The organism is Mesorhizobium sp. M1295, assembly GCF_040318135.1.
Lineage (GTDB): Bacteria > Pseudomonadota > Alphaproteobacteria > Rhizobiales > Rhizobiaceae > Mesorhizobium.
Genome location: NZ_JAMYLU010000025.1, coordinates 1 through 87,176, shown reverse-complemented (window position 1 = coordinate 87,176; position 87,176 = coordinate 1). Strand labels below are relative to the sequence as shown.

The 87,176-nt window shown below is 60.5% G+C and carries 87 protein-coding genes, 1 tRNA gene and 4 pseudogenes; 33 read left to right on the top strand and 59 right to left on the bottom strand.

Annotated features, from left to right (window positions below):
• Positions 1-162 precede the first annotated feature (162 nt).
• Both NKH29_RS27120 and NKH29_RS27115 read right to left on the bottom strand, forming a co-directional pair.
• Positions 163-1,443 carry a hypothetical protein gene (locus NKH29_RS27120; protein WP_352639363.1) on the bottom strand — a complete coding sequence of 427 codons (1,281 nt, stop codon included), beginning with the start codon at positions 1,441-1,443 and terminating at the stop codon, positions 163-165.
• Between the two features lie 89 nt (positions 1,444-1,532).
• Complete coding sequence (locus tag NKH29_RS27115) at positions 1,533-2,243, bottom strand: hypothetical protein (RefSeq protein WP_353001007.1); 711 nt, start codon at positions 2,241-2,243, stop codon at positions 1,533-1,535.
• A 428-nt stretch (positions 2,244-2,671) separates the two neighbouring features.
• On the opposite strand from NKH29_RS27115, the gene NKH29_RS27110 reads away from it, so the two are divergent.
• The 3 genes from NKH29_RS27110 (at position 2,672) to NKH29_RS27100 (ending at position 7,537) form a co-directional block, all read left to right on the top strand.
• Positions 2,672-3,520, top strand: a complete 849-nt coding sequence (locus NKH29_RS27110) for a class I SAM-dependent methyltransferase (protein WP_352484582.1) — start codon at positions 2,672-2,674, stop codon at positions 3,518-3,520.
• Between the two features lie 64 nt (positions 3,521-3,584).
• Positions 3,585-4,694 (top strand): acyltransferase family protein, encoded by a 1,110-nt coding sequence (locus NKH29_RS27105; RefSeq protein ID WP_352639361.1) that lies wholly within the window; start codon positions 3,585-3,587, stop codon positions 4,692-4,694.
• A gap of 683 nt (positions 4,695-5,377) precedes the next feature.
• Complete coding sequence (locus tag NKH29_RS27100; protein WP_353001004.1) at positions 5,378-7,537, top strand: hypothetical protein; 2,160 nt, start codon at positions 5,378-5,380, stop codon at positions 7,535-7,537.
• A 167-nt stretch (positions 7,538-7,704) separates the two neighbouring features.
• On the opposite strand, the gene NKH29_RS27095 is transcribed toward NKH29_RS27100, so the two are convergent.
• From NKH29_RS27095 to NKH29_RS27085, 3 genes are read right to left on the bottom strand one after another with little or no spacing between them, the layout of a single operon-like run.
• A complete protein-coding gene (locus tag NKH29_RS27095) occupies positions 7,705-8,259 on the bottom strand; it encodes an aldo/keto reductase (RefSeq protein WP_352494507.1) in 555 nt (184 codons plus the stop codon).
• Positions 8,217-8,687: an aldo/keto reductase gene (locus NKH29_RS27090; RefSeq protein ID WP_352790748.1), complete on the bottom strand. Its 471-nt coding sequence runs from the start codon at positions 8,685-8,687 to the stop codon at positions 8,217-8,219. Before NKH29_RS27090 ends, NKH29_RS27095 begins: the two co-directional genes overlap by 43 nt.
• A 10-nt stretch (positions 8,688-8,697) precedes the next feature.
• Positions 8,698-8,853 carry a YjiS-like domain-containing protein gene (locus tag NKH29_RS27085; RefSeq protein ID WP_353001002.1) on the bottom strand — a complete coding sequence of 52 codons (156 nt, stop codon included), beginning with the start codon at positions 8,851-8,853 and terminating at the stop codon, positions 8,698-8,700.
• Between NKH29_RS27085 and NKH29_RS27080 the strand changes: the two are divergent.
• Positions 8,852-9,193, top strand: a pseudogene (locus tag NKH29_RS27080) (hypothetical protein); the annotation flags it as partial. The gene NKH29_RS27085 and the pseudogene NKH29_RS27080 sit on opposite strands and share 2 nt — an antisense overlap.
• Here the strand turns inward: NKH29_RS27080 and NKH29_RS27075 are convergent.
• The 3 genes from NKH29_RS27075 to NKH29_RS27065 all read right to left on the bottom strand — a co-directional run bounded on the left by NKH29_RS27075 (position 9,076) and on the right by NKH29_RS27065 (position 12,560).
• On the bottom strand, positions 9,076-9,879 hold the full coding sequence (locus tag NKH29_RS27075; protein WP_352790746.1) for an ABC transporter permease: 804 nt from the start codon (positions 9,877-9,879) through the stop codon (positions 9,076-9,078). The pseudogene NKH29_RS27080 and the gene NKH29_RS27075 sit on opposite strands and share 118 nt — an antisense overlap.
• An 8-nt stretch (positions 9,880-9,887) precedes the next feature.
• Positions 9,888-11,399 (bottom strand): sugar ABC transporter ATP-binding protein, encoded by a 1,512-nt coding sequence (locus NKH29_RS27070; protein WP_353001000.1) that lies wholly within the window; start codon positions 11,397-11,399, stop codon positions 9,888-9,890.
• An 81-nt stretch (positions 11,400-11,480) separates the two neighbouring features.
• Entirely contained in the window at positions 11,481-12,560 is a 1,080-nt protein-coding gene (locus NKH29_RS27065) for a substrate-binding domain-containing protein (protein ID WP_352790744.1), read from the bottom strand.
• 322 nt (positions 12,561-12,882) lie between these two features.
• On the opposite strand from NKH29_RS27065, the gene NKH29_RS27060 reads away from it, so the two are divergent.
• Together NKH29_RS27060 and NKH29_RS27055 are read left to right on the top strand one after the other, a co-directional pair.
• Entirely contained in the window at positions 12,883-13,533 is a 651-nt protein-coding gene (locus tag NKH29_RS27060; protein WP_023675551.1) for an SGNH/GDSL hydrolase family protein, read from the top strand.
• A gap of 57 nt (positions 13,534-13,590) precedes the next feature.
• Positions 13,591-14,685 (top strand): ROK family transcriptional regulator, encoded by a 1,095-nt coding sequence (locus NKH29_RS27055; RefSeq protein WP_352790743.1) that lies wholly within the window; start codon positions 13,591-13,593, stop codon positions 14,683-14,685.
• 363 nt (positions 14,686-15,048) lie between these two features.
• On the opposite strand, the gene NKH29_RS27045 is transcribed toward NKH29_RS27055, so the two are convergent.
• The 7 genes from NKH29_RS27045 to iolG form a co-directional block, all read right to left on the bottom strand.
• On the bottom strand, positions 15,049-16,053 hold the full coding sequence (locus NKH29_RS27045; RefSeq protein ID WP_352494514.1) for a substrate-binding domain-containing protein: 1,005 nt from the start codon (positions 16,051-16,053) through the stop codon (positions 15,049-15,051).
• Between the two features lie 62 nt (positions 16,054-16,115).
• A complete protein-coding gene (locus tag NKH29_RS27040) occupies positions 16,116-17,141 on the bottom strand; it encodes an ABC transporter permease (protein ID WP_502911301.1) in 1,026 nt (341 codons plus the stop codon).
• A 55-nt stretch (positions 17,142-17,196) separates the two neighbouring features.
• Complete coding sequence (locus NKH29_RS27035; RefSeq protein WP_023718614.1) at positions 17,197-17,946, bottom strand: ATP-binding cassette domain-containing protein; 750 nt, start codon at positions 17,944-17,946, stop codon at positions 17,197-17,199.
• A gap of 297 nt (positions 17,947-18,243) precedes the next feature.
• Positions 18,244-19,209, bottom strand: coding sequence for a hydroxyacid dehydrogenase (locus tag NKH29_RS27030; RefSeq protein ID WP_031193884.1), 966 nt, complete (start codon positions 19,207-19,209; stop codon positions 18,244-18,246).
• Positions 19,209-20,021 carry an HpcH/HpaI aldolase family protein gene (locus NKH29_RS27025; RefSeq protein WP_353000995.1) on the bottom strand — a complete coding sequence of 271 codons (813 nt, stop codon included), beginning with the start codon at positions 20,019-20,021 and terminating at the stop codon, positions 19,209-19,211. Before NKH29_RS27025 ends, NKH29_RS27030 begins: the two co-directional genes overlap by 1 nt.
• Positions 20,022-20,033: 12 nt before the next feature.
• Positions 20,034-21,470, bottom strand: a complete 1,437-nt coding sequence (locus tag NKH29_RS27020) for an NAD-dependent succinate-semialdehyde dehydrogenase (RefSeq protein WP_023718617.1) — start codon at positions 21,468-21,470, stop codon at positions 20,034-20,036.
• Positions 21,463-22,482 (bottom strand): inositol 2-dehydrogenase, encoded by a 1,020-nt coding sequence (iolG, locus tag NKH29_RS27015; protein ID WP_352494517.1) that lies wholly within the window; start codon positions 22,480-22,482, stop codon positions 21,463-21,465. The genes NKH29_RS27020 and iolG overlap by 8 nt, the downstream gene beginning before the upstream one ends.
• Before the next feature lie 132 nt (positions 22,483-22,614).
• Here iolG and iolD point away from each other — a divergent pair, with 132 nt between their 5' ends.
• The 5 genes from iolD to NKH29_RS26990 all read left to right on the top strand — a co-directional run bounded on the left by iolD (position 22,615) and on the right by NKH29_RS26990 (position 28,641).
• The gene (gene iolD / locus NKH29_RS27010) at positions 22,615-24,435 is read left to right on the top strand and encodes a 3D-(3,5/4)-trihydroxycyclohexane-1,2-dione acylhydrolase (decyclizing) (protein WP_502898591.1); all 1,821 of its coding nucleotides are present in this window, start codon (positions 22,615-22,617) and stop codon (positions 24,433-24,435) included.
• 126 nt (positions 24,436-24,561) lie between these two features.
• Complete coding sequence (gene iolE / locus NKH29_RS27005; RefSeq protein ID WP_352855605.1) at positions 24,562-25,467, top strand: myo-inosose-2 dehydratase; 906 nt, start codon at positions 24,562-24,564, stop codon at positions 25,465-25,467.
• Entirely contained in the window at positions 25,464-26,279 is an 816-nt protein-coding gene (locus tag NKH29_RS27000; RefSeq protein WP_352494519.1) for an SDR family oxidoreductase, read from the top strand. The genes iolE and NKH29_RS27000 overlap by 4 nt, the downstream gene beginning before the upstream one ends.
• A gap of 125 nt (positions 26,280-26,404) precedes the next feature.
• Positions 26,405-27,475, top strand: a complete 1,071-nt coding sequence (locus NKH29_RS26995; protein ID WP_352855607.1) for a sugar phosphate isomerase/epimerase family protein — start codon at positions 26,405-26,407, stop codon at positions 27,473-27,475.
• A 32-nt stretch (positions 27,476-27,507) separates the two neighbouring features.
• On the top strand, positions 27,508-28,641 hold the full coding sequence (locus NKH29_RS26990; RefSeq protein ID WP_023718623.1) for a Gfo/Idh/MocA family protein: 1,134 nt from the start codon (positions 27,508-27,510) through the stop codon (positions 28,639-28,641).
• A gap of 414 nt (positions 28,642-29,055) precedes the next feature.
• Here the strand turns inward: NKH29_RS26990 and NKH29_RS26985 are convergent, their stop codons facing one another.
• From NKH29_RS26985 to NKH29_RS26920, 14 genes and pseudogenes are all read right to left on the bottom strand, one after another.
• Positions 29,056-29,364 carry a MurR/RpiR family transcriptional regulator gene (locus NKH29_RS26985; RefSeq protein WP_084642600.1) on the bottom strand — a complete coding sequence of 103 codons (309 nt, stop codon included), beginning with the start codon at positions 29,362-29,364 and terminating at the stop codon, positions 29,056-29,058.
• 84 nt (positions 29,365-29,448) lie between these two features.
• Positions 29,449-30,333, bottom strand: coding sequence for a formyltetrahydrofolate deformylase (gene purU / locus NKH29_RS26980; protein WP_352589372.1), 885 nt, complete (start codon positions 30,331-30,333; stop codon positions 29,449-29,451).
• Positions 30,334-30,354: 21 nt separating this feature from the next.
• Positions 30,355-30,769, bottom strand: a pseudogene (locus NKH29_RS26975) (hypothetical protein).
• A complete protein-coding gene (locus NKH29_RS26970) occupies positions 30,769-31,740 on the bottom strand; it encodes a Gfo/Idh/MocA family oxidoreductase (protein WP_353000991.1) in 972 nt (323 codons plus the stop codon). Before NKH29_RS26970 ends, NKH29_RS26975 begins: the two are co-directional and overlap by 1 nt.
• 127 nt (positions 31,741-31,867) lie before the next feature.
• Positions 31,868-32,692 carry a 3-methyl-2-oxobutanoate hydroxymethyltransferase gene (locus NKH29_RS26965; protein ID WP_352790733.1) on the bottom strand — a complete coding sequence of 275 codons (825 nt, stop codon included), beginning with the start codon at positions 32,690-32,692 and terminating at the stop codon, positions 31,868-31,870.
• Positions 32,693-32,701: 9 nt separating this feature from the next.
• A complete protein-coding gene (locus tag NKH29_RS26960) occupies positions 32,702-33,484 on the bottom strand; it encodes a TIM barrel protein (protein WP_352790731.1) in 783 nt (260 codons plus the stop codon).
• Position 33,485: 1 nt separating this feature from the next.
• Complete coding sequence (locus NKH29_RS26955; RefSeq protein ID WP_023718630.1) at positions 33,486-33,794, bottom strand: MocE family 2Fe-2S type ferredoxin; 309 nt, start codon at positions 33,792-33,794, stop codon at positions 33,486-33,488.
• Positions 33,795-33,805: 11 nt separating this feature from the next.
• Complete coding sequence (locus NKH29_RS26950; RefSeq protein WP_353000989.1) at positions 33,806-34,765, bottom strand: sugar phosphate isomerase/epimerase family protein; 960 nt, start codon at positions 34,763-34,765, stop codon at positions 33,806-33,808.
• On the bottom strand, positions 34,762-35,766 hold the full coding sequence (locus NKH29_RS26945) for a Gfo/Idh/MocA family oxidoreductase (protein WP_352855609.1): 1,005 nt from the start codon (positions 35,764-35,766) through the stop codon (positions 34,762-34,764). The genes NKH29_RS26950 and NKH29_RS26945 overlap by 4 nt, the downstream gene beginning before the upstream one ends.
• Before the next feature lie 86 nt (positions 35,767-35,852).
• Positions 35,853-36,698: an ATP-binding cassette domain-containing protein gene (locus NKH29_RS26940; RefSeq protein ID WP_023718633.1), complete on the bottom strand. Its 846-nt coding sequence runs from the start codon at positions 36,696-36,698 to the stop codon at positions 35,853-35,855.
• Positions 36,699-36,825: 127 nt separating this feature from the next.
• A complete protein-coding gene (locus tag NKH29_RS26935; RefSeq protein ID WP_502897180.1) occupies positions 36,826-37,848 on the bottom strand; it encodes an ABC transporter permease in 1,023 nt (340 codons plus the stop codon).
• Positions 37,845-38,885 (bottom strand): ABC transporter permease, encoded by a 1,041-nt coding sequence (locus NKH29_RS26930; RefSeq protein WP_353000986.1) that lies wholly within the window; start codon positions 38,883-38,885, stop codon positions 37,845-37,847. Before NKH29_RS26930 ends, NKH29_RS26935 begins: the two co-directional genes overlap by 4 nt.
• Before the next feature lie 113 nt (positions 38,886-38,998).
• Positions 38,999-39,964, bottom strand: coding sequence for a sugar ABC transporter substrate-binding protein (locus tag NKH29_RS26925; RefSeq protein WP_352704786.1), 966 nt, complete (start codon positions 39,962-39,964; stop codon positions 38,999-39,001).
• A gap of 97 nt (positions 39,965-40,061) precedes the next feature.
• Entirely contained in the window at positions 40,062-41,108 is a 1,047-nt protein-coding gene (locus tag NKH29_RS26920; protein ID WP_353000984.1) for a sterol desaturase family protein, read from the bottom strand.
• Between the two features lie 172 nt (positions 41,109-41,280).
• On the opposite strand from NKH29_RS26920, the gene NKH29_RS26915 reads away from it, so the two are divergent.
• Complete coding sequence (locus NKH29_RS26915) at positions 41,281-42,315, top strand: LacI family DNA-binding transcriptional regulator (RefSeq protein WP_352494546.1); 1,035 nt, start codon at positions 41,281-41,283, stop codon at positions 42,313-42,315.
• A gap of 218 nt (positions 42,316-42,533) precedes the next feature.
• Here NKH29_RS26915 and NKH29_RS26910 read toward each other — a convergent pair whose 3' ends face one another.
• From NKH29_RS26910 to otnC, 14 genes are all read right to left on the bottom strand, one after another.
• Positions 42,534-43,736 (bottom strand): sugar ABC transporter permease, encoded by a 1,203-nt coding sequence (locus NKH29_RS26910; RefSeq protein WP_023718639.1) that lies wholly within the window; start codon positions 43,734-43,736, stop codon positions 42,534-42,536.
• A 39-nt stretch (positions 43,737-43,775) separates the two neighbouring features.
• Positions 43,776-44,591, bottom strand: coding sequence for an ATP-binding cassette domain-containing protein (locus NKH29_RS26905; RefSeq protein ID WP_023718640.1), 816 nt, complete (start codon positions 44,589-44,591; stop codon positions 43,776-43,778).
• A gap of 61 nt (positions 44,592-44,652) precedes the next feature.
• Complete coding sequence (locus NKH29_RS26900; protein WP_023718641.1) at positions 44,653-45,729, bottom strand: ABC transporter substrate-binding protein; 1,077 nt, start codon at positions 45,727-45,729, stop codon at positions 44,653-44,655.
• 267 nt (positions 45,730-45,996) lie between these two features.
• A complete protein-coding gene (locus NKH29_RS26895; RefSeq protein ID WP_353000982.1) occupies positions 45,997-46,896 on the bottom strand; it encodes a MurR/RpiR family transcriptional regulator in 900 nt (299 codons plus the stop codon).
• A gap of 168 nt (positions 46,897-47,064) precedes the next feature.
• Positions 47,065-47,814 carry a GntR family transcriptional regulator gene (locus NKH29_RS26890; protein ID WP_051409654.1) on the bottom strand — a complete coding sequence of 250 codons (750 nt, stop codon included), beginning with the start codon at positions 47,812-47,814 and terminating at the stop codon, positions 47,065-47,067.
• Positions 47,815-47,909: 95 nt separating this feature from the next.
• Entirely contained in the window at positions 47,910-48,296 is a 387-nt protein-coding gene (locus NKH29_RS26885) for a Rid family hydrolase (RefSeq protein ID WP_023718644.1), read from the bottom strand.
• Positions 48,297-48,400: 104 nt separating this feature from the next.
• Positions 48,401-49,162 (bottom strand): SDR family NAD(P)-dependent oxidoreductase, encoded by a 762-nt coding sequence (locus NKH29_RS26880; RefSeq protein ID WP_023718645.1) that lies wholly within the window; start codon positions 49,160-49,162, stop codon positions 48,401-48,403.
• A gap of 36 nt (positions 49,163-49,198) precedes the next feature.
• A complete protein-coding gene (locus NKH29_RS26875) occupies positions 49,199-49,957 on the bottom strand; it encodes an amino acid ABC transporter ATP-binding protein (RefSeq protein ID WP_023718646.1) in 759 nt (252 codons plus the stop codon).
• The gene (locus NKH29_RS26870) at positions 49,954-50,610 is read right to left on the bottom strand and encodes an amino acid ABC transporter permease (protein WP_023718647.1); all 657 of its coding nucleotides are present in this window, start codon (positions 50,608-50,610) and stop codon (positions 49,954-49,956) included. Before NKH29_RS26870 ends, NKH29_RS26875 begins: the two co-directional genes overlap by 4 nt.
• 2 nt (positions 50,611-50,612) lie before the next feature.
• Positions 50,613-51,275, bottom strand: coding sequence for an amino acid ABC transporter permease (locus NKH29_RS26865; RefSeq protein ID WP_352494528.1), 663 nt, complete (start codon positions 51,273-51,275; stop codon positions 50,613-50,615).
• A 56-nt stretch (positions 51,276-51,331) separates the two neighbouring features.
• Positions 51,332-52,156: an ABC transporter substrate-binding protein gene (locus NKH29_RS26860; RefSeq protein WP_352790422.1), complete on the bottom strand. Its 825-nt coding sequence runs from the start codon at positions 52,154-52,156 to the stop codon at positions 51,332-51,334.
• 60 nt (positions 52,157-52,216) lie between these two features.
• Entirely contained in the window at positions 52,217-53,308 is a 1,092-nt protein-coding gene (locus NKH29_RS26855) for an LLM class flavin-dependent oxidoreductase (protein WP_023718650.1), read from the bottom strand.
• Positions 53,309-53,360: 52 nt separating this feature from the next.
• Positions 53,361-53,870: a flavin reductase family protein gene (locus tag NKH29_RS26850; protein ID WP_023718651.1), complete on the bottom strand. Its 510-nt coding sequence runs from the start codon at positions 53,868-53,870 to the stop codon at positions 53,361-53,363.
• A 95-nt stretch (positions 53,871-53,965) separates the two neighbouring features.
• Positions 53,966-54,631, bottom strand: coding sequence for a 3-oxo-tetronate 4-phosphate decarboxylase (gene otnC, locus NKH29_RS26845; RefSeq protein ID WP_023718652.1), 666 nt, complete (start codon positions 54,629-54,631; stop codon positions 53,966-53,968).
• A gap of 154 nt (positions 54,632-54,785) precedes the next feature.
• On the opposite strand from otnC, the gene ltnD reads away from it, so the two are divergent.
• The 6 genes from ltnD (at position 54,786) to NKH29_RS26815 (ending at position 59,061) form a co-directional block, all read left to right on the top strand.
• Positions 54,786-55,715 (top strand): L-threonate dehydrogenase, encoded by a 930-nt coding sequence (gene ltnD / locus NKH29_RS26840; protein ID WP_023718653.1) that lies wholly within the window; start codon positions 54,786-54,788, stop codon positions 55,713-55,715.
• Between the two features lie 13 nt (positions 55,716-55,728).
• A complete protein-coding gene (otnI, locus tag NKH29_RS26835; RefSeq protein ID WP_023718654.1) occupies positions 55,729-56,511 on the top strand; it encodes a 2-oxo-tetronate isomerase in 783 nt (260 codons plus the stop codon).
• Positions 56,508-57,776, top strand: coding sequence for a 3-oxo-tetronate kinase (gene otnK / locus NKH29_RS26830; RefSeq protein WP_023718655.1), 1,269 nt, complete (start codon positions 56,508-56,510; stop codon positions 57,774-57,776). The genes otnI and otnK overlap by 4 nt, the downstream gene beginning before the upstream one ends.
• 97 nt (positions 57,777-57,873) lie before the next feature.
• A complete protein-coding gene (locus NKH29_RS26825; protein WP_352790427.1) occupies positions 57,874-58,692 on the top strand; it encodes an SDR family NAD(P)-dependent oxidoreductase in 819 nt (272 codons plus the stop codon).
• Positions 58,682-58,930 carry an SDR family oxidoreductase gene (locus tag NKH29_RS26820; protein ID WP_023718657.1) on the top strand — a complete coding sequence of 83 codons (249 nt, stop codon included), beginning with the start codon at positions 58,682-58,684 and terminating at the stop codon, positions 58,928-58,930. Before NKH29_RS26825 ends, NKH29_RS26820 begins: the two co-directional genes overlap by 11 nt.
• Complete coding sequence (locus tag NKH29_RS26815; protein ID WP_353001011.1) at positions 58,855-59,061, top strand: SDR family oxidoreductase; 207 nt, start codon at positions 58,855-58,857, stop codon at positions 59,059-59,061. The genes NKH29_RS26820 and NKH29_RS26815 overlap by 76 nt, the downstream gene beginning before the upstream one ends.
• 604 nt (positions 59,062-59,665) lie before the next feature.
• Here NKH29_RS26815 and NKH29_RS26810 read toward each other — a convergent pair.
• The 7 genes from NKH29_RS26810 to NKH29_RS26775 all read right to left on the bottom strand — a co-directional run bounded on the left by NKH29_RS26810 (position 59,666) and on the right by NKH29_RS26775 (position 67,264).
• Positions 59,666-60,856: a recombinase family protein gene (locus NKH29_RS26810; RefSeq protein ID WP_352964337.1), complete on the bottom strand. Its 1,191-nt coding sequence runs from the start codon at positions 60,854-60,856 to the stop codon at positions 59,666-59,668.
• A gap of 8 nt (positions 60,857-60,864) precedes the next feature.
• Complete coding sequence (locus NKH29_RS26805) at positions 60,865-61,371, bottom strand: recombinase family protein (RefSeq protein WP_352494532.1); 507 nt, start codon at positions 61,369-61,371, stop codon at positions 60,865-60,867.
• An 812-nt stretch (positions 61,372-62,183) separates the two neighbouring features.
• Positions 62,184-62,603 carry an aquaporin gene (locus NKH29_RS26795; protein WP_352515656.1) on the bottom strand — a complete coding sequence of 140 codons (420 nt, stop codon included), beginning with the start codon at positions 62,601-62,603 and terminating at the stop codon, positions 62,184-62,186.
• 605 nt (positions 62,604-63,208) lie between these two features.
• Positions 63,209-64,852, bottom strand: coding sequence for a chaperonin GroEL (gene groL, locus NKH29_RS26790; RefSeq protein WP_352494533.1), 1,644 nt, complete (start codon positions 64,850-64,852; stop codon positions 63,209-63,211).
• A gap of 54 nt (positions 64,853-64,906) precedes the next feature.
• Positions 64,907-66,163 carry a 5-aminolevulinate synthase gene (gene hemA / locus NKH29_RS26785; RefSeq protein WP_353001009.1) on the bottom strand — a complete coding sequence of 419 codons (1,257 nt, stop codon included), beginning with the start codon at positions 66,161-66,163 and terminating at the stop codon, positions 64,907-64,909.
• Positions 66,164-66,336: 173 nt separating this feature from the next.
• Positions 66,337-66,579 carry a hypothetical protein gene (locus NKH29_RS26780; RefSeq protein ID WP_027154144.1) on the bottom strand — a complete coding sequence of 81 codons (243 nt, stop codon included), beginning with the start codon at positions 66,577-66,579 and terminating at the stop codon, positions 66,337-66,339.
• A gap of 79 nt (positions 66,580-66,658) precedes the next feature.
• Positions 66,659-67,264 carry an SCO family protein gene (locus NKH29_RS26775; protein ID WP_352790430.1) on the bottom strand — a complete coding sequence of 202 codons (606 nt, stop codon included), beginning with the start codon at positions 67,262-67,264 and terminating at the stop codon, positions 66,659-66,661.
• Positions 67,265-67,460: 196 nt separating this feature from the next.
• On the opposite strand from NKH29_RS26775, the gene NKH29_RS26770 reads away from it, so the two are divergent.
• The 9 genes from NKH29_RS26770 (at position 67,461) to NKH29_RS26730 (ending at position 76,711) form a co-directional block, all read left to right on the top strand.
• Entirely contained in the window at positions 67,461-68,159 is a 699-nt protein-coding gene (locus tag NKH29_RS26770) for a carboxypeptidase regulatory-like domain-containing protein (protein ID WP_502897183.1), read from the top strand.
• Between the two features lie 90 nt (positions 68,160-68,249).
• Positions 68,250-69,395, top strand: a complete 1,146-nt coding sequence (locus NKH29_RS26765; RefSeq protein ID WP_023718667.1) for a metallophosphoesterase family protein — start codon at positions 68,250-68,252, stop codon at positions 69,393-69,395.
• An 11-nt stretch (positions 69,396-69,406) separates the two neighbouring features.
• Positions 69,407-69,868: a c-type cytochrome gene (locus tag NKH29_RS26760; RefSeq protein WP_023718668.1), complete on the top strand. Its 462-nt coding sequence runs from the start codon at positions 69,407-69,409 to the stop codon at positions 69,866-69,868.
• 145 nt (positions 69,869-70,013) lie between these two features.
• Positions 70,014-71,456, top strand: coding sequence for a cbb3-type cytochrome c oxidase subunit I (locus tag NKH29_RS26755; RefSeq protein ID WP_023718669.1), 1,443 nt, complete (start codon positions 70,014-70,016; stop codon positions 71,454-71,456).
• Entirely contained in the window at positions 71,453-73,117 is a 1,665-nt protein-coding gene (locus tag NKH29_RS26750; RefSeq protein ID WP_023718670.1) for a cbb3-type cytochrome c oxidase subunit II, read from the top strand. Before NKH29_RS26755 ends, NKH29_RS26750 begins: the two co-directional genes overlap by 4 nt.
• Before the next feature lie 151 nt (positions 73,118-73,268).
• Positions 73,269-73,493: a hypothetical protein gene (locus NKH29_RS26745; protein ID WP_023718671.1), complete on the top strand. Its 225-nt coding sequence runs from the start codon at positions 73,269-73,271 to the stop codon at positions 73,491-73,493.
• Positions 73,494-73,646: 153 nt separating this feature from the next.
• Positions 73,647-73,769 carry a hypothetical protein gene (locus tag NKH29_RS26740; RefSeq protein WP_023718673.1) on the top strand — a complete coding sequence of 41 codons (123 nt, stop codon included), beginning with the start codon at positions 73,647-73,649 and terminating at the stop codon, positions 73,767-73,769.
• Positions 73,770-73,799: 30 nt separating this feature from the next.
• Positions 73,800-74,528 carry an urease accessory protein UreH domain-containing protein gene (locus tag NKH29_RS26735; protein ID WP_031193909.1) on the top strand — a complete coding sequence of 243 codons (729 nt, stop codon included), beginning with the start codon at positions 73,800-73,802 and terminating at the stop codon, positions 74,526-74,528.
• Positions 74,529-74,584: 56 nt separating this feature from the next.
• The gene (locus NKH29_RS26730; RefSeq protein WP_023718675.1) at positions 74,585-76,711 is read left to right on the top strand and encodes a heavy metal translocating P-type ATPase; all 2,127 of its coding nucleotides are present in this window, start codon (positions 74,585-74,587) and stop codon (positions 76,709-76,711) included.
• An 8-nt stretch (positions 76,712-76,719) separates the two neighbouring features.
• On the opposite strand, the gene NKH29_RS26725 is transcribed toward NKH29_RS26730, so the two are convergent.
• The 4 genes from NKH29_RS26725 to NKH29_RS26710 are packed head-to-tail and all read right to left on the bottom strand — an operon-like array spanning position 76,720 to position 79,182.
• Entirely contained in the window at positions 76,720-77,988 is a 1,269-nt protein-coding gene (locus tag NKH29_RS26725; RefSeq protein WP_023718676.1) for an NAD(P)/FAD-dependent oxidoreductase, read from the bottom strand.
• 6 nt (positions 77,989-77,994) lie between these two features.
• A complete protein-coding gene (locus tag NKH29_RS26720) occupies positions 77,995-78,336 on the bottom strand; it encodes a c-type cytochrome (RefSeq protein ID WP_352547756.1) in 342 nt (113 codons plus the stop codon).
• A 54-nt stretch (positions 78,337-78,390) separates the two neighbouring features.
• Positions 78,391-78,693: a thiosulfate oxidation carrier complex protein SoxZ gene (soxZ, locus tag NKH29_RS26715; protein ID WP_084642623.1), complete on the bottom strand. Its 303-nt coding sequence runs from the start codon at positions 78,691-78,693 to the stop codon at positions 78,391-78,393.
• A gap of 39 nt (positions 78,694-78,732) precedes the next feature.
• On the bottom strand, positions 78,733-79,182 hold the full coding sequence (locus NKH29_RS26710; protein ID WP_023718679.1) for a thiosulfate oxidation carrier protein SoxY: 450 nt from the start codon (positions 79,180-79,182) through the stop codon (positions 78,733-78,735).
• A gap of 845 nt (positions 79,183-80,027) precedes the next feature.
• Between NKH29_RS26710 and NKH29_RS26705 the strand changes: the two genes are divergently transcribed.
• The 3 genes from NKH29_RS26705 to NKH29_RS26695 all read left to right on the top strand — a co-directional run bounded on the left by NKH29_RS26705 (position 80,028) and on the right by NKH29_RS26695 (position 82,142).
• Entirely contained in the window at positions 80,028-80,801 is a 774-nt protein-coding gene (locus tag NKH29_RS26705; protein WP_023718680.1) for a sulfite exporter TauE/SafE family protein, read from the top strand.
• Positions 80,802-80,830: 29 nt separating this feature from the next.
• Positions 80,831-81,076, top strand: coding sequence for a hypothetical protein (locus NKH29_RS32735; protein ID WP_023718681.1), 246 nt, complete (start codon positions 80,831-80,833; stop codon positions 81,074-81,076).
• Positions 81,077-81,170: 94 nt separating this feature from the next.
• Positions 81,171-82,142, top strand: coding sequence for an oxygenase MpaB family protein (locus NKH29_RS26695; RefSeq protein ID WP_352589338.1), 972 nt, complete (start codon positions 81,171-81,173; stop codon positions 82,140-82,142).
• 87 nt (positions 82,143-82,229) lie between these two features.
• Here the strand turns inward: NKH29_RS26695 and NKH29_RS26690 are convergent.
• The 4 genes and pseudogenes from NKH29_RS26690 to NKH29_RS26680 all read right to left on the bottom strand — a co-directional run bounded on the left by NKH29_RS26690 (position 82,230) and on the right by NKH29_RS26680 (position 84,677).
• A pseudogene (locus NKH29_RS26690) lies at positions 82,230-83,431 on the bottom strand (IS256 family transposase).
• 267 nt (positions 83,432-83,698) lie between these two features.
• Positions 83,699-83,821: a hypothetical protein gene (locus NKH29_RS32730; protein WP_352495923.1), complete on the bottom strand. Its 123-nt coding sequence runs from the start codon at positions 83,819-83,821 to the stop codon at positions 83,699-83,701.
• A 27-nt stretch (positions 83,822-83,848) separates the two neighbouring features.
• Positions 83,849-84,193 (bottom strand): annotated as a pseudogene (locus NKH29_RS26685) (mannitol dehydrogenase family protein); the annotation flags it as partial.
• 10 nt (positions 84,194-84,203) lie between these two features.
• Entirely contained in the window at positions 84,204-84,677 is a 474-nt protein-coding gene (locus NKH29_RS26680) for an SDR family NAD(P)-dependent oxidoreductase (protein ID WP_280940413.1), read from the bottom strand.
• 541 nt (positions 84,678-85,218) lie between these two features.
• Here NKH29_RS26680 and NKH29_RS26675 point away from each other — a divergent pair.
• The 3 genes from NKH29_RS26675 to NKH29_RS26665 all read left to right on the top strand — a co-directional run bounded on the left by NKH29_RS26675 (position 85,219) and on the right by NKH29_RS26665 (position 86,978).
• Positions 85,219-85,470, top strand: coding sequence for a hypothetical protein (locus NKH29_RS26675; RefSeq protein ID WP_031193920.1), 252 nt, complete (start codon positions 85,219-85,221; stop codon positions 85,468-85,470).
• Positions 85,471-85,536: 66 nt separating this feature from the next.
• On the top strand, positions 85,537-85,788 hold the full coding sequence (locus NKH29_RS26670; protein WP_023718689.1) for a helix-turn-helix domain-containing protein: 252 nt from the start codon (positions 85,537-85,539) through the stop codon (positions 85,786-85,788).
• Positions 85,788-86,978 (top strand): tyrosine-type recombinase/integrase, encoded by a 1,191-nt coding sequence (locus NKH29_RS26665; protein ID WP_353000976.1) that lies wholly within the window; start codon positions 85,788-85,790, stop codon positions 86,976-86,978. The genes NKH29_RS26670 and NKH29_RS26665 overlap by 1 nt, the downstream gene beginning before the upstream one ends.
• Before the next feature lie 114 nt (positions 86,979-87,092).
• Here NKH29_RS26665 and NKH29_RS26660 read toward each other — a convergent pair.
• Positions 87,093-87,168 (bottom strand) — tRNA-Ile (locus NKH29_RS26660).
• Between the last annotated feature and the right edge of the window lie 8 nt (positions 87,169-87,176).

Sequence of the window (87,176 nt, the reverse complement as noted above, 5' to 3'; positions counted from 1 at the left end):
CGCTAAACACGGGGGCTGCGCGGCGGACACGCCGACGTCACAGCTACTGCCACGCCATTTTTGCAGAACTTGACGCACACAACTAAGTTGGAGGTGAGGTGTTGAACGCACAATGGGTAAGCACGATCGGAGACAACCGTGATAGGTGACCGGAAGGTTTCGTTATTGAAGACCGCTCGCGGTTAATGCTCTCGAGCCAGTGTTTGACCGTTCCGGCCAGTCAATACGGGCGACGAAATCGTAAACCGGACCGCCGGGTACTCCCCAATTGCTTGACCAGACCACCTGTGAACCGTCTGGGGACGGCGAGGCGTGGGTCTCACTCCAGTAGTCGAATGGAGCGTTCTTCGTCTGCACAACACGTCGAACCTCTCCGCTGCCGTCGATGCGCAGCGCGATGACTTCCCGCGCATACGGCGCCCAATTCGGATATTTCGATACTTCGTCCGGGTCGCCGGAATAGCTAAGGAACACCCAACCCGGCCTGTCCAGTGACCTGAGCGATGCATGCTGTGCTTCGCCATATCTCATCAGCGAGGTGACTTTCCCATCTGACAGCCTTCGCTTGATCACCTGGAATATGTCCGGATCGGATTTACTGATCCCCACATAGATTTCGCTGCCGTCGGCATCGACCGTCATGTCCCCATGGCCAGGCCGATGATGCTCGGTCCATTTTTGGCGCAGAACGCCGTCAACCGAAAAGATGAACGTCTGTTCAGTTTCGTCTTTTAGGTACTGAATGCATAAGATGTTGACGCCTAGCGGCGAGATTGAGCAGGCGCTGTTGGTCCCGACAAGCTGTGCGAGATCGATTTCCGGAAACTTCCGCCGCTGTTTGAGATCGTAGGCAAAGACGACCGCTTTGCCGTCCCCGCGAACCGCGCGCACGGCTATACGGCTGCCGTCACGGCTCGGATTCCCTTTATAAGGGCCGAACTGGAGATCGCTACTGTCAGTCGAAACAAACAGGACCTCCTCATGATTGGTGCGTGGCGCCCACGTCGAGATTTTCCGACCACCGACGCAGATCATCAGGTCGGGATCGCGAGGGTGCCATTCGCATTCGATCGATCGAACACGGCGAAAAAGCGGAGCGTAGGTGCGCCCATCCAGGAAGCATAAGCCGCCGCAGCCGTTGCTGATGACAAGAAGGCTCTGATCCGAATTCCAGGCCTGAGCGCTCGAATAGCGGTGGCTGCAATATTTGCTCCCGCATGCGACGCCGGCGCCGAGGATTCCGGGTTTGGTTATTCGCGTGAAAGTTGTGCCAAATGCCGCATCCTTCGCCGGGTGCAGGTAATCAGGCAGGTCCATGGCCACCGGCGCGACGAACTTTGTCGATGCCACATCCTCTTCACTCACCGCTCCGCGCAGATCTATGGATGTCGCGCTGGCAGCTAGCGTCAACGCCAAGACAATTTGGTAGCGAAAAAAGCGCATGTCGTGTCAACTCACGCGGTTCCGTCTCAATAGTTCGATTTCCGTTTTTATTGGATACCTTCTTCTCGACGCTTCAAAACCGTATCTCTCTAAGCTTCAACCCTTTTAAATTTCGCCCGCGCCGCGCCAAACTTGTCAATTACTCCACGCGCTATTATTTCGGTGGCGGCAGCGAGCCCGTCCGAATCTAAGCTTTCAACGCAAGTTGTCGGTACCGGGAACGATCCAAGTTGTTCCTCGATAAGATTAACGTGGTCGATATGATCAAGACTGCTCTGCAGATCAACTTCGAGGAACTTCTGAATGATGCCGAGATTACGCCGGCGTTCCTTCAACCGCGCCTCTAGAATCTCTCGTGGCGCCTGCAATCGGACAAGCAGGTCCGGTTTGGGTAGAAGCTCGAGGGCGCACGACACCCTTTCACGATCCGTTATGCCGCTGAACAAAACCAGCGAGCACACGAATTGTACCATACCCTGGTCAAAAATTGAGATCGTGTCCTTGGACGCTATTGCCGCGCGCCAGGCTTGTAGAAGAGCTTCAAGATGCCAGTTCAGACGAGCCGCCCACAGCTCATTCTTGGGTGGAAGGATCTTAAGCACTTCTGCACCGAGAGAACGCTGTCCAATCCACTTTGAATGCAAGCCGGAGACTAGTTTGAAGGCGGCTCTTCTAACCGGGTGTCGACGGTCGCCGGTCTGCAAAACCACAGAGTAGCCCTGAGCTCGCAGAACGTGCACCAGCTCGCACGCCAACGTCGTCTTACCAGCACCGGACGGCCCAAATAGCTCCAAGATCATCTTTCAATCCAGACTGAGGGAAGCCTTCCGGCAGTGATGTTATGTCCATTTGCTGAAGCGAACGCCCATCTCTTCCCGGGATGTCTAGCCGACGAGCCAGGAATTCGCGCCATCCGTATGAATGACGGTGTGGTCACGTTAGGATATCGACGAAGGCCATAATCGTGAACGGAAGGAGTGCGTTTCGGTCACTATCCTTCCCGATTGCCTTCCATCCGTTTGCCGTTCCGTCCCCGACAGGGCTGTGCAGTAGCCCAATGCCCCAGCGCACCTCCACGGGGCTCAGTAGTCATAAGTTCGGCATGTCTCATCCGTTCGGGGGATGCGAGATACCCAGCCATCTGGAAACCTTACCTCTGCGATGGCCCCACCCAGAACTGATCTTTTGCCGCCTCTATCGCCAATAGAACAGCTTGGTGGGGCATCCAATGAATATGTTGGACAAAAAATCTTCGATTCCATCTCAGGAGAAATCGTATGAAAGCGGGCAGATGAGCGAGGACCTCAAGTCATATCCGTCAGCAGGGGCTACAGCCGCTATGCCTACTAGTTACGACGCCGAAGTCGCGGCCGCGGCCTATGATCTCCCAACAAAGCAGAGATATCAGGATCCGAGCTTTGCGAGCTGGTACCTGGACGGATATGCAGGCCGCTTGAAGCTGTCTACAATTGCATCCTACGTCATTGCGCGACGGGAGCAGCGCTGCATCGCCAAGGCGCTGGAGAGGTGCAGCCCGCCTCCATCTCAGGTGCTCGATATCCCATGCGGAACCGGGAAGCTGGCTGGCGTGCTGGGCCGGCATGATTGTCAGGTGCTGGCTGCAGACATTTCAATGGAAATGATGGCCCTGGCTAAGTCAGCATATGAAGGTCAGCCCGGATTTCGGGGATTCATCCGATGTGACGTGACGCAACTGCCGTTCGCCGACGAAAGCTTTGACACGGTGGTCTGTCTTCGCCTCATCCATCTTATCCCGCCACATCTCAGGCGCGACATTATCATGGAGCTCGCGCGCGTTGCCAGCCGCCGTCTGATCGTATCCTACGGCGTTGGCACCCGCCTCCAGAGAATGCGACTAAGGCTGCGGAAGATAATCACCGGAAGGCTGTCGGCGCCTCATCCCGTCAATCTTAACGTTGCACGACAGGATTTCGCAGAGGCGGGGCTCGAACTGGTACGCTCTTTCAGCGTCCTCCGGTTCCTGTCCTGCGAGCAGCTGTTCGTACTTGAGAAGGTAAAGGCGTGGCCTGCCGCCGGTTTGCAGCCTTTGCGTTAGCACTGGCATTGCGGATCAAGCCGCTGATGGGTGTCAAAAGCTGAAACGGCGACGGGAGGTGGCTGTGGAACCGGCAGGCAAGGCCATTCCGGCGCGCATGGCATCACTCGACCTGCTGCGCTTGGCCGCAGCCCTCGCGGTCGTGCTCTATCATTATCTTTTTGGCGGCGCGATCGCCGGAAGTCTCGATGTGGAATATCCTGCCGCAGCACCTTACGCCATCTATGGCTATCTCGGCGTCAATCTGTTTTTCCTGATCAGCGGTTTCGTCATCGCGTGGTCGGCCGAAGGTCGAACCTGGCAGGAATTCGCGGTCGCCCGCTTCGCCCGGCTTTATCCCGGATTCCTCGTCTGCATGACCGCAACTTTTGTTGTTCTCGTCGTCGCCAAAGACCAGCGTTTTCCGACCGATATTGCGACCTATGTAGCCAATCTCTCTATGTTCGCCCGCCTCTTCGGCAGACCATCCATGGATGGGGCCTACTGGTCGATCATGCTCGAGATCCTGTTCTACGGCTGGGTTGCAGTGCTGATCTTTGCGGGTGCCTTTCAGCGCTGGAAAATACCTATCGCTGCCATCTGGCTCGCAATTTCGGCAAGCAACGAGTTCTTCTTTGAGAACGCGGTGATACGCATTCTCTTTATTACAAACTATGCGCCTTTGTTTGCCGCCGGCATCCTCGCGGAAGACATCGTTGCAAGGGGCCGTTCGCCGGCTGCGTTCCTGCTTCTTGCCGTCGCATTCCTGGTGTCTTGCCAGACCATAATCTTCTCTCACCACTGGATGCATGAGCACTTTGGCGCTGCCATTTCGTATCCTGCTCTCCTCGCTGCCAATATAGTGGTCTACGGAGTCTTCTCTGGCGCGATACTGCTCCGCTCCGTGATTGCTCCATCCAAGGTTGTCATGATGCTCGGAGGATTGACTTATCCACTGTATCTTTTGCATCAGTATATTGGCTACATCTCGCTTAACGCGCTGGCGCCGCATGTCGGAAAGAACGCCGCATTCTTCGTTGTATTTGCCGGGATTCTTCTTGCCTCTTTTCTCGTCTGGCGCTTCATCGAGACGCCGGTACGCAAGCCGCTCGTTCGCGCTCTGGTGTCTGGGATATATCGCCTTGCACCAGCGTCGCAGCCAATCCGGCCAACCTCGTCCGCACGAACATCGTGATCAGAAGCGCTCGGCGGGTGTGCCAGAAAGATTCGCGTTAATCGCGAAACACCGGGGTATCCAGGCTTGGCACGCTGTACGATATTGGCTACATCTCGCTTAATGCGCTGGCGCCGCATGTCGGAAAGAACGCCGCATTCTTCGTTGTATTTGCCGGGATTCTTCTTGCCTCTTTTCTCGTCTGGCGCTTCATCGAGACGCCGGTACGCAAGCCGCTCGTTCGCGCTCTGGTGTCTGGGATATATCGCCTTGCACCAGCGTCGCAGCCAATCCGGCCAACCTCGTCCGCACGAACATCGTGATCAGAAGCGCTCGGCGGGTGTGCCAGAAAGATTCGCGTTAATCGCGAAGCACCGGGGTATCCAGGCTTGGCACGCTGTACGGCACACTGGATGTGTCCCGCTTCCGGTTTCATTGACGGCTCAGCCGATTCCCCAGCACCCCGCACGACGAGGCTTCAAGAGCAGCGAAGCGCACTCCAAATAGCGCACGCCAGGTCCGGCACATGGCGCAAGACTCTCTTGCGACCTGGCACCGCATCGAAGGGCTTATCGGGGAGAAGGTCGCACTGTGTGTATCAACTTACGATCAAAGTTTCTCTCACGGGGTGCCGGTATGTGATTTGGCGCTAATATACGCAGTCTGTAGGTAGGGCGCTGTCGAAACAGAAAAAGGAATATTGGATGACAACTCTGCATTACACGTCAGGTGGATCGGGCACGGAAATTGCACAAGCCGGATTCAATCTGGCTGACGTTTCATCCGTTGACCAACTCAATGCGCTGCCGGACGGTATGAAAGGCATGGTCTATCTGAACGAAACCGACGGAGTAACCTCCTCCTTTGTCGACAAGGTCACGCCCTTCATCGGTAATCCAAAGCTGTTCGGATTCTTCCTGGTTGACGAGCCGGATCCCACCGGCCAATGGGGTACCTACGCCTCTGCCGCAAATCTGAAGGCAGAATCCGACTGGATTCATTCCAATGTGCCGGATGCCAAGACCTATATCACAATGATGAGCCTGGGGACGTCGGCGAATCCAGATTTTTCGAACACCTACAATCCCGCCAGTACGGGTATCGATTACTACGGCGTGGATGTCTATCCTGTCCGCACGGATGGCGCGGTCGACTACAACATGATCGACAAATTCGTCGCCGCCGCTCAGGCGTCGGGCATCCCGACGAGCCAGATCATTCCAGGCTACCAGACGTTTGGAGGTGGCGACTATAACACCGACATGGGTGGCAAATATGTCGTGCCCACCGCCACCCAGATGGAAACCATGATGGACCACTGGGCCAAGCTGGTTCCGTCACCCGCCTTCGACTACGCATACGCCTGGGGTTCGCAGCGAGGCGACACAGCGTTGGAGAGCTCTTCGGAACTGCAGGCCGTTTTCCGGGAACACAATCTCAGCACTGGAGGGACTGCTCCTTCCGAAGCCGCGGCTACTGATCCCAGTTCTACGGCGAGCATCCCTTCCGAAGCCACTGCCAGCGATGGCACCTCGACTGTCACCTCCCCTTCCGAAGCCACCGCCGGCGACAGCACCTCGACTGCCATCGCCCCTTCCGAAGCCACCACCGGCGATAGCGCCTCGACTGCCACGGCCCCGTCCGAGGCCACCCCCAGCGACAGCGCCTCAACTGCCACGGCCCCGTCCGAGGCCACCCCCAGCGACAGCGCCTCAACTGCCACGGCCCCGTCCGAGGCCACCCCCAGCGATGGCGCCTCAACTGCCCCTGCCGAGGCCACCACCGGCGATAGCGCCTCGATTGCCACGGCCCCGTCCGAGGCCACCCCCAGCGACAGCACCTCGACTGCCACCGCCCCTTCCGGGGCCACCCCCAGCGACAGCACCTCGGCTGCCACCGCCCCTTCCGGGGCCATCACCGGCGATAGCAGCTCGACTGCGACTGCCCCTGCCGAGACCACTACCGGCGATAGCAATCATAGCAAGACCGCGCTTTCGCACCTCCTCGCTGGCAATAGCAGTTCGACCGACACCGCCGCCTCCACAAGCGATGGTAGTGATAGCAAGACCGCGCTTTCGCATCTCCTCGCCGGCAATGGCCGTTCGACTGATACCGCCGCTTCCAGCGCCACCACAAGCGATGGCAGTCATGGCAAGACCGCGCTTTCGCATCTCCTCGCCGGCAATAGTAGTTCGACCGATACAGCCGCTTCCGGCGCCACCACAAGCGATGGCAGTCATGGCAAGACCGCGCTCTCGCACCTCCTCGCTGGCAATGGCAGTTCGACTGATACCGCCGCTTCCGGCGCCACCACAAGCGATGGCAGTGATAGCAAGACCGCGCTTTCGCACCTCCTTGCCAGCGACGGCAGTTCGACTGACACCACCCACGATAATGCCGGCGACAAGGTAAGCGAGGGCAGCAGCGTTGACCGCATATTGGCTGCGTTGAACCATTCTCTTTCGGCCGGCTCGGAGCTTCTCCCGACCAACGACCCGTCCGACACAACGGCAACCAGCCTGGTTCGCCACGGGTTCGCGCAGACCGTCCAGCCCGATGAAAATGTCGGCGCCCAGGCAAAAAATGGCGCCGCCGAGATCATGTCCGGCCACGGAGGCAACGACGCCTTCGACTTCAGCAAGCTCCAGGACAAGCTCCACCTCGATCAACCCGCTCTTACCGAGCTTAAGTCGGGCGGGCTTTCATTGCATGCTTCCTCTGCTGATACGGCCGCCGATGATGGTTCCCACCACATCATCTTTGACAGTACAACCGGATCGCTCTCTATCGACAGCGATGAAGTCGGCGGCGCAGCTCAAGCGCAGCTCGCTACCCATTTCCCGTGGCAGCATCAGTCTTTGTGATCTGAAAACCCGGAGCGGCGGACCTTCAAATGGAGTCGGGTCCGCCGCTCCGTCTTTGTTCAATTGCGCCACGGAAGCTTGGCCAAGGGAAGATAAGATACCGGCGGATATCGGAGAGATCGAAGTTGGTCGGCATCATCACCAATGCGAATTTCGGATTCGCAACACTAAGCGGTCTCGGCAATTTTCAGCACGGCGTCGATCTCGGCCATCACCGCTGCCGGCAGCGGCCCTCTTTCCAGCGCACCGAGATTGTCCGCGACCTGCTCGGGCCGCGTGAAGCCGGGAACCGGCAAGGCGATTGCCGACTTGGCGAGGATCCAGCCGAGCGCACCCTGCGCAAGCGTGCGTCCGCCCGAGGTGAGCAGGTCGCGGATTGCCGAGAGCCTTGACAGATACTGCGGGTTGGCGGCGCCATCCCTGAAAAACACCATCCAATCGGCATTCCCGCCGCGCACGTCATCGGTGGGCAGCCTCATGGCCGGCGTGTATTTGCCGGTGAGCAGTCCCATTGCCAGCGGCAGCCGGCTGAACGAGACGAGGTGCTCGCGCGCCGCAACGGCCATCAGCTCGTTCGCCGGGGTAAACACATTGAAGTCGTTCTCTACGGCGACGAAACCCTCGCGCGGCGCGTAGGCCGCAAGCCGTTCGCAGTGATCGGTGCTCCAGCCGAAGCCGCCTATCTTGCCCTCCTGGCGCAACAGGCCGAGCGTATCGAACACCTCGCCGCGCGTTCGATCGGATATTCGTTGATGTGTAGCAGCACGACGTCGATAAAATCGCGCTGCAGGCGCTGCCGCGAATTGTCGATCGATGTCCGGATCGCCGCGGCAGAGGCATCCTCGGGAGCGATCTTGCGCGTTTCGGGATCGCCGAAATAGCCGACCTTGGTGACGATGACGGCTTCGTCCTTACCCTTCAACGCCCGCCCGAGGATTAGTTCGGCATTGCCGGCGCCATAGGCGGCAGCCGTGTCGAACACCCGCGCGCCGATGTCATAGGCCATCGCCAGCGCGGCTTGCGACCTGATATCGTCGACCTCGCCATAGATTGTCGCCGTGTCGCGCCAGCGCGCGGCACCCCCCGCTGCCCAGGTGCCGATCCCGATGCGCGGCACCGATCGGCCATCCCAAAGCTCCATCATCTCCATGCCCGTTTCCTCAACGGCGCAGGCTGGCATGGCGGGCACGCTCGCGGATCTCATCGCGGGAAATGCAGGCATCCACCAGTGTGCTGTCCGGGGCCTGCCTCAAGCTCGCAAGCGTCTGGCGATAGGCAATCCAGCGGGTGAAACGGTATCGAAGTTCATACAACATGGTCGTCTCCTTTGGCGCGCAGAATGCCCGCGCGCCTGGGTTGATCGAAAGCGCAAAGCATCTGCGCGAATCGCATGCTCGATCGAAAAGATGGCGCTCGCTTCTTGGCCAGCCGAGGCGCTTATCCCTGTCCCGTCAGGCAAGATTATCCAACGCCTCCAATTCCTGCATACTTGCGCGCGATGCCCGCTTCGCGCTACAGCCACGGTCGCAAGGAGTTTTTCATTTCTGCAAAATGGATATTGGCTGGGACGATCTGAGGTTGTTTCTCGACGTTGCGCGGCTGGGTGGCTTGAGCGCAGCGACGGGAACCACGCGCCTCAGCGCAGCCACCCTTGGACGACGCGTCACCGCGCTCGAAAAGCAGATTGGCGAACCGCTGTTGCGACGGTCGGAGACGCCGAAGTTGCGGGCCGCACTCTCGGCGCCGGACGCGATGCCGCCGCCGATCGCGAACAGATGCAGCCCGTACCGCGATCCGTAGAGCAGTTTCCAGCCCACCAGGATCACGACGATCCCCCAGAAAACCGGATAGGGAATGCCGAGGAAACTGCCGGAAACGGCAGCGATGACGATTTCCGGCACGGTGCCGCCGGAGACGGGACGTAAGATGCGCGTGATGCCAAGCACGATATACTGCGTCGACAGCGTCGCGATGATCGGATGGACGTTGAAGCGGGTGATCGCCAGGCCGTTGATCAACCCGATGAACGCGGCCAGCAGAAAGACCGCCGGGATCAGCACGATCGCCGGCTGGTCCAGCGCCAGCACCGCCGTCGTGAAGCTGATGACCGAGCCGACCGACAGGTCGAGCCCGCCGATCAGCACGACGATGAGCTGTCCGAGCGCCGCGATGATCAGCGGCATCGCCTGGGCAACCAGGTTGAAAAGGTTTTCGGCCGTGGCGAACTGTGTCGTCTCGACGGTCAGCCACAGCGAAATGAGCAAGGCGACCAGCAGCGGCAGGCCCCACAGGCCCTGTCGTGTGTTCCGGCCACTCAGGATGTTGAACAGCGAATGATACATGGAAGCCCCTAATGCTGGCGCGTGGAGCCGCCCATCAGGGCCGCGTCGAGGATCTTGTGTTCCGTCGCCTGCGCCGCCGGCATTTCGGCAACGATGGTGTCGTGGTGGACGACGTAGATGCGGTCGCAGAGCCCAATCAACTCGATCGTCTCGCGCGACAGCACCAGCACCGCGCCGCCCTTGCGGGTGAAGTCGCGCAGCAGGTGGTAGATCTCCGACTTGGCGCCGATGTCGACGCCGCGGGTCGGCTCCTCCACCAGCAGAAGATCGAGATCCGCGGCGAGGTAGCGGCCGAGCAGAACCTTTTGCTGGTTGCCGCCCGATAGGGAGGCGACCGGAGCGGATGGACCTACCGCCTTTATGTTCATGACCTCCATCAAGCGGGCGATAACGCTTCGATAGGATCGCGCCGACGCAAGTTCGGATCGCCTCGAATGCAATCCGATGGCAATGTTGTGGGCGATCGGCAGGGCGAGAAAGAGCCCCTCTTCCTTGCGGTCTTCGGGAACGAAACCGACCTTCAGCTGCTGCAAATGGCGAACGCCTGATGATGTCGAGAGCGGCATCTTGAGCGCTTTGCCGTTGATGGAAATCGTCCCCGCAAAGGGATGGTAGCGGCCGATCAGCGATCTCAGGAAGCGCTGCTGGCCCTGCCCCTCCAGCCCTGCCAAAGCGACGATCTCACCCTTGTGCAAAGTCAGCGACAGCGGCTGCGATGTCTCGGTGATCCTGAGGTTTTCGACGCGCAGGATCTCGTCGCCCTTGTCGCCCGTGCGATCGGGAAAAAGGTCCTGGAGTTCGCGTCCGACCATCATGGCGATGAGTTCGTCGGTGGTGATCTCGGATACCACCCTGGTGCCGACCAGCGCGCCGTCCTTCAGCACCGTGACCGTGTCGCACAGCTCGAAGATCTCCTCCATGCGATGCGAGATGTAGACAACAGCCTTTCCCTTATCGCGCAGCCGGCGGATGTTGCGGTTGAGCACATCGACGTCGGCCGCGTTCAGCGCCGCCGTCGGCTCGTCCAGGATGAGCACGCTGGCGTCCGCCTGGATGCAATGCGCGATCTCGACGAATTGCCGCTCGGCGATCGTCAGGTTGGAGACGAGTTGTGATGGGTCGAGGGTGAGGCCGAGTTCGCCAAGCGCCTTGGCGGTCTGGCTGCTCATCTCGGGATAGTCGATCGAGCCGAACCGGGTCGTCGGCTCCCGGCCGAGAAACATGTTCTCTGCGATCGACAGATTGGGCAGCAGCGAGTGCTCCTGGAAAACGGTCGAAATGCCGGCATCCAGCGCGTCGCGCGGCGACTTCAGATCGAGCTTTTCCCCGTTCATGAAGATTTCGCCGGAATCGGGCTGATGCACGCCCGCCAGGATCTTCATGAGCGTCGATTTCCTGGCGCCGTTCTCCCCCATCAGGGCGTGGACGCTGCCCGCCTTCAGATCGAGGGAAACGGAGTGGAGCGCCTTGCTCCCTCCGAACGCCTTCGAAATGTGGGACATCTCGATAAGATTGGTCACGAAACCCTCGAACGAACCGGATTCGACAGATGGAACGGCCTGCGGGGAATGCTTGTCCACTCCCCGCCAGCCACGGCGCCGTCACTTCTTGCCGTAATATTCCTTGAGCTTGTCCTCCGGCAGTTCGCTCGGCCACCAGACATTGGCCGTCAAATCGTCGCGATAGTATTTGGCAGCCTTGTCCTTGTCCCAGCCGTCGGGGTTGTAGACATAGCGCTTGTAGAGCTGCTGACCCTCAAGCAGCGCAACAGCGGCGCGCACGCCGGCGGCGCCCTGGGCGGGGCTGTATTCGGGAGAGATCGACTTGAATCCGTCCGTGATCCACTGGCCGAAATAGCCATTGTTGCCCTCGCCCGAAATCGGTGGAATGGGCGTGCCGAACTGCTTGAAGACGTCGACGCAGGCGCGTGTCATGTCGGCGCCGGACGACCAGATGCCGTCGACCTGCGGATTGTTCAGATAGAGTGTCTCGCACAGCTTCTTGGCCTTGTCGTACTGCCAGTCGCCATGCTCCTCGGCGGTGATCTGCACATGCGTGCCCTTGAGCGATTCCAAGAGGCCGTTGTAGCGGTTAGTGTCTTCCGGATGGCCGGCCAGGCCACGCAGGACCCAGATCTTGCCGTTCTCGCCGACGGTCTTCACCAGCCAGTCGCCCATCACCTTGCCGAAATGTTCAGCGCCGCCCTGGATTTCGGTGGTGTAGGCATCGGAATCGATGCGGCCGGTATGAAGAATGACGGGGATGCCGGCGGCGACCGCCTTGGCGATGCTGGCGTTGGCCGATGTGCTGGTCACCGGCTGAACGATGATCGCGTCGACATGTTGCGCGATCAGATCCTCGATATCGGCCACCTGCTTCTTCTGGTCGAAGCCGGCATCGAGCAGGATGAACTTCGAGATGCGCTTGTCCTTTGCTGCGGCATTTTCCGCCTCGTGCGCCACCTGCACGGTCCAGGTGTTTGCGTTGACGCCGAAGTCGCTCATTCCGATGACCCAGGGCGGGTCCTTCTTGAACGCACCGGCCGCGGTCATGCGCGTGTCGTCGGGGCGCGGCGCGACGCCGTCCATCAGCTTGACATCTTCCGCATGCGCCAGGGATGTTACGGCAAGCGCTGATACAACGAGCACTCCCAGACTGACGGTTTTCAGCAATCCTAACATTGAATTCTCCTCCTTGTGGTTGCCCCGGCCGTACGAATGCGTACGGCCGCGAGACGCTCTCCCAATGCACGCTCGTCGTCGCAAACCGACCGATGCACGCAATTCTCCCGCCCCCGAACACATGCGTGTCGAGGTCCAACCTGGGCTGGACGATGATGACGGTTGAGAACTCCTCCGGGCACTTTAGAAGCACAGCGGATTCGGCCTGTCAATAGTTAGTCATGTTGAATGACTATTCCCTTGCTTGCCTTTCACCGCTCCTCTATCCATCATGAATGGCGCTCGCCGGCTTCGGCGCGCTGTCAGTCCCGGCGGGAAAAACATGCGATCAGTATTGTGCTACGGCGACTCCAACACGCACGGCCAGATCCCCGGCAGGGGGCCGCTCGAGCGCTATGGTCCCGATGAGCGTTGGCCGGGGATACTGCGTGCACAGCTGGGGGCCGATTGGTATGTCATCGAGGAAGGATTGAGCGGTCGCACCACCGTCCATGACGATCCGATCGAGGGAGCACACAAGAACGGCCGAACCTATCTTCGCCCTTGCCTGCAGAGCCATGCGACGCTCGACCTCGTCATCATCATGCTCGGCACTAACGACCTGAAGATCCGCTTCAACAAGCCGCCGTCGGAAGTGGCGATGGGAATCGGCTGCCTCGTTTACGACATCAAGGAGCTGGCGCCAGGTCCGGGCGGCACCACGCCCGAAATCATGATCGTGGCGCCGCCGCCGATGCAGGACGACGTCAAGGAATGGAAGTCCATCTTCGCCGGCGCGCCGGAGAAATCGCGCCTGCTGGCGCTCGAGTTCGAGGTTCTGGCGGACTCGCTCGAACTGCACTTTTTCGATGCCGGCTCGGTGGTATCCTGCAGCGAAGCGGACGGGTTTCACATCGATGCCGAAGCCCACAGATTGCTGGGCACGGAGCTGGCCCGCGCGGTCGACGCCATCGGCTGGAGCCGCTCGACATGAGCAACCAAACCGCTGCCAGGCAACGCGCTCTTACCGACGGGGAGACCCTTGCCTGACATGAGATTCGCACCACCCAATCCCTTGCGCATCGCGGATCGTGCGAGCGGGCTGAATGCGTTGAGCGTCCGCAGCTACAATGAGCGGCTGGTGCTATCGTTGCTGCTTCAGAACGAAGGCATTTCGCGGATGGAAATCGGCGAGAAGACCGGCCTGTCGGCGCAGACGGCCTCGGTCATCGTCCGCTCGCTCGTGCAGGAAGGCCTGGTCTCGCAGGGCGAGGCGCAGCGCGGCCGCGTCGGGCCGCCCACCATCCCGCTTTCGCTCGATCCGGAGGGCGCCTATGCGGTCGGCGTCGGCTTCAGCCGGCGCAGGATCGACATCGCGCTCATCGACTTCATCGGCACCGTGCGCTTCCACAAGCAGCTGCCGGCGGATGAAGCCAATCCCTTTCCGCAAAGCAGCGATTTGCTGGGAGCGATCGGGCAGGCCATGACGAGCCTGCCGATCGAGGCGCGCGGCCGGGTCGCCGGCATCGGGCTGGCTGTTCCCGACGAAGTCGACGCCATGGCTGCAATCCGCAACGGATCGAGCACCTCCTTGAAGGCTCTGCAAGGCGAGATCGAAGAGCAGAGCAAGCTGCCGGTTTTCGTGCAGAACGACATCACCGCGGCAGCCGGCGGCGAGAGCATGTTCGGCGTCGCAAAGCCGCTGAACGACTATTTGTTCTTCTATCTCGGCGCGAGACTACAAAGCAGGCTTATCCTCAATCACCAGATCTACAAGGGAAACTCCAGCGCAAGCTTCGCTCATGGCCTTGTGCGCCTGGAGAGCGAACTGACCGAGCGCGGGCGCCCGTCCCAAATCATCTGGAGCAGCAACCCGGAGTGGCCTGATCTCGGAGAGGCCTACAGCGAATGGCTGGGGGAATGCTCCAATCGCCTGAAAGCGTCGATTTCGGCGCTGACCCAGTTTGTTGAGTTCAGGACGGTCGTCCTGTCCAGCTATGCGCCGCGGAAAATCGCCAAGGCGTTGTGCGCCGACATCAACCGCGAATTCGTCACCATCGAAGCGTTGCCGGCGCGGGTCACCATCAGCCCGAAGGCCGTGGGAGCGGCGAGCCTGCCGTTCAGCTCGCGCTTCATGATCCAGTGATTGTGCCCGAACCGCTCTGTCTAGCCGACCCAGGCGTTCGCCTCGCTTCTGCTAAAACAGCCTCACATTACCACTTAGGTTGTCCTCAAGGGCCGTTCGGAATTCCCGCTCGAATACCCCGGCATGGAGCGAGCGGGCGTTCGATGAGACCAAACCGGCCTTTGGTTGGCCCATGAGCGCCGCGGCTGCACCGGAGACGTCGTTGGAGTTCCGTCAAGCGATGGCGGCCCTTCCGGCATCTGTTTTCGTCGTGACGACGGCGGGTCGCGCTGGAAGGGCCGGCATGACAGCGACGGCCGTTTGCGGATCGGCCGTAGGTCGGCCATGAAATAGAAGGCGGGATGTCTCCCGCCCCCTTTTTTATTACTTCGCGATGCAGGTGGCGACCGTCTCCGGCGTGCAGACGTCGAGGCCGGTGTAGGTCGGATCGGTCGGAGCAGGCTTGCCGTCCTTCATGTCCTTGAGCGCAAACATCGTCTTGTAGCCCATTTCGAACGGACGCTGACCGACCTGGCCGAGGGAGTATCCTTCCTTCATCTGGTCAATCTGCGTGGGCAAGGTATCGGCAACGACAAGGGCCAGTTCCTTCTTGGCGATCTTGTCCTTGTAGGGATCGACCGCAGCACGGTTCGCGTCCGGGACAAATTGCGGGAAGCCGCCGGTCGGCACGAATGCGTCAAGGTTCGGCATCTTCGCCATGTAGTCCTGGAACTGCTGTACCGAAAGCGGAAAGTCGTCGTTTGTATAGAGCGGGCAGCCTGGCGCCTCGGTCCAGCCGTTCTGACCGGTCAAGGGATCGCCGGGCGAAGCGGCTGACTTGGTCCCGGAGAGCGTGTCGCGGATGCCCTGCATGCGCTCGTTATGGTTTGCTGCAGCTGCGCCACCCGACTGGATGCAGATGGTGCCGCCTTTCGGCTTGATCGTCTGCACGATCTTGGCGAGGTTCACGCCAATCTCGTAGTTGTGCGTTCCGACATAGGCGGCGCGCAGGTCCTTGTTCTCGGGCAGCACGTCCGCGTCCCAGGTCAGAACAGGAATACCAGCTTCCTTCGCGGCTTGCAGAGCGACGGCCATGGCTGCCGCGTTCGCCGGTGCAACGGCGATGCCATCGACCTTCTTGGCAACCAGATCCTGCACGATCTGAACCTGTTCCTCACCGCCACCGTGCTCGCCGGGTCCGATGTACATGCACTCGAATGCGCCGTTGGACTCGGCCTCTGCCTTCTTGCAGCCATCACGAGCCTGGTCGAAATATGGGTTGTTCATGTTCTTCGGCACCAGCGCGAATACGAGTTTCTGCTGGGCGTAGGCCTGCCCCGCCGTCAGGGCGGACGCGGCAACCGCCGCCGCCAAAAGATATTTCTTCATCGATGTTCCTCCGTTTGTTGTGTTCACCTCAGGATATTCCACCGGCATAAGCCGGCAGAGCTCTAGGCACGCTTGATGGTGAAGAAGGACTTCAGCGATTTGCCGGAAGTACCCAGACCCAGAAGCACAGCGAGAATTATGAAGATGCCGACAAAGGCACCCTGCCAGTTGGAATCGATGCCTGCCATCAATAGGGCGTTGCGGATGACCTCGAGGAAGGCCGACCCGATGACCGCGCCGAAGGCTGTGCCGTAGCCCCCCATCAGGTTTGCGCCGCCGATAACTGTGCCGGCGATGACGCGCAATTCATACCCGGTGCCGACGGCGTTGATCGCCGAACCGCTATAGCCAAGCAGCAGCAGGGATGCGATCGAGGCGCAGAAGGACGAGAAAACATACGCCTGGAACTTGATCCGATCGACGGGCACGCCCGTCATGCGTGCCGCATTCTCGTTACCGCCGATCGCGAACAGATGGCGGGCCCACGCGGTGAAGATGAATACCCAGCCGAGGGCTAGCGCCATGATCACCATCACCCAGAAATGGGACGAGAACTGCGGTATCCAGTAAGGAGCCCATCCCTCCAGCGAGTGCACCGGCCACTTCGCTTGGCCGATCGCTTTCACGATCGGCGCGTCAGGTCCGAATTGGTAGAGCATCTGGTTGCCTGACAGCACCACGGCAAGGGAACGAGCGATCGACAACATGCCGAGTGTGACCACGAAGGACGGCATGCCGATATAGGCGACGAAAAAGCCGTTGAACGCGCCGCAGGCAACTCCAGCGAGAAGGCCGGAGGCGAACGCCACGTACCAAGGATAATGCCAGGTCAGTAGAAGACCGGCCACGATGGCCACGAGGCCCATGACTGACCCAACGGAAAGATCGATCCCGCCCGTAATCAACACCACGGTCATGCCCAGGCCCATGATGGCGATCAGCGCGAAATTCCGGGTGATGTTGGTTGCGTTTTCGGCTGTGCCGAAGCTCGGTTCCAACACTGCCATAAACGCGACAAGGACGAAGAGCGCGACCGAGACCCAGAAGGCCTGGCTACTTCTCAACTTCTGAAGCGCAGTTTGTTCCATGATGCCGACGACGTCGGCAATCGAGGCGTGGCTTTCCTGGATCGCTTCGGGTTGACTAGGCTGCACGGATCGCTCCCGTGATTAGTCCGGTGATTTCTTCCGGAGATGTCTGAAGGGTGGGTTTGTCGGCAACCTTCGTTCCGCGCCGTAGAACGACGATGCGATCGCACACGGCAAAAACGTCTGGCATGCGGTGGCTAATCAGGATCACCGCGACACCGCGCGCTTTCATGCGCCGGATCAATTCCAGGACCTCAGCAACTTGGCGCACGGAAATCGCAGCGGTCGGTTCGTCCATAATGACGAGTCTGGCGTTGGACAAACGGGTCCGTGAAATCGCAATTGCCTGGCGCTGACCGCCCGACATTTTTTTTACGAGATCGCGTGGCCGCGTTTCTGACTTCAGTTCGCTGAACAGCTCCGCGGAGCGATCGATCATCGCCTGCTTATCGAGTATTCGGAAAGGCCAGATGCCCTTTTTGAGTTCTCGGCCTAGAAACACGTTCTGCGCGGCGGTTAGATTGTCCGCCAGCGCGAGATCCTGATACACGACCTCGATCCCCTCGGCGCGAGCATCGAGCGGCTTATGGAAGTGGCAGGCCTTGCCGCCGACTCTGATCTGCCCTTCGGTCGGGGGAAAATTTCCCGAAATCAGTTTGACCATTGTCGACTTGCCGGCGCCGTTGTCCCCCATCAGGCCGGCCACTTCACCGGGTTCGATCGAAAAGCTGACGTCGGACAGCGCGCGGATTGCTCCGAAGCTTTTGCCGACGCCCTGCACTTCAAGCAAAGACACGTGGTTCATCCTCCCGTGGACCGGCGGCTCTTGGAGTCTCGCCTCGCCTCATTTTGCAACGGAAATTGCATATGAAGTTCTTGTGCAACAATGCTTATTGCAGAGTTTTATAATTTGCAACAACTATTTTGATGTCAATTAACTAACTGTTTTTAATATGATATGTTTTTGCGCGACTTCATGCGGAATCGCTTTCAAGCGATTGCCCAATTGCGGCATCTGCTTTGTTGCAACGGTTTCCTGTTGCACCGGACTGACAGACCTTGGGTAGCGGCTTCCGGTGGTTGCTTAGCGGCTGCGATGCTATCAATGGCCGTTCAGCTCTTTGCCGTTGACCACGAGCATCGGGTCGATCCTGCTCTCGAAGAAATCGAGCACATTGCGCACAGCTGACACGGCCATCCGTTCACCGCATTCGGCGGTGAGGCCGGCAATATGCGGCGACAGGATCACCTGATCGCAGGACAGAAGCGGATTGTCGGCGGCGGGGGGTTCCTCGTCGAACACGTCGAGGCCAGCGGCCGCCACCTTGCCAGACGCAAGGGCTGCAAGAAGTGCCTTTTCGTCGACGACGCCGCCGCGCGCGGTGTTCACGAGCCAGGCTCCCGGCTTCAGAAGGGCGAACTCGCGCTCGCCGATCACAGGAGCATCGCCCTTGGGAGCATGGACGGAAATCGCATCCGCCCATTGAAGGGCCGACGCCAGATCGGAGACGGCTTTAGCAGGGCCTTCCGGCCATCCGATTTTTTCGAGATACGGATCGTAGGCGGCGACTTCCATGGAAAAGGCAGCCGCCATCTTCGCGAGATGCCGGCCGATGCGGCCGTAGCCAAGAATCAGCAGGCGCTTGCCGGCCAGTTCCGAAGCTTCCAGCCGGTTGCGCCAATTCCACACACCCTCGCGAACTGACCGGTCGCCGCGCACAGCATGCTTGGCGCAGGCAAGGAGCATCATCATCGCGTGCTCGGCGACAGATATGGAATTGACGTCTCCGACGACGGCGAGCGTGATCCCACGCTTGTTGAGGGACGGCAAATCGACAGAGTCGTAGCCGACACCGTGGCGGGACACGATCCGGAGCCTGTGCCCCATCTCAACGGTCGCCGCCGAGAGAGGCTGTGTGCGGATCACCAGCCCGTCGGCCTTGTCGATCAGCGGGGCATAACTTGGCTCGGAGACTTCCTCCACGTAATCGTAGGTGATGCCGGCGGCCTGTTCGAGCAAGGAAATTCCAGCCGGATGGAGTTTCCCGGCAACTAGAACATGCGGCATCAGTACCCTCCCTTGGAACCGGCGCTGACGCTTGATCCGCCCGTGAGTTCCCTGAACTTTTTGACGTTCGCTTCCGCCGCACCGGCCAGCATGCGCACGTCGTTGGAGACGGTGGTCATGTTGTAGCCCCACCCGATCGCACGCGCCGCGTAAGCCGGAGTTCCACAGTGCAATCCCGCGGCTATGCCGGCTTTTTTGCAGGCCGCCACGATATGCTGGATGGCCTCGATCATCTCCGGTTCTTCGCGGTCGAAGGCAGGCGGCAAGCGGCCCTGGGTCATGCCGAGGGTCAGGTCGGCCGGACCAACGTAGATCCCGTCCAGTCCAGGGGTGGAAGCGATCGCGTCGAGATTGTCCATCGCCTCGGCCGTCTCAACCATGGCAAAGGCAAGTATCTCGCCATTGGATTCAGAAGCGTAATTGGCACCGGCCGCGAAATTCACACGTGTCGGACCAAAGCTTCGGCTGCCGAGTGGCGGATAGCGCACGTAGCTGACAAACTCGGCCGCCTGTTCGGCGGTATTCACCATCGGACAGATGACGCCGTAAGCACCTGCGTCGAGCACTTTCATGATGATGCCTGGCTCCAGCCAAGGCACCCTGACGAGCGGCACCGTAGCGGAGGCACGCATCGCCTGGAGCATTGGCAGCAGGCCGCTGTAATCGAGCGCTCCATGTTGGAGGTCGACGCCGATGCAGTCGTAACCTTGCGCCGCCATGATCTCGGCGGTGAAACTGTTGCCGATCGAAAGCCAGCCATTGATGGTGGGCTTCCCATCGGCCCAAAGCTGCTTGAGCCTGTTCTTGATCATGAAAAACGCTCCTTAGAATACGATATGAGCCAGCTTGGTATCGAGATAGTCCCGGATACCTTCCGCGCCGCCTTCCCGGCCCATGCCGGAATGGTTGGTCCCGCCGAACGGCGCCTCGGAAGCCGCTAGCGCAAAGCTGTTGATGCCGACCATTCCGGCCTTGAGCGTCGCGACAACTCTGCGGGCGCGCCCCGCATCCCGGGTGAAGGCATAGGCAGAAAGCCCCATCTTCGAGGCGTTTGCCCGACCCAGGACCTCCTCTTCGGACGAGAAACGGGTGATGGCCGCGATCGGACCAAAATTCTCCTCGGCAAACACGGTCATGTCGTCAGCAACATCGGTAAGGACCGTCGGCTCAAAGAAATGACCGGCGTTGAACGCCGGCGAGCGGCGGCCGCCTGCGGCAATCCTGGCACCGGCCTTTTCCGCGTCGGTAACGATTTGTTCGATTTCGTCGGTCCTCCTGGCATTGATCAAGGGGCCCATCTGCACCGTCGGATCGAGACCATCACCCAGCTTCAGGGCCTTCGCCCGCGTGACGAACCCGTCGACGAAAGCATCATGGACCTTTTCGTGGATGAAAAAGCGGTCTGGCGTGACGCAAACCTGCCCGGCATTGGCGAACTTCGTGGGCACGGACACGTTGAGCGCGCTTTCGATATCCGCGTCGTCGAAGACGATGAGAGGCGCGTTACCGCCAAGCTCCATCGACACCTTCTTCACCGTATCGGCTGCGTCGCGCAGCATTTGCTGCCCGACCCGTGTAGACCCGGTCAGCGAAACCTTGCGCACAAGCGCCGACGCCATCAGCGGCACGTAGGTTGTGGCCGTGGACCCGACGAGAAGACCGACCGTGCCTGGGGGGAGCCTGCCCGCACGCAGGCAGTCGATCATCACCATCGCGACCCCTGGCGTCTGGCTCGAAGGCCGAAGGATGGCCGAACAACCGGCGGCAAGCGCCGGGGCGACCTTGCGGGCGACGAGCGCGGCCGGAAAATTCCATGCCGTAAAGGCCGCCACGACGCCGATCGGCTCATGCAGCACTTCGAAGCGACCTCCGGGGACACGGCTCTCGATGATACGGCCATAAACACGCCGAGCCTCCTCGGCGTACCACCGGAACTGATCCGTCGCCAGAACCCACTCGCGTTCGGATTGGGCAATGGGCTTGCCCGTCTCCAGCGTAATCATGCGGGCGGCTTCGTCCTTGCGCCGGCCCATTTCGTCGGCGATAGCGTGAAGCGCGTCGGCGCGCTCGAACGCGCTCTTTGCTCGCCAGGCAGAAAGGCCACGTTCGGCGGCCGCCAAGGCAGATTGTGTATCGTCCAGCGTCGCGGTTGGAGTGTCGCCCAGTGAGCGTTCGGTGACGGGACTGGCTACGGTCGCCGTGCTTCGGTCGGAAGCGGCGCGCCATTCACCGTCGATGAAAAGTCCGTATTTGTCATACATTGCCGTCACCGATCTCGCTGGTGCTGACCACCCGACGCTCTGCGACAGATTTGATCGCTGCTTCGGCGAGGACCAGCGCAAGGCGTCCGTCCTCGAATACGACCGACGGCTGGCGTCCATTTTCGATGGCGTCGACGAAGTCGTCGATTTCAGCGTTGAACGCTTCCCTGTATCGCTCGATAAAGAAGTGAAGGTATGGCTGCGCCCGATCGCTCAGCCCATCGGCATAGATACGGGCCTCATGCGCGCGTCGGTTCTCGGAAATCGCCATGCCGGCCGATCCGAAAGCCTCGACGCGCTGATCGTATCCATAGACCGCGCGTCGTGAGTTGTTGATGATGCACTGCTTGCCGCTGGCGGTGCGCAAAACCACGGTCACCGTATCCCAGTCATTCGTCTCGGCCATCAGGTCCGGGTCGACCAGCCGGCTGCCGGTCGCAAAGACCTCAACGGGCTCTTCACCGAGCATGAAGCGAGCCATGTCAAAATCGTGGATTGTCATGTCGCGAAATATGCCGCCGGACACGCGTATGTAGGCAGCTGGCGCCATGCCAGGATCCCGCGACGTGATGATCACCTGGTGGAGCTCGCCGAGCTCGCCACTCTGGAGAGCCGCCCGCACCGCAGCATGCCCGGGATCGAAGCGGCGGACGAAGCCAATCATGATGGGCAGCTTGCTTCCACGGATGTTCGCGGCACAGCGATCGACACGCATCAGGTCAAGGTCGATGGGCTTCTCGCACAACACTGGCTTTCCGGCCGCCACTGCCCGCTCAATGTAGTCGACATGGGTATCGGTGGCCGTCGCGATCAACACGGCGTCCACATCGTCCGTGTCAAACATGGCGTCGGCCGAGTCCAACGCGGGAAGGCCGAGCATGGCTGACACTTCGTCGGCGGCGGCGCGATTGACGTCATACACCGCCGCCAGTTTCGTTCGTGGGTGTGCAGCGATATTGGCCGCATGCATGCGCCCGATGCGCCCGCAACCGAGCACGCCAATTCTCAGCATTGCATTCCTCCGCAACAATATTTTTGCAATGATCGTTGCAAAGAGGTTGATTTGTCAATGGCTATTTCGTAATAGTCTGCACAACGGAAATTCGCCAGGGAGGAAGCGATGACGAAGACCATTCGTCTGACCATGACGCAGGCGCTCGTGCGCTATTTAAGCAATCAATTCACCGTTATCGACGGCAGCAAGGCTCCGCTGTTTGCGGGCGTGTTCGCCATTTTCGGTCACGGCAATGTCACCTGCCTGTCCGAGGCCTTGGAGGCCGCGCAGGACGTCCTGCCAACATGGCGCGGCCAGAACGAGCAGTCGATGGCACTGGCTGCGATCGGGTTCGCGAAAGCGAAGCGCCGGCGCCAGATCATGATCGCCGCTACCTCTATCGGCCCGGGCGCTCTGAACATGGTGACCGCCGCAGGCGTCGCCCATTCAAATCGGCTTCCGGTACTGATGCTTGCCGGCGACACCTTTGTCAGCCGCCGGCCGGATCCGGTGATGCAGCAGGTCGAGCACTTCGGCGATCCTACAGTAAACGTCAACGACGCGTTCAAGGCGGTGACTCGCTACTGGGACCGTATTGTCCATCCCGAACAGATCATCTCCTCGCTGCCCCAGGCGGTCGCGGTTCTGCTTGATCCGGCCGACTGCGGGCCGGCTTTCATCGCCCTTCCCCAAGACGTGCAGGAGGTCGTCTGGGATTATCCCGAGTCCTTCTTCGAACCCACGGTCCATGCGATTCCGCGCCCCCGGCCGGATCGCGCGCGTCTCGAAGAGGCGGTGCGTCTTCTCAAGGCGGCAAAGCGTCCGCTGATCATTTCAGGCGGCGGCGTGCGTTACTCCGGTGCGGAGGCTGCTGTTGCGAAATTCGCCGAGGCGCGCGGTATTCCGCTTGCCGAAACCATCGCCGGTAAGGGCACGGTGACGCACGACCATCCTGCCCATGTCGGGCCCATTGGCATCGTCGGCTCGACATCGGCGAACGCGCTTGCGGGTGAGGCCGATGTGATCCTGGCCGTCGGCACGCGGCTCATGGACTTCACGACGGGATCGTGGAGTGCGTTCAGCCCCGACGCCAAATTCGTCTCGATCAACGCCGCGCGGTGGGATGCCACGAAGCACCGGGCTCTCGCCGTGGTCGGCGATGCGCTGGAAACCATCAACGAGGTCGAGGCCGCGCTCGGTGACTGGAAAGCCGAAAGCGGCTGGACCGAAAAAGGCAAGGTCGAGTTTGCCAAGTGGAACACCGCGCTCGACGGATTCCAAAAACCCACGAATGACCCGGTTCCGACTTACGCGCAGGTCGTCGGCGTGGTCAACGCGAAGGCCGGCGAGCGGGATCTGCTGATCACCGCGGCAGGCGGGCTTCCCGGGGAAGTCATGAAGAACTGGCGCGTGAAAGAGCCGAACACCTTCGACTGCGAGTTCGGATTTTCCTGCATGGGCTATGAGATCTCAGCCGGATGGGGTGCGGCGATGGCGGATCCGAGCCGCACGCCAATCGTGATGATCGGCGACGGCACCTACATGATGATGAATTCCGACGTCTACTCATCGGTCCTCGCCGGCCACAAGATGATCCTGATCGTCTGTGACAATGGCGGTTATGCGGTGATCAACCGGCTGCAGAATGCCAAGGGCGGCGCGTCGTTCAACAACATGATCAAGGATTGCCGGGTCAAGGAGCCGTTTTCGGTCGACTTCGCCAAGCACGCCGAGGCCATGGGCGCCCTCACGCGGCGGGTAGAGAGCCTTGCCGATCTCGGCCAGGCTGTGGAGTGGGCCAAAGGGACGGATCGCACCACCGTGATCACCATCGTCTCCGATGGCTACACCTGGACACCCGGCGACGCCTGGTGGGATGTCGGCGTGCCGCAGGTCAGCGAGCGGGCCGAGGTGCGCGAGGCCCATTCGGTTCAAGCCGAAGGCCGCAAACGGCAGCGCATCGGAGTCTAGGTTTTTCGGACGCCCCCTGGGGCGTCCTCTGCCGGAACGATGCCACACTCCCTTAGCATTGTTCCGGCAGTTTTTTCGCGGCGCCAAAAGTGGGCGGCGGCAGCTGGAATGATGATGGAGATCAAGATGAGAGCCAAGCTCGGCATCGCGCCGATCGCCTGGTGGAACGATGACCTCGCCGAATTGAGCGACGACGTTTCGCTGGAGGAGTGTCTGCGGCAGGCCCGTGAGGCCGGCTTCACCGGCATGGAGACCGGCCGCCGCTTCCCGATGGACGCGGCGGTTCTCGAGCCCATTCTGAGGCAGCACGGCATGAGCGTCTGCGGCGGCTGGTTCTCCGGTCTGCTGCTTGACGGCGATATCGAAGCGGAGAAAGACCGCATCGCCCAGCAGATGCAGCTCTTCAAGGCCGTCGATGCCCCCTGCATCGTCTACGGCGAGACTGCAGGCACCATACAGGGTGATCGCTCCGCGCCGCTTTCCACCAAGCGGCGGCTCTCGGAAGACGAGATCAGAATCTATGGTCGCAAGATGACTGCCTTCGCCGAATGGTGTTCGGACGAGGGCATGCCGATTTCCTACCACCACCACATGGCCGCGCCGATCGAGACCGAGGAAGAGCTCGACTTCCTGATGAAACATTCCGGCGAGGGTCTGGCCCTGCTTTACGACGCCGGCCACATGGCCTTTGCCGGCGGCGACGTGCTGCGGGTGGTCGACAAGCACCACGCCCGCATTTCGCATGTACACACCAAGGATATCCGCCAGGCAGTCGTGGACGGGCTCGACCGCACCCGGGAAAGTTTTCTCGACGCGGTGGTCAACGGAGCCTTCACCGTGCCCGGCGACGGCTGGCTCGACTTCGAGGCGATGATCAAGCGCTTGGCGAGCCACGGCTACGAAGGCTGGTTCGTCGTTGAAGCCGAGCAGGATCCCGTCAAAAGCCCGCCGCTCGAAATGGCGAAGATAGGTCACAAGGAATTGCTGCGCGTCATGGCCGCGGCTGGCTACACAGTGGAGGACAAGGCATGAACCGGATGGATGGTAAGATCTGCGTCGTCACCGGATCGACGCAAGGACTGGGCGCGGCTATCGCTCGCCAGCTCGCCCGAGCCGGAGCCGCTGGCCTCGTCACACTTGGTCGTAACGAAACCAAGGGCCGCGCGGTGGCCGCAGACATTTCGCACGCCACGGGCGTGCCCGTGCACTATGTCAACGCCGATCTTGGCAATGTCGAGGATTGCCGCCGCGTGATCGCGGAAGCGGAGCGCGTTTTCGGAAGAATCGACGTGCTGGTCAATGCAGGCGCGCGGACGGACCGAGGCACGATCCTCGACACATCGCCAGAATTGTTCGACGCCCTGTTCGCCGTGAATGTACGCGGACCTTATTTCCTCATGCAGGAAGCCATCCGGCACATGATCGGCCATGGCATCGAGGGTGCGATCTGCAACATCGGCTCGATTTCGCAGCAGGCCGGCCAGCCCTTCATCAACGTCTACTGCGCCACCAAGGCGGCACTGGCGACACTGACCCGCAACACGGCATTTTCCGTCATGAAGAACCGCATCCGCGTCAACCAGCTGGATATCGGCTGGATGGCGTCCGACCACGAGCGGGAATTGCAGGCGAGCGAGAAGGGCGATCCCGACTGGGAAGCGAAAGCCGTTGCACACCTGCCCTTCGGACGCCTGATCGACCCCCGCGAGGCGGCACGAGCGGTCAACTTTCTCGTTTCGGACGATGCGGGTCTCATGACGGGTGCGGTGGTGGATTACGACCAGACCGTGCTTGGCGCCGCACCCGGTCCCATGGCCGTGCCTGAGAAGGCGATGGCGCTCTGAAGCCATTGGAACCGTCGAAGCGGAGACGGAAAAGAAAGCAGCTGCCCTGTGAGGACCCACATCACTCTTCTGGGCGGCTCCGATAACGGATGAACCGGCGGCCCTGCCGCCAGAAGGAGAGCAAGATGCGGACCATTAAGGGGCCAGCTGTGTTTCTGGCTCAATTCGCGGGCGACGAAGCACCGTTCAACAGCATCGAGGGATTGGCCGGCTGGGCCTCGGCCAAGGGCTTCAAGGGCGTGCAGATACCGACCTGGGACAAGCGCGTCATTGATTTGAAGCAAGCGGCTGAAAGCCAGACCTATTGCGATGACTATGCCGGCAAGCTCGCCGAACACGGCCTGGTTGTCACCGAACTGGCGTCGCATCTGCAAGGTCAGCTTGTGGCCCTGCATCCCGCCTACGATCATCCGGCGGATTCCTTCGCCGCACCCGAGGTGCGGGGCAATCCGGCCGCACGGCAGGCGTGGGCAGTCGAGCAGCTTCATCTCGCCGCCAAGGCGTCGAGGCGTTTCGGCATAGACCGCCATGTCACCTTCTCAGGTTCGCTGCTGTGGCCGTTCCTCTATCCCTATCCGCAATGGACGGATGGGCTGATCGACGACGGTTTCGATGAGCAGGCTCGGCGCTGGCGGCCAATCCTTGATGCCTTCGACGAGAGTGGCGTGGACCTGTGCTACGAAATCCATCCTGCCGAAGACCTGCATGACGGGCTGACCTTCGAGATGTTCCTGGAGCGCGTCGGCAACCATCCGCGCTGCAACATCATGTACGACCCCAGCCATCTCGTGCTGCAGGCGATCGATTATCTCGCCTACATCGACCACTATCACGAGCGCATCAAAATGTTCCACGTCAAGGATGCCGAGTTCCGGCCGGACGGTAAGACCGGCGCCTATGGCGGCTTCCAGCCCTGGATCCGGCGCGCCGGCCGCTTCCGCTCCCCAGGCGACGGACAGATCGACTTCAAGGCGATTTTCTCGAAACTCTCCGGCTACGACTTCGACGGCTGGGCGGTGCTCGAGTGGGAATGCTGCCTCAAGAATTCAGAGGACGGCGCGGCTGAGGGAGCCCGCTTCATCGCCGATCACATCATCCGCGTTTCCGAACGCGCCTTCGACGACTTCGTCAAGGCCAGTGCGAACCGCACGATCAACGATGCCATTTTAGGTATCGACAGGGGGGCACGCTCGTGACTGCTGATTTTCAGCGACCGCTTCGGCTCGGCATGGTCGGCGGCGGCGAAGGCGCCTATATCGGCAACATCCATCGCATCTCCGCCCGGTTCGATGGCGCCTTCCAGCTTGTAGCCGGCGCGTTCGACGCGGATGCAGCGCGCGGCCACCGCTTCGCGGCAACGCAAGGTATCGATCCCGCCCGATCCTATGACGACTTCAAGGCCATGATCGCCGCGGAAAACGATCGCGAGGATCGCATCGACGTGGTGGCGATCTGCACGCCAAACCACACCCATTTTCCGATCGCCAAGGCTTTTCTCGAGGCCGGCTACGAGGTGATCTGCGAAAAGCCGCTGACTAACACACTCGAAGACGCGATCGCGCTCGAGCAGCTGGTGCGCGAGACCGGACGCTTCATGGGCGTGACCTATACCTATTCGGGGTATCCGATGGTGCATGAGGCGCGCGAGATCGTGGCAGCAGGCAAGCTTGGCGCGATCCGCATCGTGCAGGTGGAGTATCCCCTGGAATGGATGGCGACGGCCATCGAGACCGCCGGCAATGTCCAGGCCGCCTGGCGCACCGACCCGAAGCGATCGGGGCGTGGCGGCTCGATCGGCGACATCGGCACGCACGCCTATCATCTGGCTGGCTTCGTGACCGGGCTGAAGCTGGAGTCCCTGACAGCAGACCTCGCTTCCTTCGTCGAGGGACGCGTGCTTGACGACAACGCCCATGTGCTGCTGCGCTACGAAGGGGGCGCGCGAGGGCTGCTTTGGTCGTCACAGGTCGCACTCGGCTGCTCGAACGGGATCCGGCTGCGTGTCTTCGGCGAAAAGGGCGGGTTAACCTGGTTCCAGGAGCAACCGAACGAGCTGATTTTCTCACCGCTGTTCGGTCGCACCGAGACCATCAAGCGGGGTGCTGACGATCTGAGTGAGGCAGCGAAGGTGCGAACCCGCACACCGCCTGGCCATCCCGAGGGCTATCTGGAGGCCTTCGCCAATCTCTATCGCGGCTTTGCCGAAGCCATCCACGCCCGTCGCGAGGGGCGCAAGGCAGCGGCAATAGGGTTGAACGTGCCGACCGCTTATGACGGGCTGAAGGGTGTGGCATTCGTCGATGCAGTCGTCGATAGCGCCGAAGCCGAAGGGCAGCCATGGCTGAAACCTCACGCCGTCTGACAGGCCATCGGGGGTGCGCCGACGCAAGGTCGGCGGGCCCTCAATCCTTCCGGGGAGTCTGGGTCAAAACTCAAGTAGCTGGCTACCCAAGTGGTCAGGATGGAAGGGGAGTTGCCCGCTGCCGGAACGAGAAGTTAGCGCCAATGGCGGCCGTTCGGAGGCATGTTCCGGAATGACTTCATTGGGGCTGGACGCGGAATGGCAGCTCTCGTGCTACTGACCTTAGAGAGCGGACCGTAGGTGGGGTGGACGTCGTCACCACCTGACCTTTTCTAGCATTGAGTTCCAGCCGGTCTGCGGCGTAAACGGAACGCGATCATGCCGCCGGCGCTACTCAATGCGATTTGATTAGTCGGCATAGCAATCTGACGACCAACGCTAGCTCTGCACGCGTGTCGAAGATTTTCAGGCTGGTCAACCACGTTCGTGGCTTGGCGGCAAAGGACGCCCGCCCCGAACGCGCATACTATCCTGAAAGAACTTCTTCATCTCGCGAAAAGCGGAGAATCCAAAACAGCGGGCAAGCCTTGTCGGCGCAGTAGTGCCCACGCCACAGCGGCGGGCAATCGCAGCCGCGCTTTCAAATGCAATGATCTCCGGCTTTTCAAGTGCTTGCCGAGCTACCTTCTCGAGAGCGGGGGTCAATCGAAGCTCGCGCTTCGCGATCGCAGTTTTGATCTCATCAAGACATTTGGGTCTGTGTGCAAGTACAGGCGATTTCATCCGAAACCCTCCAGACCTTCGAAGAATCGGTAGCCAGCTAGCCCTGAAATCCAGCCCATGACGGCAAGGCGTTCACGAGCCACGTCAGCCCAATCGCTCTGAAGCAAACGATCCAGGCGACGCGGGGAATACGACGGTCTTGTTCCCGTTGAGGAAAACCCGACGATGGATATGGGCGTGGATTGCCCGGGCGAGCACCTGTGCCTCGACGTCGCGGCCGAGGCTGACATAGTCCTCGCTGGACTGCGCATGCGTCACGCGGATCGTGTCCTGCTCGATGATGGGTCCTTCGTCCAGGTCAGCCGTCACGTAATGCGACGTAGCCCCGATCAGCTTCACACCTCGGTCGTGGGCCTGTTTGTACGGATTGGCGCCTTTGAACGAGGGCAGGAAGGAATGGTGGATGTTGATGATCCGGCCAGACATTTTCTGGCACATCTCGTCCGAGAGAACCTGCATGTACCGCGCCAGGACGACCAACTCGGCGCCCGCGTCCTCGACCACGCGCATCTGATGTGCCTCTGCCTCGGCCTTGTTCTCTTTCGTTACCTTGATGAGGTGAAACGGGATGTCGTGGTTCACGACGACCTTCTGGTAGTCCATGTGATTGGAGATCACTCCGACGATGTCAATCGGAAGCGCTCCGATACGCCAGCGATACAGAAGGTCGTTGAGGCAATGGCCAAACCGCGAGACCATTATGATGACCCTGCGCTTGACGCTCTCGTCGAAGAATTCCCACTCCATGCCGAACTGCGAGGCGATTGCTTTGAAGCCCGAACGGAGTTCTTCCAGCCCCCATCCGCCTTCGGAGCGGAAGCTCACCCGCATGAAGAAGTTGCCGGTGTCGGCGTCGTCGAACTGCGCGCTGTCAGTAATGTTGCAGGTTTGGTCGGCGAGGAACGTCGAGATCGCCGCGACAATCCCCCTGGTCGAGCGGCATTTGACGCGAAGTGCAAAGTTCAACATTGGCTCTCTTCCTAGGCGGACTTACGCCTGAAGGCTGCGGCGGAACGCCGTCAGCGTATTGGAAAGCAGGCAGGCGATCGTCATGGGGCCGACGCCGCCAGGGACCGGCGTTATGGCGCCGGCGTGGGCCGCCTCTGCGAATGCGACATCGCCCACGAGCTGCGGCTTGCCGTCTCGCGTCACGCGGTTGATGCCGACATCGATCACGACCGCACCTGGCTTGATCCAATCGCCTCGGATCATCTCTGCCCTTCCCACTGCTGCCACCAGGATGTCGGCTGACCGGCGCCAGATCGCGGGTATGCGAGTGCGCGATGGTGACGGTGCAGTTTTCGGACAGCAGCAACTGGGCCATCGGCTTGCCGACGATGTTGCTGCGGCCGATGATGATGGCATGCAGTCCGGACAGGTCGCCGAGCCTTTCCTTCAGGAGCATCAGGCAACCAAGTGGTGTGCACGGCACCAGCGCCTCCTGGCCGGTCGCCAAGCTGCCGGCATTTTGGATATGAAATCCATCAACGTCCTTGCTCGGCACAATGGCATTGAGCACGGCGCTTGCATCGATCTGCGGCGGCAACGGGAGTTGAAGAAGTAGGTCGGCTTGGCCCCCGTCACGCCAGAGGTGGTGGACTTCACCACCGTGTTTTCCAGCATGTTCTGCGCCTGCAGTAGCCCTTCGGACCCCAGAAGTTCCACGCGCTGATCATAGCCGTAGACAGCGCGGCGGGAGTTTTTGATGACCGCGATCCGGCCGTCCGCGTAGGTCAACGTGACGACAGCCGTCTCGACGTCTCCGGCTGCCCCGATCTCCGGATCGACGATAGAGGATGCCACCGACGTGACCGCTACGGGAGCAGTTCCCATGATGAAATTCGCCATGTCGAAATCGTGGATCATCATGTCCCGGAACAGGCCACCAGATACCTTGATGTAGGCAACCGGAGGCGGCGCCGGGTCGAAGGACGTAATCGACAGGAGTTCGGACTTGCCGATCTCACCTCTGTCAGCGGCCGCCTTCAGAGATGCAAAGTTCGGATCGAAGCGGCGGTTGAATCCTATCCTCACCGGGCGGCCAGTTCCGGCGGCAACTTTCTGGCAAGCGTGTGCGCGGGCAAGGCTCAGATCCACAGGCTTCTCGCAAAGCACGGCCTTGCCGGCGACAGTCGCCCGCTCGATCAGGTCGGAGTGAGTATCGGTCGAAGTTGCGATTAGCACCGCGTCGATCGAGACATCGTTGAGTATGGCGTCAGTGGTCCGAGCCTCGGCATCATACTGGGAAGCGAGCTTTTCCGCGGCTGCGGCATTGATGTCCGACACCGCGACGAGCGTGCTGTCGGGATGCGACGAGATAGCCGTCGCGTGAACGCCGGCGATACGTCCGGCACCGAGAAGGCCGACTTTGAGCATAGTTGTCCTCTAGCTTTGCTGTGTGTCTGGTTGATCTTTAGATCAGCGAGAAAGTTTTGAACGCGCTTGCCCGCTGATGGGGGACGAGCCCGTCCCTCCCCATTTGAAGGATGTCTCTGGATCTGGTTTAGGCTTTCGCCTGCTCCAGGAATTGGCGGTATTCCGCCTCCGCGATCGCAACATTGTGCTGCGGCTGCGGGTAGGCTCCCGAACCGACGTCGGCGACGAATTCCTTGAACGCCGCAATCCGCTCCTGTTGGAGCCGCGCATACTCGGCCGCGAAATTGCGATAGGTCTTGGCATGGCGCGGCTTATGGCCATCGGTATGGCCAAGCACGTCCTCGGCGAACAGATATTGCGCATCGGCTCCCGGCCCGGCCCCCATGCCGAGCATGATCATCGAAGTGTTCTTCGAGATGAATGCACCGACTTTGTCAGGGACAACTTCAAGCTCGGCGCCGAAGCAGCCGATGGCCTCAAGCTGCTTCACCTGCTGCCAGACTTTCAGGGCTTCCTGCCCGGTCTTGCCCACCGCCCGAAAGCCTGTCCAGGTGATGTAGGAAGGAATGAGGCCGACATGTGCGACGACTGGCACGTGATTATCGCATAATGTCTTCTGGATGTCATAGGAGGCAGCGCAATAGAAGCAGTCACCTCCCATCGCTGCGAAGTGGAAAGCTGCTCGCAGATAGTCCTCGGCAGTTGCGAGAGGTCGGCCCTCAAAGGTTCCCCAGCCACCATACGGCAGACCGACCTGGACGAAGCAGCGCCCAGCCGCCTCACGCATTTGAGGACTGAAAAAGCGCCCCTCGATCGACAGCATCTGGATCCCCGCCGCGTTCGCGGCCGCGGCCTCTTCTTCCGTGGTGACATAAAGCATCGAGATCTTCTCGCCGCGCGCCTTCATGGCGCGAATGTCTGCGACGGTGGGCCGGGTGTTCTTGGTGACCATTCTTGTTCCTCAGACGGTGAAAGCTTCGCGGAAGGCTAGTAGCGCCGCCTCGGGATCACCGGAGGCAAACGCCTCCATCCCAACCGGCCCGCGGTAGCCCATGTCTTTAAGCGCGCGGGCGATGCCCCGGTAATTGATCTCGCCGGTGCCGGGCTCCATGCGTCCGGGAACGTCGGCCACCTGGACCTCGCCGATCCAAGGCAGACAGGCGCGACAGAGCGCGATCAGATTCCCTTCGCCGATCTGCGCATGGTAGAGATCGAGATTGAGGCGCAGGCCCGGTCGGTTGACGCTCGACACCAGCGCAAGTGTGTCTTCGGCGCGCCCAAACGGCACGCCGGGATGGTCGACCGGAAGGTTCAGATTCTCCAGCGTGAAGGTCACTCCCTCGGCCTCGGCTAGATCCGCGATACGGTTCAGCGTCTCGCGCCCCTTCAGCCACATCGCGCCGGCTATCGTTTCGCAAGGCGTGACCGGCATGCCGCCATCGCCGAGCCCGGTGCCGTGCAAATTGAGCCGCGCGACGCCGAGGCGCTTGCCAACCGCCGCCGTCTCCTTTGCTGTCTTCAACAGTTCGGCGGCACCCTCGTCGTCGGCAAGCCTGCCGCGCAGATAGCCGTTCATGATCGAGAAGATCGCGCCGGATTTCTCCAGCATTGCGAGGTCGTGATCGGGCCAGTTCCAGAGGCCGACCTGGAAGCCTATTTCGGTGAGGCGCTTGACGCGCCATTCCATCGGCTGGTCGCGCCAGAGCATCTCGGCGCATGCCGCAAGCGTAAAGGTATCGGACATGTCAGACCTCGATATACACGCGGCCGTCCTCGACCTTTGTCTTGTAAGTCTTGAGGTTCTCGCACGCCGGTGGCGTCTCTACTTCGCCGGTCGTGAAGTCGAAAACGGAAGCATGCTTGGGGCACTCCACCGTATTCCCCATGACAAGACCGTCGGCAAGGTGGATCTTCTCATGCGTGCAAAGCCCGTCTGTACAATAGAATTCGTCCGCGTCGTTGCGGAAGATTGCGAAGGTACGGTCGCCATTCTCGAAGCGTTTAGCTTCCTCGGCTTCGATTTCATCAGCGGCACAAGCGTCAACCCAGGGCATTGATTCTCTCCTCAGATATCTTGCGGTTTGAAGTCTGCGGGAGCGGACGGCATCACGCCCTGGAGCAGCGCGACGGACTTCTCGAGTCCCTCCAGCGAATTGAGAAGGACGTCTTCGTGCTCGATGGAAAGCCAGCCGTCATAGCCAGCCATCTTGAGTCGGTAGCAGAACTGCCGCCACCACTCCTCGCCGTGCCCGAACCCAAGTGTAATGTAGCTCCAGGACCGTGCCGGAATGTTCATCAGGCTCCCATTCTCAAGCAGCGAGGTCGTTGCCTGAACCGGCCGGTTGAGCATCGTATCCTTGGCGTGAACGTGATAGACGGCCTCGCCTAGCGCGTCGGCGGCAGCGAGAGGATCAGCGCCCATCCAGAACAGGTGCGAGGGGTCGAGATTGGCGCCTAGGACAGGTCCGACCGCTTCCCGCAGTTTCAGGAGCGAGGGCACGTTGTATACGCACTGATTGCCGTGGAGTTCGAGCGCGATGCGATCGACACCGTTTTCCTTCGCCAGCGCCGCGATCTCGGTCCAGAAGGGTATCAGCTTATCTTCCCATTGATATCTAAGGATGGTCTGCGTTTCCGTCGGCCAAGACGAGACGACCCAGTTCGGCATGCGGTCGCCAGCGCTGCCAGCCGGCAGACCGCTCATGGTGCAGACGGTGCGAATGCCCATCTCTCCGGCGACGCGGATCGTGTCTTTCAATCCTTGGCCTTGGGCCGGATCGGTCGGGTGCAGCGGATTGCCGTTTGCGTTGAGGCTGATGATCTCCAGGCCGCGTTCCTCGAAGGCTGCAGCAAACCGCTTCTGCGCTTCCCTGTTACCCAGCATGGACGAAAGCCGGAAATGCGGGGCGGTCGACCAGCCGCAGGCGTTTACTTCGATGCCGGATACCCCCATGCGCTGGGCATGATTAAGCACCGCGTCGAACGGCAGATTGCCGAGACTGTCTGAAACGAAACCCAGCTTCACGCGTAGAACTCCGGCTTTGCAATCATCTGCACAGGCGTACGACGGGCTTCCTTCAACGCACTCACGCCAGCCTCGGCAACGATTGCGGCGCAATAGCCGTCCCAGCAATCCGAGGCGGTCGTGGGGAACTCACCGGTCATGACAAAGCGAAGGAAGTCGCGGTTCTGGCGGCGATAGGCATCATAGTACCTGGTCCGCCAGTCGGCGTCGTAGCTTGTGCTTTGGGCAAGCGCCGACTCCCTGCGGGTGTAGGCAATGTTGTTCGTCGCCACCGCTCCGCGCTCGCCGATCAGTTCGGCGCGGACGTCATAGCCGTAGGCGGCGTTGTTGTTGATCTCGATATTGACGAGCTGCCCGTCCACCGTTTCCAACACCATGACGACAGGTGCGACACGCGCGTCCGAGCGGCGCGGCTGGAACGCGGAAATAGAGGCATATTCTGTCCCGAGCACGTAACGCACGACGTCGAATTCGTGCGGTGCCGAATTCGTGATGGCCATAGCGCCGGTAAAATCGGCCGCAGGTGTCTCAACATTGCGGTGAAAATTGTGCATCATCAGCGCCCGGCCGAGATGACCATTATCGAGCGTTTGCTTCATTTCCTGATAGGAGCGGTCGTAACGCCGCATGAAGCCGAGCTGGACGAATTTCGCCCCTGCCTTCTGTTCGGTTTCCATCACGGCGATGCAGTCAGCGGACGATTGTGAAAGGGGCTTTTCGCACAGAACGCGCTTGCCCATGGCAATACAGGCCATCGAGAGAGGTGCATGCGTGAAATCGGGGCTCGCAATGATCACGGCGTCCACGTCGTGCCGCGCGATGGCGCCGTTGGGGTCGGTGGCAATGTCGACGGCACCACATGCATCGGCGACGAGGCGAGCGCGCTGCTGATCCATGTCGCAGATCAATTGGAGCTTTGCGCCTGGAAGCTCCTCGGCGACTATCTTGGCATGATCTGCGCCCATCAGGCCGGCGCCGATCACCGCAATGCGGATTGTCATCTTAGTCCTATTCTTTGCGTTTCTAATTTACGGGGCAGCGGCGCGCCGTGATGCGCAGCCGACTTGCCGGGGCTCCAGGGAAGGGTCTACGGAGCGGCTGATCCCTCCAGCACCTGGAAGGACGGCGGATGGCCTTCATGCTCGGCCATGTAACCTTCGACCTGGGCTTCCAGGCCGGCCATGGTCTCGCCGCCAGCCATCAGATCCGTGATCTCCTCGCGGGACCTTTGGCCCTTGCGGAAATCATCGGCGATGGCGCCGCGGATCAGCACCGCGAAATGGTCGCCGACAGTCATGGCGTGCATGACCTGATGGGTGATGAAGACCACCGCCAAGCCACGCTTCTTGGACTCATTGACGATACGCAGCACGTGGGAGGCCTGCTTGACGCCGAGCGCCGCGGTCGGCTCATCCAGGATCAGCACGCGCGCTCCAAAATACACAGCGCGGGCAATGGCAAGCGACTGGCGCTCTCCGCCCGACAGGCCGCCGACTAGGCGGTCACCGTCATCAATGCGGGTAATTCCGAAATCCCGGACCGCTTTCACCGCGATCTCGTTGGCGCGCTTGCGGTCGTAGATCTTGAACGGTCCCCAACCTTTGGTCGGCTCGACGCCGACGAAAAAGGACCGCCCGATGCTCATCAGCGGAAACGTGCCGCCGAACTGGTGCACCGTGGCGATGCCCCGTCCCTGCGCATCACTCGGCCCAGTAAAGGTCACCGGCTGACCATCCATCAGTATCTGGCCGCTGGTTGGTTTGTGGACCCCGGCCAGGGTTTTGATGAGGGTGGACTTGCCGGCGCCATTGTCGCCGAGAAGGCAAAGCACTTCGCCGGCGCGCACCCTCAGCGAAATATCGTGCAGGACATCGATCGGCCCGAAGGATTTGTTGACGCTTTTCAGCTCGAGAATGGCAGGTTTGTCGTTCATGGCGTGCGCACCTCTTCATCTGCGAACCGGCTTGGCTGATGCGGTTGATCGGCCAGGGTATTCATCGAAGCTCGATGCTCGTTGACGGAAGCGAGTTCAGGGCCCGGCTGCTGTAACAACTCGTTTCTCATGGGTTTGCTGGCTCCCGCGGCAGGCTTCGCTTACCCCGCGGTCTGAAGTACAAAGCCAAATCGCGGAACGACTGGTTCATCAGCACGGCCACCAAGAGCATCACACCGATGATCAGGTTCGACCAGTTTCGGTCGATCTGGGTGAAGTAGATGCCCTGGCTGACTATGGCGAAGGTGATGGTGCCGACGAAGATACCAACAACCGACCCGAAACCGCCGGTCAGCAATACGCCGCCCACCACCACGGACACGATGGCGTTGAAGATGAAGTTCATGCCGCCGGAGACTTGGGCGGAATTGAACAGGATCGCCTGGCAGATGCCAACAAAGGTGGCGCTGACTGCGGACAACACAAACAGCGCAATGGTCATGCGGTCTGTCGGAATTCCGGCGTTGCGGGCGCTGACACGATCGCCGCCCATTGCAAACAGCCAGTTGCCGTAACGGGTCTTGTGCAGAACGAAGCCGATGATCACGGCGAATGCGATCCACCAGATGATGATGACCTGGTGACTGCCACCGATCAACTGGCCGAACAGGAATTTGGCCCAGCCCGGCGCGGTCAGGGCAACGCTGGCAGTCCCGGTCAGAAGCACGGAGGCACTTAGCACCACCCCCTGCATGGCGACCAGCGTGGCCAGCGTGATGATCAGCGAAGGCACCGAGGTTCGGATCGTGAGCAGGCCGTTGACCAGGCCGACCGCCACGCCGACTGTCAGCGCCCCAGCAATTCCCACCCCAATGGGCAGTCCGTAATAGCCGGTGAGTATGGCGGTTGTCATGGAACCCGCGGGGATCAAAGCGCCGATGGAGATGTCGAGTTCGCCTGAGATCATCAGCAGCCCGACTGGAATGGCGACAATGCCCAGATTGGCCGCGAAATTGACCCAACTCGCTGCACCAACGAGCGTGCCCAAACTGGCGCCGCCGAACAGAACGAAGAACAGCACGACGCCGATAAGACTGAGGATCGAGCCGGCTTCGGGACGGCGCAGCACCGATTTGATTGCGTCCATCATGACTGCGGCCCCTTCTTCGACGAATAGCTGAGCGCCAGCTGCCGGAAGGTGTCGTTGGTCAGCACCGCGATCAAAAGAAGCGCGCCAATTATGACGCTACCGATGTTGGGATCCATGCTCGTGAAGTAGATGCCCTGGTTCACGATCGAGAAGGTAATCGTGCCAAACACGATGCCAACGATCGAGCCGAAGCCGCCCGTGAGCAGAACGCCCCCAATGACCACACACATGATGGAATTGAAGATGAAGGACTGACCGGCCAGAACCTGCGCACTCTGGTAAACCATCACCTCGCTGACCCCAACGAAAGCGGCGCTGAAGCCGGACAGCATGAACAGACCAATGGTCAGCCGTTTGGTCGGAATGCCGACATTACGCGCGCTCTCCTTGTCACCGCCGAGTGCATAGATCCAGTTGCCTATCGGGGAGATGTGCAATAGCCAGAACAAGCCAATCACGAACACCACCCACCATAGGATCGTGACTTGAAACATGCCGCCGAGATAGTCGCCGAAGATTACCTTGGTGAGCGGGTCCGGCACGAGCGAGACGCCGGTGCTGCCGGCGATCTTGACGGTGAGACCTAGCGTCAGACCCATCGTGAGGAACATGGTGCCAATGGTGATTGTGAGCGACGGGATGGTGGTTCTCGTCACGAACAGCCCGTTGAGAAAGCCGACAGCGAGGCCGAGACCAAGCGCGGCCGTTATGCCAAGCCAGTCGGGCAACCCATAGTGACCCGAGACGATGGCAGCGGTGAGAGACGCCGCGGGGATCACGGCACCGACCGAGATGTCGAGTTCCCCGGCGATCATCAGCAACCCTATCGGCAGCGCGATGATCCCGATCTCAGACGCGATGTTCAACCAGCTGGCCGTGCCGGCTGCCGACGTGAAGGCACTTCCGCCGAACAGGCCAAAGAAAAGCAGAACTGCGACCAGCCCGAGGAACGAGCCCGCCTCTGGTCGACGCGCCAGCCGGCCGAGGGCTAGTCCGGACCGCGTGCGGTGAGGCGCCGGGGTTAATGTGGACGTCACGGGATGTGCCATTAGGGTAATCCGCGATCACGCGGCCGGCCGCGATGTGGCCGCCGCAGAGAGAGGGAAAAAGGGCCGCCCGCTGTAAAGTGAGGGCGGCCCAGGCGGGAGGATTATCGCGTCCCTGCTTTCACACCGGCGATGGTGGCGTCGACGTTTGTCTTGTCGATGATGCCTGGTCCCGTAAGGATTTCGCGGGTGGGCACCGCCAAGCCGTAATTGACGTGGCCGTTCAGGATCGCTACAGCCAGGTATCCCTGCAGGTAGCCTTGCTGGTCGATCGCGCAGGCTTGCTTGCCATCCTTGATGTTGTTCAGGATGGTTTCGTCAAAGTTCATGCCGCAGAGTTGCACTTTCCCAACCTTGCCGGCCTGGGTAAGGCCGTTCATGGCCGAGTTGGCGTCAACGTTGCCGATGGTAAAGACGGCATTCACGTCCTGGTGCTGCAGCAGATAGGCTTTGACCGCCTGGGCGACGGCCGTTGCCGAGCCGAAGGATGTAGCGGGCAATGGCAGGACGTCGGCTTCGCCACCGCCGTTCTTCATCCCCTCCTTGAAGCCGCCGCAGAAGGCCTCAATATTGGCGGCGCCGGGCAGCGTGTTGATGCAGACGCCCTTCTTGTTGCCGGCCTTGGTGAGGTACTCGCCAGCCGCGACACCGCCTTTGTAGTCGTCTGAGCCGACATAGTTCATGGCGCCAAGACGATCGGCCGCTTTCAGCCCGCCGGCGTTGTAGATGATCAGGGGAATGCCAGCATCCCTCACTGCCTTGAACGCCGGGTCCATCGCTTCCGGCACCCAGTCCGGGCCGACGATGGCGTCGGCCTTCTGATCGATGGCCTGACGGATCAATTCGGCGGCGTCCACGCCCAGATTGTCATAGTTCTGCGGCCCGAGCCAGGTGACCTTGCCACCTTGGGCCTCGACGACCTTGCCAGCGTCTTCAGCACCGCGCTTTACGATCGACCAAAACGGATCGTCCGGCTTGCCGCCAACCACGAAGATATTGGCAGCGAGCGTCGCGCCGGCGCTGAATCCAATCAGCACCGCTGTCGACACGAGTGTCTTGAAAAGCTTCATAGTCTTCCTCCCAATTTACCCCGTGGGGTCTCAACAAAAAAGTCTTGCTGTCCCGGGCCCACTCCTCTCAGGCGCAGTCGAAACAGCGTTTGGATCGTTATTCCGCCGGCATTCCAGATGTGGGATCGCTGCGGCCTTCCTGCTGGCCACGCATTTTTTCCTTCTTCTTGCGGAAGCGGGCCTTCATGACCTCATCGGCTTCTTTGCTGCCGTCGTGCCAAGTGCCGAACAGCTTATCGAGGGGTACCAGCCCATCACCGCCGTAGTTCACCTCGAAATACTTGTGGTGTAGGTAGTGCACGTACGAATGGCTATCGAGTTTAACCTTGTCGGTGATTTCGAATGTCTCGAAGCCGAGGTGGCCGTTCACCGCTCCAAATCCCGCTCCGTGCAGCGTGAAGTAGGCGCAGACCGGATTAGAAAGGATCAACAGGTGCAGCCAGGCTTCAGCATGATAGAGGAAGCCTTCGACTGGGTGCATCGACAGCGACGACCAGGGACTTGGATTGATCGAGTTATGGTGGACCGAATGCACCCATTTGTAGAGCGGCGGCCAATGGATCGCCCGGTGAAGGAAGAAGAAATAGACCTCATGCACGGCCGGCGCGATAAGCACCAGGAACGAGAGGTAAAGCCAATTCGTCGTCCATGGCAGCCAGACCGCCCAGCTGTTTGCATAGACCCACAGCATCACGATCTCGACCACTGTCCATAGTGGTATCGTGACGAAAAACGAGCGGGTGAAATTGTCGATGTTCTGGCTTTGAAACCAAAACACGTCAGACGGCGCGTCCGAAGGGAATTTTGGATTATATTTGAAGCGGTTCTGTTGCTTCCGCTGGAAGTAATAGCGCAGCTCGAAGAAGCCATAGAAAAGGAATATGCCGGCGGCGTTTAGGCCGTATAGCCAGAAGTAGTTGAGAACTGAGAAGGTCGCGAGGCTCTGCCAGCTTGGGATAAGGAAGTTCACCCAAATAATCGACGTGGCAATATGAAAGGCGTTCCACGGCCAGAGAAATTCAGGAATCCACGCCACCACCTTCTTTGCATTGAACGGATGATGCCAGATTGGCGCCGGCTCGGCCCGGCGATGCGGAGCCCAGTTACCGCGTTTATCGCGCGTTCCATACTGAAGGTCATCCATCGTAACAGCGCCTCCCTGCGGAGCTATTCCCAACTGGGCTCGTCCAAACATCGGCCCTCAATTGGGTGGCATTCATATCGGAGGCTTGATATTTCTAGAAGGCGAAAATAGTATCAAAGCGACATTTGTATCATTTAATATCAGTCATGATGATATAGATGGGATGGAGCTCATGAGGCGACCGACAATCCACGATCTCGCTACTGCGGCAGGCGTTTCGGTGGCGACCGTGAATCGAATTCTAAGTGGCACCGTTTCAGTACGCCCGAAGACCGTCCAACGAGTACAAAGCGCAGCGGAGGAAATTGGGTTTTACGGAATCGGAGCCATTGATGATCGGGCTCGTAAAATATCTCCACACTACCGATTGGGCTTCCTGCTTCAGCAGTCGACCCGTGATCTCTACCAATTGTTCGGGAAGAAGATTATTGCCGCCTGTCGCGAGCGTCGCGACGAGGTCATCGATCCAATAGTCGACTTCGTGGATCTGCTGACGCCGGAGACAATCGCGAGCGGTCTGATTGCGCTGGGCGATTCATGCGACGCCGTTGCGGTGGTCGCGGCAGATCATCCCATCATTGGCCAGGCCATCCGTTCGCTGAACGAGATGGGCAAACCGGTTGTCTCCTACATCACGGATCAGTCCGCGCCGGAAAGGGCCGCATATGTAGGCACCGACAACTGGAAGCTGGGGCGCACTGCAGCCTTCCTGATTACCCAAACCACTCACGGACCGGGTCGTATAGCGGTTTTCATAGGCAACCACCGGTATCAATGCCAGGATGTGTCAGACGCCAGTTTCCGTTCCTATTTGCGCGAGCACGCTCCACGGCTAGCGGTAGAGGAAAGCCGTCCGACCCACGAGGAAGCCAGTGAGGCCTATCGAATGGTGACTGAGCTTCTGAAATCGACTGACGATCTTGTCGGAATTCTGATCGTCGGCGGCGGAATAACTGGTGTACTTCGTGCCTTGAGGGAGGTGTCTCCTGAGCGGCGGTCGGGTATCAAAGTAGTATGCCGTGACATTGGACCCGAAACTCGAAAGGGACTGTCTGAGGGCCTGATCACTGCAGCTCTTTGCCACCCGCTCGAATCGACCTCGGCCCTTCTTGTCCAAACGATGATCGATGTCATTGGACCGCAAGCACCATTTGCCACCCTTCAGCGATCCATCCCTTTTGAAATCGTCACGCCGGAGAATATCTGACGCAGATGTCAGCTACTGGCGCGGGCGTCCTGCGACCCGATAGGATGTCGCTTTCAGGTGACGCACAAACGGACCTCAACGGCTATATTTGGGCGCGGAGCGGCTATGCCCTGCTTCACCTGCGAGTCTGCTTCGGGTCAGATCGCGTCATCGAACCTTCGAAACTGAACGACCGCCAAGGTATCGAATTCGGTCGTTCAGAGTGGGTTTGAAGCAAATCAGAAATTCTGCTGACCCATGGCCTTTTCGATCAGCTTGTCGATCGATACCGCCAGCACGAGAAGCAGTCCCGTCACGATGAGGCGAACGTAGTTCTCGACGCCCATCAGGTTGAGCCCGTTCTGGACTGTTCCGATAACAAGCGCGCCCAACAGGGCCGCGTGAATGGAGCCGCGGCCGCCGAACAGGCTGACGCCGCCGATGACGGTGGCGGCAATTGATTCCAGCAGCAGCGTGCCGCCCCCTACTCCGCCACCGGAGAAGACGCCAACGCCTAGTGCCCGCGACGCGCCCAGTACGCCAGCCAGCGCAGCGATAGCGCCGGCAATAGCGAAGGCCGCCATCTTGATGCGCGCAACCTTGACGCCGGCCCGTCGCGCAGCCTCGTCATTGTTGCCGACCGCATAAAGATAGAGGCCGAACCGGGTTTCCTTGAGGATATACCCGCCTATCCCGAGCAGGATCGCAAAGATCAAAACCACAACTGGTATGCCCTGATGTGCGTTGAGGATCATCACGACGATGGCGCCAAAAATCGCGGCCGCGCCGAGCGGCAGCACAAATCGGCTGAACAGGGAAGCTTCCAGACCGGCGCGCTTTCTGCGGGCAATGCCCGACAGGACCAGAGCGGCAAACGCGACGAGCCCAATCGCCAGCGCGCTCCATGACGTGATCCCCGAAATCTTAGTCTCTGCAATCTTGTCGATACCGGTTCCCATCAAACCGTAGCGGGCGGTCGGAGGCAAAAGCACGAGTTGCAAGCCATTGAGAGCCAGTCCGAGCCCCAGCGTCACCACGAAGGACGGTACGCCGACAAACGTGACCCAGCGCGCCGAAAAGCTGCCGATAGCAGCACCCATTACGATTGCGACCGTCACCGCCAGCCAGGGCGAAACGCCGTAGTCGACAACCAGCTTGGCCATCAGGACCGATGTCACGCCGTTGATCGCTGCGACCGACAAGTCTATTTCCTTGACCAGCAGCACGAACATCAGACCGATCGCCATGATGCCCACAACCGTGCTCTGGACGAGCAGGTTCGACAGGTTCTGCGGTGTCAGGAAGACATTGCTCTGGAGCGCGAAGAACACCCACAGCGCCACCAGCCCGATTATGACGGGCAGCGCACGCATGTCGCTGTTGAGCACTTCGCCGATGGTGCGGCGTTTGACGTCACCGGAAGCGGCGGCCGAGTTTGCCATTCTTGACGTATCCTTCTGATACTTTTCGCCCCGCGGGGCTCAGCCAGCGAGGTTGACTGCCTCGTTGCCACCGACCATCGCGTTGACCACTTGCTCGCCTGTCACTTCACTCGATTTAAAACTCGCGACGTTCGCGCCCAGGCGCATGACCTCTATGCGGTCGGTGGCGTTGACGACGAAATTGTGGATGTCGTGGCTAACCACGACTATGCCGAGCCCTTCGTCGGCCAACGTGCGGACCAGGGCCGAGACCTGTTCGGCTGCGGAGTGGCTGAGTGCGGCTGTCGGCTCGTCGAATATGACGACCTTCGGCGTCCACAGAATGGAACGTGCGATGGCTATGTTCTGTCGCTGGCCGCCAGACATTGCTCCGACAGGACGCGTCAGTGACAGCTGGCCGAGTCGCATGCGCGTCAGCACCTCGCGGGCACGAACTTCGCACTCGGCACGCCGGATCCGTCGGCCGAACCATGTCGGACCGGTCAGCTCGCGCCCGAGAAACAGGTTCTGCACGGCGTCCAGATTGTTGCAGAGCGCTAGATCCTGATAGACGGTCTGGATCCCAAGGGCAGTGGCGTCGGCAGGATTGCCGATTTTCGCCGGTTGGCCTTCGATGGTGTACTCTCCAGAGTCGAAGCCGAAGACGCCCGCCATGATCTTGACGAGCGTGGACTTGCCGGCGCCGTTGTCGCCGACCAGGGCGACCACCTCGCCGGCGTGGACGTCCACCGAAGCCCCCTGAAGAGCATGGACCGACCCGAACGACTTACGGATATTGCGCATCGAAATTAGCGGCGTGGATTTATGCGCCGCACGAACATCGGCGCCGCCGCGGGTTGCTGCCGCTTTGACCATCAGGCTCCTCCCATCAGGTGACCGAAGGACAGCGAGCGCCGCTGTCCTTCGGTCGATCTCGCTATTTGTTGTTCTTCTTGCAGACTTCGGTGTCTTCGATGCCCTTGCAGATTTCTGGCCAGGTCCAGACGCCGGCGGTGACGACGTCCGAGAGATTATCCAAGGTGATGTTCTTCACCGGCAGGAAGACAGCCGGCACATCCATGAACTTGTTGTTCACTTTGCCGTTGATCAGATCCTTTGGCACTCCTTTGCCATCCAGGATCGAAGCCACGACGTCCGCCGCATAGGTCGCTTCAACCTTGAGATCCTTGAGCACGGAGTTGTCCTGCCATCCCTGTGCGACGTACCGCAACGCTTCAACGGTCGCGTCCTGTCCGCCGGTCACCAGCTTGTCGCCAGGCTTGGCCCCCTGGCTGATCAGAGCGGCAACCGAGCCTCCGGTGGTACCGTCATTCATGCCGAGGAAGACATCGACATCACCGCCATTGCGGGTCAGGCAGTCTTCGGCGAAAGATTGAGCCAGCGCCGGATCCCAGTTCTGCGTGTACTGCTCGCAGACGACCTTCACCTTGCCGGAATCGATCAACGGCTGAAGGAATTCGTTCTGGCCCTTTTCATACTGGCCTGTACCGTATTCGCCCTCATTACCCTTCACGCGCGCAACCTTGACCGGCGACTTCTTCATTGCGCTGATCAGCTCGGCGGCGCGCTTGCCTTGGGCTTGGCCAACTGACAATGAGTCGAAGACGACGTGCGCTTCGGCCTTGCCGCCGACCGCGTCGTGATCATAAAGGACCACCGGCACCTTCGCATCAGCTGCCGCCTTAAGACTGCCAGCGGCGAGGTTTGCGTCCGTCGCCGCGAGCACGATCACGCTGGCGCCTTGGGTGATGGCGTCTTCGACCAGCCGCTGCTGCCGCGCCGGATCCCCCTCGCCATTCTGCACGGTCACCTGAGCGTTCGGCGCCTTCTCCTTCATTGCCGCGACAAAGAACGGCGCGTCCCGGCTTGTGAAGCGAATTGTCGTGGTATTCGGCAGTAAAAAGAACACTTTCTTGGCATCTTGAGCATGTGCCGCCGCCAAGGCGCTTGCCATAGCGGTTGCCGTCAGAAATGCGGTCAGAAGTCGCTTCATAGTTTCCTCCCATGGAATACTCAGTTCGCCCCCCTTCACGACGGCACGGGGCACCCCCGAACCGGTTTAAGGATAGGCTGCAACGAAAATTGCAAGATATAAATATTCCGCAATGAACGATGTGTCAACGATGCGACAATGAAATCTTTGCATCATGCGAAACGCGCAATTTCTATTGCGACATCCAGGCTCGAGTGCACCTGGCGCGCTTGGTTCGCAACCGGAATGCCAAGGACGCGGAACGCCCGGGTTGTTGTCGGGGAACCGCTACTGCCCGGTGACGGTGGGTATGCGCGGACTGACAGCGTTGTTCTGCAGTCGCGCCGCGAGTGCAACCGTCAGCGCCTGGGCGAGGCACATTGGGGCGGCAAGCGAACGGGAAAAGGTATATTCATGCTCCGGTACGGCGAAGAGAACACTGGCGTTCTTGGCTAGCGGAGACAGCGTGCTGTCAGAAATAGCAATTATCGGAACTTCGCTGCGAGCGGCCTCTTCCACGACATTGACCACTTCATTGGCGTAGAAGCGAAAGGACACGGCAAACAAGACATCGGTCTTGCGGATCATGCGCGCCATATGCGTAGCAAGTCCGCCGCCGGGATCAAGCAGCACGCAACGTTTGCCCAGCATCGTCAAGATATAGCGGAGAAGTTCGACCACAGGCGTCGATCGCAACTGCCCGATCAGGTAGATCGCGTCGGCCTTTTCGAGAAGGGTCACTGCCTTGGCCAGATCCTCGGGTGGTATCTGTGTCAGCATGTCCTGAAGCGAGGCAATGTCGCGAACCACGAGGTCGCGCATGAATCCGACTTCGCTACGATCTGTTCGCGCTCCCAATTCGCCTTCCAGCGCCTTGATACGAGCCTCGAAGCCGGGCGCGGCGGTCGACAGGCGCTTCTGAAAGATAGACTGGAGTTCCTTGAAGCCTTCATAACCGAGCGCCTGCGCAAAGCGCACGAAGCTTGAGGCATGCACTCCGCTGCTATCCCCAATTGCATTCACCGACCTGACAGCAACGTCGTTAGGATTCTGGGTGAGATAGAGCGCGATCTTCTGGTAGGATTTGCTCATTTCGTCGTAGCGGTCGTGGATGAGCCGGATGAGCTCTTCATAGTCACGCGGCGCTTCAGCGGTCGGTTTCATGTTGCACTCTTTCGCAATATTCATTGCACAATGACGCGTCTGCGTCGATTCTGCTAGTGAAATCAGGTGCAACATTGTTTAAGCAAAAGCGCGTGCATGTTGGCGATCAAGCCCGAGCCGCATCATGACCTAGATGCCGAAATCGGGAGGACAATCAACGCGCGAAGATGCTTCGTGCGAGGCCGTCCCTTGCTACCGACGTGAGGGTCGACCGGTCTTCACGCTGTTGCGGCTCGCCCCATCTGATTCACTGTCGGCAATCAGCGAAAGGTAGCGCTCGAGAGCCTTCGAGAACTTGGCTTGCCAGATCTCATGCGCAGTGCGGAGATCTCCGTCGCGCAAGCTTTCGAGTAGCTTGACGACATACTTCTCGGCGTCGCCCTTTCGGTCTGTATAGACAACGCCCAACTGATGGTTGAAGCGCCTCACATCTGCGGTCAGCTCGGAAAAGTAGCGGATGGTCCGCTGCAATCCCGTCGCGTCAATGATCGCTTGCTGGAACTCAAGATCGTTGCGAACGGTCTCGACCTGGCTATCGAGGTTAGCAAACTTGACGGCATTCTCAGCCAATTTTTCGAGACGCTTGAGGTCAACCGAAGCTAGGCGACCTGGTTCCGCGAGCAGATGGTCCAGGGCAATTTTTCCTAGAGCCATCCGTATATTGTAGACTTCGATGACGCTGTCTGCGTCCACCGCCCTGACAGATGCTCCCTTGTTCCGCTTGATCTCGACGAACCCCTCGCGAGCAAGCAGGCGCAATGCTTCCCGGACCGGATGCCGGGAGACGTTCAACATGTCGGTAAGCTGTTGCTCGACGAGCCGGTCGCCGGGCTTGAAGTGCCCGGCAATGATCGCGTTCCGGATTTGCTCCGCAGCGAACTGCGTGCTTTCCATCTGCGTCATGGGAGCCAGAATGGCGCCTGTTTCATTTGCGTGTCGCATCAGGATCCTCATAAGGCGACCGCAGGAGATCGGCTGCACAGGCATTCGGAATGTAGACTATATACGAATGCGATAATCTAATGAGAAGCCTGCCACTAAGCTATCCTTACGGAATAAGTGGAAAACGTTCTGTCCCGCCTGACTTGCCGTTTGAGCGAGACCACCAGGTTCTTCGCCGGAAGGGAGCCAGCACCACGATACGCAGTGAGCTCTATTTCGAAGAGATACTCAGGTCCGCCCAACGGACCACAGCTGACGCAGCTTGCCGGAGAGATGTCCCGGAACTTCTCGCCCATATAGGCCATGACTTCCGGGACGTCTTCCTGGCGCGGAATGAAGATGCGTCGCCGCACAACATCCGCAAGGCTGCTGCCGACCGCCTCAAGCGCGCCTTCGACGTTCTTCATCGCTTGCCTTGCCTGCTCGACGGCCGTCTCAGGCATCACACGGGTCTTGTAGTCGCGTCCTGCGGTCAGGGACATGAAGATCCAGTGTCGAGGGCGACGATCCGCGAATAGCCTTCCTTCTCTTCCAGGATGCTGCCGGACTTTAGCTTCACGAGTTCCATGCCGTTCTCCAGTGCTGATCAGATCGAGATGCCGCCATCGATCGCCACCGTCTGACCGGTGATCAGCGCGCCGGCGAAACCGAGGAAGACGATAAGCTCCGCGACATCCGCCGTGGTGCAGACTTTCTTCAGAGGTGTGCTGGCGAGGGTGCTCTGGCGACGCTCCACCGACCATTCAATCGCCCACGAACTTTCGACGACGCCGGGCGCCACCGCGTTGACCCGCACATCGGGCGCGAGCGCACGCGCCAGGTTCTTCGTCAGGTTGATGACCGCGGCCTTGGAGCCGCTATAGGCGATGGTGCTGGCCACGGCGCCGAAGCCGGCGATGGAAGCGGTGTTCACGATCGAACCTTTGGCCACCTTGAGAGCAGGCGCCGCGGCCTTCGAGCACCTGAAAACGCTCATCAGGTTGACGTTCAGCAGATTTGCCCAAAGCTCCTCCGTTATGCTGTCCAGGTCGTTGATCGGCACCGGGACCTTCACGCCCGGTATTCCCGCGTTGTTGACAAGCAGATCGAGACGGCCGAGCTTCGCCACCGCCTCGAGCACCATTGCCTTGGCCTGCCCGGCGTCGCCGACATCGCCTGGAGCACCGATAACGTCGAGCCCCTCTCTTTGGAGCCCAGCGAGAGCAGCCTCGCCCCTCTGGTCGGCCGGTAGATAGTTGATTGCGACCTTGGCGCCTGCCTTGGCCATCATGCGCGCGGTTTCGAGGCCGATGCCCGACGCGCCCCCGGTGACAAGCGCCGCCTTTCCCGTGAGATTGAACGAGATCATGAGTTACCCTTCGATGCTGCGTTTGGATGGAATTCGCTAGGCGACTGAGCTTCTGACGATTTCAAGGGGCTTGCGATTCTCGCGCCGCAGGAACTTCTGTGTCTGTTCTTTGCGGGGATTGTCGATCACCTCTTCGGCCGTGCCGATTTCGCAGACTTCGCCCTGGCAGAGAAAGGCCACGCGGTCCGCCGATTCCCGAGCGAAATTGATGTCGTGCGTGACAACCACCATCGTCATGCCTTCGCTCTTCAGGAGGCGCATGGTCTCAAGCACTTCGCCGACAAGTTCGGGATCCAGGGCGGAGGTGACCTCGTCGAAGAGCATGTAGCTCGGCTCCATTGCAAGCGCTCGGGCGATGGCGAGACGCTGCTGCTGGCCGCCTGAGAGCTGAGACGGCAAGCTGTCGCCCTTGTCGCCCAGCCCCACATGCTCGAGGTGCTTCTGCGCAAGTGCGCGCGCCACAGCGCGGCTTCGCTTTGAGACCACCCGGGGTGCCAGCGCGACATTTTCCAGCGCCGTGAGGTGCGGGAAGGCGTTGTACTGCTGGAAGACGATGCCCAGCTTGCTGCGCAGCTTGTTGATATCCGTCTTCGGATCGTGGACGCTGATGCCGTCTACGAGGATCTCGCCACCCTGGATCGGTTCGAGCCCGTTGATGCATTGCAGGAGCGTAGATTTTCCCGACCCGCTCGCGCCAATGAGGCAGACGAGTTCGCCCTTTTCGACCGTGAGATCGATGCCCTTGAGCACGATCACCGATCCGAAGGCCTTCTGGACGTTGCTGATGCGGATCATACGCGGACCTTTCTTTCGAGGTGCCGGCTGTACCGGGAAACAGGATAGCAGATAAGGAAATAGAAAAGCCCCGCACCCATCAGCAGCAGCCAGGTCTCATGTGTCCTGGTGATGAGTATCTGGGTGGAACGCATATATTCGATGTAGCCGACCACGCCTGCGAGAGCGCTGTCCTTGATCAGGCTGAGGACGAGCCCGATCCACGGAGCCAGACCCGTCCTGAATGCCAGGGGCATGGATATGTACAAGAGCTCCTGGTAGCCGTTCATGCCGAGCGAGCGAGCGCTCTTGCGGTATTGAACCGGGACTGAGAGCAGGCTCGCCCGGACCACCTCGGCAGTTACTGCCGACATCCAGGCACCAAGTGCGACGGTACCGAACCAAAAGGGTGAAGTGCCGAAGCCCAGGATCGATAGAAGGCTGTTGGCGAGTATCAGCTGGATGATCATCGGCACGCTGCGCAGGATGTCGATAAAGGGGGCCGTGGCGATCCTCACGGTCATTGACACGGTGCGCAACCAGCCAAGGACGATCCCGGCAAGGGTGCCGACAAGGGTTGCTGCGGCGGCCAGCCTGACGGTGTTGAGCAGCCCCTGAGCCAGGAAATAAGCATCCGACCAGGCGAGGCCTTGGTTTGCGAACTGAAACTGCACGCCTAGCTCCTGTATATGAGGCGGAAGGCCAGGTGGGACGAGAACTGCAGCCCTTTGGCGATGAGGTAATAGATCAGCGCCGTGACCAGAAAGAACTCGAATGTCCGGAAGGATGCGGACTGCGCGTACTGCGTGGCGCCCGAGAGCTCCTGCAGTCCGACCAGCATGCCAAGCGAGGTGTTCAGCATTCCCCAGATGCCTTGAGTGACATAGGCGAGGAAGATCACCTTGAACATCTGTGGAAAGATCACATGGATGAAGCTCTGCGGGCTGGTCATGCCGAGTGAGCGCGAAGCCGACAGCTGCTGTCGCGGGATGGCGTTGAGACCACCCCTGAAGATTTCTGTCATGTATCCGGCGTTGTTGAAGGAAACGGAGATGAGGACGGCGGCGTAGCTGGGGATGTTGATGTGGAAGGCGCCCAGCCCGAAATAAAATAGATAGAGCTGAAAGACAGCAGGCGTGTTGCGCGACAGCTCCACCCACCAGGTCGAAAACCGGTAGGCCCATCCCTCGCCCTGCTGGCGCGCGACAGCCATGGGCATCGCAATGAGCGTGCCGATAATGAAGGCGAGAATGGTGATCTGGATCGTCACCCAGGCTCCGGCCAGCAGCAGGGGCAGTGAATCCCAGACTATGGACCAGTAGAACTGATAGCCGTTCATGCCAATCATCCCATGCTCATGCCGGCAGGGTTTTCCTGCCGGCATAAGCTCTATGCTTAGAAGTTAATGCCTTCAGCTGTCAGCGGCGGCAGCGGACCATTGCCGTAGTACTTGTGGTACACCTCGGCCCAACGCCCGTTCGAAACCTGAGTGAACACGAAAACCCGCGCCCAGTTCAGGAATTGTTGGTCGTCACGTTTGAGGGCAATCGATCCGAAGTCGGCGAGAGGGGCAAGTCCGGCCATCACGAACTCTGGGAACTGACCACTTTGCGATAGCGAGTTGAAGACGGCGACATTGATCACGATGGCGTCGATCTTGCCCTGCTGCAGAGCCAGGAAGGTTTCCGCATCGCTCGCAAAGCCGGTGTAGGTCGCACCCGTACCCTCCCAGCCCTTGCCCAGCTCATCCTTGAAGAGTTGCTCAGGCGTGGTGCCAACGACACCACCAAGCTTCTTGGATGCCAGGTCAGAGTATTTGGCGATGCCGGTGTCCTTGCGGGTCACGACTGCCATGACGTTGTTGGTGTATGGCTGGGTGAACGCCACGGTCAGCGCACGTGCCGGGGTCGGCGTAGTCGAGGCGATAAGGACGTCGATGCGGTTCGAAACCAGCGCCGGGATACGATCCGGCGAAGGCGTCTCGATGATTTCCGGCTCTGCGCCAAGCGCCTTTGCCATGTCCTTGCAGTACGTCACGTCATACCCGTCGGGCTCGTTGTTCGAGTCGCGGAAGCCGGCAGGCGGACTGTCCAGCATGATGCCACAACGCAGCTTTTTGTTCTTGATGATCGTGTCGAGCGCGGAGTCGGCATGCGCCTGACCAGCCAGCGTGAATGTGGCGACCGCCGTAGCCAGCAGAGCCCTCATAACCATTTTCATTTCATTCCCCTTTTCTTTGTTGCAGACCAAGTAGTTTGTTGGCTGAGCAATTGAGACCGCTCAACTCGCCTTTCTCGCCAGCCTGGGTGTCACGCCGAGAGCTTCGATAGGTCCCACTTCCTTCTCGATCAGGGGCACGACTTCGTTCTTGAATCGAACGAGCGAGCGATGCGCCAACTCGATTGGCATGCAGCCGAAGGAGAAGTTGCAGGTGTAGTTGCTTGGATTGAGACGTTTGATGTCCGCGACCATCTTCTCGGCAACGGCGTGCGGATCGCCTACCACCATGTTGTCCGCATATTGGTCGAGCGTGTACTCGCCTTCGAACGTCTGGTTGCTGATGTAGCTGTTGTCGTCCAGCGGCGGCGAGGCTTGGCGCAGATAATGCGCCATACGCCCCACGTACCGGGCCCGCTCCGCCACGACCAATGCCTCGCTGCGGCTGTCGGTTATGGCCAGGTACTGCATGATCGCCAAGGGCTTGGTCGAAGGCTGCTCGCCGATGGATGTCCAGGCGTCGTTGAGCCCGTCGACCATCTTGTAGAGCACGGGCGATCCGAGCGTGCTGGCTGCAAGGAACGGGACCGCCTTCCACTTCTTGAAGCGATCGAGAAGCTTCGGGTGGGAGGAGGTCACAAAAATCGGGGGAAGAGGCTTCTGCTGGGTGCTGATCGCGAAGCTGGTCTTGGGGAGGGAAATGTACTTTCCCTTGTACTCGACCTCGCCATCGACGAGCGCTCTTTCGATGACGTCCCAATACTCAAGGAAAACGTCGACCCTGTCGTCCAGCACGATGTTGTAGCGATCAAACTCATAGCGCTGATAGCCGGTACCCAGGCCGATGACGAGGCGGCCCTCGGTCTGTGTGTCGGCGACCGCGATCTCCTGGGCGACACGAAGCGGATTGTAGAGCGGCAGCACGATAACGCCCGGGCCTAGCTTGATCCGCTTGGTCCATCCGGCCGCGTAGGAACACATCATCAGCGGCGACGGCGAACTCGAATAGTTGGCGAAATGGTGTTCGGCGAACCACGCGACATCGAAGCCGAGCTCATCGGCGGTCTCCACCATTTTGCGGGTATCGCGCATCACGCCCTGGGCACCGTCGGGATGATCGCGAAGCGTCATCAGGTTAAAAAGGCCAAGCTGCATTCATTTGCTCCTAAGATCCCTCGGCGACGGCTGTCGACGTTGGTAAACAGTCCTATCCAGCCTTCTGCAGGACCATGGGTGAAGTCAGCGCGTAGGCGCCGTTATGGTAGATCAGCGGGTCGACATCGGAGGCAAATGCCACCCCTGCGACCCGCCCGATGATGATGTCGTGCGTGGCATAGGAGATCGCCTGATCCATCTCGCAGAACAGGTTCGCCTGCGCGCTTGCCAGGTAGGGGATGCCGTCCTTTTCGGTCCACTCGCCAATGTCGAAACGCCTCTCGGACGGCCGTCCGCCACTGAAAGAGTTGGATATGTCAGCCTGCGAGGCCCGAAGCACGTTGATGCAGTATTGCCCCTCTTCCTTGAGCGGCACATTGATCGACGAGTTGCGGTTGACGCACGCAAGGATCGAAATGGGAGCGAAGCTGAGCGGCGTGACCGACGTGACGGTAATGCCATATCGGCGCCCGTCGTGCCTGCACGAGATCACGCAGACCGTCGACGCCACGCGCCGCATCGATTGCCGGAAATGCTCGGTACTCAGGTCCTGCGAGAGCATTATTTGCTTCCTTGTTCCCATCTTCAAAATTGCAGATTGTCTACAATCTGTCAATGTGTTTTTGGACCACCCCGCTCCAGACGAAACTGCCTTGTTTAATGGTGGTCGTGCGCTCCGTCAGGGCCCGGGAGCGGGAATTGCCTGGCCAGATCCTCGACTTGCTCCGCAGATAGATATCGCGGGTTGAGACCGCGCAGCAGAAGGTACAGCTTTGCTGTTTCCTCGAGTTCCTCGATCGCAAAGACGGCGCCCTCAAGGTCCTTGCCGGTCACGACCGGCCCATGGTTGGCCAGCAGGACCGACGTATATTTGCCGGCCAATCCCTTGATGGCCCCGGCGACCGCCGGATCGCCCGGCCTGAAATACGGCACCAGCGCCGTTCGGCCAGCGCGCATGAGATAGTACGGCGTCATCGGCGGCAGCACCGACTTCGGATCGATCTCGGGAAGCATCGTGACGGCGACCGAATGCGTCGAATGCAGATGCACCACAGCCCGAGATCCTTTGACTGTGTCGTAGAGCGCGGAATGCAGGGGGATCTCCTTCGTCGGCTTGTCGCCCGAGACAAGATTGCCCTTTGCGTCAAGGCGGGAAATGGACGCTGGATCCAGAAATCCGAGCGACGCGTTTGTCGGGGTCACAAGCCAGCCGCCTTCGTCGAGCTGAACAGAGATGTTTCCCGAGGAACCGGGGGTGAGTCCGCGATCGAACAGCGACCTGCCGAAGCGGACAATCTGTTCACAGAGTTTCGTCTGATCCATATCACCCGAGATTCTAGGCGCATGGCACGAAGCCAAACGCACTGAGCTTACCCACGGACGCCAACCTGAAAATCTCAAAAGTGCGGCGACAGCCCGTTGCAGATTGTAGATAATCTGCATTATGATTGGATTGAAAGCAAGAGGTTGGATACGCATGTCTGCTGGCAAAAGCGCGGAAAAATCAAACGTCGCCGTCATCGGGTTGGGCTCGATGGGGTTTGGCATGGCGAGTTCGCTTGTGCGACGCGGACACGCGGTCGTCGGCTACGATCCCTCCGCGACCGCTGCGGAAAGGCTGGTTGCAAGCGGCGCGCGGATAGCGGAATCACCGAGCGAAGCTGTTGCCAATGCGAGCGTCGTCCTCTGCGTCGTCGTGAACAGCGCGCAGACCGACGCGGTGCTTTTCGGCGACGGCGGCGTGTTCCCGGTGATGCCACCGGGCTCGGTATTCATTTCGTCAGCGACCATGGCGCCGTCGGAGGCAAAACGCCTGTCCTCGCGCCTCGCGGAGCGCGAAATCCTCTATCTCGACGCCCCGATCTCGGGCGGCGCAGCGAAAGCCGCGAACGGCGCCCTGACGATCATGGCGTCGGGCAGCCCGAATGCCTTCGCACGGGCGCGGCATGTCCTGGATGCGGTCGCGGCGAAGGTCTATCGCCTGGGCGACGAACCCGGCATCGGCGCTTCGGTGAAAATGATCAACCAGCATCTGGCAGGAATCCATATCGCGGCCGCATGCGAGGCCATGGTGCTCGCATCCAAGCTCGGCTTGGACCTCTCCACTGTCTACGAGGTCATAACCGCGTCCGCGGGAAACTCCTGGATGTTCGAGAACCGTGTCCCGCATATCCTCGATGGCGACTACAGGCCGCTGAGTTCGGTTGAAATATTCGTCAAGGATCTGGGCATTCTCCAGGACATGGCTCGGGCCGAACGATATCCCGTGCCGCTCGCAGCGGCGGCCCTCCAGATGTATCTCGCGACCTCGGGCGCAGGCATGGGACATGACGACGACGCGTCGGTTGCACGCACCTATGCCAAGTTGTCCGGCGCATCGCTGCCAACAGCCAAGGCGGCATCATGATCGATCTCGCCGCATGATACGCTTCGCCGCCAACCTCACCATGATGTTCACGGAATGGTCGTTCCTTGACCGCTTCGAGGCTGCCGCGGAAGCCGGCTTCGGAGCCGTGGAATTCCTGTTCCCCTATGAATTCGCACCCGAAACCGTAGGCAGCCGACTGAGGGCATGCGAACTCGAACTGGCGTTGTTTAATCTTCCTCCCGGAGACTGGGCTGCGGGCGAACGCGGCATCGCTGCCCTGCCGCATCGCTTCGAAGAGTTCCAGTCAGGCGTCGACAAGGCGCTGGACTACGCCCCGGCGACTGGCGTGCGCTCCCTCCACATGATGGCCGGCCTTGCGGACCCGTCAGACGCAGAAGCGTTGAGAAGCTACAGGCGTGCCGTGGACTTCGCCGGATCGAAGCTGGCCGCCCAAGGCCTGAACCTTCTGTTGGAACCGATCAACGGCCGCAGCATGCCCGGTTATTTCCTGAACGACTTTGCGCGTGCCGCAGCATTTATTGAGGAACTCGATCACCCGAACGTCAGGCTTCAGTTCGACGTGTTCCATCGACAGATCATGCATGGTGACATCACCGAGAGCTTCCGGCATCTGCAGCCGCTCATCGGGCACGTCCAGATAGCTGGGGTGCCTGCACGGCACGAGCCGGATACCGGCGAGGTCAACTATCGGCACTTCTTCGAACAGCTTGAGACGAGCAATTATTCCGGTTTCGTCGGCTGCGAGTATCAGCCCGCTGGCGAGACGAAAGCTGGCCTTGGCTGGTTTGCGCCGTATAGGGGGCGCAGGCAGTGACGGTCATTCTCGCAGCCATAGCCGACGACTACACCGGGGCCTCAGATCTTGCGAACACCTGGCGCAAATGCGGCCTTCGAACCGTCCAGACCATAGGAGTCCCGGTCGATAGCCGTCTGTTCGAAACGATTGATGCGCTTGTGGTCTCGCTGAAGATCCGTTCCGTGCCGGCTGTCGATGCGGTCGCAAGTGCGCTCGCCGCCGAGGAATTGCTCCGGCGGATCGGCGCCCGCCACGTCATGTACAAGATTTGCTCGACCTTCGATTCGACCGATGCGGGCAATATCGGTCCGGTTACCGATGCGTTCATGGAGCGGGCTGGACAGGACTGGACCGTGGTTACGCCGGCGTTTCCGGAAACCGGACGCACCGTCTACAAGGGGCACCTGTTCGTCAACGATGTCCCACTCAACGAAAGCGCCTTGCGGCACCATCCTTTGAACCCGATGCATGACGCCAATCTTACGCGTGTTCTTGCGAGGCAATCCAAGCACGCTGTTCACAGTCTCGACTGCCAGACGGTCGCACTTGGCCTGGAAAGCTGCAGAGCGAAGATCGCCGCAATGCCTGGCCGGCGGAAATCGATCATCGCCGACGCCATCCGGGACAGCGATCTCGATGTCCTCGGCCAATTGGCGTCCGGCGGCGCCGTTTCGACGGGTGCGTCCGGACTTGGCTACGGACTCGCAAGGGCCGCTCTGGCCGCACGCCCAGCCCGGGGATCAATGGCTAACCTTGCTGCTGTCGGTGGCCGATCGGCGGTCATTGCCGGCAGCTGTTCCGCCCGGACACTGGAGCAGATCGATGCCGCCGAAAGACATATGCCGGTGCTACGCCTTGATCCGCAGCGCATTGTCTCCGGCGGCGGCGGCGCCGTCGAAGAGGCCCTTGAATTCGCTCGACGGCAGCTCGCGGCTGGGCCAGTGCTCATCGCGTCCTCCGGCAGCCCCGATGCGGTTGCAGCCCTCCAGCGGCAGCACGGCAAGCACGAGGCCGGGCAGACGATCGAGAACGCCTTGGCGGAAATCGCCATCGGGCTCGTCGACGCCGGCGTTCGGCGGCTCGTGGTGGCGGGAGGCGAGACCTCGGGCGCCGTGGTGGACAAGCTGGCGATCGGCTCGTTCGAGGTCGGCGATGAACTTGCCCCCGGCGTCCCGATGCTGCGCACCATCGGATACCCGGGAGGCGAACTGATGATGGCACTCAAATCCGGCAATTTCGGCGACGTAAACTTCTTTGCGGAAGCGCTTGCGAGGCTCGATTGAAAACGAAGAGAGGATACGACGGCCGAAAGGAACGTGGGTCGGGCTGATCCGTCGGTTTCGGCTCTGGCCGCCTGATAGACAGGGTTGCTTTCTCTCTGTGAGCGACCCCCGAGCCAGCCGCTTACAATTTAGTACCAACATCAACGATCGGAGAACCATCATGACCAGTAGCTTTGAGGGCAAAACCGTCGTCGTGTCAGGAGCGGCGGGAGGTGTCGGCCGGGCTGCAGTTTCACTTTTCATCGAAAACGGTGCCAAGGTATGCGCAACAGATCTCAACCCGGCCGTCGACGAACTGGAACGAGACTCGCCCGATCATGTCGTCGCGGTTGCCGCTGATGTCACCAAGGTCGCTGACGTCGAGAAAATATTCACGACGGCAGAACAGCGGTTCGGTCCGGTCGACGTGCTCGTCAGCAACGCCGGCTTCATCATTTCGAAGTCCGCTCACGAAACCAGCGAGGATGAGTGGGACGCTGTCATGAATGCGAACGCCAAATCCTTCTTCCTGATGTCGAGGCGCGCGCTGCCTTCGATGCTCGCGCGTGGCCACGGTTCGATCGTCGCGACGGGATCCATTTCAAGCGTCGTCGGCTTGCCGGAACAGGCAGCCTATTGCGCGGCCAAAGGCGCCCTGCTTCAACTGGTACGACAGATGGCCGTAGATTATGCTTCCCGAGGCATCCGTGTGAACGCTGTTGGAGCAGGATCAATCAATACGCCGTTCCTGACTCGCTACCTCGAAGGCCTGGACGACCCAGCCGCAGGCGAGGCGGCCATCAAGAGCGCCCATCCCATTGGCCGCTGGGCCGAACCTAGTGAAATCGCCGATGCCCTTGTCTATCTTGCTGGTCCGAACGCGTCATTCGTGACAGGGCATATCTTGATGGCCGACGGCGGCTACAGTGCCCGGTAGCATCATTGTCATCTCAAGCCTCGCCGGCCTGCGTGGTGGCGAAGGTGCGGGGCAGAACATCAGCTACACCGTCGCCAAGCATGCGCAGGTCGGCGTGGTCTGCGCGGCGGCCCGGGCGCTCGCGCCGCGCGGCATCCGCGTCAATGCCTCAATCCAGGTCCGATCCACAACACGTTCCAGCACGAAATCGAGAACCGCATCAGCGCGATCAGCGGCGTCAATGTCACGGAGGCGGTGAACAAGGCCGTTCCGTTGCAGCGCCACTCCGACCCTGACGAGGTGGCCAACGTCGCCCTCTATCTGGCATCCTCAATGAGCAGCTACGTTACCGGCCAGGTGCACGTGGTGGATGGTGGCCTGGGGAGTTGACCCGATGCGAGCGGGAACGGCCGATAGTGAACCTCACCATCGGGTGCGCACGACACTCCCATCGCTGACCTTGGATGCAAGAATTCGGAGAGCAAGCCCTGCCTCCCAAATTTGTAGTTGGATGGGCTCTCTATTGCGCGAATGGCTGGAGACGAACGCCTATCTCCCGGTGCGTCCCATCGAGGAGAGAATCGACGGGAGCGAATAGTAGCGATGACGCCGTCCTCATTCGTCTTTCCAAACGACGCACCGCGTTGATCTTCGCGCCGGCGGTCGTCGGCGCTCTAAGAAAGATGGCGTATAACCCGCAGTCCTGCGCGCGTCCGCAACAGTGGACAGTTGTCGCGCGCGGGACGGAGGAAATTCGCCCCCGCCGCGGGCGGTGAACGGGACAGCCGTAGGAGCGTCAGCATAGCGCCGGCCGCAGACCGAGACGCGGGACCGACTGTACCCGTCCGCGGCGGTCCGCATTTTTTGCGTCACGATGGAAGCCGACCGGGCGAAATCGCGCACAGTTCCAGTTCTCGACAAGTCCGGCGGCTGATCGGCGACGACGGTCTGCCTTCGGCGACCAAAGGCATTGTCGCCGCTCGACTTATCTCGCTCAGCCGCAGCAACGAAGCCGGAACTGGTGGTTCGATGAGTGGGGGGAAAGGCGGTAGCGCTCTCCCGCTACCACCCTAAACCCACTATCGTACGTAATAGTGGGATCTTGTCTGTGGCGCTCCTCGGCCACCGCGCGTTCTCCAGCATACCGCGCTTGGGGGAATGTGTTGCCGCCGATGAGGGCGGCAAGCTTGCCTTTGACCTCGATCTCAATATCCTGTCGCGGCCCTTTGGGATGAACCGTCACACAATGAACGAGCGCGCGGAAGCTCTTGACCAGCACGCCCCGATCGTCATCCGCCTCGGCGTGATGAGCTAAGACCGAAGCGAGCTCATCGACCGTTTTGACATACTTCTCTATCGCTGCCGGATGCAGAGTAAGGGTCGATGGCGCCTCGTCAAGACTGGCAAGTTCTGCCTCCGCCTCGATGCGTCGATCTTTCAACTCGGCGATACGCTCTCGGGCGTCGTCATCACCAATAATTCCCTTGAGCACCAGGTCAATGCTGCGTTGTCGCTCGGCTTCAATCCGTGCGATCTTTGTCTCAAGGGTGACCCGAACGTTGGACGCACGGGCTGCTAGCCGTTGACGCTCTTCATTATAATTCCGGACGTAGATCTCAATGAGACGCGGGTCCTTCAGCTCGTCACGCATTCCATCCAATACAGCATTCTCCACGCTCCGCAGGTAAACTATGCGACGATTGGGACAGCTGCCGCTCTCACGAACTGTCGAGCAGCGGATTCGTGTTTTGCCAGTCTTGTCGCGATCGTGCACCGACATGCCCGAACCGCAGCAGCCACATCGCAACAGGCCCGAGAGGAGATGCGGTGGCCGACGTTTCACGTTCAATTTCAGACGAGATCTTTCTGTCTTCAAGTCCTGCGCGCGTCGCCATATCTCTTCGTCAACGATACGCAGGTGTGGGACATCAATCGTCTGCCACTGGTCGCGGCTATTCGGACGGGACAGACGCCTGCCGGTATCTGGGTCCTTAACCATCCGAACCTTGTTCCAGACGATGCGCCCAAAATAGAGCTCGTTCAAAATCAGCCCCGCGCCGCGTTGTGCGTTTCCGTTGATGGTAGAGGCGTTCCAACGAGTGCCGCGAGGCGGACAAACCCCCTCGCGATTGAGATCTTGTGCGATTTCGCGTGGTGGCCGGCCAGAGGTGTAGGCCGCAAAGATCCGGCGAACTACCTCAGCCTCCTCTTCAACGATCTCCAGTCACCGGGACGCCCAAGAACTGCCCGATACCCGAATGCGCGACCGCCGGCGTGGCGCCCGTCGCGAACCACTCCGGCCATTCCTCGACGTACCTTTTTTGCGCCATCCTCGCCCACCAAACCTCGTATTCCGATCAAGATTGCGTCAGCTGTGCCGTCGTGAACAGCTTGGATCTCGATCCCTAGGAATGACAGTCGTTTGTGCAGTCCAGCGAGATCCTCCATGTCGCGCGAAAGGCGATCGAGTGCCTCAACAATGACGACATCAAACTTTCGTTCGCGCGCCGCATCCATCAATCTCATGAGGCCGGCACGGCCAAACATCGAAGCTCCCGAGCGAGCTTTGTCCTCGTAAGCCGCAACCACATCAAGCTGATGCCGTGCTGCATACGCGCGACAAAGGACGATCTGGTCATCGGTGGATTTCTCGTTCTGCAGCTCGGTCGAGAACCGGGCGTAAATGGCTGCGCGTATCATTCACGAACCTCGCCGTTGCAGCCAATTGCTTCGACGACATCCAAGTTAGGTGTCGAAGCAGATAGCCTCACAGCGAGATGATCGCGCCTAGCGTCGGCAATCGCAAGAGCTTCCACGAACTGAACTAACGTGGGATCGAGCGCATGCTCCAACGCCTGACGCATGCAAGCACTTGGCCCCGCAGCATTCCGTTTGTTCTCCGACTGTTTCATCGGAGTGAAGGATGTGAGGCCGTGCGGTGCTAAGGAAGAGGGCCAGGCGCATGGTCGTACAGATCGGATGCGACGACGTGTGAAAAGGACAGCCGCCAGCAAGATCATCTGCTGAGTTTGTTGGACACTTGCCACCTGGATGCGGCCAACCCGCTGATTGTCGATCCGAAGCCATAGGTTCAAATCACGGACTGGCTTCGACCGTTGTCCTAGCTCGCCCCGACGGGTCGCACTGCGGCCGTCAGCCGGCAATTGCTATGAACTAGGAAACCATCATGCCTGAAAATATCAGACTAACTTCGAGAGACGTCCCCCTCATTCAGCTAGGCCTCTATCAGTGCCGCTTCCCGGTGAGCGAAGACCCGTCAGTACCCGGCGGTTATCGTTTTTGTGCTGGGCCAACTTCGCCGGATCGCGTCTACTGCGATCATCACCACAACATTGTGACCGCCGTGGACCCTCGTCGAGCCCGCTCGGGTCTCCACCTCGCTCAACGACGCGTCGCGTCAGTCTGACTGGCGGCGGCCTCCCGGCCAGGCGCTATGCGCCCCAAGGCCTTGGCTACGACCTTTCCGTCGGCTCGGTCTGGCCCATCCTCCCTTATGCCGTCTTCGCCGATGTATCCCCGGTCGCCCGATTGAGAACGACGACTTCTCGCCGAAGCGATCGCTTCGGAATGCCGTCGTAGCCCGACCGGAAGCTCAGTGTGCTTTTGTAGAGGTCGAGGTCCAATCCAACGTCTGGACTCCACTGGAGTGCCTGCACTCGAGAGCGATTGGCTCTGCGGCAGCCGATAAGGACCAAATGCGCCATCTGTAGACCTTCGTTGAGGACTGCGGCGATGTGGGAAACAGGATACAAAGTGGCCCTTGTGGGAGGCGTCCACGGCGTGACGGCCGGATTGAGGTGCGCGCCCGAGAGTGGCCCAATCGCGTAAGCCAGGGCGGTTACAGCGATGCCGAAGCTGAGGCCGATGCCAAGCGACCGAGCCGGCAGCAGCCCGCCAAAACCGCCTGTCACCACTGACGCGCAGCCGAAGACAAGAAGGTGCCGAAAAGCTCGGCGGCGACGCTTTCATGAGCATATCCCCTTGGAATTGTGAGGCCTCACTCTTCACGACTTGGAGCCGAATGCAGTGCGCCGCTGCGGCCATGGACCGGATTTGTTTGCCGCAGCGCAGCGGGTAGCCACTGCGCGCGCGGACAACCGTCCGCCACGACAGTAAGCGGAAGATGCGGCTGTGTGCAGCTAGATCTCTACCGCACACGGACGGATAGGATACCAAGCGACGCGCTTGCCGGGTGGCGTCAGACGCGGTTGGGGGGATTTTTTCGATCGAGACCCGATGATCCTGAACTTCGCGCAGGCCCGCGATAGTCTCGGCCAGAACGCGCGATGCAGCCCGGTCCTCTTTGGACGATAGGCACCCCAAAATTGAACCACCCCGCCTGTCACCGTCACGTCGGAATCGCCGACCGATGATCATGGCTCAGCCGGGAGTGCCTCCAGGAGTTGATCCCGAATACTGCTGTGTTGGCCGCGGTTCGGACGAGTGGGCTTTCTCTAGCAGTCGCCAGCGGCGATCCAGTCCGGACACTTCGGTGCTTCCGCCGCCCGCAATGCGCTCAGAAATCCATATCCATGTCGTGATGATGATGCTCGTGACCGGGAAGCTCCGGCGGCGGCGGGCCAGGCACTTCGGCCACCATGACTTCCGTTGTAAGGAGAAGACCCGCAACCGAGGCCGCGCCCTGGAGCGCCGTTCGCACCACCTTGGCCGGGTCGATGATGCCCTTTGACACCAGATCCCCGTACACGCCCGATTGGGCATCGTAGCCATAGGCGTTGTCGTCGTTTTCGAGGATCCCGGCGATGACGACCGAGCCTTCCAGGCCGGCATTGATCGCGATCTGCCGAGCCGGCCAGGTGATCGCCTTCCTGACGATCGCGATGCCGACCTGCTGGTCCTCGTTGCCGCCCTTGAGCTTCTTAAGCGCCCTGCCGGCGCGCAGCAAGGCGACCCCGCCGCCCGGGAGAATGCCCTCTGCGACCGCGGCTCTTGTCGCGTTCATCGCGTCATCGATGCGATCCTTCTTTTCCCTGACCTCGACTTCGGTGGCACCGCCGACCCGGATCACGGCGACGCCACCGGCGAGCCTGGCCAGCCGCTCCTGGAGCTCCTCGCGGTCGTAATCGGAGGTGGTTTCCGCAAGCTCGAGCTTGATCTCAGCGATGCGGGCCTCGATGCTTGCCCGCTTGCCGGCGCCGCCGACGATCGTGGTGTTTGCCTTGTCGATCATCACCTTCTTGGTGCGCCCGAGCATATCGAGGGAAGCATGCTCGAGCTTGATGCCCAAATCCTCCGAGATCACCGTTCCGCCGGCCATCAGCGCGAGATCCTGCAGCATCGCCTTGCGGCGGTTTCCGTAGGCCGGCGCCTTGACTGCTGCAACCTTGAGAGCGCCGCGCAACTTGTTGACCACCAGCGCCGCAATCACCTCACGCTCGACATCCTCGGCGATGATGAGCAGCGGCTTGCCGGCCTGCACCACCTTCTCCAGCAGCGGCAGTATTTCGTTCAGGCTGGACAGTTTCTTCTCACTGATGAGGACATAGGCATCCTGCATCTCGACCCGCATCTTTGCGCGATTGGTGATGAAATGGGGCGAGATGTAGCCGCGGTCGAACTGCATGCCCTCGACGAATTCGAGTTCGGTTTCGAGCGACGTCCCGTCCTCGACAGTGATCAGGCCGTCATTGCCGACCCTCTTCATGGCGTCGGCTAGGCAGCGGCCAATCTCCCTATCGCCGTTGGCCGAGATGGTGCCGACTTGCGCAATTTCGATGTTCGAGGTGACCTTCGTGGCGTTGTTCTTGAGTTCCGCGACGACGGCTTCGACCGCGAGATCGATGCCGCGCTTCAGGTCCATGGGATTCATGCCGGCGGCCACCGCCTTGGCGCCCTCCCGGACGATCGCATGCGCGATCACGACGGCGGTGGTCGTGCCGTCGCCGGCCTGATAGGAAGTTCTTGTTGCGATCTCGCGCACCATCTGGGCGCCCATGTTCTCGAACTTGTTGTCGAGTTCGATTTCTCTGGCGACGGTCACGCCGTCCTTCGTGACCCGCGGCGCGCCGTGCTCCCTACCGATCGCGACGTTGCGCCCTAGCGGGCCAAGCGTGACGCTCACCGCATTCGCCAGGGTGTCAATGCCGCGCAGCATTCTGTCGCGAGCCTCGAACGAGAACATGATTTCCTTGGCAGCCATTTCCTTGATCCTTAAGACCCAATTTTCGGGAACGGCGACGCCTCATTCGGCCGCTCAGGCGAGATTGTCCCGTGGCAGCCCAAGCCGGTTCCAGACATCGAACAGAGCTGCCGCGAGCCGATCAATCATGATGTCCTCATGACAGGGTGTCGGCGTGATGCGCAGCCGCTCAGTTCCCTTCGCCACGGTCGGATAATTAATCGGCTGGATATAGATGTCGTGCTCGCTCAGCAGCAGGTCGCTCGCCGCTCTGCAATGCGCCGGATCGCCGACTGCCACCGGAACGATATGGGTGTCGCTCAGGATGACCGGCAGCCCAGCGGCACCCAGCGCCGCCTTGACCCGCCAGACGCGGTCCTGCTGGCACTTGCGCTCCCACTGCGAGGTTTTCAGATGCCGGATCGCCGCTGTGGCCGCGGCGCAGATCGCCGGCGGCAACGCGGTGGTGAAGATGAAACCCGGAGCATAGGAACGAACCGTATCGATCAGCACAGCACTTCCCGTGATATAGCCGCCGAGGCAGCCGAAGGCCTTGGCGAGCGTGCCTTCGATCACATCGATCCGGTTCATGGCGCCGTCGCGCGCGGCGATACCGGCGCCGCGAGGGCCGTACATGCCCACAGCATGGACCTCGTCGAGGTAGGTCATTGCGCCGTAACGATCGGCGATTTCGCAAATGCGATTGATTGGCGCGACGTCGCCGCCCATTGAATAGAGACTTTCGAAGACGATGAGTTTTGGCCGATCCGGATCCGCCGCCTTCAACAATTCCTCGAGATGATCGACGTCGTTGTGGCGGAAGATGCTCTTCTCCGTACCGGACTGGCGGACGCCCTCGATCATCGAATTGTGGTTGAGCGCATCGGACAGGATCAGACAACCGGGGATCAGCTTGGCGATAGTCGAGATGCCAGTCTGGTTCGAAACATAGCCGGACGTGAAGACCAGTGCCGCCTCCTTGCCGTGGAGATCGGCAAGCTCGCCCTCAAGCTCTACGAGCGGATGGCTGGTGCCGGAGATATTGCGCGTCCCGCCGGCCCCCGTTCCCAGGCGGGTAGCAGTCTCCACCATGGCGGCGACCACCTTTGGGTGTTGACCCATCCCGAGATAGTCGTTGGAGCACCAGATCACGACGTCCTTCGGTCCATGCGGGGAATGCCACACGGCATTGGGAAAGCGCCCGGCGATGCGCTCCAGGTCCGCGAACACACGGTAGCGCCGTTCCTCCTGCAGACGCGCGATCGCATCCGCAAAGAAACCGTCATAACTCGTAATGCCTGGCTCCACGATATTGCCTTGCCCATCGGCCATATCGCCCGCATTTCCGGTCGTCGGAGGTCCAAATCGCCGCGGCGCAATGACGTTCTTTACGCCGCCGGGTTTGCCGGTGTGCAACGCTGTGGATTCCGCCATCGCCCGATTCCCCTGCTTGCATACGAACGATGTCGAAGCGCAATGCGCGCCGGTCCCGCTCGCATCGTTCCTCACGACCCGCGTTCAGGAAGGTCGAAGTTGAGCTGCAGCATTCGCGCTATGTTTATCAGAATCGTCTCGCAGACCTTATCTTGATTGGGATCCAGATATTTGACAGTCCAGTTTGCCCCGTTCTCCTTGGTTTCGAGCCGCTGAATCACAAAATCGGTGACGTGCTCGCATCCCGGCTCCTTATGAAGATCCGCGAGGATCAATGCCTTAAGCTCCGAAGCTTCCTTTGTATGCCTTTGCATGGCCGCTTTCCTTCCGGATGACAACTGCTATGCATTGATCAACTGCATAATCGTGATCTCCATCATGCCAGGGCTCGTGTCATCGCACCAATTCACCCAACACAGCGGCAATACCGCTGCTTGGTGTGTCAGAGTCTAGCCCCTCCACGAATTGCCCCTGTGGGTTCATGATGTATATGTAGGTGCCATGATCCATTAGGTAGTCGTCATCGCCCGCCTCGCCCTGGCGCGCCACACCATAGGCGCCATATGCCTCCGAAACCGCAGCGATCTGTTGCGGGCTGCCGGTCAGCCCGACGATCCGCGGATCGAACGCCGCGGTAAAGCTTCCCATCACCTCAGGCGTGTCGCGTTCGGGATCGACGGTGATGAAGAGCGGTTGCAGTTTTGCGGCGTCGGGGCCGAGTTCCTTAATCGCCGCGGCGATTGAGGACAGCGTCGTCGGACAGATGTCGGGGCAAGACGTATAGCCGAAGAAAACCAGCAGCCATTTGCCGCGATAAGTCTCATCCGTGACCGTCGTTCCGTCCGGCGCCGTGAGCGTGAATGGGCCACCGACCGTCACAGGCGCCGTGTCAGCTCGCACGAGCGGTTGGCAGATCGACAGGGCCGCTGCGAATATGATGCAGAAGAGGGGATGCGGACCGTAGGCCCAGGGGCGGAGGAGTCGATGCCGTCGCTTCATCAAGGACCTCCGGCACTTCGAGAATGACGCGCCAAAACCCCCGCGTGTGTTTGTGATTAACAAACTCGCCTAAACCAACCCACTTTATCATATTTTGTTGCTGGATGGCTAGACATGGCACTGGTTTGGCTCTATTTTTGAGAGTTGCCCCTCATCTCTCTTGAAGGAGGTGGCTTTTATGATGATTCGCGAATTGATGAGCGGACTAGCGGCGATCTCTTTCGTTGCGATAATGTCCGCGTCTGCGCAAGCCTACGAAGTGGGTCCGGTCACGGGAGGCGGAACGATCGAGGGTACGATCGTCTACCGCGGCGACGTGCCGACAACAAAGATCATCCCCACCAAGAATATCGAGGTGTGCGGCGACCCCCGCGAGGAGCCGCTGATCGAAGTCGGCAGCGATCAGGCCGTGCTGAACGCGGCGGTGCAGCTGGTCGACGTGGCACAGGGAAAGGCCTGGCCGCAGCCCGGAAAGCTGCCTGAACTTAACAACCTCAAATGTCGCTTTGAGCCCGCGGTGCAGATGATACCGGCCGGTTCGTTGGAGGTGGTCAACAGCGACCCAGTGCTCCACAACACCCACGGCTATTATGGCAAGCGCACCGCCTTCAACCTGGCGCTGCCCAATAAGGGCCAGCGCATACCGGTCGAACTGAAGCGTGCCGGCACTGTCCGCATCGATTGCGACGCGCATGGCTGGATGGAGGGCTGGGTCTATGTGGTGGACAATCCCTACTACGCGGTCACCGGCGCCGATGGCAAATTCAGCATAACCGATGTTCCGCCGGGGGACTACAAGCTCGTGGCGATCCATCCCTTCACCGGGCCCATCGAGCAGCCCGTCACGGTAGAGGAGAATAAGGCCACCAGTCTGACGATTGAACTGAAAAAATAACAAAATGGGCGACCCACTGATTCAACAGGGTCGCGTTCCTGCGAGAAGACCGACGCTTTAAGAAACGGTCTGCACTGAGGAGGAACCCTGATGTCTGACGAGCTTGACCGCATTCGGCGCGAAATGCATGCGGTGCTGCAGCAGCCTGGCGTACGCCCCGACGACTCGCTCCAAATCACCCGCCGCACCTTCATTCACAGATCGCTGCTGTTCGGCGCTGCTTCCGTCGGCCAGACCTTCGCGTGGTGGCCGCTGCTCAACACCATCGACGTCGCTCACGCCGCCGAAGCGCCCTTCAAGTTTGCCTGGATTTCGGACACCCATCTCTACGAGAGATCGCTCAACACGCGCTTCGTCGACAAGGTGGTGCGCGCCGTGCAAGAGGTCCAGGCCATGGATCCGCCGGCCGACTTCCTGATCTTCGGCGGCGACCTGGCCCAGCTCGGAAAGATCGAGGAACTTGAGCTTGGCGTTGAGCTCCTCAAGGATCTGACGATCAAGAAATACTACATCCCGGGCGAGCATGACTGGTATCTGGATATGGGCCAGAAGTGGGGCGAGTTGTTCGGCCAACCCAACTGGACCTTCGATCACAAGGGCGTGCGCTTCATTGGGCTCGATACGGTCAGCCGGGGACCGGACTACTGGACAGCGAAGAAGATGACGCCAGAGGAGCGCATGGGCCATATGGCTACCCTCGACGGCACGGTTGCCGGCGCGTGGGCCGGCGTCGGCCGCGACCAGCTCGACTGGATGCAGAAGACACTCGCCGACTGGGATAAGTCCAAACCGATCGTCATCTTCAGCCATAATCCGCTGTACGAGTACTACCCGCCCTGGAACTTCTGGGTGCGCGACTGGCGCGAAGTGAATGACGTGCTGAAGCCTTATACCAAGGTCACCAACATCCACGGTCACGTGCACCAGGTGCTCTACAACGAGATCGGCAGCATGCGCTCGATCGGCATGCTGGCGACCTCCTGGCCGTGGCCGTATGCGCCGGAAGGCTTGCCCAAGCTTACCAAGCCGATGATCCGTGTCGATCCGGGCGATCCCTTCGACGGGGTCGGTTGGGAAACCGTGAACGTCAACGCCGACGATAAGGTCGATGTCGAGTACATCATGTGGGGCCGCAAGGAGGTGTTCGTCCAGTCGCCGGAGGACCACGACAAGAGCATTGCGGAGGTCATACGGTCACGCATCGCCGACAAACAGTACCCATGGGCAAATCCATAACGGTGGTGGCTATGATAAACACATCGACATTCCTCTGCATTCTGAGGCGTTCCATCGTCGCCGGAGCAGTCGTCGCAGCTGCCGTCGTCGGGCCGGCCAGTGCCAACAAGGATCCGGTAACGCCAAAGCAGCTGAAACTCTATCAAGAAGCGTTCATGGAGGAGGTCAGGAAAGGAGACCTCCTGTTCCATGGTGATGCGGCGATGAAGGAGCAGTTGGGCGTCAAGCTGTCGACCACCGGGTGGGCCTGCGCCATGTGCCATCCGATGGCCTCCGATACCCACCCGCAGGCGTTCCCGAAGTTCCAGGCGTCGATGGCCAAGTTCGCGACACTGCGCGACATGATCAACTGGTGCATCGAGAAACCGAGCCAGGGCGAGAAGATCGATCCCGAATCGGAGGCGATGAAGGCGCTCGAGGCGTACATCACCTGGTCGAACAGCGGCTCGGTGTTGGTGCCAGGCAAATACTAGTCTCGTCGATAGCCGGGGCACCGGCTTCAGGGAGCGCGAAGCGAGTCCGCCATCGGAGTGACACCTCGATGGGGAACGGTGGGCTTAAAGCAGTCGTGCGGCCCTTGAACCGCGCGGGGAGGGCCATGCGTTGGCAGAGACTGCGATGGAGCTGCGCGGCAAGTTCGCGAATGTGGACCTGGATGCGCTGGTCGACAAACGGGTCGTGCGGACCTGGCTTTATTTCGGCATGTTCTGGCTGATGGTGACGCCATCCGTCGGCGTCATGATCTCGGGCACCTTCAACTACCCCGACTATCTCGGATCGGGGAACCTCGAGCTCACCTTCGGCCGGCTGCGCCCGGTCCACGTCAACGGTGTCATCTTCGGCGCCTTCTCGACGCTTTTCATCGGCCTTTGCTACTATCTCGTGCCGCGTCTGTCGGGGGTGCGGGTGATATGGTCGGAGTGGTCGGTTCTTCTCGCATGGGTCTGGAACGTCGCAACGCTTGCCGGTTTGGTCGGCTTGCTGCTCGGCGACAGTGACGGTTTGGAAGCCGGAGAGCTTCCGCTCTACGCGAAGGTCGCATTCTTCATCGTGGTGGCTGTTGCTACCGCGCAGTTCCTGATCACGATCAGTCGAAGGCTGGAGCCGGCGATCTATGTCGCGCTATGGTACCTGATCGCCACTTTCGTGTGGACGACGATGAACTTCGTGCTTGGAAGCTTCATCCTGCCATACACGATCTCGGGCATCAACAGCGCCGCCTTCCATGGCCTCTATCTCCACTACATCGTCGGGCTGTGGATAACGCCCGCGGGCTACGTGATCATCTACTATTTCCTGCCGGTCAGCGCGCGAAATCCGCTCTATGCCCATAAGCTCTCGCTGGTAGGCTTCTGGTCCCTGGCACTGTTCTACCCGTTCGTCGGCATCCACCATTACCTCTACAGCCCGATCGCGGACTGGGCCGAGACCTTGGCCGTCGTCACGTCGATGCTGCTGATCATTCCGGTGTGGACGGTGCTGGTGAACTTCTTCGGCACCATGATGGGCAGGTGGCATGAGTTCGGCAGGAACTTGCCGGCGAAGTTCCTGATCATGGGCTCGCTCATGTATCTCGTCGGCTGCTTCCAGGGCTCGACCGAGGCGCTGCGGCAGCTGCAGCAGCCGACCCATTTCACCGATTTCGTCATCTCGCATTCGCATCTCACCGTGTTCGGCACCTTCGTCGTCTGGGCGATGGGGGGCCTCCTCTATACTTGGCCGCGGCTGTTCGGGCGCGAACTCTGGTCCTTCAAGCTCGGCAACTGGTCGTTCTGGCTGATCACCGTCGGCATCACGACCATGGGCCTGGTCCTCACAGCCGGCGGGCTGCAGCAGGGTTATCAATGGATGAATGGGGTCGAATGGCTCGACTCGCTCGTCTGGGTGAAGCCCTACTGGCTGGCGCGGACCCTGGCAGGCATCAGCATGGATATCGGTATGTCGCTGCTGGTGGTGAATCTGATGCTGACCGCACTGACCAGCCCGGCGGCTGAGGCGCGACGCGCCCGCGGGCCGGTGGAGGCGCCTATCCCGGCCCCGGCGGGAGGGCCCGCGCAGTGAACGTTCGCTTCTTCGCGCTGTTCGCCGGCGTCTTCTGCATCACCCTTGCGGTGATCACGCAGGGCGTGCTGCCCTTCGTGGAGCCGTCCTCGCGAACTACGCGCGTGACCTCGGTGGTGCGCACGGATTTCGGCCAGCTGAAATGGACGGTTTCAGAAGCGACGGACTACACCGAGCAGCAGCGTCGCGGCCGCAACATTTACCTGCGCGAAGGCTGCTGGTACTGCCATTCGCAATTCGTGCGGCCGGTGACCGGCGAGATCCGCCGCTGGGGACCGGTCAGCGAGGCGGGCGAATACGCCTATGACGTGCCGCACCTGTTAGGCACACGCCGGATCGGACCGGACCTGACGCGCGTCGGCCTGAAATACAGCGACGAATGGCACCTGGCGCACTTCTACAATCCGCGGATGCTGGTGCCGGACTCGATAATGGCGCCGTATCGCGGCCTCTTCCACGAGCCCGATGCAGCCGTCCGTATCGTTGACGACGGCGCTGGCAATCGGACCCTGGAAAGGACAGAGGTCACCAAAGGCCTGTTCGACTTCGACAGCAAGCAAGCGATCCAGCTGACGCCCAATGCGTACGGGTTGCTGTTCGTGCCGCTGAAGGCGCGCGAAAGAAAGCCGATCATCCTGACGCCGAACGACGAATACACAGGCGAAACCGTCAGCATCGCGGCGGAGACGGAATCGCTGGCGGCGCTTGTTTCCTACGTCCAGAAGCTCGGCACGAACCGGGGTAAATGGCGCGATCTTTTCGAGCCGCAAAGCCTGGAGGTCATGGATGCGACGATGCCGCGCTCCGAGGAATGGATTGCTTATGGCAAGGAAGTCTATGAGCGCCGCTGCATCGGTTGCCACGGTGCCAAAGGCGACGGCAACGGGCCGGCCGCCACCTTTATGTTTAACCAGCGGCCCAGGAATTTCACGTCCGCAGTCTTCAAGTTCAGATTGACAAAGGAGCCCCTGCCCACGGACGGCGACATGCTGCGCACCATTACTCGCGGCATCCGCGGCACGGCAATGCCCCCTTGGTACGAACTGCCGCTCAACGATCGCCTGGCGGTGATCCAGTACATTAAGTATGAGCTAGCGGTTGACCGTTCCAATCCCGCCAGTCCTTACGCTTTCTTCGTCGAGGAACCGCCTGGCCCACCGTTGTATATCGGGCGCCCGCCGACCCCGTCCCAGACGATGCTGGACCGTGGCAAGGAGGTTTGGCAGGTGGCGAAGTGCTGGGAGTGCCACGGCCAAGCTGGCAAGGGCGACGGCGAGAAGGCGGCGGGCCTTAAGGATGATATCGGGTTCGCCACCGTGCCGGCCGACCTCACCAGCGGCCAGTTCAAGTCTGGCCCGGCCGTCGAAGACATCTTCCGGACGATAACTACCGGCCTCAGCGGCACGCCGATGCCGTCCTATCGGGATGCCTTTCCGGACGAGGACCGGTGGGCGCTTTCCTATTTCGTGGTGGCGCTTTCCGCCTATAAAGACCCGCTCTCGCTGCAGCCGCTGTCGATCAAGAAGGAGACCCGCGCGGCGCTGAACGATCTGAAACTGGTCGCTGACAAGCCGGAGCGAGCCTATGTGCCCGATCCGTCGGTGCCGGCGTCCGGCCCGCCAGCTCCGCCTGGCGAGGAACAGGCGCCCACCGGAGGTTAGCGCATGCTCGGTTTTGAAGTCACCGGACCCTATGCGGGCGCCATGCTGATGAGCCTGGCGGCCCTGTTCTTGTTCATCTGGGGCGTCCTATCCGGCGCGTTGAGCGGCACCGATAAAGCCGCCAACGGGTTTTTTGAAAGGGAAATGGAGAATGAGCGATCTGCAGAGCAGCGATCCGGAGAGCCCGACGCATCCGGAACTGGATGTGCGTCAAAGCTCGCACCCTGAACTGGAGGACTATGCCGGCGGCCTGATACAGGCGCGTGTGGGATTCATTCCGCTATGGCTTCTCGTCGTCTACGTGCTGCTGTTCGCCTGGGGGCTGTACTACATGTATGTTTATTGGGGCGGGCTCGGGCCCGGCCGTCTGTTCTAAGTAGACGGTCGCAAGGGCTAGCAAGACAGGAGTGATGGAGACGATGATAGCCAAAATTCTCCTTGGGGTCGCCGCATTGAACCTCCTTTTCCTGTGCTTCGAGGTGGCGATAAACGTGCTTCGTCTTTATTTCGGCTGACATAGGAGCAGCGGATGCTACATGATACCGTCTTCAAGCTTGCTGACGCCGGCTTGCCGCAGATGCTTGGCTTCCTCATCTATGGCGGCTGCACCGTCGGCTTTATCCTCTTTCTTTTGTATCTTGTGCGGCAATAGCGCCGCGTCCGCGCCACTGCGCAAACGCCAATGATGTACTACCTCGTGATCTTCGCCGCTGGATTTGCAGGCAGCTTTCATTGCATCGGCATGTGCGGCGGCTTTGCCTGCGCGCTGGGCCGCGATCAGCGAGGGGGAGGCGCAACCGTCCTTCGCCACCTGCTCTATAATACCGGCCGATTGACAACCTATTGCTTTCTGGGGGGGCTCGCGGGCGCGATCGGTCAGGTCATCTGCACCACGCAAGGGCTAACGGCGGCGCCGCTCTTGAACGGCTCCCTCGACATCGCCCAACGAATTCTCGCGATCGTCGCTGGCCTGCTCATGATTGCCATGGCGTTGCAGTTCTTCGGCTTGCTGCAGGTCTTTCATCGCCTTGCGATCGGATTTGGCGGCAGCACATTTGCATTGTCCCTGCGCGGTCTGTTGACGGCCCGGAGCAGCGCCGCACCGCTCGCCTTTGGCGTTTTCAACGGCTTCCTGCCATGTCCCTTGGTCTATGCCTTCGCCGCTCAGGCGGCGAGCACCGCCGGAGCGCTTCCCGGGTTTCTCGTCATGGCATCGTTCGGACTGGGAACCTTCCCCGCGATGTTGATGATGGGCGGCGTTGGCCGGATACTCGGGCCAGCCTGGCGGCGGCGCGGCGTGCGGCTGGCTGGTGGCTTTATTCTTTTGCTCGGTCTCATCACGCTCGGCCGTGGTCTCCTGCCTTCCGACGCGCATATCGGCCTTGCCTGGCCGGGCGGGCATCCCGCATGACTGCGCATGGCGATATCCTCTGTAGCCATTGTTCGCTCCCCGTCGGTCTGCGCCCGATGGAGCGCAGGCTCAACGGTGAGGCTTGCGCGTTCTGCTGCTACGGCTGTTGTATCGCCTTTCAGGTGAAGAGCGGCAGACACGAAGAGTGGGAAGCCGCCTGGCTTCTGATCCAGCTCGGCGTCGGAGGCTTTCTCTCCATGAATATCATGATGTTCAGCCTCCTCCTCTATTCGGACGCGTTCACCGGCGTCGATGCGGGCGTGCTGCCGTGGATTCACTTTTTGCTCTGGATCTTCGCCACGCCGGCGGTGGTGATTCTCGGCGGACCCTATCTGCGCGACATGTGGCTCAATGGCATTCAGGGACGAGTGACGTCGTCGGCACTCATCGTGCTTGGCGTCGCTGCCGCTTACCTCTATTCGGCATTTGCCGTGTTCGAGGGCAGCACGCATGTCTATTTCGACACCGCCGTGATGGTGCTGATGCTATTCACAGTTGGCCGCTATCTCGAGGCTGTTGGCCGCGCCAGGGCGGCGCGCGACCTCGAACCTCTTCTGGCCGCAGAAAGCGAGAGCGCGACCGCGGTCGATGGCGCGGCAGAGATCCGCCGTCCGGTGCGGGAGGTGACGGCCGGCATGCTGGTGCGGGTCCGGCCAGGCGAGCGCATTCCGGTCGACGGCGTGGTTGTCGAGGGGGAATCGAACACCGATGAAGCCGTGATTACCGGAGAAAGCCGGCAAGTGACAAAGCGCGCCGGCTCCAAGGTGATTGCCGGCAGTATCAATATCGACGGCCCGCTCCTGATCCAAAGCAGCGGTGACGGAACCGCAACCCGCTGGGCACGGATTTGCCGGTCGGTGCGCGAAGCGCTGGGCCGTCGCAGTCCAACCCAGCGCCTTGCCGATCGCGTCGTTGGCGTGTCCGTGCCGCTCGTCCTCGCCCTCGGCGGGCTGACGATCGTTTACTGGGCCCAGTCATTGCCGTTCGATCGGGCGTTGCTGATTGGCCTCTCGGTGCTGGTGGTTGCCTGTCCTTGTGCAGTCGGCCTCGCTGCTCCGATGGCGATATCGCTCGGCATCGGCCGGCTGGCGCGGCACGGCTGCCTCGTCCGCGACCCCGGCGTGCTCGAGACCCTGGCGCGTGTACGGTTGCTCGCCTTCGACAAGACCGGCACTCTGACGGCGGGCAAAGCGCGTCTCGTCGGCGTCGACCGCGAGGAGGTCGGCATCGACGAAGTACTGGCGCGCGCCGCCGGTCTGGAGCGCCATTCCGAGCATGGTCTGGCGCGGGCCATCGCGGCAGCCGCCGCTCAGCGGGGCATCACGCCGCTCGTCACCCGCGAGGTCCGGATGGTTCCCGGCCGTGGCATCCGCGGCAGCGCCGAAGGCCGGCCCGTGGCGGCAGGGAACGGCAGATTGATGAATGATCTGGGCTGGCCGCTTCCCCCGTCGCTGGCCGAGCGTGCGCGGTCGCTGGAGGCGAGCGGTCATTCGGTGGTCTATGTCGGTTGGGGCGAGCGGGTTCACGCCGTGCTGTCGCTCGATGATTCGCCGCTTCCCGAGGCGCAGGCCGCGATCGCGGCCCTGCGTGAGCGCGGGCTCGACGCCACGCTGTTGACCGGCGACTTGGCGCAAGCGGCGGAGCGGATCGCGGCCCTGGTCGGGATCAAGGACGTCCAAGCGGGCCTTTCGCCGGAGGCCAAACGGCTGGCCCTGGATCGGCTCCGCCATGACCACGATGCGGTGGCAATGGTCGGCGATGGACTGAATGACGGGCCAGTTCTGGCCGCCGCAGATGTCGGTATTGCCGTCGGCTCCGCCACCGATCTCGCCCGCGAGACTGCGGCGCTCGTGCTGCCTGCGGACGGATTGTGGATGCTGCCCTGGATCGTCGACGTGGCCCGCGCGGTGCGCAGGACCATCTTGACCAACCTTATGTGGGCGTTCGGTTACAATCTCGTCGCCCTGACGTTCGCAGCATTCGGACTTCTGCAGCCAATCCTTGCGGCGGCGGTCATGGCCGGCTCGAGCATCCTCGTGGTGGTGAATTCGCTGCGGCTGGAGCGGCTGCCCGATCCTGTTGCAACGCTGATCCCGGAGCAACGATCAGGCGCCGAGGCGGAGCGCGCCCAGAATGGTGCCGGCATTTCCGCAATGGCCGGCCCGGCCGTCGAGCGGAGTTGAGTTTCGTTTCAGCCAAACACGTCGTGCGTGAAGGCGTCGTACCAGCCTTCCGCCGCGCGCGCTGCCTGCCGGCGGACCTCGGAGCTTTCCTCGACCTTGCTGACGAAGCTGATGACGCTCTTGAGCTTTCCGTCGACGGGCTTGAAGCTGATGGCGTTGCTGAACGCATCGTCGGGGGCGAGATAGGTGTAGCAGGTGTTGAACAAATGCGCCGGGAAACGCGCTGATCCGGTGAGATCGGCCGCGATGGCAAAGGCGCAGGCTTTGGCCTGGCTGTTGGCGCAGAAGGCGGATTTCGGCATATCCCCGCCGATGATCGCGTCGCCGACCAGATGGACGCCGGGCTGCAGCGCCGATTCGAAGGTGACCGGATCGACCGGACACCAGCCCGACTGATTGGCGAGCCCTGCCTGCTGCACCAAGCGCCCGGCCATTTGCGCCGGGATGACATTGGCCACCGCGGCCTTGAATGTTGCTCCCTCGGTGATCACCGACCGGGTCTTCGCGTCGATCGCCGTGACCCCGCCAGTGAACTGGGCCGGTAGCCATTCGATCATTCCCGGATAGTGGCGGTTCCAAGCGTCCTGGAACAGGTCCTGCGCGTTGAAGCTGTCTTTCGAATCGAGGATCAGAATTTTGGCCTTGGGTTTGCTGCGCTGGAAATAGGAGGCGATGAGCGAAGCGCGCTCATAGGGGGCGGGCGGACAGCGAAATGGATTCGGCGGGACGACGATGACGAATAGGCCGCCGTCCTCCATGCTTTCCAATTGCTGGCGCAACAGGCTGGTTTGCGGCCCTGCATTCCAGGCGTGCGGCATGATCTCCATCGCAGCTTCGTCATAGCCCCTAAGCGCCCGATCCCTGAATGCGATGCCTGGCGCAACAACGAGACGGTCGTAGCTGAGCTTCGAACCGTTGTTCAGCGCAACGGTTTTCGCCGCCGGGTGAATCGCTTCAGCGGACTCATGAATGACGGTGATGCCATATTGTTTTGCCAGCGCTTCATAACCATGACTGAGCGATTTGAACGGGCGGAGCCCGGCGAGATAGAGATTGCTGAAGAAGCAGGTCGTGTAGCTCTGTCGCGGTTCGACCAGGGTCACCTCGATAGCCGTGGCGCTGACGGCGAGATATCTGGCGACCGTTGCGCCGCCGATGCCGCCGCCGATCACGACGACACGCGCCTTGGCCTGGCCCCGCGCCTTCGGCTGGTTGAGCGCCGTTAGCAACGCTGCTCCAGTCAGGCGGCCGAACTCGCGACGCGTCCAGAATTTCATGGCGCGCTACTTTCCCTGCGCTGCGACATAGCGCGCGACGCTCGCGATCTCCTCGTCGCTGAGCGACAGCGCGATAGCGTGCATGATGTGATTTGGACTCTCGCTCGCCCGGTAGGCAAGCAGGGCGTTGGTGAGCCTCTCCTCACCAAGCCGGATGATGCTGGGAATGCCTGTGCCGCCGCCATCGAGGCGATGGCAGGACGCACAGGTCGCGGCGAGTTGAGCGCCTTGATCGGCCCCCGCCGCCGCGCCGGATTGGCTGACGAGAAGCACGAGGCCCGTGGCAATCGCAGATCTCGCGACGGGACGCATGCTGAATACCCGTCTGTTTCGGAGTTTTCCGGTCACGCTCCCACTCAACTTGTCACGCCATAACTCGCGCAGCTCGATTGCGTCGCCACCTCAACCGACCGTGAGCCGGTGCGACAACGTGTAGACGGCACCGCCGTCCTCCTCCCATACGAAATCGAGCCGGCCGCTCTCCGTCGCGCGCAGGGAAAATTCGAAGAACGGGTTAGCCGAAATCGCCTCGTGGAGATCGACGCTGAACACCACGGATTGGTTGTAGCGGCAGACAAACCTGTTGATGATCTTGCGCGGGATTACATTGCCTTGATCATCATGGCGCAGCCCTGTTTCCATCTCATGGCTGATGATGGTCTTGACCTGAAAAAACTCTCCCTTCGCCGCAGCGCTCGGCACGATCACGCGTGGTGTTGCGGTAGTCACTGTCTCTCTCCGTTCTCAGGCACAGCCATCTGTGGCGACACGGACCCACGTCGTGGTCATCAGCAAATTGCCGTCATTCATTTCGGCGACAGCGATGACATGCTGCGGTTTGGCAAGGCGGATGCGGGTCGACACGCGGGGCAGGCTGCGTTGGGGGACGAAATGGAAACTGGCGACTTCGATAAGCGGGTTCCGCGGCGCGAACACGCGCATTTGCCTCACATGGTCGGCCTCAGTCATGGGGCTGTCGATGTAAAGACTCATGGGCACGGTATAGCCGGTCGGGAAGTATGTCGGCATTATCAGGTGAAGGCGATCCGACACCGTGGCTGTCCGTCCGGTGAACTGTTCGACGAGATCCAGCGCTTCATCGTTCGCACGCGCGCTCTGCGGCGATAAGAGCGCGACTCCGGCAAACCCTGCACTCCCGGCGATCAACACATCCCGGCGCGTCAAGCTCATCATCCCGGTCTCCGCCTTTTTTGCGTCACTCCGAAGACACACATCAACAGCGGCAGGAGGCGGCGCAATCGGACACATCAGTGCGGCAGCTTCGAAGTTTAGCACCGCCAACCGCTGCGAGCAAATCTCTTAGAAGTGCCCAAGATCTCTTAGCCGCCCTCAAAACGGTCAAGACATTGCAGGAAAAGGACGCTCCTGCGTTTGTCGGATTTCTAAGCACGCTCTTGCCCGGCTATCAGACGCTCGAACTAACTGGAGCGCTCTGAACAGCGCCAGCGCAATGTCGGATTTACAAGCATGTGCGACATTCATGATAAGGCTGAAGAAGGACCGGTTAAGGTCATAAATTCCGGTTCCGGACTAATGGGTCGCACCGCACGATGTCGCGGCGTCGCCGAGCGATTTGGACCCACGCGCTGGCTCGTCTCAGTCTCGGCTAGTCCGACTAGAGATCAGGCGCACAACATTTCGGAGGACAACGTGCACCAGAAGCCGACATTGCACGTTGAAGGTCAGGTCAGCGTCTTGCTAGTGACCTTCAATTCAAGAAATGCCGAACTCTCGGTTGCTTATTATCCCCTGTCGCAAGAACGGGAATGCCCCTGAAGCCAGGTCATCGCCATTGCCACCAAACCGGGCGGGATTGGCGTCATTCATGGGCCTTGCGGCCATTATGCTATTAGGCCCGCGCTAAGGGCTGAGTTTTGCGGAACAAGCCGACGCATGGGTCCGTTTCCTGCGTGCCAAGAGCATCACGACTGCAGCTTGGTCGAGCTATAAAGCCTCGGTGTGCCACTGCACATGTGAGGCTTCGTTATGCGCGACGCTACTCATGCGCGGAGCCACTCATGGAAGAGTTCCTACTGTTCGCAGCCGTCGGGTTTCTGGCCCAGGCGGTCGATGGTGCTCTAGGGATGGCCTATGGCGTGATCTCTTCGACGGTGCTCCTCACCTTCGGGGTGCCACCGGCACAAGCATCAGCTTCAGTTCATGCTGCGGAATTGTTCACCACCGCCGCTTCCGGATCGGCTCATCTTTATCATCGCAACATCGATTGGAAACTGTTTTGGCGACTGATCCCCTTTGGTGTCGGCGGCGGTATGCTCGGCGCTTTCGTACTCACTTCGTTTGACGGAGATCAGGTCAAGCCATTCGTTACAGCATATCTCGCGGTTATTGGGAGCTGGTTACTATATCGGTCGTTTCATCGTATCCCCACCAACCCCGTGAAGCTGAAAATCGTGGCGCCGTTGGGCGCAACCGCCGGATTCCTGGACGCCGCAGGCGGTGGGGGCTGGGGTCCTGTTGCCACCACCGGTCTACTCGGCGCGGGTGGACAACCGCGATTCGTTATCGGCACGGTCAATGCGAGCGAGTTCCTGATTGCACTTTCAGTGTCGCTGAGCTTCCTCGCCACGATTGTAACCGGCCATTGGGAGCAAGCCGGCGAATTCCGCGACCTAACATCTGTTGCCGGACTGATCGTTGGAGGCGTTTTAGCGGCGCCGCTGGCGGGAAGGATGGTCAAGACATTGCGGGAGAGGACGCTCCTGCGGCTTGTGGGATTTCTGATCACGCTTTTGGCCGGCTACCAGACACTCGAACTAACTGGATTGCTCTGACCGTGAGACAGTCGAACGGAGGCAAGGAAATGAGCACTTCGACCAGGATCGGCATCGGAGCGGGCTGGCTGGGCGGCGCGATCGCCGGATTCATGCTCGATGCCGGTGTCGTCAAGCCACAAGATCTTGCCTTCTCCTATCGGCAGACGAGGCCCGATTGCGGCGGAAGCTCGCGCTGGATCGAGGTGACATGGATGACCACGCCCGAGCCTTGCTCCATCATCATTGGCAACAGGGCAGATCAAGCAGGGTTCATCGGCTTCGCGCGAGGATGATTTGGAACGACGGGAAGACCAAAGACGTTCGTGCATATTGCATCCGCTAGCCACAGGTCTAACGCTTGCTATTCTCAGTAGTTCGAGGCGTACCATGTTTCGCAACTCGGGCATCATTTCTCTGCCTCGCCCGCTTGAGCGTCGTGTGGACACTCTTGCCCAGTCGTTCATGCGCCAGCGGCTCGGATCTCAGATGGACTTCTCGACTCCGGAAGGCGAGCCGGCGCTGTTACCACCCAACTCGGTGTCCTGGCGCATTTTTAAGAACCCTGTTGCGCTGTTCATCGGCGGGGTAACGGCGGTGCTGCTCGAATTGGCAGAGCCGCGGGTTCGCGACGCCATTTGGCAGCACAGCAGCTTCCGCTCCCTCGCGCTCCGACGATTGCAGCGTACGGGCCTCGCTGCTTTGGTCACGGTCTACGGCCCCCGATCCAAGGCTAAGGCCATGATTGAAGATGTGGTCAGGATGCATGGGCGCGTTTCGGGTCGAACCAGCGAAGGCGAGCCATACCACGCCACCGACCCGGAGCTGCTGGACTGGGTGCAAGCGACGGCCGAGTTTGGTTTCATGGAGGCCTATCACGTCTATGTGCATCGTCTGCATTTTTTCGAACGGGACGCGATGTTTGCTGAGGCTCGCCCCGTGGCGCTTCTCTATGGTGCGGTCGGCGCGCCCACGTCTCAGGCCGAGCTTTACGCGCTGTTCGACGTGATGAGGCAAAGACTCGTCGCGTCGCCGATCGTGTCGGAGTTCCTGGAGATCATGGAAGAAGTTCCCGCCTTGCCGGGAGTTGCTCGACCCCTTCAGCGGCCGCTTCTGAAGGCGGCCGTCGAGATCCTACCCCAATGGGTCCGCAAGCGGTTGGAACTCGGCGACCGCTGGACCTTGAAGCCGTGGGAGCGTGCTGTTGTGAAGACGACGGCTGCAATCTGCGACAGCACCGTGCTTCATTCATCACCAGCCGTCCAGTCGTGCCGCCGCCTCGGCCTTTCCGAGAGCTATCTCTATCGCCGAACGGCATCCGAAAACCTACACAGAACCGGACAGTGTTCGTTCCTTGACTAAATGTCAGGCACGCGTCGTGATCGTGTCCCAGGGAGTGGTGTAGCTGACGGCTTGGTCGCCGCGCTCTCCGGCATGGGGCCGGGCTGATCAGCGTGCCACGGCTGGCAGGCTGATCAGAAGGATCATCGCTCATTTGGCTGATGGTTTCCAGCGTCATGTATCTGGCGCGCTGCACGGCCCATTCGTCGTTCTGTTCGAGCAGGATCGCGCCAACCAGGCGGACGATGGCGTCATCATTTGGGAAGATGCCGACGACCTCGGTGCGCCGCTTGATCTCGCCGTTGAGGCGCTCGATCGGGTTGGTCGAGTGCAGCTTGGCGCGGTGCTCCTTGGGGAAAGTCATGTAGGCAAGCACGTCGGGCTCGGCGTCGTCCATGATTGTCGCCAGCTTCGGCACCTTCGGCCGGATCTGGTCGGCGACGGCGCGCCATTGCGTGCTTGCGGCCCCGGGCGTTTCCTGGGCGAAGGCGGTGGCGATGAAAGCGGAGACGACGCGGCGCCCGCTCTTGCCGGCATGGGCCAGCACGTTCCTCATGAAGTGGACGCGGCACCTCTGCCATGTCGCGCACAGCACCTTGGTGACGGCCGCCTTGATACCTTCATGGGCATCGGAGACGACGAGCTTGACGCCGCGCAGGCCACGGCGGGTCAGCTTGCGCAGGAACTCCGTCCAGATCGGCTCGGCCTCAGACGTGCCGACCTCCATGCCCAGCACCTCGCGCTGGCCGTCCGCGTTGACGCCGACAGCGATGATGACGACGACCGAGACGATGCGGCCGCCGCGGCGCACCTTCAGGTAGGTGGCGTCGATCCACAGATATGGCCAGTCGCCCTCGATGGGACTTTCAAGGAACGCTTTGACCTTGCCGTCGATCTCTTCGCACAGCCGGCTGACCTGGCTTTTTGGAGATGCCGCTCATGCCCATGGCCTTGACCAGGTCGTCGACCGAGCGGGTCGAGATCCCCTGGACGTAGGCCTCCTGGATGACGGCGGTCAGCGCCTTCTCGGCCATGCGGCGCGGTTCGAGGAAACCGGGGAAGTAGGAGCCCTTCCTGAGCTTGGGGATGCGCAGCTCGACGGTGCCGGCGCGCGTGTCCCAGTCGCGCTCGCGATAGCCGTTGCGCTGGGCCGTGCGCAACGGGCTCTTCTCGCCATAGGCGGCGCCGGTGGCGGCGCCAACCTCCAGCTCCATCAGCCGCTCGGCGGCAAAGCCGATCATCTCGCGCAAGAGATCGGAATCCGGAGTCTTCTCCACGAGCGCGCGCAGGTTCATCATGTCGTCGGTCATCGATGGTTCCTTCGAATCAGGTTGGTGTCAGCAACCCGACCTTACCGGCGAACTGTCGATGACCACCGCAAAGCCGCTCGCTCGCTACAGCGCTATCGAGGGCGCGCCCGCGAGCGGCTTCGCTACCGCCGAGCTACACCACCTGTGGGGACGCGACCCGCGTCGTGCAGACGTTCAGCTTCTAGTTAACGCGTCTTGAAGGCACGAACTCGATAGCCCACTGGACGGCGGGGCGTGACGCAGGCCCGCCAAGCAGATGCGAACAAACTACCGGGCGGCTGCGGGCAACAGTGAAGCCGTCGTACCGTCAAAACCGGCATGGGCCGGCTCGTGGCCGGAGCCGCCGCCCGAGATGACCGTGTAGCCCTTCTCGGTGACTGTCAAAGTCACGATCCTGATCCGCGGGTCCAAAAGCGCCTCCAGCAGCTGAGCGGGGCCCGCCGGTGCGACAAGAATATGGCCGATAGAACCGACTATCCGAAAGGCTCGTCTGTTCATCTTGACGACTGACAACTGTGTACAAACCATCTTGGGGAGCAAGCGCGTCCCGCGTGTCCGAACTCCGGAGCAGGCTGCAATCATGCCCCAATCGAGTTGTCCCGCGGCCAGGCAATCATCCGTATAGATTGCCTGATGGGCCCTGTGCCAGTTGCCGATACCGAGATGCACGATTCCGGGCGTCACACTCCGTCGATCGTACCGAGGAATTTGGACACCGGCTGATGCGAGCGCCAAATTGGCGTGAGAAAGACGATTTTCCATTGTATGCAGCTCAATCGAAATGGAGACCACCGTTCATATCGATAACCTCGCCCGTGATGAAACCGGCTAGAGGAGACGCGAGGAATGAAACGGTGTGGGCGACTTCTTGAGGTTCGCAAAATCTCCCGACCGGGATTTGAGCAAGCTGGGCCGCGCGCTGTTCGTCGTTGAGCTGTTCGGAAACCATCGGCGACATTACGTAGGCGGGCGCAATTGCATTCGAGGTCACGCCCTGGCCAGCGGTCTCGCGGGCAATTGAAAAGGTCAGCCCGATCATCGCGCTCTTCGAAACTGAATACGCCGTCCCTGCGGTCAAGCCTCCGCTTTTGGCGGCATAGGAGGAAATATTGATCACCCGACCCCACCGTTTCGAGCGCATCCCTGGAAGAAATATCTGGGCGAGAAGGAATGCGGCTTCTACGTTGACTATGTTGACCCTTCGCCATTCCTCGATCGAGGTATCTGCCATTTTGTGGTTCGACAGAATGCCAGCATTGCATTATCAATCAGTGCAAACAATATATAATCCTGGCATCACTTTTGTGAAATTATCAGCTTTATTACTTACCTCTACTTTCCAATATGCTTTCTGCGTGGGTGAGCGCTTCAAAGGCACCAGGCTTAGGCCAAAACTCCTAGTCCTCAAGAATCGGGACTTGCGGCTAAGTGGCGTGACGCCAATAGTAGAAGAAGGCATCCTCGATAGTGGGTGTCGCGATGTAGCGGTCTAGCGACTTGAACCCCCGACATCTGCACCGGAACATTCTGCCGCATCTTACCCTGTCCGATTTGCAGGTCGCTACTCGCCTTTCCCGAACGAGCCGGCGAGGCAGCTTCCGCACCACGCAACATCTCTTATCTAGGGCAACACGATCTCTTCATTACCGGATGGTGCGGGATGTGGATTTGTTGTGCCGACTGCAATATGGCCCCGTTTATCGGGACTGAGGCTTGTCGAAACAGTCAACCGTCTGGATTTGATATCGTTGTGCTGTTTCGATGCCGACGTTGTCGAGGCCGCGTCTATGAAGAGTGACACGCTTTCGTACCCACCCCGCGGCCTCTCTCGTGAGGAAGCAGCGCGCTATGTCGGTGTCGGATCGACACTATTCGACGACATGGTTGCTGACGGCCGCATGCCGAGGCCTAAGCACGTCAACAGTCGCGCGATCTGGGATCGTGTGGCGCTCGATATCGCTTTCTCCGCCCTGCCAGACAAAGACAATGGTCTGCAACAACTATTGGAGCGGAGCAAACGAGAGCCGACAAGGAGATAAGCAACTACGCACATTGCGTATACGCTGCAGGCGTAGTACAGTCACCGCCTGAGCGGATGAGATGATGTGAACGACAATGAAAAGCTCGCGCGAGAAGTGAAAGCCTGGCGGGCGAAGGGAGGATTCACCGCCGAGAGTGCAGCCAACGTCTTGGGAATACCGAAACGCACTCTTGAAGGTATAGAGCAAGGTCGTGGCTTCCCTTACCCGGTACTTCTGCGCGTTGCTATAGAAAGCAAGACCCTTTCGCTTCAGGCAATGCTGGAGGATTCCTCGCCTGTGAAGCAACGGCAGCGGAAAACTCAAAGTGAGATCTAATGGCCAGATCATTCAAAGATGTCCGCTACCCCGGCGTTTCGTCGCGCATCAAGAACGGAAAGCTCGTCTATCGCTATCGCGGCAAAGGAATGCCCGAAATTCGGCTTCCTGGCAGACCAGGCGATCCTGAGTTCGAAGCCGCCTATGAACAGGCAACGCAAGGCCAAGGTCAAAAGGCCGTCATCATTGACTTGCCCGGTCTGGCGTTGCCAAAGACATTTGGTCATGCTGCGCGCCGACTTGAAGCGACGATGGAATGGCTGGACTTCGACGAAGCGACGCAGCAGAAGAATGCCCGGCTTATTGAACGCTTCCTTCGGATGCAGGTCGATCCTGCCTATCCGCTGACTTGGCGCAACACGCCGGTGGAACATCTCGATGCCGACCATTTGCGTGCGATTATCGAAAGTGTCTTTGCCACCAACCGGACGGTTGCCAAGCACCTGCTGGTGGCAATCAAGAAGCTCCTATGGGTGGCGATCGAAGTTGAGAAATGGATCAAGCCGCAGGACGATCCCTCGCTGTCGATCCGTGTCCGCATTCCAAAATCGACTGCCAATCCCGCCTGGCCGATCGCCATTCGTGAAAAGTTCGAGGCGCACCATCCAATCGGATCAGCGCCGCGCACCTGCTATGCGCTCGGTTTCTGGCTCGGGAACCGACGCGGCGATATCGCCTCACTGGAATGGGACGATTTGGTCCTCGAGGAGATCGAATTGTTCGATGGCTCCTTGGAAACAATCGAAGCCTTCGACTTCCGACAGCAGAAAAATCGCAACCGTCATGGCGGGCGCGAGATGTTCATCCCTGTTGTGGACAAGCTGGCGCAAGCTTTAGTGCCATTAGATCGCTCTAAGGGTGGGACGGTATTGAAGCACGCCTATGGGCGTCCGTTCTCCAAAAAGAGCCTCACTGGCATGATGGCACATTGGAACAAGCAGGCCGGCATCCCGGAGGGCTACACCCTGCACGGGCTGCGCCGTACCTTCGGCACGTATCTCGCCGAATGCAACATCCAAGCCCGCACTATCATGGAGGCGATGGGGCATTCTTCAATGACGGTAACAGACCACTATGTGCGAGAGGCCAATAAGAAACGGATGGCTGTCGATATCGCCCGCGCCATCAACGAGCGGGAAGCCAAACGCGACGCCATGAAGCAACGGATACCTCTGCGCGTCATCAAATGAGTGAATCAACCCGACCAAGCGGAGGGTGGCACATCGGCCGCCCTTTTTTGGGCCCATGATAGGCCCAAAACGTTTTGGGCCGAGGCGTATTTTCCTCAATAAAATCAATGGTTATGGTGGGCCCGGAGGGACTCGAACCCCCAACCAAGCGGTTATGAGCCGCCGGCTCTAACCATTGAGCTACAGGCCCCACGGCGT

Bases quoted from the DNA above. Each gene is read 5' to 3' on its own strand.
- NKH29_RS27120 (WP_352639363.1), bottom strand. From the start codon at position 1,443: ATGCGCTTTTTTCGCTACCAAATTGTCTTGGCGTTGACGCTAGCTGCC.
- NKH29_RS27115 (WP_353001007.1), bottom strand. From the start codon at position 2,243: ATGATCTTGGAGCTATTTGGGCCGTCCGGTGCTGGTAAGACGACGTTG.
- NKH29_RS27110 (WP_352484582.1), top strand. From the start codon at position 2,672: ATGAATATGTTGGACAAAAAATCTTCGATTCCATCTCAGGAGAAATCG.
- NKH29_RS27100 (WP_353001004.1), top strand. From the start codon at position 5,378: ATGACAACTCTGCATTACACGTCAGGTGGATCGGGCACGGAAATTGCA.
- NKH29_RS27090 (WP_352790748.1), bottom strand. From the start codon at position 8,687: ATGGAGATGATGGAGCTTTGGGATGGCCGATCGGTGCCGCGCATCGGG.
- NKH29_RS27085 (WP_353001002.1), bottom strand. From the start codon at position 8,853: ATGTTGTATGAACTTCGATACCGTTTCACCCGCTGGATTGCCTATCGC.
- NKH29_RS27075 (WP_352790746.1), bottom strand. From the start codon at position 9,879: ATGTATCATTCGCTGTTCAACATCCTGAGTGGCCGGAACACACGACAG.
- NKH29_RS27065 (WP_352790744.1), bottom strand. From the start codon at position 12,560: ATGTTAGGATTGCTGAAAACCGTCAGTCTGGGAGTGCTCGTTGTATCA.
- NKH29_RS27060 (WP_023675551.1), top strand. From the start codon at position 12,883: ATGCGATCAGTATTGTGCTACGGCGACTCCAACACGCACGGCCAGATC.
- NKH29_RS27055 (WP_352790743.1), top strand. From the start codon at position 13,591: ATGAGATTCGCACCACCCAATCCCTTGCGCATCGCGGATCGTGCGAGC.
- NKH29_RS27045 (WP_352494514.1), bottom strand. From the start codon at position 16,053: ATGAAGAAATATCTTTTGGCGGCGGCGGTTGCCGCGTCCGCCCTGACG.
- NKH29_RS27040 (WP_502911301.1), bottom strand. From the start codon at position 17,141: ATGGAACAAACTGCGCTTCAGAAGTTGAGAAGTAGCCAGGCCTTCTGG.
- NKH29_RS27035 (WP_023718614.1), bottom strand. From the start codon at position 17,946: ATGAACCACGTGTCTTTGCTTGAAGTGCAGGGCGTCGGCAAAAGCTTC.
- NKH29_RS27030 (WP_031193884.1), bottom strand. From the start codon at position 19,209: ATGCCGCATGTTCTAGTTGCCGGGAAACTCCATCCGGCTGGAATTTCC.
- NKH29_RS27025 (WP_353000995.1), bottom strand. From the start codon at position 20,021: ATGATCAAGAACAGGCTCAAGCAGCTTTGGGCCGATGGGAAGCCCACC.
- NKH29_RS27020 (WP_023718617.1), bottom strand. From the start codon at position 21,470: ATGTATGACAAATACGGACTTTTCATCGACGGTGAATGGCGCGCCGCT.
- iolG (WP_352494517.1), bottom strand. From the start codon at position 22,482: ATGCTGAGAATTGGCGTGCTCGGTTGCGGGCGCATCGGGCGCATGCAT.
- iolD (WP_502898591.1), top strand. From the start codon at position 22,615: ATGACGCAGGCGCTCGTGCGCTATTTAAGCAATCAATTCACCGTTATC.
- iolE (WP_352855605.1), top strand. From the start codon at position 24,562: ATGAGAGCCAAGCTCGGCATCGCGCCGATCGCCTGGTGGAACGATGAC.
- NKH29_RS27000 (WP_352494519.1), top strand. From the start codon at position 25,464: ATGAACCGGATGGATGGTAAGATCTGCGTCGTCACCGGATCGACGCAA.
- NKH29_RS26995 (WP_352855607.1), top strand. From the start codon at position 26,405: ATGCGGACCATTAAGGGGCCAGCTGTGTTTCTGGCTCAATTCGCGGGC.
- NKH29_RS26990 (WP_023718623.1), top strand. From the start codon at position 27,508: ATGGTCGGCGGCGGCGAAGGCGCCTATATCGGCAACATCCATCGCATC.
- NKH29_RS26985 (WP_084642600.1), bottom strand. From the start codon at position 29,364: ATGAAATCGCCTGTACTTGCACACAGACCCAAATGTCTTGATGAGATC.
- purU (WP_352589372.1), bottom strand. From the start codon at position 30,333: ATGTTGAACTTTGCACTTCGCGTCAAATGCCGCTCGACCAGGGGGATT.
- NKH29_RS26970 (WP_353000991.1), bottom strand. From the start codon at position 31,740: ATGCTCAAAGTCGGCCTTCTCGGTGCCGGACGTATCGCCGGCGTTCAC.
- NKH29_RS26965 (WP_352790733.1), bottom strand. From the start codon at position 32,692: ATGGTCACCAAGAACACCCGGCCCACCGTCGCAGACATTCGCGCCATG.
- NKH29_RS26960 (WP_352790731.1), bottom strand. From the start codon at position 33,484: ATGTCCGATACCTTTACGCTTGCGGCATGCGCCGAGATGCTCTGGCGC.
- NKH29_RS26955 (WP_023718630.1), bottom strand. From the start codon at position 33,794: ATGCCCTGGGTTGACGCTTGTGCCGCTGATGAAATCGAAGCCGAGGAA.
- NKH29_RS26945 (WP_352855609.1), bottom strand. From the start codon at position 35,766: ATGACAATCCGCATTGCGGTGATCGGCGCCGGCCTGATGGGCGCAGAT.
- NKH29_RS26940 (WP_023718633.1), bottom strand. From the start codon at position 36,698: ATGAACGACAAACCTGCCATTCTCGAGCTGAAAAGCGTCAACAAATCC.
- NKH29_RS26935 (WP_502897180.1), bottom strand. From the start codon at position 37,848: ATGATGGACGCAATCAAATCGGTGCTGCGCCGTCCCGAAGCCGGCTCG.
- NKH29_RS26925 (WP_352704786.1), bottom strand. From the start codon at position 39,964: ATGAAGCTTTTCAAGACACTCGTGTCGACAGCGGTGCTGATTGGATTC.
- NKH29_RS26920 (WP_353000984.1), bottom strand. From the start codon at position 41,108: ATGGATGACCTTCAGTATGGAACGCGCGATAAACGCGGTAACTGGGCT.
- NKH29_RS26915 (WP_352494546.1), top strand. From the start codon at position 41,281: ATGAGGCGACCGACAATCCACGATCTCGCTACTGCGGCAGGCGTTTCG.
- NKH29_RS26910 (WP_023718639.1), bottom strand. From the start codon at position 43,736: ATGGCAAACTCGGCCGCCGCTTCCGGTGACGTCAAACGCCGCACCATC.
- NKH29_RS26905 (WP_023718640.1), bottom strand. From the start codon at position 44,591: ATGGTCAAAGCGGCAGCAACCCGCGGCGGCGCCGATGTTCGTGCGGCG.
- NKH29_RS26900 (WP_023718641.1), bottom strand. From the start codon at position 45,729: ATGAAGCGACTTCTGACCGCATTTCTGACGGCAACCGCTATGGCAAGC.
- NKH29_RS26895 (WP_353000982.1), bottom strand. From the start codon at position 46,896: ATGAATATTGCGAAAGAGTGCAACATGAAACCGACCGCTGAAGCGCCG.
- NKH29_RS26890 (WP_051409654.1), bottom strand. From the start codon at position 47,814: ATGCGACACGCAAATGAAACAGGCGCCATTCTGGCTCCCATGACGCAG.
- NKH29_RS26885 (WP_023718644.1), bottom strand. From the start codon at position 48,296: ATGTCCCTGACCGCAGGACGCGACTACAAGACCCGTGTGATGCCTGAG.
- NKH29_RS26880 (WP_023718645.1), bottom strand. From the start codon at position 49,162: ATGATCTCGTTCAATCTCACGGGAAAGGCGGCGCTTGTCACCGGGGGC.
- NKH29_RS26875 (WP_023718646.1), bottom strand. From the start codon at position 49,957: ATGATCCGCATCAGCAACGTCCAGAAGGCCTTCGGATCGGTGATCGTG.
- NKH29_RS26865 (WP_352494528.1), bottom strand. From the start codon at position 51,275: ATGAACGGCTATCAGTTCTACTGGTCCATAGTCTGGGATTCACTGCCC.
- NKH29_RS26860 (WP_352790422.1), bottom strand. From the start codon at position 52,156: ATGAAAATGGTTATGAGGGCTCTGCTGGCTACGGCGGTCGCCACATTC.
- NKH29_RS26855 (WP_023718650.1), bottom strand. From the start codon at position 53,308: ATGCAGCTTGGCCTTTTTAACCTGATGACGCTTCGCGATCATCCCGAC.
- NKH29_RS26850 (WP_023718651.1), bottom strand. From the start codon at position 53,870: ATGCTCTCGCAGGACCTGAGTACCGAGCATTTCCGGCAATCGATGCGG.
- otnC (WP_023718652.1), bottom strand. From the start codon at position 54,631: ATGGATCAGACGAAACTCTGTGAACAGATTGTCCGCTTCGGCAGGTCG.
- ltnD (WP_023718653.1), top strand. From the start codon at position 54,786: ATGTCTGCTGGCAAAAGCGCGGAAAAATCAAACGTCGCCGTCATCGGG.
- otnI (WP_023718654.1), top strand. From the start codon at position 55,729: ATGATACGCTTCGCCGCCAACCTCACCATGATGTTCACGGAATGGTCG.
- NKH29_RS26805 (WP_352494532.1), bottom strand. From the start codon at position 61,371: ATGATACGCGCAGCCATTTACGCCCGGTTCTCGACCGAGCTGCAGAAC.
- groL (WP_352494533.1), bottom strand. From the start codon at position 64,852: ATGGCTGCCAAGGAAATCATGTTCTCGTTCGAGGCTCGCGACAGAATG.
- hemA (WP_353001009.1), bottom strand. From the start codon at position 66,163: ATGGCCGATGGGCAAGGCAATATCGTGGAGCCAGGCATTACGAGTTAT.
- NKH29_RS26780 (WP_027154144.1), bottom strand. From the start codon at position 66,579: ATGCAAAGGCATACAAAGGAAGCTTCGGAGCTTAAGGCATTGATCCTC.
- NKH29_RS26775 (WP_352790430.1), bottom strand. From the start codon at position 67,264: ATGAAGCGACGGCATCGACTCCTCCGCCCCTGGGCCTACGGTCCGCAT.
- NKH29_RS26770 (WP_502897183.1), top strand. From the start codon at position 67,461: ATGAGCGGACTAGCGGCGATCTCTTTCGTTGCGATAATGTCCGCGTCT.
- NKH29_RS26765 (WP_023718667.1), top strand. From the start codon at position 68,250: ATGTCTGACGAGCTTGACCGCATTCGGCGCGAAATGCATGCGGTGCTG.
- NKH29_RS26760 (WP_023718668.1), top strand. From the start codon at position 69,407: ATGATAAACACATCGACATTCCTCTGCATTCTGAGGCGTTCCATCGTC.
- NKH29_RS26755 (WP_023718669.1), top strand. From the start codon at position 70,014: ATGGAGCTGCGCGGCAAGTTCGCGAATGTGGACCTGGATGCGCTGGTC.
- NKH29_RS26745 (WP_023718671.1), top strand. From the start codon at position 73,269: ATGAGCGATCTGCAGAGCAGCGATCCGGAGAGCCCGACGCATCCGGAA.
- NKH29_RS26740 (WP_023718673.1), top strand. From the start codon at position 73,647: ATGCTACATGATACCGTCTTCAAGCTTGCTGACGCCGGCTTGCCGCAG.
- NKH29_RS26735 (WP_031193909.1), top strand. From the start codon at position 73,800: ATGATGTACTACCTCGTGATCTTCGCCGCTGGATTTGCAGGCAGCTTT.
- NKH29_RS26730 (WP_023718675.1), top strand. From the start codon at position 74,585: ATGGAGCGCAGGCTCAACGGTGAGGCTTGCGCGTTCTGCTGCTACGGC.
- NKH29_RS26725 (WP_023718676.1), bottom strand. From the start codon at position 77,988: ATGAAATTCTGGACGCGTCGCGAGTTCGGCCGCCTGACTGGAGCAGCG.
- NKH29_RS26710 (WP_023718679.1), bottom strand. From the start codon at position 79,182: ATGATGAGCTTGACGCGCCGGGATGTGTTGATCGCCGGGAGTGCAGGG.
- NKH29_RS26705 (WP_023718680.1), top strand. From the start codon at position 80,028: ATGGAAGAGTTCCTACTGTTCGCAGCCGTCGGGTTTCTGGCCCAGGCG.
- NKH29_RS32735 (WP_023718681.1), top strand. From the start codon at position 80,831: ATGAGCACTTCGACCAGGATCGGCATCGGAGCGGGCTGGCTGGGCGGC.
- NKH29_RS26695 (WP_352589338.1), top strand. From the start codon at position 81,171: ATGTTTCGCAACTCGGGCATCATTTCTCTGCCTCGCCCGCTTGAGCGT.
- NKH29_RS26675 (WP_031193920.1), top strand. From the start codon at position 85,219: ATGAAGAGTGACACGCTTTCGTACCCACCCCGCGGCCTCTCTCGTGAG.
- NKH29_RS26665 (WP_353000976.1), top strand. From the start codon at position 85,788: ATGGCCAGATCATTCAAAGATGTCCGCTACCCCGGCGTTTCGTCGCGC.